At 68.3% G+C, this 93,790-nt stretch carries 92 protein-coding genes and 2 pseudogenes (1 of these 94 running past the window's edge); 41 read left to right on the forward strand and 53 right to left on the reverse strand.

Annotation, left to right across the window (positions count from 1 at the left end):
- Positions 1-584, reverse strand: partial view of a fused (3R)-hydroxyacyl-ACP dehydratase subunits HadA/HadB gene (locus NA3_RS24375; RefSeq protein ID WP_084491832.1) — the 5' portion only. It extends 469 nt beyond the left edge of the window; only the first 584 of its 1,053 coding nucleotides appear in the window; the start codon lies at positions 582-584; its stop codon lies off the left edge, out of view.
- Between the two features lie 120 nt (positions 585-704).
- Positions 705-1,652, reverse strand: coding sequence for an HpcH/HpaI aldolase/citrate lyase family protein (locus NA3_RS24380; protein ID WP_062966056.1), 948 nt, complete (start codon positions 1,650-1,652; stop codon positions 705-707).
- 50 nt (positions 1,653-1,702) lie between these two features.
- Here NA3_RS24380 and NA3_RS24385 point away from each other — a divergent pair, with 50 nt between their 5' ends.
- The 9 genes and pseudogenes from NA3_RS24385 to NA3_RS24425 all read left to right on the forward strand — a co-directional run bounded on the left by NA3_RS24385 (position 1,703) and on the right by NA3_RS24425 (position 10,883).
- The gene (locus NA3_RS24385) at positions 1,703-3,070 is read left to right on the forward strand and encodes a magnesium transporter MgtE N-terminal domain-containing protein (RefSeq protein WP_084491833.1); all 1,368 of its coding nucleotides are present in this window, start codon (positions 1,703-1,705) and stop codon (positions 3,068-3,070) included.
- A pseudogene (locus NA3_RS24390) lies at positions 3,067-3,674 on the forward strand (DUF1003 domain-containing protein). The gene NA3_RS24385 and the pseudogene NA3_RS24390 overlap by 4 nt, the downstream one beginning before the upstream one ends.
- A 229-nt stretch (positions 3,675-3,903) precedes the next feature.
- Complete coding sequence (locus tag NA3_RS39080) at positions 3,904-5,283, forward strand: lytic transglycosylase domain-containing protein (RefSeq protein WP_267887398.1); 1,380 nt, start codon at positions 3,904-3,906, stop codon at positions 5,281-5,283.
- Positions 5,284-5,446: 163 nt separating this feature from the next.
- Positions 5,447-6,283, forward strand: coding sequence for a lytic transglycosylase domain-containing protein (locus NA3_RS24400; RefSeq protein WP_062966057.1), 837 nt, complete (start codon positions 5,447-5,449; stop codon positions 6,281-6,283).
- A gap of 64 nt (positions 6,284-6,347) precedes the next feature.
- Positions 6,348-7,484: an Mrp/NBP35 family ATP-binding protein gene (locus NA3_RS24405; protein ID WP_062965963.1), complete on the forward strand. Its 1,137-nt coding sequence runs from the start codon at positions 6,348-6,350 to the stop codon at positions 7,482-7,484.
- Between the two features lie 62 nt (positions 7,485-7,546).
- Entirely contained in the window at positions 7,547-8,923 is a 1,377-nt protein-coding gene (locus NA3_RS39515; RefSeq protein ID WP_372464279.1) for a DivIVA domain-containing protein, read from the forward strand.
- Positions 8,920-9,492, forward strand: a complete 573-nt coding sequence (locus tag NA3_RS24415) for a DNA-3-methyladenine glycosylase I (protein ID WP_128145558.1) — start codon at positions 8,920-8,922, stop codon at positions 9,490-9,492. The genes NA3_RS39515 and NA3_RS24415 overlap by 4 nt, the downstream gene beginning before the upstream one ends.
- A gap of 179 nt (positions 9,493-9,671) precedes the next feature.
- Positions 9,672-9,839: a DUF3117 domain-containing protein gene (locus NA3_RS36250; RefSeq protein WP_064902036.1), complete on the forward strand. Its 168-nt coding sequence runs from the start codon at positions 9,672-9,674 to the stop codon at positions 9,837-9,839.
- A 141-nt stretch (positions 9,840-9,980) separates the two neighbouring features.
- Positions 9,981-10,883, forward strand: coding sequence for a putative RNA methyltransferase (locus NA3_RS24425; protein WP_084491834.1), 903 nt, complete (start codon positions 9,981-9,983; stop codon positions 10,881-10,883).
- A gap of 57 nt (positions 10,884-10,940) precedes the next feature.
- On the opposite strand, the gene NA3_RS24430 is transcribed toward NA3_RS24425, so the two are convergent.
- Complete coding sequence (locus tag NA3_RS24430; RefSeq protein ID WP_062966060.1) at positions 10,941-11,801, reverse strand: sigma-70 family RNA polymerase sigma factor; 861 nt, start codon at positions 11,799-11,801, stop codon at positions 10,941-10,943.
- 117 nt (positions 11,802-11,918) lie between these two features.
- Between NA3_RS24430 and NA3_RS24435 the strand changes: the two genes are divergently transcribed.
- On the forward strand, positions 11,919-12,419 hold the full coding sequence (locus NA3_RS24435; protein ID WP_227995546.1) for a DoxX family protein: 501 nt from the start codon (positions 11,919-11,921) through the stop codon (positions 12,417-12,419).
- Here the strand turns inward: NA3_RS24435 and glgA are convergent.
- Positions 12,395-13,552 (reverse strand): glycogen synthase, encoded by a 1,158-nt coding sequence (glgA, locus tag NA3_RS24440; RefSeq protein ID WP_062966061.1) that lies wholly within the window; start codon positions 13,550-13,552, stop codon positions 12,395-12,397. The genes NA3_RS24435 and glgA overlap by 25 nt on opposite strands.
- Before the next feature lie 171 nt (positions 13,553-13,723).
- Here glgA and glgC point away from each other — a divergent pair, with 171 nt between their 5' ends.
- On the forward strand, positions 13,724-14,938 hold the full coding sequence (gene glgC, locus NA3_RS24445) for a glucose-1-phosphate adenylyltransferase (RefSeq protein WP_062965965.1): 1,215 nt from the start codon (positions 13,724-13,726) through the stop codon (positions 14,936-14,938).
- A gap of 27 nt (positions 14,939-14,965) precedes the next feature.
- Here glgC and NA3_RS24450 read toward each other — a convergent pair whose 3' ends face one another.
- From NA3_RS24450 to NA3_RS24470, 5 genes are all read right to left on the reverse strand, one after another.
- A complete protein-coding gene (locus NA3_RS24450) occupies positions 14,966-15,214 on the reverse strand; it encodes a hypothetical protein (RefSeq protein ID WP_062965966.1) in 249 nt (82 codons plus the stop codon).
- Between the two features lie 129 nt (positions 15,215-15,343).
- Positions 15,344-17,002: an ABC transporter permease gene (locus tag NA3_RS24455; RefSeq protein ID WP_128145559.1), complete on the reverse strand. Its 1,659-nt coding sequence runs from the start codon at positions 17,000-17,002 to the stop codon at positions 15,344-15,346.
- Positions 16,999-17,964 (reverse strand): ABC transporter ATP-binding protein, encoded by a 966-nt coding sequence (locus NA3_RS24460; protein ID WP_062965967.1) that lies wholly within the window; start codon positions 17,962-17,964, stop codon positions 16,999-17,001. The genes NA3_RS24455 and NA3_RS24460 overlap by 4 nt, the downstream gene beginning before the upstream one ends.
- Positions 17,965-17,989: 25 nt before the next feature.
- Complete coding sequence (locus tag NA3_RS24465; protein ID WP_062965968.1) at positions 17,990-18,643, reverse strand: TetR/AcrR family transcriptional regulator; 654 nt, start codon at positions 18,641-18,643, stop codon at positions 17,990-17,992.
- Between the two features lie 147 nt (positions 18,644-18,790).
- The gene (locus tag NA3_RS24470; RefSeq protein ID WP_128145803.1) at positions 18,791-19,429 is read right to left on the reverse strand and encodes an O-methyltransferase; all 639 of its coding nucleotides are present in this window, start codon (positions 19,427-19,429) and stop codon (positions 18,791-18,793) included.
- A gap of 404 nt (positions 19,430-19,833) precedes the next feature.
- On the opposite strand from NA3_RS24470, the gene sigE reads away from it, so the two are divergent.
- The 5 genes from sigE to NA3_RS24495 all read left to right on the forward strand — a co-directional run bounded on the left by sigE (position 19,834) and on the right by NA3_RS24495 (position 23,950).
- Complete coding sequence (gene sigE, locus NA3_RS24475) at positions 19,834-20,487, forward strand: RNA polymerase sigma factor SigE (protein WP_062966065.1); 654 nt, start codon at positions 19,834-19,836, stop codon at positions 20,485-20,487.
- A 65-nt stretch (positions 20,488-20,552) separates the two neighbouring features.
- On the forward strand, positions 20,553-20,942 hold the full coding sequence (locus NA3_RS24480) for an anti-sigma factor (protein ID WP_062965969.1): 390 nt from the start codon (positions 20,553-20,555) through the stop codon (positions 20,940-20,942).
- Entirely contained in the window at positions 20,927-22,501 is a 1,575-nt protein-coding gene (locus NA3_RS24485; RefSeq protein ID WP_062966066.1) for a trypsin-like peptidase domain-containing protein, read from the forward strand. The genes NA3_RS24480 and NA3_RS24485 overlap by 16 nt, the downstream gene beginning before the upstream one ends.
- Before the next feature lie 9 nt (positions 22,502-22,510).
- Positions 22,511-22,975, forward strand: coding sequence for a Sec-independent protein translocase protein TatB (gene tatB, locus NA3_RS24490; RefSeq protein ID WP_062965970.1), 465 nt, complete (start codon positions 22,511-22,513; stop codon positions 22,973-22,975).
- A 138-nt stretch (positions 22,976-23,113) separates the two neighbouring features.
- On the forward strand, positions 23,114-23,950 hold the full coding sequence (locus NA3_RS24495) for a hypothetical protein (RefSeq protein ID WP_062965971.1): 837 nt from the start codon (positions 23,114-23,116) through the stop codon (positions 23,948-23,950).
- On the opposite strand, the gene NA3_RS24500 is transcribed toward NA3_RS24495, so the two are convergent.
- The 6 genes from NA3_RS24500 to dapE are packed head-to-tail and all read right to left on the reverse strand — an operon-like array spanning position 23,951 to position 30,086.
- Complete coding sequence (locus NA3_RS24500; protein ID WP_062965972.1) at positions 23,951-24,874, reverse strand: glucosyl-3-phosphoglycerate synthase; 924 nt, start codon at positions 24,872-24,874, stop codon at positions 23,951-23,953. It abuts the gene before it with no gap.
- Positions 24,871-25,749: a dihydropteroate synthase gene (folP, locus tag NA3_RS38040; protein ID WP_062965973.1), complete on the reverse strand. Its 879-nt coding sequence runs from the start codon at positions 25,747-25,749 to the stop codon at positions 24,871-24,873. Before folP ends, NA3_RS24500 begins: the two co-directional genes overlap by 4 nt.
- 45 nt (positions 25,750-25,794) lie before the next feature.
- Positions 25,795-27,564: a long-chain-acyl-CoA synthetase gene (locus NA3_RS24510; protein ID WP_062966067.1), complete on the reverse strand. Its 1,770-nt coding sequence runs from the start codon at positions 27,562-27,564 to the stop codon at positions 25,795-25,797.
- 39 nt (positions 27,565-27,603) lie between these two features.
- The gene (locus NA3_RS24515) at positions 27,604-28,167 is read right to left on the reverse strand and encodes an LOG family protein (protein ID WP_128145561.1); all 564 of its coding nucleotides are present in this window, start codon (positions 28,165-28,167) and stop codon (positions 27,604-27,606) included.
- A complete protein-coding gene (locus NA3_RS24520; protein WP_062965975.1) occupies positions 28,164-28,967 on the reverse strand; it encodes an LOG family protein in 804 nt (267 codons plus the stop codon). Before NA3_RS24520 ends, NA3_RS24515 begins: the two co-directional genes overlap by 4 nt.
- 18 nt (positions 28,968-28,985) lie before the next feature.
- Complete coding sequence (gene dapE / locus NA3_RS24525) at positions 28,986-30,086, reverse strand: succinyl-diaminopimelate desuccinylase (RefSeq protein WP_062965976.1); 1,101 nt, start codon at positions 30,084-30,086, stop codon at positions 28,986-28,988.
- A 107-nt stretch (positions 30,087-30,193) separates the two neighbouring features.
- On the opposite strand from dapE, the gene dapD reads away from it, so the two are divergent.
- A complete protein-coding gene (gene dapD, locus NA3_RS24530) occupies positions 30,194-31,147 on the forward strand; it encodes a 2,3,4,5-tetrahydropyridine-2,6-dicarboxylate N-succinyltransferase (protein ID WP_062965977.1) in 954 nt (317 codons plus the stop codon).
- A 71-nt stretch (positions 31,148-31,218) separates the two neighbouring features.
- Here dapD and NA3_RS24535 read toward each other — a convergent pair whose 3' ends face one another.
- The gene (locus NA3_RS24535; RefSeq protein ID WP_062965978.1) at positions 31,219-31,590 is read right to left on the reverse strand and encodes a PPOX class F420-dependent oxidoreductase; all 372 of its coding nucleotides are present in this window, start codon (positions 31,588-31,590) and stop codon (positions 31,219-31,221) included.
- A gap of 68 nt (positions 31,591-31,658) precedes the next feature.
- Positions 31,659-33,083 carry an acyl-CoA synthetase gene (locus tag NA3_RS24540; protein ID WP_062965979.1) on the reverse strand — a complete coding sequence of 475 codons (1,425 nt, stop codon included), beginning with the start codon at positions 33,081-33,083 and terminating at the stop codon, positions 31,659-31,661.
- 164 nt (positions 33,084-33,247) lie between these two features.
- Between NA3_RS24540 and NA3_RS24545 the strand changes: the two genes are divergently transcribed.
- Complete coding sequence (locus NA3_RS24545; RefSeq protein WP_062965980.1) at positions 33,248-34,096, forward strand: oxygenase MpaB family protein; 849 nt, start codon at positions 33,248-33,250, stop codon at positions 34,094-34,096.
- Positions 34,097-34,163: 67 nt separating this feature from the next.
- Here NA3_RS24545 and NA3_RS24550 read toward each other — a convergent pair whose 3' ends face one another.
- Positions 34,164-34,808 (reverse strand): TetR/AcrR family transcriptional regulator, encoded by a 645-nt coding sequence (locus NA3_RS24550; RefSeq protein WP_062965981.1) that lies wholly within the window; start codon positions 34,806-34,808, stop codon positions 34,164-34,166.
- A gap of 164 nt (positions 34,809-34,972) precedes the next feature.
- Between NA3_RS24550 and NA3_RS24555 the strand changes: the two genes are divergently transcribed.
- Complete coding sequence (locus tag NA3_RS24555) at positions 34,973-35,839, forward strand: oxygenase MpaB family protein (RefSeq protein ID WP_062965982.1); 867 nt, start codon at positions 34,973-34,975, stop codon at positions 35,837-35,839.
- Between the two features lies 1 nt (position 35,840).
- Here the strand turns inward: NA3_RS24555 and NA3_RS24560 are convergent, their stop codons facing one another.
- The 5 genes from NA3_RS24560 to NA3_RS24580 all read right to left on the reverse strand — a co-directional run bounded on the left by NA3_RS24560 (position 35,841) and on the right by NA3_RS24580 (position 42,920).
- On the reverse strand, positions 35,841-36,809 hold the full coding sequence (locus tag NA3_RS24560) for a proline dehydrogenase family protein (protein WP_062965983.1): 969 nt from the start codon (positions 36,807-36,809) through the stop codon (positions 35,841-35,843).
- A gap of 37 nt (positions 36,810-36,846) precedes the next feature.
- Entirely contained in the window at positions 36,847-38,484 is a 1,638-nt protein-coding gene (pruA, locus tag NA3_RS24565) for an L-glutamate gamma-semialdehyde dehydrogenase (protein ID WP_062965984.1), read from the reverse strand.
- Between the two features lie 112 nt (positions 38,485-38,596).
- On the reverse strand, positions 38,597-39,703 hold the full coding sequence (gene dapC / locus NA3_RS24570) for a succinyldiaminopimelate transaminase (protein ID WP_062966068.1): 1,107 nt from the start codon (positions 39,701-39,703) through the stop codon (positions 38,597-38,599).
- A 14-nt stretch (positions 39,704-39,717) separates the two neighbouring features.
- Positions 39,718-40,041: a ferredoxin gene (gene fdxA, locus NA3_RS38245; RefSeq protein WP_062965985.1), complete on the reverse strand. Its 324-nt coding sequence runs from the start codon at positions 40,039-40,041 to the stop codon at positions 39,718-39,720.
- A gap of 266 nt (positions 40,042-40,307) precedes the next feature.
- Positions 40,308-42,920, reverse strand: a complete 2,613-nt coding sequence (locus NA3_RS24580; protein WP_062965986.1) for a bifunctional FO biosynthesis protein CofGH — start codon at positions 42,918-42,920, stop codon at positions 40,308-40,310.
- Positions 42,921-43,106: 186 nt separating this feature from the next.
- Between NA3_RS24580 and NA3_RS24585 the strand changes: the two genes are divergently transcribed.
- The 4 genes from NA3_RS24585 to NA3_RS24600 all read left to right on the forward strand — a co-directional run bounded on the left by NA3_RS24585 (position 43,107) and on the right by NA3_RS24600 (position 48,334).
- Entirely contained in the window at positions 43,107-43,967 is an 861-nt protein-coding gene (locus NA3_RS24585; protein WP_062965987.1) for an LLM class F420-dependent oxidoreductase, read from the forward strand.
- Positions 43,968-44,027: 60 nt separating this feature from the next.
- Positions 44,028-44,552: a PH domain-containing protein gene (locus NA3_RS24590; protein ID WP_227995547.1), complete on the forward strand. Its 525-nt coding sequence runs from the start codon at positions 44,028-44,030 to the stop codon at positions 44,550-44,552.
- The gene (locus tag NA3_RS24595) at positions 44,549-46,201 is read left to right on the forward strand and encodes a PH domain-containing protein (RefSeq protein WP_308189586.1); all 1,653 of its coding nucleotides are present in this window, start codon (positions 44,549-44,551) and stop codon (positions 46,199-46,201) included. Before NA3_RS24590 ends, NA3_RS24595 begins: the two co-directional genes overlap by 4 nt.
- A gap of 177 nt (positions 46,202-46,378) precedes the next feature.
- Positions 46,379-48,334 (forward strand): GMC family oxidoreductase N-terminal domain-containing protein, encoded by a 1,956-nt coding sequence (locus NA3_RS24600; protein ID WP_062965989.1) that lies wholly within the window; start codon positions 46,379-46,381, stop codon positions 48,332-48,334.
- A gap of 6 nt (positions 48,335-48,340) precedes the next feature.
- Here the strand turns inward: NA3_RS24600 and NA3_RS24605 are convergent, their stop codons facing one another.
- From NA3_RS24605 to typA, 8 genes are all read right to left on the reverse strand, one after another.
- The gene (locus tag NA3_RS24605; RefSeq protein WP_062965990.1) at positions 48,341-48,706 is read right to left on the reverse strand and encodes a DUF742 domain-containing protein; all 366 of its coding nucleotides are present in this window, start codon (positions 48,704-48,706) and stop codon (positions 48,341-48,343) included.
- Between the two features lie 6 nt (positions 48,707-48,712).
- Positions 48,713-49,102: a roadblock/LC7 domain-containing protein gene (locus NA3_RS24610; protein ID WP_030514865.1), complete on the reverse strand. Its 390-nt coding sequence runs from the start codon at positions 49,100-49,102 to the stop codon at positions 48,713-48,715.
- Positions 49,095-51,590, reverse strand: a complete 2,496-nt coding sequence (locus tag NA3_RS24615) for a sensor histidine kinase (protein WP_062965991.1) — start codon at positions 51,588-51,590, stop codon at positions 49,095-49,097. The genes NA3_RS24610 and NA3_RS24615 overlap by 8 nt, the downstream gene beginning before the upstream one ends.
- A gap of 254 nt (positions 51,591-51,844) precedes the next feature.
- Entirely contained in the window at positions 51,845-52,279 is a 435-nt protein-coding gene (locus NA3_RS24620) for a hypothetical protein (protein ID WP_227995548.1), read from the reverse strand.
- Positions 52,276-52,434, reverse strand: a complete 159-nt coding sequence (locus NA3_RS37780; RefSeq protein WP_167331885.1) for a hypothetical protein — start codon at positions 52,432-52,434, stop codon at positions 52,276-52,278. Before NA3_RS37780 ends, NA3_RS24620 begins: the two co-directional genes overlap by 4 nt.
- 60 nt (positions 52,435-52,494) lie before the next feature.
- The gene (gene mshB, locus NA3_RS24625; RefSeq protein ID WP_227995549.1) at positions 52,495-53,394 is read right to left on the reverse strand and encodes an N-acetyl-1-D-myo-inositol-2-amino-2-deoxy-alpha-D-glucopyranoside deacetylase; all 900 of its coding nucleotides are present in this window, start codon (positions 53,392-53,394) and stop codon (positions 52,495-52,497) included.
- Complete coding sequence (locus tag NA3_RS24630; RefSeq protein ID WP_227995550.1) at positions 53,391-55,172, reverse strand: ABC transporter family substrate-binding protein; 1,782 nt, start codon at positions 55,170-55,172, stop codon at positions 53,391-53,393. The genes mshB and NA3_RS24630 overlap by 4 nt, the downstream gene beginning before the upstream one ends.
- 449 nt (positions 55,173-55,621) lie before the next feature.
- Entirely contained in the window at positions 55,622-57,523 is a 1,902-nt protein-coding gene (gene typA / locus NA3_RS24635) for a translational GTPase TypA (RefSeq protein WP_062965992.1), read from the reverse strand.
- Between the two features lie 162 nt (positions 57,524-57,685).
- Here typA and NA3_RS37785 point away from each other — a divergent pair, with 162 nt between their 5' ends.
- Together NA3_RS37785 and NA3_RS24640 are read left to right on the forward strand one after the other, a co-directional pair.
- A complete protein-coding gene (locus NA3_RS37785) occupies positions 57,686-57,862 on the forward strand; it encodes a hypothetical protein (protein ID WP_086006963.1) in 177 nt (58 codons plus the stop codon).
- Between the two features lie 29 nt (positions 57,863-57,891).
- Entirely contained in the window at positions 57,892-58,185 is a 294-nt protein-coding gene (locus tag NA3_RS24640) for a 4a-hydroxytetrahydrobiopterin dehydratase (protein WP_062965993.1), read from the forward strand.
- Positions 58,186-58,191: 6 nt separating this feature from the next.
- On the opposite strand, the gene NA3_RS24645 is transcribed toward NA3_RS24640, so the two are convergent.
- Complete coding sequence (locus NA3_RS24645) at positions 58,192-59,559, reverse strand: mannosyltransferase (protein WP_084491836.1); 1,368 nt, start codon at positions 59,557-59,559, stop codon at positions 58,192-58,194.
- Between the two features lie 288 nt (positions 59,560-59,847).
- Here NA3_RS24645 and NA3_RS24650 point away from each other — a divergent pair, with 288 nt between their 5' ends.
- Positions 59,848-60,726, forward strand: coding sequence for an Rv1157c family protein (locus NA3_RS24650; RefSeq protein ID WP_227995551.1), 879 nt, complete (start codon positions 59,848-59,850; stop codon positions 60,724-60,726).
- Between the two features lie 198 nt (positions 60,727-60,924).
- On the forward strand, positions 60,925-61,239 hold the full coding sequence (locus NA3_RS24655) for a hypothetical protein (RefSeq protein ID WP_062966073.1): 315 nt from the start codon (positions 60,925-60,927) through the stop codon (positions 61,237-61,239).
- 30 nt (positions 61,240-61,269) lie between these two features.
- On the opposite strand, the gene NA3_RS24660 is transcribed toward NA3_RS24655, so the two are convergent.
- The 3 genes from NA3_RS24660 to NA3_RS24670 form a co-directional block, all read right to left on the reverse strand.
- Positions 61,270-62,001 (reverse strand): DUF1906 domain-containing protein, encoded by a 732-nt coding sequence (locus NA3_RS24660; RefSeq protein WP_062965995.1) that lies wholly within the window; start codon positions 61,999-62,001, stop codon positions 61,270-61,272.
- 215 nt (positions 62,002-62,216) lie between these two features.
- The gene (locus NA3_RS24665) at positions 62,217-63,347 is read right to left on the reverse strand and encodes a hypothetical protein (RefSeq protein WP_062965996.1); all 1,131 of its coding nucleotides are present in this window, start codon (positions 63,345-63,347) and stop codon (positions 62,217-62,219) included.
- Between the two features lie 177 nt (positions 63,348-63,524).
- Positions 63,525-64,133, reverse strand: coding sequence for a CHAP domain-containing protein (locus NA3_RS24670; RefSeq protein ID WP_062965997.1), 609 nt, complete (start codon positions 64,131-64,133; stop codon positions 63,525-63,527).
- A gap of 179 nt (positions 64,134-64,312) precedes the next feature.
- Between NA3_RS24670 and NA3_RS24675 the strand changes: the two genes are divergently transcribed.
- Genes NA3_RS24675 through NA3_RS24690 form a run of 4 tightly spaced genes read left to right on the forward strand, consistent with a single transcriptional unit; the run spans position 64,313 to position 67,887 of the window.
- Positions 64,313-64,963 (forward strand): ABC transporter permease, encoded by a 651-nt coding sequence (locus NA3_RS24675; protein ID WP_084491849.1) that lies wholly within the window; start codon positions 64,313-64,315, stop codon positions 64,961-64,963.
- Entirely contained in the window at positions 64,956-66,146 is a 1,191-nt protein-coding gene (locus NA3_RS24680; RefSeq protein ID WP_062965998.1) for an ABC transporter ATP-binding protein, read from the forward strand. The genes NA3_RS24675 and NA3_RS24680 overlap by 8 nt, the downstream gene beginning before the upstream one ends.
- Entirely contained in the window at positions 66,143-66,898 is a 756-nt protein-coding gene (locus NA3_RS24685) for an ABC transporter permease (RefSeq protein WP_062965999.1), read from the forward strand. The genes NA3_RS24680 and NA3_RS24685 overlap by 4 nt, the downstream gene beginning before the upstream one ends.
- The gene (locus NA3_RS24690) at positions 66,895-67,887 is read left to right on the forward strand and encodes a glycine betaine ABC transporter substrate-binding protein (protein WP_062966000.1); all 993 of its coding nucleotides are present in this window, start codon (positions 66,895-66,897) and stop codon (positions 67,885-67,887) included. Before NA3_RS24685 ends, NA3_RS24690 begins: the two co-directional genes overlap by 4 nt.
- Positions 67,888-67,889: 2 nt before the next feature.
- Here NA3_RS24690 and NA3_RS24695 read toward each other — a convergent pair whose 3' ends face one another.
- Both NA3_RS24695 and NA3_RS24700 read right to left on the reverse strand, forming a co-directional pair.
- Positions 67,890-68,453 (reverse strand): hypothetical protein, encoded by a 564-nt coding sequence (locus NA3_RS24695; RefSeq protein WP_227995552.1) that lies wholly within the window; start codon positions 68,451-68,453, stop codon positions 67,890-67,892.
- A gap of 194 nt (positions 68,454-68,647) precedes the next feature.
- Positions 68,648-69,313, reverse strand: coding sequence for a GNAT family N-acetyltransferase (locus NA3_RS24700; protein WP_062966076.1), 666 nt, complete (start codon positions 69,311-69,313; stop codon positions 68,648-68,650).
- A 339-nt stretch (positions 69,314-69,652) separates the two neighbouring features.
- Here NA3_RS24700 and NA3_RS24705 point away from each other — a divergent pair, with 339 nt between their 5' ends.
- Positions 69,653-70,207 (forward strand): HAD domain-containing protein, encoded by a 555-nt coding sequence (locus NA3_RS24705; protein WP_062966001.1) that lies wholly within the window; start codon positions 69,653-69,655, stop codon positions 70,205-70,207.
- Here NA3_RS24705 and hpnE read toward each other — a convergent pair.
- Positions 70,204-71,562, reverse strand: coding sequence for a hydroxysqualene dehydroxylase HpnE (gene hpnE / locus NA3_RS24710; RefSeq protein WP_062966077.1), 1,359 nt, complete (start codon positions 71,560-71,562; stop codon positions 70,204-70,206). The two genes, NA3_RS24705 and hpnE, sit on opposite strands and share 4 nt — an antisense overlap.
- A gap of 214 nt (positions 71,563-71,776) precedes the next feature.
- On the opposite strand from hpnE, the gene NA3_RS24715 reads away from it, so the two are divergent.
- Complete coding sequence (locus NA3_RS24715) at positions 71,777-72,061, forward strand: hypothetical protein (RefSeq protein WP_062966002.1); 285 nt, start codon at positions 71,777-71,779, stop codon at positions 72,059-72,061.
- A 32-nt stretch (positions 72,062-72,093) separates the two neighbouring features.
- Here NA3_RS24715 and NA3_RS24720 read toward each other — a convergent pair whose 3' ends face one another.
- On the reverse strand, positions 72,094-72,792 hold the full coding sequence (locus tag NA3_RS24720; protein WP_062966078.1) for an NAD(P)-dependent oxidoreductase: 699 nt from the start codon (positions 72,790-72,792) through the stop codon (positions 72,094-72,096).
- A 227-nt stretch (positions 72,793-73,019) separates the two neighbouring features.
- The gene (locus NA3_RS24725; RefSeq protein WP_062966003.1) at positions 73,020-73,700 is read right to left on the reverse strand and encodes a GAP family protein; all 681 of its coding nucleotides are present in this window, start codon (positions 73,698-73,700) and stop codon (positions 73,020-73,022) included.
- A 150-nt stretch (positions 73,701-73,850) separates the two neighbouring features.
- Here NA3_RS24725 and NA3_RS36255 point away from each other — a divergent pair, with 150 nt between their 5' ends.
- Both NA3_RS36255 and NA3_RS24730 read left to right on the forward strand, forming a co-directional pair.
- Complete coding sequence (locus tag NA3_RS36255; protein WP_227995553.1) at positions 73,851-73,970, forward strand: winged helix-turn-helix transcriptional regulator; 120 nt, start codon at positions 73,851-73,853, stop codon at positions 73,968-73,970.
- A 74-nt stretch (positions 73,971-74,044) separates the two neighbouring features.
- Positions 74,045-75,268 (forward strand): oxygenase MpaB family protein, encoded by a 1,224-nt coding sequence (locus NA3_RS24730; RefSeq protein WP_062966004.1) that lies wholly within the window; start codon positions 74,045-74,047, stop codon positions 75,266-75,268.
- 23 nt (positions 75,269-75,291) lie between these two features.
- Here the strand turns inward: NA3_RS24730 and NA3_RS24735 are convergent, their stop codons facing one another.
- Together NA3_RS24735 and NA3_RS24740 are read right to left on the reverse strand one after the other, a co-directional pair.
- Positions 75,292-76,518 (reverse strand): cytochrome P450, encoded by a 1,227-nt coding sequence (locus NA3_RS24735; RefSeq protein WP_062966005.1) that lies wholly within the window; start codon positions 76,516-76,518, stop codon positions 75,292-75,294.
- Positions 76,519-76,549: 31 nt separating this feature from the next.
- The gene (locus tag NA3_RS24740) at positions 76,550-77,287 is read right to left on the reverse strand and encodes a DUF4097 family beta strand repeat-containing protein (RefSeq protein ID WP_227995554.1); all 738 of its coding nucleotides are present in this window, start codon (positions 77,285-77,287) and stop codon (positions 76,550-76,552) included.
- A 179-nt stretch (positions 77,288-77,466) separates the two neighbouring features.
- On the opposite strand from NA3_RS24740, the gene NA3_RS24745 reads away from it, so the two are divergent.
- Positions 77,467-80,670 carry an ATP-binding protein gene (locus tag NA3_RS24745; RefSeq protein ID WP_233427327.1) on the forward strand — a complete coding sequence of 1,068 codons (3,204 nt, stop codon included), beginning with the start codon at positions 77,467-77,469 and terminating at the stop codon, positions 80,668-80,670.
- Here NA3_RS24745 and NA3_RS24750 read toward each other — a convergent pair.
- The 4 genes from NA3_RS24750 to NA3_RS24765 all read right to left on the reverse strand — a co-directional run bounded on the left by NA3_RS24750 (position 80,654) and on the right by NA3_RS24765 (position 84,030).
- Entirely contained in the window at positions 80,654-81,421 is a 768-nt protein-coding gene (locus NA3_RS24750; RefSeq protein ID WP_062966006.1) for an ABC transporter permease, read from the reverse strand. The genes NA3_RS24745 and NA3_RS24750 overlap by 17 nt on opposite strands.
- On the reverse strand, positions 81,418-82,362 hold the full coding sequence (locus NA3_RS24755; protein WP_062966007.1) for an ATP-binding cassette domain-containing protein: 945 nt from the start codon (positions 82,360-82,362) through the stop codon (positions 81,418-81,420). Before NA3_RS24755 ends, NA3_RS24750 begins: the two co-directional genes overlap by 4 nt.
- Positions 82,363-82,480: 118 nt before the next feature.
- Positions 82,481-82,906: a VOC family protein gene (locus tag NA3_RS24760; RefSeq protein ID WP_062966081.1), complete on the reverse strand. Its 426-nt coding sequence runs from the start codon at positions 82,904-82,906 to the stop codon at positions 82,481-82,483.
- 164 nt (positions 82,907-83,070) lie between these two features.
- Positions 83,071-84,030 (reverse strand): helix-turn-helix transcriptional regulator, encoded by a 960-nt coding sequence (locus NA3_RS24765; RefSeq protein ID WP_062966008.1) that lies wholly within the window; start codon positions 84,028-84,030, stop codon positions 83,071-83,073.
- Between the two features lie 61 nt (positions 84,031-84,091).
- Between NA3_RS24765 and NA3_RS24770 the strand changes: the two genes are divergently transcribed.
- On the forward strand, positions 84,092-85,243 hold the full coding sequence (locus NA3_RS24770) for an epoxide hydrolase family protein (protein WP_128145562.1): 1,152 nt from the start codon (positions 84,092-84,094) through the stop codon (positions 85,241-85,243).
- Here the strand turns inward: NA3_RS24770 and NA3_RS24775 are convergent.
- Positions 85,233-85,868, reverse strand: coding sequence for a TetR/AcrR family transcriptional regulator (locus NA3_RS24775; RefSeq protein ID WP_062966009.1), 636 nt, complete (start codon positions 85,866-85,868; stop codon positions 85,233-85,235). The two genes, NA3_RS24770 and NA3_RS24775, sit on opposite strands and share 11 nt — an antisense overlap.
- 70 nt (positions 85,869-85,938) lie before the next feature.
- Between NA3_RS24775 and NA3_RS24780 the strand changes: the two genes are divergently transcribed.
- The 3 genes and pseudogenes from NA3_RS24780 to NA3_RS24790 all read left to right on the forward strand — a co-directional run bounded on the left by NA3_RS24780 (position 85,939) and on the right by NA3_RS24790 (position 87,813).
- Positions 85,939-86,832, forward strand: a complete 894-nt coding sequence (locus NA3_RS24780; RefSeq protein ID WP_062966010.1) for an NADP-dependent oxidoreductase — start codon at positions 85,939-85,941, stop codon at positions 86,830-86,832.
- 73 nt (positions 86,833-86,905) lie between these two features.
- A pseudogene (locus NA3_RS39320) lies at positions 86,906-87,324 on the forward strand (class I SAM-dependent methyltransferase); the annotation flags it as partial.
- Positions 87,325-87,396: 72 nt separating this feature from the next.
- Positions 87,397-87,813, forward strand: coding sequence for a nuclear transport factor 2 family protein (locus NA3_RS24790; RefSeq protein WP_218021894.1), 417 nt, complete (start codon positions 87,397-87,399; stop codon positions 87,811-87,813).
- Positions 87,814-87,822: 9 nt separating this feature from the next.
- Here NA3_RS24790 and NA3_RS24795 read toward each other — a convergent pair whose 3' ends face one another.
- The 3 genes from NA3_RS24795 to NA3_RS24805 all read right to left on the reverse strand — a co-directional run bounded on the left by NA3_RS24795 (position 87,823) and on the right by NA3_RS24805 (position 90,392).
- Positions 87,823-88,758, reverse strand: coding sequence for a sigma-70 family RNA polymerase sigma factor (locus tag NA3_RS24795; RefSeq protein WP_062966013.1), 936 nt, complete (start codon positions 88,756-88,758; stop codon positions 87,823-87,825).
- A gap of 10 nt (positions 88,759-88,768) precedes the next feature.
- Complete coding sequence (locus NA3_RS24800; RefSeq protein WP_062966014.1) at positions 88,769-89,959, reverse strand: NAD(P)/FAD-dependent oxidoreductase; 1,191 nt, start codon at positions 89,957-89,959, stop codon at positions 88,769-88,771.
- 103 nt (positions 89,960-90,062) lie between these two features.
- Positions 90,063-90,392, reverse strand: coding sequence for a hypothetical protein (locus tag NA3_RS24805; RefSeq protein ID WP_062966015.1), 330 nt, complete (start codon positions 90,390-90,392; stop codon positions 90,063-90,065).
- Between the two features lie 216 nt (positions 90,393-90,608).
- Here NA3_RS24805 and NA3_RS37135 point away from each other — a divergent pair, with 216 nt between their 5' ends.
- On the forward strand, positions 90,609-90,809 hold the full coding sequence (locus tag NA3_RS37135; RefSeq protein ID WP_128145563.1) for a hypothetical protein: 201 nt from the start codon (positions 90,609-90,611) through the stop codon (positions 90,807-90,809).
- A gap of 117 nt (positions 90,810-90,926) precedes the next feature.
- Here NA3_RS37135 and NA3_RS24810 read toward each other — a convergent pair whose 3' ends face one another.
- The 3 genes from NA3_RS24810 to NA3_RS24820 form a co-directional block, all read right to left on the reverse strand.
- Complete coding sequence (locus tag NA3_RS24810; RefSeq protein WP_062966016.1) at positions 90,927-91,583, reverse strand: AAA family ATPase; 657 nt, start codon at positions 91,581-91,583, stop codon at positions 90,927-90,929.
- 67 nt (positions 91,584-91,650) lie between these two features.
- Positions 91,651-92,283 (reverse strand): hypothetical protein, encoded by a 633-nt coding sequence (locus NA3_RS24815; RefSeq protein WP_062966017.1) that lies wholly within the window; start codon positions 92,281-92,283, stop codon positions 91,651-91,653.
- 429 nt (positions 92,284-92,712) lie between these two features.
- The gene (locus NA3_RS24820; protein ID WP_062966018.1) at positions 92,713-93,141 is read right to left on the reverse strand and encodes a DoxX family protein; all 429 of its coding nucleotides are present in this window, start codon (positions 93,139-93,141) and stop codon (positions 92,713-92,715) included.
- Positions 93,142-93,790: the final 649 nt, after the last annotated feature.

The following is a 93,790-nucleotide window of genomic DNA, read 5'->3' on the forward strand; positions in this document are numbered from 1 at the left end:
CGGCGCGGCGCGACCGCGGCGTCCAGCACGTCCGCCTCGGAAAGACCCTGCGCCGCCGACGGTGCCCCGACACCGTGCATGATCACCCGTTCGATCGCGCCGCCGATACCCGCGTCGATGTCGTCGCCGGTGACACCGACCGCGGTCGTGTGCATCACGTGGACGATCTCGTCGAACTGATCGATGAAGGTGTTGGTGACGGTGATCAGATCCTTCCCGGCGATGGTGCGCACCGCGGCGACCTCGACGTCGCTCACCAGACGGTCACCGGCGACCACCGGCCGGTGGAACTCGAAGACCTGATCGGTCTGCACGTACACGTCGTAGCCGGTGATGACGCGTTCGAACAGCCGGCGATTGGCCAGCATCGCGGGAATCGAGAGGAACGTGGGCGGCGCGACCACCGCGCCGTAGCCGTGCTCCGCGGCGGCCGCCTCCAGCCGGTGCACCGAGCCGTAATCCTGCACCGCTCGGGCGTACTCGCGAATCTTCTCCCGCCCGACCTCGTAGTAGTCCTCGGCACGGTAGGCATATCCCACCAGGGACCGCGTGTATGCCGCCACATCCACGGTTAGCTCGGACAAGCCATACTCCTCAACGCTCGGCTGCGCTGGAGCGTAAGCGGACCGAAGCCACCGCTCGCCGGATCCCTCGACCTTTCACGAGATTTCACGAGACATGCGCGGGCCGATTGTGACTTGTCGCTACGCCTGCGGCGGCACGAAACTCGTCGTGCGAGTCATTCCGGCGGCACGGCCCTTCTCCGCGACGACCTGCGCCATCTTCGCGCTGGCCTCGTCGATCATCTCGTCGCCGAGCATGACCGCGCCGCGGGCGCCGCCGGCGGTTGAGGTGTGATAGGCGTAGGCGTCCAGGATCTCCTCGGCGCGGTCGTAATCGGCCTGGCGAGGGCTGAAGATCTCGTTGCACGCCTCGACCTGAGTGGGGTGCAACACCCATTTGCCGTCGAAACCGAGGGCCGCGGTGCGGGACGCGGCGCGGCGGAAGCCGTCGAGGTCGCGGATCTGCAGATAGGGGCCGTCGATGGCCTGCAGGCCGTGGGCCCGGGCGGCGAGCAGGATGGTCATCAGAATGTGGTGGTAGGCGTCGCCGGGTTCGTAGCCCTCGGGCTGTTCACCGACCACCAGGGTGCGCATATTGATACTGGCCATGAAGTCGGCGGGACCGAAGACCAGGGTCTGCACCCGCGGACTGGCGATGGCGATCTCGTCGATATTGCGCAGTCCCTGTGCGTTCTCGATCTGCGGTTCGATACCGATGCGGCCCACCTCGAGGCCGTTGGCCTTCTCCAACTGGGTCAGCAGCAGATCGAGCGCGCGCACCTGGGCGCCGTCGAGCACCTTCGGCAGCAGGATCGCGTCCAGATCGCGACCGGCGCCCTCGACCACCGAGATGACGTCGGCGTAGGTCCATTCCGTCGTCCAGTCGTTGACCCGCACCACTTTGATCTGATTGCCCCAGCCGGGCGAGTTCAGCGCGGCGACGATATTGGCGCGTGCCGCCGCCTTGGCGGGCGGGGCGACCGCGTCCTCGAGGTCGAGGAAGATCTCGTCGGCGGGCAAACCCTTGGCCTTGTCGATCATCCGCAGATTACTGCCGGGTACGGCGAGCACCGAACGACGCGTTGACATGGGCGGCTCCTGAATCGTCTCGCGGGGCTGCACCACATAGCCTTGCACTTATGGCAGCAACGAAAGTTTTCGCCGCCAGGCTGGCGGGCCTGGTGGTACTGGGTCCGGACGGCGAGTCTATCGGCCGTCTGCGGGACGTGGTGATCTCCATCCGCTACGACCGCCAGCAACCCCGGGTGCTGGGGCTACTGGTCGAATTACCCACGCGCAAACGTATTTTCGTCCCGATGCTCCGGGTCAACGCGATCGAGCCGAACTCGGTCAACCTCAACACCGGCACCGTGAGCCTGCGCCGCTTCGAACAGCGGCCCGGCGAAATGCTGGCGTTGGCGCAGGTGCTCGACTCCAAGGTGCGCGTGGTCGATCCCGAACTCCCGGACCTCGAGGGGGTGGACGTCTTCGTCGTCGACCTCGGCATCGAACAGAGCCGCACCCGGGACTGGGTGCTCTCGCGGGTGGCGGTGCGCGGACACCGGCGACTGGGCCGGCGGCGCGAGGTGCACGTCGTCGAGTGGTCGGATGTGCGCGGGCTGACCCAGCACGAACTGAATCTGCCCGGGCAGGACGTCACCCAATTGCTCGGCCAGTTCGAGGGCCTGCGCCCGGCCGATGTGGCGCATCTGCTGCGCGAACTGCCCGAGAAACGCCGGATCGAATTGGCCCGGGCCCTCGACGACGAACGACTCGCCGACGTGGTGCAGGAACTTCCGGAGAACGACCAGGTCGACGTGCTGCAGAACCTGGGTGTCGAACGCGCGGCCGATCTGCTCGAGGCGATGGATCCCGACGACGCGGCCGACCTGCTCGGCGAACTACCCACCGGCGAGGCCGAGGCCCTGCTGGCCCTGATGGACCCCGAGGAATCCGAGCCGGTGCGGCGCCTGCTCGAATATTCGCCCTACACCGCGGGCGGCATGATGACGCCCCGCCCGGTGGTGCTCACCCCCGCGGCGACCGTCGCGGAGGCACTGGCCCGCATCCGCGACCCCGACCTGACTCCGGCGCTGGCGTCGATGGTGTTCGTGGTCCGCCCGCCGACCGCGACGCCGACCGGTCGCTATCTGGGTTGTGTGCACACCCAGGCGCTGCTGCGGGAACCGCCCGCGACCATGGTGGGCGGACTGGTCGACAGCGATCTGACCCAGTTGCATCCCGATGCCGCGCTGACGGCGGTCACCCGCTACTTCGCGACCTACAACCTGGTCTGCGGGCCGGTGGTGGACGAGGAGAACCACCTGCTCGGCGCGGTGAGCGTCGACGACGTGCTGGATCATCTGCTGCCCGAGGACTGGCGCGAACAGGATGAGGACGCCTCGGAACCGGCGAGCACGATCCATTCCCTCGCGACGGCGTCGCGCGCGGCGGCGACGAGTAGAGCGGCGACGGGTAAAGCGGCGGCCGGAAGGGCGAAAGCATGAGTGAGCGCAGCGAACGTGCCGGCCGCCCGGACAAGCCGATCGCCCGGCAGCGCTTGGAGACCCCCGTCGAATCGCGGTTCCGATTCGAGATCGACCCCGAGGCCGTGGCGCGGGGCAGCGAGACCGTGGCCCGGTTCCTGGGGACCGGTCGTTACCTGCTGCTGCAGACGGTCGTGGTCGTGGTCTGGATCGGGCTCAATGTCTTCGCGGTCAGCCTGCAGTGGGATCCGTATCCGTTCATCCTGCTCAATCTGGCCTTCTCCACCCAGGCCGCGTATGCCGCACCGCTGATCCTGCTGGCCCAGAACCGGCAGGACAACCGCGACAAGGTATCGCTCGAGGAGGATCGGCGGCGCGCCGCACAAACCAAGGCGGACACCGAATTCCTGGCCCGGGAGCTGGCGCGCTGCGGATCGCGGTGGGCGAGGTGGCTACTCGCGACTATCTGCGCCGCGAACTCGAGGACATCAAAGACGCTCTGGCGCGGCTCCACCTCCATGCGCCTCTGGACGACGAAGATGCTGTCGAGACGGCGAAGTCCAAGAAAAGTACCGATCGAAAGAGGGGTCGAGTACCGATTTCGCCTCAAATAGATGGCGGCTGACCGCAATTATCGATAACAAGGCGCTGACCGACAGGTAACCTGGATCACGTTGTCCGTGGCGGCCCCGCGCGAATCAGGTCGCTCAACGACTACGAGGGGATTGGTTGTGCCGATGCGAATATCTGGACCGATTACCGTATCGGCGCTGGTGGTTGCGGGTTTGATGGCTACGGGTTCGGCGGCGCACACCACCGCCCGAACCAGTGCGCCAAGGACGGCCGATGCGCGCTTGGCGGCAGCGACCTCCTCCACCGACGCCGGCAACTCCGATGCCGAGGGAGTGGGGCTGGTTCCCGCCGCCCCCGAACCACCTCGCAAACTCAGAGCTATGACGGCGCCCGCGGATGGGGCGCCGTTGTTCGGCGGTACCGTGCCGCTGCAGGACATCGCGTTGCCGGGCGGTAGCGGAGCCTTCGGAATTCCGGAGGTCGTACTCGCCGCCTATCGCAATGCCGAACTGACCCTGCAGTCCTCGGAGCCGAACTGCGGCCTGAGCTGGAGCCTGCTCGCCGGCATCGGGCGTATCGAGTCCAACCACGCCGGAAACGGCCGGACCGATGCCGCGGGAACGACCATCGGCACCATTTACGGTCCGGCGCTCAATGGCACCCTTCCGGGTAACGAGGTCATCAAGGCGGCCGACGGCGGTTTCGTCCGCGCGGTCGGCCCCATGCAGTTCCTGCCCAGCACCTGGGCGCTGTACGCGTCCGACGGTAACGGCGACGGCGTCGCGGATCCGAACAACGTCTTCGACGCGTCGCTGGCCGCCGGCAAGTACCTGTGCTCGGGCGGGCTGAATCTGCGTGACCCGCAGCAGGAATTGCGCGCGGTCTTGCGCTACAACAACTCGATGGCCTATGCCGCCAATGTGCTGAGCTGGGCCAATGCCTACAAGACCGGCGGCGCCCCGACCCAGGTGCAGATCTCGCCCGATCTGATTCCGCCGGGCACGATGCAGGCTCCGCCCGCGGGCCCGGACATCCTCGCCGCGAACGGCAGCATTCCGACCACCACCGAGCCGCCGTCGCAGGCCACCACCACCGCGCCCACGCCGCAGCAGCCGACGCAGGTGATGATCAATATTCCGGGGCTGCCGCCGATTCCGTGCGGCATCTTCTGCCCACCACCGAAGCCGAATCCGTGCGATCCGGCCGCGGTGCCGGCGCCGATGCCGCACCCCGGACAGCCCGCGCAACCGGCCGCACCCGCGCGGACCCAGCGCTGGGCGGCGGGCGACCCCGTGCGCCCGATCGATCCGCAGGCCGCCGAGGGCAAGCCCGTCGATCCGAACGCGCCCGCGAATCCGAATGCGGCCCCGGCCGATCCGAACGCACCCAAGCCGCCGGCCCCGGCGTGCACCCAGCCGCAGGGACAGCCGGCGCCCGGTGCTCAGCCGGGGGCACCGGCACAGCCGCAGGGTGCACCGGCACCGGCCGCGCCCGAACAGCAGTCGCAAACGCCTTCCACGACACCGGAACCCGGACCGGAGGCTGCCGCGCCCGCACCGGCGGCGCCGCCGAGCCCGACCCAGCAGCCCGGGATCACGCTGCCGTTCGGAATCGTCGTCCCGCTGCCCGTCCTGCCGGGGCCGCCCGCACCGCCGCAGTAGTCGGCCGAGCCGCCCGCCCGATCCGAAACCCCCGCTGAGACGGGGGTTTCGGCGTAAACGGGACATGCGGTCACGAAGCAGTAACGAAAAGGTCTCGGATGCGGTAATCTGATTCCGTTGTGTCACGAAAAGCTCACAGCGGGCATTGGAGGGTCACCACATCGTGGGACGTCACCGTAAGCAGCCGGCCACACCTGTCCGGCGCGGATCCGTTATCGCTCTGACCGGACTCGTCCCCGCGGGACTCGTCGCCGTCGGCGCCTCTGCCGCCGAGGTCAACACCGGCGAATTCACCGCCGTGGCTCTGCCGCAACACGCTCCGGACGACCCGCAGGCCGTCGACCAGCAGGCGGCGCCGGACGAAATGATGCGCGCCGCAAAGCATCCCGGCCCGCCGATCGTGAAAACCGTTGCGCAGCCGGCAGGCCGGGTCGCCGCAGATCTGCCGCCGGGTCCGAACGGTATGCCGGGCATCGCCTACGCCGCCTACCAGAACGCGGAACGCATTCTGGCTCAGGAGGAACCGGACTGCCATATGCCGTGGTCCGTGCTGGCCGGTATCGGACAGGTCGAATCGCATCACGCCTACGGCAAGGCCGATTCCAAGGGCGTCGCGCTCGACCCGATCTACGGGCCCGTCCTCGACGGCAGCCTGGCGGGCAACAACGTCGTGCACGCGACCGGTGACGATCTCGACGGCGGCATGCGGGGCTTCACCCGCGCGGTCGGCCCGATGCAGTTCCTGCCCGAGACGTGGCGCAAATACGCCGGAGACGGAGACGGCGACGGCATCGCCGATCCGCAGAACCTGTTCGACGCCGCCCTGACCGCGGGCAAATACCTCTGCTCGGGCGGACTCGACATGACGGATCTGTCGCAGCAGTCCAAGGCGATCATGCGCTACAACAACTCGATGGCCTACGTCGCCAATGTGATGGCGTGGGAGGTCGCGTACCGGACGGGTGTGGCGCCCAAGCCCAGCCAGCTGCCGCGAATCTGAGCCGGACGGTACCGGCCAGGCTGCCCCGAACAGCCCCGTCGCTACGGTCGCTAGACTCACGGCTATGCCAGTGGTTACGGAAACGGATGTGCGGGGCGCGCTCGCAAAGGTGGACGACCCGGAGATCCGCAAGCCGATCACCGAACTCGGCATGGTCAAGAGCGTCTCGGTCCGCGACGACAGCAGTGTGCACGTCGAGATCTATCTGACGACCGCGGCCTGCCCGCTGCGCACCAAGCTCACCGAGATGGTCACCAAGGCGGTGGCCGACGTCGCCGGCGTCGGTGCCGTGACCGTCGACCTCGATGTGATGAGCGACGAGCAGCGCACCGAACTGCGCAAGCAGCTGCGCGGCGATTCCGCCGACCCGGTGATCCCGTTCGCCCAGCCCGGGTCGCTGACCCGGGTGTACGCGGTCGCCTCCGGGAAGGGCGGCGTCGGAAAATCGAGTGTCACCGTGAATCTCGCGGCCGCTCTCGCCGCGCGCGGCCTGTCGGTCGGCGTGCTGGACGCCGATATCTACGGCCATTCCGTCCCGCGCATGCTCGGCACGGACCAGCGGCCCACGCAGGTCGAGCGGATGATCATGCCGCCGGTTGCCCACGACGTGAAGGTCATCTCGATCGCCATGTTCACCCAGGGCAACACCCCGGTGGTCTGGCGCGGCCCGATGCTGCACCGGGCGCTGCAGCAGTTCCTGGCCGACGTCTTCTGGGGCGATCTGGACGTGCTGCTGCTGGACCTGCCGCCCGGCACCGGTGACGTCGCGATCTCCATCGCCCAGCTCATTCCGAATGCCGAGATCCTGGTGGTGACCACGCCGCAGCCTGCCGCCGCCGAGGTCGCCGAACGGGCCGGGGCGATCGCCCTGCAGACCCGGCAGCGCATCGCCGGCGTCGTGGAGAACATGTCGTGGCTGGATCTGCCCGACGGGTCCCGCATGGAGCTCTACGGTGCGGGCGGCGGCCAGGCCGTCGCCGACCGGCTCACCCGCGCGGTCGGCGCCGAGGTGCCGCTGCTCGGCCAGATCCCGATCACCCAGGAGTTGCGCGAGGCCGGTGACGAGGGCACGCCGATCGTGCTGAGCGAGCCGGAAAATCCTGCGGCACAAGCGCTTCGAGGGATCGCCGACAAATTGGCGGTGCGCCGCCGCGGCCTGGCGGGCATGTCGCTGGGCATCGACACCACCCGGCACCTGTAAGGCGGCGCCGGCCCACCACAGCTGCCGAGATCGCTGTCGGTGTCGCCACCTAAGCTCGACCTATGCTCACGCTGCTGTTGTACGTGCTCATCGTCGGCTTGGTGGCCGCGTTGCTGTTCCTGGTGGCCAGTGCGGTGTTCGGGCGCGGGGAGGAATTGGGGCCGCTGCCGGAGGGGACGACGGTGACGGTGCTGCCCGCCGCGGGGATTCGCGGATCGGATGTGCGCGCGTTGCGGTTCCAGCAGGTGTTCCGGGGGTACAAGGCGGGCGAGGTCGACTGGGCGCTGAGCCGATTGGCCGCGCGGATCGACGAACTGGAACTGCAGCTCGAGCGCAGCCGCGGCGCCTCCCCCGCCGCCGGAGAACCGGAAACCGCACCGGCGCAACCGAATACGGGAACCACGCTCCCTCCCACGGACACTCCTCCGCCCGCCGCCAACGGCACGGCGACCAACTTCAGCACCGGCACCTTCTTCGGCGGCGCCACCTTCCCCGGTCCCGGCGGCGCGACTTTCAACGGCCTCGGCGGACCCGCTTCGGCTGGACCGGGCAACCCGGCCGCCGGCGGCACGACCTTCGGCGGTCCGGGCGGCACGATCCCCAGCAGCCTCGGCGGACCGACCTCCGCCGGACCGAATAGCCCCGCTATAGGCGGCTCCGCGTTCGGCGGTTCCGGCGCAGCGACTCCCAACGGCCTGGGCGGACCGAGTTCGGCCGGTCCGGGTAGCCCAGATGTCGGTGGCATCTCCTTCGCCGGTTCCGGCGGCACGCCGCCCTACAGTCTCGGCGGACCGACGCCCGCTGGTCCGAGTAGCCCGGCTGTCGGCAGCACGAGCGCCCAGACTGCCGCGGGACCGGTTGACAGCTCCGGCACCGGCTCGACCCCTGCCACCGGCTTCGCCCACGGCACCGGCTTCACACCCGGGATGGGTTCCATCGCCGGCACGGGCTTCACGTCGGCCGAGGGCTTCGGATCGGGGCCGCCGAGCGGCACCGCCTTCCCGGCGGCCGGCCAACCGGCGAACGGATACGCACCGGCCACCGGCACCGCCCCGGCCGTCCCAGGCCCCGGCACCACGCCCACCGGGTCCACTGCCGCTGAGCCAGGCGGTCGGGCCCACGGCCCACTCGGTTCTGTCGCCGCACCGGCCGACGCCACCGCGCAGGCGGCGGGACCGGGCTCCGTCGAGCCGGGCACCGCCCCGCAGGGTTCCGCCGGGAACGACGGTGTGGCGTCGACCGATCGGCCGACGACCGTCCGCCCAGCCGAGTCGGAGACCGCGACCGAGCCGGGAGCGGCCGGAACCACCGGTGACATCGCCGCCCCCGGGCCGGACTCGGCGACCGGATTCGCCCCGGCGACGGAGGCACCCACGACCGGGTGGGCGCCGCCGCCGTTACCGGGAGACCCTCCTTCGGCCGCCGGAGGACTTCGATGAGCGTCGAGGCGGTCGTGGACGACGGGAAGGTGCGCTGCGGCTGGTCGCAGTCCTCGCAGCTCTACCGGGATTACCACGACACCGAATGGGGCCGGCCGCTGCACGGGGACGACGCGCTGTTCGAGCGCATGTGTCTCGAGGCGTTCCAGTCGGGGCTGTCCTGGATCACGATCCTGCGCAAACGGCCGGCCTTCCGGGCAGCCTTCGCCGGATTCGCCATCGACCGGGTGGCCGAATTCGGGGACGACGATGTGGAGCGACTCCTGGCCGATCCAGGCATCGTGCGCAATCGCGCCAAAATCCTGGCCTGTGTCGCCAATGCCCGGGTTGCGCGGGAGCTGAGCCCCGGGCTGGACGAGTTGCTCTGGTCGTTCGCACCGCCCGCTCGCCCGCGCCCGCGCGCCCTGTCCGACGTGCCCGCCGTCACACCCGAATCCGTCGCTCTCGCAAGAGAACTCAAGAAGCGCGGGTTCCGGTTCGTAGGTCCGACCACGGCCTACGCATTGATGCAGGCGACCGGAATGGTGGACGACCATCTGGCCGATTGCTGGGTCGATCTGCGGCGTTGATCGCGCGCCACGCCGGTCGGTTTTCGAACTCAGGTACCCGGCCGGTTCGCTGATAAGGAAGAATAGGCGTGGTGCAGCCCACCGGACACGCCTGTCGGGTCCGGCGGCTGCCTGTTGGTGACAACACATTAGTTCCGAGAAGTGCGCAGCAGACCGCGCGGATCTGGAGGGAGCAGAGGATGGCGGCCATGAAGCCCCGCACCGGGGACGGTCCCCTCGAGGCAACCAAGGAAGGGCGTGGAATCGTCATGCGGGTTCCACTCGAGGGTGGCGGGCGTTTGGTCGTCGAGCTCACGCCGGAGGAAGCGGCAGCTCTCGGTAAAGAGCTCACCGCGGTGACCAGCTAGCCGCTCGACCCAACGAAATACACCGGTGATCAAATTGCCGGCGCGAACCCGCGCGCGCAGATCCGGCCGGGTCACCGGCCGGATCTGCGGCCGTCACACCGGCTTCGGCGACCGGGCAGCCGCACGTGCCGGGCAGATCCCATGACCGGGCCCGACCGCGGCACGCGCCGGGCGACACCCGGCACGACACCGGAGCCGTCCACAGTCCACGCCTCGCCCCTGGCCGCGATCGCCTCCGCGGTGGCCTGCCCGGAATGCCGTGCGGGTGTCGAGCTTCGGGATCGCCGCCTGGTGTGTGAATCGGGCCACAGCTTCGACCTCGCCAAACAGGGGTACGTCAGTCTGCTGACCGGCGCGGCCACCAAGATGACCGGCGATACCGCGGACATGCTGGACGCCCGGGCGCGATTCCAGAGCGCCGGCCATTTCGACCCGATCGCGCGCGCGACGGCCGACGCCGTCGCGGACGGCGCACCGACCGGCACGATTCTCGAAATCGGCGCCGGCACCGGGTACTACCTGGCGGCCGGGCTGGCGGCGGCGCCCGCCGCCCACGGCATCGCACTCGACGTCTCGAAACCGGCGGCGCGCCGGGCCGCTCGCGCCCACCCGCGTGCGGCATCGATCCTCGCCGACGTCTGGCGGGGGCTGCCGATCCGGGACCGTGCACTCGACCGGGTGCTGTGTGTATTCGCGCCCCGCAATCCGGCCGAGGTCGCGCGGGTGCTGCGTCCCGGCGGCACCTTCGTCGTGGTCACCCCCACCCCGCGGCACCTCGGCGAACTCATCGCCCCGCTCGGCATGGTGGGCGTGCAGGCGGACAAGGACGAACGCCTGACCGATGCCCTGTCCGCCGATTTCCGTTGCACCGGAAGCGTCACGGTGGAGTACGACATGACCCTGGACCACGCGTCGATCGCGAATGTGGTCGGTATGGGCCCGTCCGCGCACCACGCCGCCGAATCCCGGGGCGATCTGATCGCCGCCCTGCCGGAGACGATGCCGGTCACCGCCTCGGTCACGGTCACGGTCTACCAGCGCTGATCGTTCTCGCCGACTAGATCCACCGGATGTCCGACCGGTCGGCCGATCCCCCGGCCCTCAGCGGAAGAATGCCGCCACCCGCTCCCGGTCGGCATAGACATAGATCTCCGCGATGCGACCACCGGTCACCGTGAAGGCGAGCAGCACCCCGGGCTGCCCGTCGAAGCCGATCACCGCTCCGGCGGCACCGTTCACCAGTACCGGCCGCACATCCGAGGACGGCCGGGCGAACAGCAGAGCGCGGGTGGCCGTGTCGCCAGGGCCGTGGATTTCCCAGCCGCCTCCCGCACCGGCGTCGGCACGCAGCACGATCTCCGGGTCCAACCGCGCCACCAGAGCCTCGAAGTCGCCGCGGCGGGCGGCCGCGAAGAATGCCTCCACCACCGCACGCTGATCAGCGAGTTCACCGTCGGGAGTCGGTGCGGTCCGCAGCCGACGCCGCGCGCGACTGGCCAATTGGCGTGTGGCGGCGGGGGTCCGGTCCAACAGTGTGGCGATGCGATCGAACGGCACCGCGAAGCTGTCGTGCAGGACGAAGGCGATACGTTCGGCAGGATCCAGCTGTGACAGCACCATTTGCATCGCCAGCCCCACCGAATCCGCCAGCAGCGCTTGCTCTTCCGGCGCCGCGGGACCATCGGCGGCGACGAGCAGCGGATCGGGCAGCCGGGTGCCGCTCGGATGTTCCGGCCGAGACCTTCGATGACGCAACAGATCCAGGCAGGTGTGCGCCACGGCCGTGCTGAGCCAGGCGTCGAGATTGCCGACCGCGCGGGGCGGGCTGCGATGCACGCGCAGCCAGGTCTCCTGAACGGCATCCTCGGCATCGGTCGCCGAACCGAGGATGTGGTGCGCGAGCGCCCGGAATCGCGGCCGCTGTTCGTGCAGCCGTTGCAGGGCCTGTTCGCGCTCGCTCACACCGGTCACATCCTCGCCACGCGCTACGCCGTATCAGTGCGGCCGTTATCAGTGCGGCCGTTATCAGTGCGGCCGTTATCAGTGCGACCACTCACCCTAACCAGCCAGGAGGCAGCCATGCGTAGTCTTTCCCGCTCCGCGCCGGCCGGTACGACCATGTCCGCCGGCACCAGCGGACGTCTTTTCCGCCGCGACCGCCCACCCGTGCTCGCTCTCGCCGACGGCCGCTACCGCACCGTCGGCTATCGGGTCGCGACCGCCGTCATCGTCGCCGAGGCCGGGATGGGCGGCGTCTGGGATCTCGCCCGCATCCCGTTCGTGACCGATGTGGTGACCCACCTCGGGTACCCACGCTATTTCCTGGTGCTGCTCGGCGTGTGGAAGATCCCGGCCGCGATCGTGCTGGCCGCTCCCCGGCTCCCGCTGTGCAAGGAATGGGCATATGCCGGAACGTTTTTCGTCTACACCGGCGCGATCGCCTCACATCTGATCACCGGCTATGCGCGCTCGGAGGTGGCGGTGTTGAGCGCCATGACCCTGCTGACCGTCACGTCGTGGGCGCTGCGGCCCGCCGACCGCTGCCTGCCCGGTCGTCAGCCCTTGCGGATGCGGTCGTAGAGATCGGTGGTGCGGGCGGCGACCTGGGCCCAGCTGAATTCGGCCGTCGCGCGTGCGCGGCCGGCCGCCCCGAAACGCGCTGCGGTCTCCGCGTCACCGGCAAGGTCGTTGACCAGGCCGGCGAGGTCTCGTTCGAAGTCGCGCGGCGCCTGCGGGTCGTAATGCGCCAGCCGCCCGGTCTCCCCGTCGGCGACCACCTCCGGGATACCGCCGACATCCGAGGCGACCACCGCGGTGCCGCAGGCCATCGCCTCCAGATTCACGATCCCGAGCGGCTCGTACACCGAGGGGCAGATGAAAACACTTGCGGCGGAGAGGATCTGGCGCACCTGCTCGGTCGGCAACATATCGCGGACCCAGAACACCCCGCCGCGCGTCGCCGCGAGTTCGCGCACCGCCGCTGCCGCCTCGGCCTCCAGTTGCGGCGTATCCGGTGCGCCGGCGCACAGCACCAGCTGGATCCCCGGGTCGATGTCGCGCGCCGCGGCGAGCAGGTGGGCGACCCCTTTCTGCCGGGTGATGCGGCCGACGAACGCGGCGATCGGCGCATCGTCGCGAACCCCCAGTTCGGCGAGCACATCGCGGGCCTCGGGCACCGGCCCGCCCGGGAACCAGGCCCGGGTGTCGATCCCGTTGTGCACCACGTGTACTCGCGCGGGGTCGACGGTCGGGTAGGCATCGAGGACGTCGCGGCGCATGCCCTCGCTGACCGCGATCACCGCATCGGCATTCTCCATCGCGGTCCGCTCCGACCACGACGACAACCGGTAGCCGCCGCCCAGCTGTTCGGCCTTCCAGGGCCGGCGCGGTTCCAGCGAATGCGCGGTCAGGACGTGCGGGATGCCGTACAGACTCGCGGCCAGATGCCCGCCGAGCCCGGTGTACCAGGTGTGGGAGTGAACCACGTCGACAGCGCCGACGGCATCGGCCATGCGCAGCTGCGCCGACATCATCTGCAGGGCGGAATTGGCGGCGTAGAGCATCGGATCCGGCTGATGCACCACCGCATCGCCGCGTTCGGCGCCCATACAGTGCACCGTCACGTCGCACAACCGGCGCAACTGCGGGACCAGCTCGGTCACATGTACTCCGGCCCCGCCGTACACCTCGGGGGGATATTCGCGGGTCAACATCGCGACCCGGAGCCGGTCGGGGTCGGCAGGCGATATCGGCTCGCGGCCGCCATCCGCGAAACTCACCGGTCCAACCTAATCGGTGTGCCCCCGCCCCACCACACCTGCCCGGCCACGCCGGAGTGAACCGGCATCGGACACGCCGTGGACTGGGACGGTAGGTTGAATTCCGTGAGGAGCCAGCCGCACGTACTCGGAGTAGTGCTAGCCGGTGGTGAGGGCAAACGACTCTTTCCCCTCACCAAGGACCGCGCCAAGCCGGCGGTCCCGTTCGGGGGTGCGTACCGCCTGATCGACTTCGTCCTCTCCAACCTCGTCAACGCCGGTTATCTGCGCATTTGCGTGCTGACCCAGTACAAATCGCATTCCCTGGACCGGCACATCTCCCAGACCTGGCGACTGTCCGGCTTCGGCGGCGAATACATCACTCCGGTCCCGGCCCAGCAGCGGTTGGGACCGCGCTGGTATACGGGCAGCGCCGACGCGATCATGCAGTCGCTGAATCTGATCTACGACGAGGACCCCGACTACATCGTGGTGTTCGGCGCCGACCACGTCTATCGCATGGATCCCGAACAGATGGTCGCCCATCACATCGACTCCGGTGCGGGGGTGACCGTGGCCGGAATCCGGGTGCCGCGCAGCGAGGCGAGCGCGTTCGGCTGTATCGATTCCGACGAATCGGGCCGTATCACGCAATTTCTGGAGAAACCGGTCCATCCGCCGGGCACGCCCGACGATCCGAATATGACCTTCGCCTCGATGGGCAATTACGTCTTCACCACGAAGGTGCTGGTCGACGCGATTCGTGCCGATGCCGACGATGTCGATTCCGATCACGACATGGGCGGCGACATCATTCCGGCGCTGGTCTCCCAGGGGCAGGCCGGCGTCTACGATTTCGCCCGCAACGACGTTCCCGGCTCCACGGACCGCGACCGCGGCTACTGGCGCGACGTCGGGACGATCGACGCCTTCTACGCGGCCCATATGGATCTGGTCTCGGTGCACCCTATCTTCAATCTCTACAACAAGCACTGGCCCATTCGAGGCACGGCGGAGAATCTGGCGCCCGCGAAATTCGCGCAGGGCGGGCTAGCCCAGGAGTCCATCGTGGGCGCGGGCAGCATCCTGTCCGCGGCGACAGTGCGCAATTCGGTGCTGAGTTCGAATGTGTTCATCGAGGACGGGGCGACCGTCGAGGGCAGTGTGCTGATGCCCGGGGTGCGAATCGGCCGCGGCGCGGTGGTGCGGCGCGCGATCCTGGACAAGAACGTGATGGTCGGCGAGGGCGAGATCATCGGCGTCGATCGCGACCGCGACCGCGAGCGGTTCGCGGTGAGCAACGGCGGCGTGGTCACCGTCGGCAAGGGCGTCTGGGTCTGAGCCCCGAATTCGAGCCGGGCGGCCGGCTCAGCGGCCCGGCATCGGATACTGCGGCGGCGGGGCCGGTTCGGTGACACCCGGGCTCTCCGGCGTGTAGCAGAATGGCGTGCAGGTACCGTGCGGCACTCTCGGATACCTCGACGGATCGTCGAACTTGTCGTCACTGACCAGCAACATCACCAGCAGTGCCACGAAGACCGCCGCGCCGAGGCTGACGAGAGCCAGGACCAGCCACCCGCGAGGCGCGACCTCGATCAGGATTCCGCGCTCGTACACTCCCCGCCTCCCGGTACCGCCGAATTACCCACTGTGCCAATGGTATCGGCAGTCCGATGCTCCCGGCCACGGAAAGTGCCGCCCGGCGCTCCGCAACGGGAGCGGCCGGGCGGCGAAATGCCCTGCGGATCAGCGCAGATCGCGTCGGCGCCAGCCCGCGAGTCCGACCGCGGTGATCACCGCCGCGAGCACCAGCAGCACGATCACCGGCACAGCACGGAAGTCCTCGGCAGGCAGTTTCGGCAGATGACCGTAGGGGTTGAGGTCCAGAACCCATTGCGGCATACCGGAGATCGAGCCGAGCAGATAGATCGCCACCCCAGCGGTGAACACACCCCACGCCACCGGAGTCCAGCGCGGCAGCAGTCCGAACAGCAGCACGGTGATCGCGGTGAACACCCACACCGCGGGAATCTGGATCATCGCCGCGCTCAGCGCCTGCGGGAATTTGCCGCCTACATCCGATGCGGCGAGCCCGTAGGCCAGGCCGCCGATCACGCCGGAGGCGAACAGCGCCAGCACCGGACCGCCGAAGGCGAAGATCAGATGACTTGCGGCCCAGCGGATTCGGCCGACGGCGCCGGTGAGGACGGTTTCGGCGCGATCGTCGTTCTCCTCCGCGTACATCCGCAGCGCGGCCGAGATCGAGAAGGCCGCCGCGCCCAGGCCGACCATCGAGAAGGCGGTGTTCAGAAAGGCCTGTTCCACCCCCTGCGAGCCGCCGAGCCGGGCGATGATGTCGCGCACGGTCTGGCTCGAGCCGATCTCGTCGCCGATGCCGTGCACGACGCTGCCGATGATCAGACCGTAGAGCGCGAGCCCCACCGTCCATGCCGCCAGGGTGCCGCGCTGCAACCGCCAGGCCAGCCCGAACGGGCCGCCCAGCAGGGCCGATCCGGTCGCGGGACCGGGCCGGTCGGCGATCAGTCCGGCCCCCGTGTCGCGCCGCCGCAGCAGCGTGTAGGCGACCGCGACCAGCACCACCGTGGTCACCGCATGCAGTAGCAGCACCCACCAGCGATCGCCCGCGAAGGGACGGACCTGCAGGGACCAGCCCTGCGGCGCCAGCCAGGTCAGGATATCGGTCGGACCGTCACCGGCCCGCGCGTCGCCGATGGCACGGAGTGTGAAGGTCACCGCCAGTACCGCCAGGGCGATGCCACGGGCCAGCCGCGCGCTCGCGCTCAGCTGCGCGGCGACCGCGGCGACGGCCGCGAAGACGATGCCCGAGGCGGCCAGCGCCGCGCCGAAGGCCAGCGAGCCGTTGAACGGCACTCCCGACGAGGCGATGCTCAGCGTCGCGACGATTCCGACCGCCACGCAGGCGGCACAGGTCAGCAGCAGGGTCGCGGACAGCGCGGCGAAGCGGCCCACCCGGGTCGAGGCGAGCAACTCCTCGCGTCCGGTTTCCTCCTCGGCTCGGGTGTGCCGGATGACGGTGAGAATGGTGGCGATGCCGATCAGGGTGTAGAAGGCCCCCGGCTTCCACGCTCCGGCCGCACCGAGGCTGGTGTTGTAGATCGGGCCGTACAACGCCAGCTGCGCCGGGCTGGACAGGATGGTGTGCGCGAAATTCTGCAGATCGGCCGGCGACGAGTACAGATTCTTCACGCTGGAGAAGTAGACGCTGCCCAGCGGCGCCGAGAACAGCAGCACCCACAGCGGCAGGACGATCCGGTCCCGCCGCAGATACAGGCGCAGCAGCTGCCCGGTGCCGGTGAAATCCGAAGCCCGGGTGAATGTTTCGGCGAAACCGCCGTGCGGGCGGTCGAGGCTCGCGGTGGTCATTTCGTCGCCTCGCTCAATGCTTGCTCCTCGCGCGACGCCGCGGTGTGCGCGGGTCGCCGGGCGTCGGCCGGCGCGTCGCCGCCGAGCGAATAGTGGCGCAGGAACAGCTCTTCCAGCGTCGGCGGCTGGCTGACCAGGCTGCGCACTCCGGCGTCGCCGAGCACGCGGATCAGTTCGCCGAGATGGTCGCTGTCGACCTGGCAGTGCAGCGTGTGGTCCTCGATCGTGACGTCCTCGACGCCCGCGATGGCGCCGATATCGCCCGGGTCGCCGATGAGTTCGGCCTTGATCGACGTGCGGCTGAGATGACGCATCTCGGCCAGGGTGCCACTCTCGACGGTCTTGCCGGCGCGGATGATCGTGACCCGATCACACAGCGCCTCCACCTCGGAGAGGATGTGGCTCGACAGCAGTACGGTGGCGCCGCGCGCGGCCGCCTCTCGCGCACATTCACGAAAGACCTGTTCCATCAAGGGATCCAGGCCCGAGGTGGGTTCGTCGAGCAGCAGCAGTCGCGCGTTCGAGGAGAAGGCGGAGACGAGCGCGACCTTCTGCCGGTTGCCCTTGGAGTAGGCGCGCGCCTTCTTGCGCGGATCGAGCTCGAAGCGCTCGATCATCTCGGCGCGACGCCCGGTATCGATCCCACCGCGCATCCGCGCCAGCAGATCGATGGTCTCCCCGCCCGACAGCGACGGCCACAGTGTGACATCGCCCGGAACGTAGGCGATATCGCGATGCAGCTCGACCGCGTCGCTCCACGGATCACGCCCGAGCACCCGGGCCTCCCCCGAGGTGCGCGCCAGGATGCCGAGCAGAATGCGGATGGTGGTCGACTTGCCGGACCCGTTGGGCCCGAGGAAGCCGTGCACCTCTCCCTCGGCGACCTCGAGGTCGAGGCCGTCCAGGGCGCGTACCGATCCGAAATGCTTGTGCAGGTTCCGGACCTCGATTGCCGATGACATCGAAATCTCCTTGCGAGACGAGGGTTCACATTTCGGCGAGCAACGAGTCGAGCACCGAGGAATCGGTGAACAGGCCGTGGGTGTTGACCTCCATGGCCGGCAGCACCATCTGGTCGGCATACTCGCGCAACGCTTGTCGAAAGTCGAGCTTTCCTTCGTGGCGGGCGGCGTAGAGCTGCAGGAAGAAGAAGAATCCACCGCCGTTCTGCACCGCCAGATAGTTCGCCGTCGCCGACAAGTCCCTGGGCCGGCGCAACGTGCCGGCCTCGATACCGACCTCGAGGTAGGACTCCACATCCGCGCGCAGCTGATCGAACAGCGAGGTCATCAGCGTGCCGCCGGCCTGGAAGCTGCGCATCAGATACGCGGTGTAGGGCGCGAACTCCTCGATGTCGGCGAGGGCCTTCAGGGTCGAATTCGGCGAGGGCTGCTGGACGTATTCCGTCTTCGCGGCACGGATGACGGCACGTACGTGCTCGTCACACGCCTCGCGCAAGCCGTCCTTGGAACCGAAGTGGTGATTGACGAGTCCGGGCGAAACCCCCGCCGCCTTGGCGATGGCCCGCACTCCGACCCCGAATCCCTCTTCTCCGAAGACGACGATCGCCGCGTCCCGGATCCGGGCGGGCGTGCTCAGGTCCGAGGTGGGTCCTTCCGATACGGCTGCTCCCTTAAACACATGTTCAATATACTAAACACTCGTTCAATCCGCACGCAAGAGCCGGCCCCGACAAATTTCGGACGATGAACGCGCAGGTAGACAGCGTTCGGCGAGCTAATCCCGGAACCGGCCCGATCCAACCCCTCGGGCAACTCCGAGCGGCGACTAGCCGCGGGAGGCGCAGAGCAGCCCGTCGCCGACCGGGATCAGCACGCTGGTCAGGTCGGGATCTTCGGCCACGGCCCGGGTTGCCGCCCGCACCGCCTGGGTCGCGGCGTCGCGCTGCGCCGGATCGGGCACCCGCCCACCCAGCAGCGCGTTGTACATCAGCACCGCCCCGCCCTCGCGCAGCAAACGTACGGCCTGCTCGACGTATTGCGGGTGTTCGAGCGGGGCCGCATCGATGAACACCAGGTCGTAGGCGCCGTCGGCGAGCCGGGGCAGCACGTCCAGCGCACGGCCGTTGATCAGCCGGGTGCGCGCGGGCGCGATATCGGCCGCGCGGAAGGCGTCCTTGGCCGCACGCTGATGTTCCGGCTCGGAGTCGATCGTGGTCAGCGTGCCGTCCTCGCGCATGCCGTCGAGCAGCCACAGGCCGCTGATTCCGGCGCCGGTGCCGACCTCGACCACCGCTCGGGCGCCGAGCAGCTGGGCGTACATGCTGAGCAGCGCTCCCACCGACGGCGGCACCGGTGCGGCGCCCAGTTCGGTGGCCCGCTCCCGCGCGGCGATGAGAATCTCGTCCTCGACCACGGAATCCTCCACGTAGGCGAGGTTGCGCTGCAGGGCCGATGCCGCTGGGATGTGGCTCACGAATATGAGGCTAACGGCGGGGCAGTCCGGGGGCGCGACGACGGCCGGTGTTTTTCTCAGGTGTCCCTCAGCCTCCCCATACCACCGGCACATCGGGAACCGCCAGAGTATTGACCAAGCAAGGGCCGGCCGACCGCCGGACGGCGCCCGGGAACACCGGACTCAGGTTCGGGGTTACACCCGGTACGCGACGACCACCAGTCGTCGTGCGCCTACCACGGTCCCGAGTAGGAGGTCACCCCATCCACAAGGTCGATGCGGCGCGCGAGTACGCCACCCTGCCCGAGTCGAGTCTGCCTATCGGCGTCTCGGCCGATTACGAGCTGCCCGGTGCCGCTCGTAGCGATGTCCGTACCGAGGTCGAGGTTCGTCCGGAAGCCGAAGCCGGTCCCGCACTGCGGGCCGACGTCGACAACGGCGCCGACTTCGACGATACCGAATCCGTCGCGGGCGATGCCGCGGACGACGACGCGCTGAGCGGTACCGCCGCCTTCGACGCCACCGGCGACCGCACCATGATGCCGTCCTGGGACGAATTGGTGCGCGAGCACGCCGACCGGGTGTACCGGCTCGCCTACCGCCTGACCGGTGACCCGCAGGATGCCGAGGATCTCACCCAGGAGACCTTCATCCGGGTCTTCCGCTCGCTGCAGAACTACCAGCCCGGCACGTTCGAGGGCTGGCTGCACCGGATCACCACGAACCTGTTCCTCGACATGGTCCGCCGGCGCAACCGCATCCGGATGGAAGCGCTGCCCGAGGACTACGACCGGGTGCCGTCCGAGGGCCCCGGACCCGAGCAGGTCTATCACGATGCCCGGCTGGATCCGGACCTGCAGCGGGCGCTCGACGCGCTGGCCCCGGAGTTCCGCGCGGCCGTCGTGCTGTGCGATATCGAGGGTCTGTCCTACGAGGAGATCGGCGCTACCCTCGGGGTGAAGTTGGGTACCGTGCGCAGCCGGATCCACCGCGGCCGTCAGGCACTACGGGAATACCTTGCGCATAATGGTTCTCAGCAGCGGTTCGCCGCTGAGGAGAAAGTCGGGTAAACAGCGGTGCAGCGCCGCGGCCGTGCCCGGCGAAGCTGTAGTCCGTCGGAAGGGTGTGCATCCGTATGACCGGCGAGGGTCGTTTCGCCCCCACCGAACACCTGGCCAGTGAGGCCGTCGTCGCCTATGTCGACGGCGAGCTGAGAATGAACGCCTATCTGCGCGCGGCCGAACATCTGTCCCGCTGTCCCGAATGCGCCGCCGAGGTCGAGGCGCAGCAGCAGGCCCGGGTGGCATTGCGCCGGGCGGCACAAATGCAGATTTCCGCGCCGACCGACCTGCAGGACACGCTGAGCCGAATTCCGCTGGCCGACCTGACCGGAAGTAGCACCGACAATATGTCGCGCGGCGCGAGTTTCCTCGGCCTGCGGGCGGATTCGTTCCGTTTCGCCTCCTCCTCGAATCGAGAAATGGGATTCGAGAGCAGGCGGTGGACGGGATGGTGGCGCAAGTAGAGTTTGCGAACGTGACCACCGAATCGACGCCGTCCGCTTCATCGGATTCGGCGGCCAGGGGGAACCTGAGGCCGTCGGACGCGCCCGTGCTGGGGCCGCGCCCGGTGTACCGCCCGGATATCGATAAACACACCGCCCGCGCTTTCCGCCGCCCCGAGGGCCAGGCCGGATCTTTCGCACCGCACACTCAGCCCGCGCCCACGCCGCGGCACGACACTCCCGAATTGGTCAATCGCCCGCCGGACGCGGTGCTGGCCGAGGCCTTCGGACGGCCCGCGGGTTCGGACGAGCTCCTGCAGCGCGACCCCGAGGCCGGGGCCGACACGCCCGAGACGAGCGCACCGGTCGATCCGTGGCGCGATCCCGCGGCCGCGGCCCGCCTCGGCGATCCCGCCCTCCACATCCCCGCCCCGCAGCCGCTGCCGCCGGGTGCCAAGCTCGGTGCCCGCGAGGTGCTGTTCGGCGGCAAGGTAGCGCCCAAGGCATTGGCCGTCCTGGGTGTGGTCGCCCTGGTCATCGGCGTGCTCGGCGGCCTGGTGGGCCGATTCACCGCCGAGAACACCGGGGCGCTGACCTCGCGCAAGATCGCACTGCAGCAGGAGAGCAACACCGACAAACCGCACAGCCAGGTTGCCAAGGTGGCCGACGCCGTCCTGCCCTCGGTCGTCTCGATCCGCGAGACCGTCGGCGACAACGGTGCCCTGGGCTCGGGCGTGGTCATCGACGGCAACGGCTATATCGTCACCAACAATCACGTCATCTCGATGGCGGCACAGGACAAATCCGGACGCGCCAAGATCCAGGCCACCTTCTCCGACGGTACGAAGGCCCCGGCCAAGCTGGTGGGCCGCGACCCGAAGACCGACCTCGCGGTGCTGAAGGTCGACGTCAAGAACCTCACCGTGGCCCGGCTCGGGAAGTCCGGCGATGTGCAGGTCGGTGACGACGTGCTGGCCGTCGGCTCGCCGCTGGGCCTGAGCAAGACCGTCACCTCCGGCATCGTCAGCGCGTTGCATCGCGCGATCCAGGAGAGCCCGGAAGCCGGCGACGACACCGCCGGCGCCTTCGACGCCGTGCAGACCGACGCGGCGATCAACCACGGAAACTCCGGCGGCGCCCTGGTCGACGGCGAGGGCCGGTTGATCGGGATCAACACCGCCATCCGCAGCGAGAGCGGCGGATCGGTCGGCCTCGGCTTCGCGATTCCGGTGGATCTGGTGCAGCGGGTCTCGCAGACCCTCATCCGCGACGGTGTGATGTATCACCCGTGGCTCGGCGTCAGCGCGAAGACCAAGCAGGTCGAAAACGACGTCATGAGCGGCGCCGCGGTGGCCGATGTGGTCGGCAACAGCCCCGCCGCCAAGGCGGGTATCGCCGAAGGTGACGTGATCGTCAAGGTGGGTGATCGGCAGGTCACCGAGCCGGCCGAACTCACCGTCGCCGTCCAGTCCCACCAGATCGGCGAGACCGTGAATTTCCAATTGATCCGCGACGGCCGTCAGGTCGATGTGCCGGTGACGCTGGAATCCGATAAAAACGCCCCGCAGCCACCCCAGTAGCCTGGTCTTATGTTCAATATCGGCTGGCCCGAGATGGTGATCCTGGTGGTCGCCGCGCTGGTGATTCTCGGCCCGGAACGGCTTCCGGGGGCGATTCGCTGGACCGCGCAGAGTCTGCGTCAGGTCCGCGACTACGCCTCCGGCGCCACCAGCCAGCTGCGCAACGATCTGGGACCCGAGCTCGACGAACTGCGCAAACCGCTCGAAGAACTCAACGAGCTCCGCAAACCACTCGAGGGTCTGCGCGGGATGACACCGCGGTCGATGGTCACCAAGCACCTCTTCGACGGTGACGATTCGCTGTTCACCGGCACCTTCGGGGCAGCGAATCCGGGCAACGGCTCGTCCGGCGGTTCCGGCATCTCACAGACCGGGTCGCCGAATTCTGTGACCCCACCCGGCTATTCGGTGCCCGAGCCGCCGAAACCGCTCGATCGCAACGAAAAACCGCCGATCGATTTCGACGCCACCTGATCGAAATGCGCTGATAGCACCCTTTACGGACCGCCGGTCCGGCCCAAATGCCCGGTGCGCTCGATTGATTCGGCCCCTGCCGCGGATTCGTCAACCGGTCTAGACACATCCGGCTGTCGAGCTATCTAGACTTCGCACATGTCAGCCGACGAGGTGGCACGGGTGTTCGCGATCGAAGACAAGGTCGAACGCCTCAAGGCTGCCACCGAAGGGGTCGCGGCGGCCCAGCAGACCATCAACGAGCTCACCCGCATCCGCCGAGCGGTGATCAGGGAGTTGCACGCCGAGGGCTGGACCTTCGCCAGGATCGGTGCGGCAGCGGGACTTTCACGTGCCCGGATCCACCAGGTCAGCACCCAGGGGCCGGTACCGGAAGGGCTGTTCTTCGGGCACGGACCACTCACCGTGCTCACCCCCGACCTCCGCGCGGTCACCCGCGCCACGCCGCTGATCGGCGCGCCGGACGCCGCCGCCCCGCACCGGCTGGCAGAGCTGTTGCGACAGCTGGGATTCACCGTCACGGTCGAGAGATTCCTCCCCGGACGGCCCTTGAATCTCGACCGCGAGGGCCTGATCGTGCTCGGCGGGCCCGAATTGTCGCCCAGTCTCCGTTATCTGGTGGCGGCCGACCCGCGGCTGCGCCGGACGCTGGCCCGGGCCGGGCGAGTCCGCCGCGCGATCGAGGACCGGGCTGCCCGGCGGATCTACCGACCGGGCGGCACCGAGCCCTACGACATCGCCTATCTGGCGCGCCTGCCCCGCCCCGACGGCCACGGAACCATTCTCGTCATCGACGGACTGCATCCGCCCGGATCACTGGGCGCGATACGGCTTCTCGGAACACGACTGGCGACTCTGCACGAACGCGCCGACACTCGCGCCTTCTCGGCGGTAGTCGGCGTCCGCTACGACCGCCACACCGGCGAACCGCTCGAAGTGGACCTTCTCACGCCCATCTACCGCCACGAGCGGTGATCAGGCGGCGACCTCGGTGGGACGCAGGGTGTTCATCGGCGGCCGATCCGCGAGATGCACATCCGTGCTCAGCGCCGTGAATTCCTCACCGACCAGCGGGAATTGCGTCAACGCCGCACCCGAGTCGCGAATTCCGCTGCGGCCCAGCACGGTTCCGAGAATCTGCCGGCTCATCACGCCCAGATCGGACAGCGGACGATTGCGATGCGTGCGCACGCCCAGATTCACCTGGCCGATCGCCGACAGGCCGAGCATGTCGAAAGTGTCCAGCAGCAGGCCGATCTCCACGCCGTAGCCCGGGGCGAACGGCACAGCCGTCAGCAGTTCCCGCGTGCCCGCGTACTCACCGCCCAAGGGCTGCAACACCTTCGACAGATCCGGGCGCAACGCCGCCAGCAGCGGCCGTGCCACCAGTTCGGTCACCCGGCCACCACCGTGTTGCTCCACCGCCGCGCCCTGGCGCAGCGGACGCCGGTAGTAGGCCTTCACCAGGTGCATGCCGTCCACGGTCAACAGCGGACCCAGCAGTTTCGGCACGAACATCGGATCGGGATCGATGAGATCCGAATCGACGAACGCCACCAGGTCGCCGGAGGTCGCGGCCAGCGAGCGCCACAGCACCTCGCCCTTGCCGGGCACCGGCTCGAGTTCGGGCACGGCCTGCTCGCGGGTGACCACCTGCGCCCCGGCCGCACGGGCCCGCTCGGCCGTCGCGTCCACGGAACCGGAATCCAGCACCACCAATTCGTCGACCAGCGTGCCGAGCAGCGGCCGGATACTGGCCACCACATCGGCGACCGTGCGTTCCTCGTTCAATGCGGGCAGCACCACCGACACGGTGCGCCCGTTCTTCGCGTCGACCAATTCGTCGATCGCCCACTGTGGTCGGTCCCACGTATTCGTGGCAGTCCAATCGAACGTCATACCAGACCTCGCAAGGTTCGTGCGGGGGGCCGGATGCCCTGAATCGCCGCGATCATGTCCACTACTCGCCGGGTTGCGGCGACCTCGTGAACTCGGAAGACCCGGGCGCCGGCCGCGGCCGCCCACGCGGTTGCCGCCAATGTCCCCTCCAATCGCTCGGAAAGTCCGACACCAAGAGTCTCTCCGATGAAATCCTTATTGCTCAGCGCCATCAAGACCGGCCATCCGGTATTTACAAGAATGTCCACGGCCCGCAACAGTTCGAGCCCGTGATAGGTGTTTTTCCCGAAATCGTGGGTCGGGTCGATGAGAATCGCATCCGCGGCGACCCCTGCCGCGCGCGCCGCCTCGGCCGCCCGAACCAGGGTATCGGTGACCTCGGACACCACATCGGCGTACCGGACCCGATGTGGCCGGGTGCGCGGCCGCGCGCCGCCGGTGTGGCTGCACACGATCCCCACGCCGAGTTCGGCGGCCACGCCGGCGAGCTGCGGATCCGCCCCGGCCCAGGTGTCGTTGATCACATCCGCGCCCTCGGCCACCGCCGCCCGTGCCACCTCGCTGCGCCAGGTGTCCACACTGATCAACAGGTCGGGATAGCGCGCGCGGATGGCCGCCACGAACGGCACCACGCGCCGCACCTCCTCCGCGGCGTCGACCTCGTCCCCCGGCCCGGCCTTCACCCCGCCGATGTCGACCAGATCCGCGCCCTCGGACACGGCGCGCGACACCGCGGCCATCGCGGCGTCGTCGGAGAAGGTCGCGCCCCGGTCGTAGAAGGAATCGGGGGTTCGGTTGACGATTGCCATCACCAGCGCCCGATCCGTCGCCACCGGCTTCCCGCACAGGGTGGACAGCGGTGACGCAGAACTCATGGAGGTGAGTCTAATTGCCGGGGTGTCGGCGCCCTCCGACACGACCTAGCCCCGGGGTGCGGTACCGGCCGCCACCTCGTCGGGATAGCCGGGGTAGAACGGCACAAATCCCTGCTCGCGCCCCTTCAACACATAGACCGCGGTCGAGTCGTCGGGGGTGAATCCCTGCTTGCGCAGATCCACCTTGCGGCTCTTGAAGGTCGACGTGGTCTCCAGTTCGGGCACCACGCGGACGAACAGCGGCACCGCATACCCGGGCAGGCGGTCGTAGAGATGGACGGCCAGGGCGGAGCCGTCGAAGTCGGTGCCGGCGTCGAGGGTCACCGCGGCCATCCCCGCCTTGCCATCGGCTCCGGGCACGTCGACGCCGTACACCACGGCCTCGGTGATACCGGGCGCGCCGTCGAAGGCGCCCTCGACTTCGGTGGTTGCGACGTTCTCACCCTTCCAGCGGAAGGTGTCGCCGAGGCGGTCGACGAAGGCGATGTGGCGCCAATGCTGGTCGCGCACAAGATCTCCGGTGTCGAACCAGCAGTCGCCGTCGTCGAACGCGTTGCGCACCAGCTTCGATTCGGTCGCCGACTTGTCGGTATAGCCGTCGAACGGGGAGCGGTCGGTGACCTTCGCCAGCAGCAGGCCCACCCCGCCGGAGGCAACCTTGCGCAGCCGTCCGTCCGGGTATCGCTTCGCCTTACCGGTCTCCTCGTCGAATTCCACCACGGCGTAGGGCAGCGGCCCGAATCCGGCGGTGCGGTCCACGCCGAAGGCGTTGATGAAGGCGATATTTCCCTCACTCGCGCCGTAGAACTCCACCACCCGGCCGATGCCGAAGCGCCGCCGGAATTCGTCCCACAACTCCGGGCGCAGGCCGTTGCCGACGGCCAGCCGCACCGAATGTTCGTGTTCGCGGGGCGATTCCGGCTGGTTGAGCAGGTAGCGGCAGAGCTCGCCGATGTAGATGAAGGCCGTCGACCTGGTCGCGACGACCTCGTTCCAGAAGTTCGACACCGAGAATTTGCGCCCCAGCGCCAGCGTCGCCCGCGAGCCGAGCACCGCGCCGAGCGCGACCGTCAGCGCGTTGTTGTGATACAGCGGCAGGCAGCAATACATCGTGTCGCCGCCACGCAGGCGGATGCCCAGACCGCCCAGCCCGGCCATACTTTTCGTCCAGCGCAGATGGGTCATCACACTGGCCTTGGGCAGCCCGGTCGTGCCGGAGGTGAAGATCAGGAAGGCGCGCTCCCGGGCGCGCACGTCCGCGCACACCGCCGGATCCGCCGGATCGGCCGCGCGGGCCAACTCCTGCAATTCCTCCGTATACAGCAGGTTCGGCGGCGGCTCGGGCAGTGAGCGCACCGCCTCCTCGCATTCCTCGCCGACCACGTTGACCGTGCTGTCCAGCAGGCCGAAGCTGTGGGCGAGTACCTGTTCGCGCTGATTGTGATTGAGCAGCCCGACCGTCGCGCCCAGCTTCACCGTCGCCAGGACCACGAACAGCGTCTCGGGGCGGTTCGTCATCAGCACGCCCACCACATCGCCGCGGCGCACACCGCGCTGCGCCAGCACCTCGGCGAAGCAGTTCACTTCGATATTGGCCTCGCCGTAGGTGTATTCGCGGCCCTCGAAGCGCAGGAACGGCCGATTGGGGTACCGCCGTGCCGCCTTCTGGAAATACAGCCCGACCGAGGATTTGTCGTCGGGGCGCACCAGCATGCCGGTGGCGCCGCGCAGCATGCCCGGCGTCTCCACCGCCATCGCAGGCAGCCTGCGCACCAAATCCCAGAGACTGATCGTGTTTCGAGCCTCGGCGGTCACATTCTCCTCCAACGATTTCCGGTCGGGCCGTGTCGATTCCTAGGCGGTGTCGATTCGCGGCGCGGTCAGGGCTCGGAATGCGGATGCCACATCCGCGGTCACGGTAATCCGATCCAGTGCCGGCCGCCCGATGAATCCGGCCGCGCTCAGCTCGTCCAGCCACGCGAACAGGCCGCGGTAGTGGCCGTTGGGATCCAGCACCACCAGCGGCTTGCCGTGCAGCCCCAGATATCCGCCGGTCCACGCCTCGAAGAATTCCTCCAGCGTGCCGATTCCGCCCGGCAGGGTCAGGAAGGCGTCGGCGCGATCCTCCATGATCTGTTTGCGTTCGCGCATGGTGTCGGTGACGATCAGTTCGTCGCTGTCCACATCGGCGACTTCCTGATGCACCAGGCGTTTCGGGATCACGCCCGTGGTGCGGGCGCCTCCGGCGCGCGCGGCCACCGCCACCGCGCCCATCATCGACACGTGTCCGCCGCCGGAGACCAGTTGCCAACCGCGCCGGGCGATTTCACTACCCACATCGGCGGCCAGCTGCAACGCCCCGGGATCGGTGGCACTGGCCGAACAGTAGACACACACCGCGAACGGCTGCCCGCTCACCACTGATCCTCCTTCCCCGTGGACTCCTCGCCGCGGCGCGCGGCGGCCTGCAGCACGATGTCGATCAACTCCTCCACACTGTCGGTCACGTGCAGCAGTTCCAGATCAGCGGGCGCGATCTTGCCGGACCCGACCAGCGAATCGCGCAGCCAGTCCACCAGCCCCGCCCAGTAGCGGCTGCCGAACAGGATGACCGGGAAGCGGGTGATCTTGTGGGTCTGCACCAGAGTGAGCGCCTCGAACAGCTCGTCCAGGGTGCCGAAGCCGCCGGGCAGGCAGATGAACGCCTGGGAGTACTTGACGAACATCGTCTTGCGGGCGAAGAAGTAGCGGAAGTTGATGCCGAGGTCGACCCACTCGTTGAGCCCCTGTTCCATCGGCAACTCGATGCCGAGGCCCACGGAGTAGCCGCCCGCCTCACAGGCGCCGCGGTTGGCCGCCTCCATCACCCCGGGGCCGCCGCCGGTGATCACCGCGAAACCGGCCTCGGCCAGGGCGGCGCCGATGGCCCGCGCCGCCTCGTATTCGGGCGTATCCACCGGCGTCCGGGCGGAACCGAAAACCGCTACGGCCCTGGGGATTTCGGCGAGCGCACCGAAGCCCTCCACGAACTCGCTCTGGATCCGCAGCACCCGCCAGGGGTCGGTGTGCACCCAGTCGGTGGGTCCGCGGCCGTCGAGCAGATGCTGATCGGTGGTTCCGGTGCCCTGTTTGCGCGCCCGGCGCAACATGATCGGGCCGCGGTATTTCGGAGTGGACTTCGGTGATCTGGTCGATGCGGGCTCGGACGCGGTGGACATGGGACCGAACCTACCGGTTCAGCCCTTGTGACCGGTCAGGTAGTTGCGCAGGATCTCGGTGACGACGGTGATCTGACGGGTGGGCACCCGCTCGTCCACCTTGTGCGCCAGATTGGGGTCGCCGGGCCCGAAGTTGACCGCCGGGATGCCACGCGCGGCGAATCGCGACACGTCGGTCCAGCCGTATTTCGCGCGCACCCCGCCGCCGCCGTGCGCGTGGACGCGCTCCACCAGGTTCTTCGCGGCCGGAGCCGACAGACCCGGTAGCGCGCCGGGCGCACCGTCGGTCCGCTCGAAACTCACATCCAGTCCGTCGAACACCTCGCGCACGTGCTCGGTCGCCTCGGCGAGGGTGCGATCGGGTGCGAACCGGAAGTTCACCAGCACTTCCGCCTCGTCGGGCACCACGTTGCCGGCCACGCCGCCCTCGACCTTCACCGCGGACAGCCCCTCGCGATACACGCAACCGTCGATGTCCACCTCGCGCGGCACATAGTCGCGCAACCGCTGCAGGACCGGCGCCAGCTTGTGAATGGCGTTGTCGCCCAGCCACGCTCGCGCGGTGTGGGCACGGGTGCCGCCGAGGCCGAGGCGGACCCGCAGCGTGCCCTGGCAGCCGGCCTCGATCCACCCGCCCGACGGTTCGCCGAGGATGGCCAGATCCCCGTCCAGCCATTCCGGCAGTTCGCGTTCGATGCGGCCGAGACCGTTGTATTCGGCGGCGATCTCCTCGCAGTCGTAGAAGATCAGGGTCAGATCGCAGACCGGATCGGCGACGGTCGCGGCCAGGTGCAGGAACACCGCGTCGCCGGACTTCATGTCGACGCTGCCGCAGCCGAACAGCACCTCCTCACCGTCGATCGTCTCGAACCGGCCCGGCACGTTGTCGGCGATCGGCACGGTATCGAGGTGACCGGCCATGATCACCCGGTGCGGCAGCCCGCGATTCGTGCGAGCCAGCACGGTGTTGCCGTGGCGCAGCACCTCGAAACCCTCGGTCTGCTCGCGCAGCGCCCAGGCGACGGTGTCGGTGATCGCCGCCTCGTCGCGGGAGACGCTCGGGATATCGACGAGGGTCGCGGTGATCGAGATCGGGTCGGCGCGCAGATCGATGGTCACCGGACCAGCCTAATTGTTCGCTCCACTCACGACCGGCCGAGCGGCCCGGGCCGGGCGGCGCAGGGAGCCCACCGCCTCGCGATCCGCACCCAGTAGGCTGAGGTGCCGTGAGCACACAGGGAGCATCCGCAGTCGGCCTAGCGACGGTGACCGGGAACGGGACGGTCCTCGACACCTGGTACCCGTATCCGGAACTGGGCACGTTCGAGACGTCCGAGACCACGCGGCTGAGCCCGGCCGATCCCGAGTACGCGCGCTTCGCCGATCTGGTCGGCCCCGACGAGGCCCGCCGGGTCGAGGTCGTCGCGGTGCGCACCTCGATCGCGGACCTGTCGGCGCCGCCGATCGACACCCACGACGAATATCTGCGCCTGCACCTGCTCTCGCACCGTCTGGTCCGCCCGCACGGGCTGAGCCTGGAGGGGCAGTTCGGGCTGCTGGCCAATGTGGTGTGGACCAATCACGGCCCGTGCGCGGTCGAGGACTTCGAACTGGTGCGCGCGAAGTTGCGGGCCCGCGGCCCGGTCACCGTCTACGGCGTCGACAAATTCCCCCGCATGGTCGACTACGTGCTGCCCGCCGGCGTCCGCATCGCCGATGCCGACCGGGTGCGGCTGGGCGCGCATCTGGCCGAGGGCACCACGGTCATGCACGAGGGTTTCGTGAACTTCAACGCCGGCACGCTCGGCGCCTCCATGGTCGAGGGCCGCATCTCCGCCGGTGTGGTGGTCGGCGACGGTTCCGATGTGGGCGGCGGCGCGTCCATCATGGGCACCCTGTCCGGGGGCGGTAAGCAGGTCATCTCGATCGGCGAACGCTGCCTGCTCGGCGCGAACGCGGGCCTGGGCATCTCACTGGGCGACGATTGCGTCGTCGAGGCCGGCCTCTACGTCACCGCGGGCACCAAGGTCGCCCTGCCGGACGGCCGCACGATCAAAGCCTCCGAACTGTCCGGGCAGTCGAATCTGCTGTTCCGTCGCAACTCGCTGACCGGCAGCGTCGAGGTGGTCGCCCGCAAGGGCACCGGCATCGAACTCAACGCCGCCCTGCACGCCAACTGATCTCACGCACAACGCCCCTTCCCGCTCGTCATCCGATCCGAGCGCGGAAGGGGCGTTTCGCATAACCGCCCCTATTCGATTCCGAAGGCCAGCACGCGCTGTGGGGTGATGCGGATCAGTTCCCGCGAACCGCCCTCGAGGTAGGTCTCCACATCTCGCAAAGCCTGTGCCACGCCGCGGATTTCGAGGCAGCGCACCTGCCACGGATTCACCGAGGCGATATCGTCCACGACGAAGGCGACCCGCTCCTCCTTGGTGAGGTTGCGGAACTTCTGCGAGGCGCCCATGTTGTGACCCGCGATATCGATGGTGCCGAGGGCTTCGTTGTACCGGAAACCCACCGGGTTGTTCTGCGGCGATCCGTCCGGGCGGATGGTGGCCAGCCGACCCAGGCGTTGGCCCGCCAGATACTCGATCTGGGCTGCAGACAGCGTTGCGATCATGCGCCGACCTTAGAACCTCGAGTGCGGTACAGGTCAACCCGCAACGTTCCCGGCAGCGGATCGAGGGGTCAGCGCAACTGCTTCTTCTGCACCTTGCCCATGGCGTTGCGCGGCAGCTCGGTCACCATCAGCACCTCGCGCGGCCGTTTGTGCGCCGAGAGCTGCTGGGCGACGAAGTCGATCAGTTCCCGCTCCGAAATCGGGGTGTCGGCGCGCGGCACGACGTAGGCCCGGATGCGCTGCCCCAGATCCGCGTCCTCGATCCCGACGACCGCGACCTCGGCCACACTCGGGTGGCCGAGCAGGCAGGTTTCGACCTCCCCCGCCCCGACTCGGTACCCACCGGATTTGATCAGATCCACCGATTCCCGCCCGACGATGCGATGGAATCCCTCGGCATCGATCGCCGCCACATCGCCGGTGACGAACCAGCCGTCCTCGGTCCAGCTGTCGGCGGTGGCCTCGGGCCGGCCGAGATAGCCGTCGAACAACATGGGCCCGCGCACCTGCAGTCCGCCGATACTCTCGCCGTCGTGCGGAACCGGCGCCCCCGCCTCGTCGCGCAACCGGGTCTGCACACCCGCCACCGGCAGGCCGACCCAGCCCGGCCGGCGCTCGCCGTCGGCCCGGGTGGACAGGGTGATCATGGTTTCGCTCATGCCGTAACGCTCCACCGGCGCCTGCCCGGTCAGCTCACGCAGCCGTTCGAAGACCGGAACCGGCAGCGGCGCACTGCCGGAGACCAGCAGCCTTGCATTCGCCAATTCCTTTGCGGCACTGGGGTCTTCGGCGATTCGCGACCAGACCGTCGGCACGCCGAAGTACAGGGTGCCGGACGCGGCCGCATAGGCGGCGGGCGTGGGCTTGCCGGTGTGCACGAGCGGGCTGCCGACTCGCAGCGGTCCGAGCACGCCGAGGATCAGCCCGTGCACGTGGAACAGCGGAAGACCGTGGACCAGAACATCTTTCGAGGTCCACGACCACGCCTCGAACAGCGCGTCGAGACCCGCCGCGATGGCGCCGCGACTGAGCACGACCCCCTTGGGCGCACCCGTGGTCCCCGAGGTGTAGAGGATGAAAGCCGTGGTGTTCGCGGCCGGTTCGGGATGGCTGTGCCAGGAGCGGGCGTGTTTGCGCACCGGAATCACCGGCAGCGCGGAGTTGTCCGGTGCCGCACCGAGCCAGGCCCGCGCACCGGAATCGGCGAGGATGTGGTCCAGTTCGGCCGATCCCGCATCCGGCGGCACCGGCACGGCGGCGACCCCGGCGATGAGGCAGCCGAGGATTCCCAGCACGGTGGTGGCGGTCGGGCGGGCAAGAATCGCGACGCGGCCGGCCCCGGCGATGCGTTCGGCCACCGAGGTCGCGGCGCCGACCAGATCACTGCGCGAGAGCGTCTCACCGTCGATGGTGACCGCATCGGGAATGTCGTAGCCGGCGGCCACGGCGGCCGGATTCAGCGAGGGCAACAGCGGCAGCGAACCGTAGGACATCGGGCCAACCTATCAATCCGGCTCGGTCATCCGGCACCGCCGGCGCCCTCCCCCGCCGGGCGGCCCATTGCGAATTCGTCTCGTCGTCGCGCGGCCGTTGACAGGGCATTGAGGTGGTGAGACTGTCGAAGTACAGTCTTCTCACGCGGAGATGGGGGTCGACGATGACCACGTCCATTCGCACGTCGCCCGGGCAACCGGTCGCCGAATACGATGTCGCGGCACACCTGGACGGTTCGGCCGCCTTCTTCGGCGCCGCGGTCAACGTCATCATGCAGCTGTCGCTTCCACCCGTCGGCTACGGCGTGGTGGAGAGCACCGTCGACAGCGGCAAGGTGATGCTGCATCCGGTCAAACGCACCCGCACCACGCTGACCTACCTCGCCGTGGCCATGCTGGGTAGCGACGACGAACGCGCCGCCTACCGCGCGGCGGTGAACTGGCAGCACCGCCATGTTCGCTCGACCGCGCAGAGCCCGGTCAAGTACAACGCCTTCGATCCAAAGCTGCAGCTGTGGGTGGCGGCCTGCCTGTACTGGGGTTCACGCGACCTCTACGAGCGCATGCACGGCCCGATGCCCGAGCAGGAGGCCGAGGCCTTCTACCGCCACGCCGCCCGGTTCGGGACCACACTGCAGATGCCGCAGGCGATGTGGCCGGCCGATCGCGCCGCCTTCGATACCTACTGGAACCGGCAGATCGCCGAGGTCCGGATCGATCCGACGATCCGCGCGTACTTCGACGATCTGATTGATCTGAAGATGTTCCCCCCTCCGGTTCGCTTGCCGTTCAAGCGATTTCACCGCTGGGTGGTCGCCGGTTTGCTGCCGCCGAATCTGCGCGCGCAGATGGAGATGCCGTGGACGGCGGCCGACGACCGCCGCCTGGCCCGGCTGCTGCACGCGGTCGGCGCGGTGGAGGAGCGAGTTCCCAAGCAGCTCAAGATGTTTCCGGTCAACGCCTACATGCTCGACATGAGGATCCGGCGGCGCTTGGGGCTGCGGCTCGTGTGATCCGGACTCCGGGTGAGCGATCCGGAAGACGTGGCGGCGGCACCGGGACGACCAGGGAATCCGGCGACTAGGGGATCCGGAAACCGGGAACCACGTGGTCGCGGGCGAACTGCCGGCAGGCGGCCTCGTCGTCCACCGGGATCAGCGTTTGCGGAGTCAGCGCGAGCGAGAGCGCGTTGCGTGCGACGAGTTCGGCCAGCGGCAGCGGATCGTAGTGCGGCAGTTTGCCTTCCGACTGCAGGCGGGTGATGAATTCGGCGACGTAGTCGCGTCCCAGCTCGATCACCGGCGCGCCCTGTACGGTGAGATAGGGCAGCACGACCTCCGGTTCGGTGGTCAGCAGCCGGTCCAGCAGTTTGTTGCCGCGCAACCCGTCCAGGAAGGCGACGAACAGTTCGACGATCTGATCCTCGGCGCTGGCGTCGCGATCGATCTGGCGCTGCACCGCGGCGTCGACCTGTTCCACGAACTGGCGCGCCTGCCACAGGCCGACGGCCTGAATCAGATCGGATTTACCGGCGAAGCGCCGGTACAGCGTCGCCAGCGACAGCCGCCCGCGCCGCGCGACCTCGACCATGCTGGTGCGTTTGATGCCGAAATCCAGGAAGGCCAGCAGTGCCGCGTCGAGTACCGTGGTCTGATTGCGGTCCTCCGGACCCGCGCCGCGAACCAGCGGCAGGAGCCGAGTCGACAGTTTGGTCGAGCCGGTCATGGTCGTTCCTCTCCTTCGCCCGGGTCGCGGACACGGTGACGCTCTCATCATCCCATATGGTCAGCGCTCTGATTGACATGATGCCACCCCGATGAGAAGGTTTATACGAAAGCTTCTCACATTCTCTCGCCGATCGGCGGGGAGGAACAGGAGACGAGTCGACGATGACCGCCCCCCTGCGCGCGACCGGCTACCAGCCCGAAATTCCGGGCGACGAGCTCACCCCGGAGACGGTGCGCGAACACATCGACGGCGTGGCCGCCTTCCTCGGCGGCGCGGCGAACGTGATCATGCAGCTCAGCCACCCGCCGGTCGGCTACGGCGTGCTGGAGAGCACAGTCGACAGCGGCAAGGTGACGCTGCACCCGCTCAAGCGGCTGCGGACCACGCTGACCTATCTGGCCGTGGCCTGGCTGGGCAACGACGAGGACGTGCGGAGCTATCGGGAGGCGGTCAACGCCTCGCACCGCCCGGTGCATTCGGGCCCGGACAGCCCGGTCAAGTACAACGCCTTCGATCCGAAACTGCAGCTGTGGGTGGCGGCCTGCCTGTACTGGGGTGTCGACGATCTGTACCAGCGCATGCGCGGACCGATGGATCCCGAACTCGCCGAACGTTTCTACCGCTACAGCGTCCGGCTCGGCACCGGGCTGCAGATGCGCCCGGAGATGTGGCCGGCCGACCGGGACGCGTTCTACGCGTACTGGGAGGAGAACCTCGCGACGAAGACCATCGACGAACCTGTGCGCCGCTACTTCGACGATCTGATCGATCTGAAGATGCAGCCGCGCCTGATTCGGTTGCTGGCCGGGCGTTTCCACCGGTTCACCGTCACCGCCCTGCTTCCGCAGCACCTGCGCGACGAGATGGGGATGCGCTGGACCGCACGCGACGAACGCCGGTTCCGGCTCGTCCTGCGCGCGATCTCGGCGGTATGGACGCGGATGCCCACGGTGATCCGGGTCTTCCCGTTCAACTTCTATCTCGCGGATATGCGGCTGCGCCGGCGCTTCGGGCGACCGCTGGTCTGATTCAGCGCTCGGCGAGGGCGCGCAGGAAGAAGCCGAGGTTGGCCGGGCGTTCGGCCAGCCTCCGCATCAGGTAGCCGTACCACTGGTTGCCGTAGGGGATGTAGACCCGCACCGCGTGGCCGTCCTCGGCGAGGCGTCGCTGTTCCTCGGAGCGGATGCCGTAGAGCATCTGGAATTCGAAATCGCCCGGTGCGCGGCCGTTCCGGCCGGCCATGTCGTGGGCGGCGGTGATCATGACCGGGTCGTGGGTGGCGACCATCGGATACCCCGAACCGGCCATGAGGAGTTCCAGGCACCGCAGGTACGACTCGTCCACATCGGCTGTGCGCTGGTAGGCGACATATTCCGGCTCGCGATACGCGCCCTTGCACAACCGGATTCGCGCGCCCTCGGCCGCGGCGATGCGGCAGCGATCCTCCGCGCGGCGCAGATAGGTCTGGGTGGCGACCGCCAGCCAGGGATAGTCGGCACGCACCATGTGCACGGTCGACTCGGTGGTTTCGGTGGTGGTGTGGTCCTCCGCGTCGACCGTGATCCACACCCCCGCCTGCTGCGCCCGCTCGCACAGCGTGTGCAGATTCGCGGTGGCGATCTCGGGGCCGTCGAGCCCCAGCGACTGCCCCAGCGCGGACAGCTTCACCGAAACCTCCACCGGTGCAACGGATTGCACCGACCACGATCGGTTCCATCGGGCCAGGAGATTCCATCGGGCCAGGTCGTCGATCAGTGCCAGATATTCGGCGACCGCGTCGTCGGCCATCGACCGCTCGGTCGTGTACTCACCGAGAAAGTCGACGCTCACCATCCGGCCGCTGTCCAGTAGCGCGGCGACGACCGGAGCGAGGTCGGTGCGCGTTTCACCGGCCACGAATCGATGCACGACCTCCGCGGTGACCGGAAACCCGGTGATCGCCCGCTTCATCCGCAACGAACCGGCGGCGGCGAGGATGGCAGGACGCAGCGGGTTCATCGTCGTGCCCTTCCGGACGCGCCCACCGGTTCGCCGTTCATTCCGACTCCATATGCGGATAGCGGTAATCGGTCGGTGGAACGAAGGTTTCCTTCAGTGTGCGGGGCGCGACCCAGCGCAACAGGTTCAGATACGACCCGGCCTTGTCGTCGGTGCCCGATGCGCGCGCACCGCCGAAGGGCTGCTGGCCGACCACCGCGCCGGTCGGCTTGTCGTTGATGTAGAAATTGCCCGCGGTGAAGCGCAGCGTGGTGGCGGCCCGGTCGATCGCGACCCGATCGCGGGCGAAGACCGCGCCGGTCAGCGCATAGGGCGCCGCCGAATCCACTTCCGCGAGTACCGAATCGAAGGCCTCGGGGTGATCGTCGTCGTAGACGTACACCGCCAGGATCGGGCCGAAGTACTCGGTGGTGAACGCGTCGTCGCGGGGGGTATCGGCGATGAGCACGGTGGGCTGGACGAAGAAGCCCTCGCTGTCGTCGTAGGTGCCGCCGGCCGGAATGCCCAGACCGGCCGCGCGAGCCCGCTCGATCGCGGCGACGTTCTTGTCGTAGGCGCGCCGATCGATCACGGCCCCACCGAAATTCGTCAGATCGGCCACGTCGCCGTAGCTCAGTTCGTCGACCTGGGTGAGGAAATCGTCGCCCATCTCCCGCCACAGCGAGCGCGGAATGTAGGCGCGGGAGGCGGCCGAACACTTCTGCCCCTGATATTCGTAGGCGCCACGAATCAGCGCGGTGCGCAACGCGTCCGGATCGGCCGAGCGATGCGCCAGGACGAAATCCTTCCCGCCGGTCTCCCCCACCAGCCGCGGATATCCATGGTAGTGACCGATATTCGAGCTCACCCGCTGCCACAGGTGCTGGAAGGTGCGGGTCGAACCGGTGAAGTGGATGCCCGCCAGGCGCGGATCGGTCAGCGCGACCTCGGACAGTTCGATCCCGTCACCGGTGACCAGATTGATGACCCCCGGCGGCAGCCCGGCCTCCTCGAGCACCCGCATCGTGTAGTACGCCGCCAGCGTCTGGGTGGGCGAGGGCTTCCACACCACGGTATTGCCCATCAGCGCGGGCGCGGTCGGCAGATTCCCGGCGATCGCGCTGAAGTTGAACGGGGTGATCGCGTAGACGAATCCCTCGAGCGGGCGATAATCCATCCGATTCCACACGCCCGCAGACGATTCCGGCTGCTGCGCCAGGATGTGGCTCGCGAAGGCGACGTTGAACCGCCAGAAGTCCACCAGCTCACAGGGCGCGTCGATCTCGGCCTGATACGCCGATTTCGACTGCCCCAGCATGGTCGCGGCGGCCACCGTCTCCCGCCACGGCCCGGCCAGCAGATCGGCGGCCCGCAGCAGCACCGCGGCGCGTTCGGTGAACGGCAGCGCCCGCCACTGCGGCGCCGCGGCCGCCGCGGCCTCGATCGCGGCCCGGCCCTCCTCCTGAGTCACATCGGCGTACGTGCCCAGCGTGTGCGCGTGCCGATGCGGCATCACGATCTCGGACCGGGGCCCGGTCCCCGGCCGATGCTTGCCGCCGATCACCAGCGGCACATCGACCGTTCGCCCGGAGATTTCGGCAAGTTTGCCGATCAGTAGTTCTCGTTCCCGGCTCCCCGGCGCATACGAGTGAACCGGCTCGTTCGCCGGAGTCGGGACAACCGTGACAGCGTCCATAACGCCAGGCTAGTCCGCTCCCGCACCGATGCTGCGGTAAACCGACGAGTACGACGCGCGTCGCGTCGCCGGCGGATTGCTGATCGAGCCGGGGCGCGGCCCGGCCGCCGTCTCAGGCGGACAGCCGGACCGCAGCCGCCGCGATGCGCTCGTCGGTCGCGGTGAGGGCGATGCGCACGTGCTCGGTGCCGGTGGGGCCGTAGAAGTCACCGGGTGCGGCGAGGATGCCGCGCTCGGCGAGCCAGTCCAGCGTGGTGCGGCAGTTCTCGCCGCGCGTGGACCACAGGTACAGGCCGGCCTCGGAGTGGTCGATGCGGAAACCCGCCTCCTGCAACGCCTTTCGCAGCACCTCGCGGCGGGCGCGGTAGCGTTCGCGCTGCTGCGCCTCGTGCCGGTCGTCGGCCAGTGCGGCGGTCATCGCGACCTGGATCGGGTACGGGACCATCATGCCGGAATGTTTGCGCACCTCCAGCAGCTCCCGGATCAGCTCGACGTCGCCGGTGACGAAACCGGCCCGGTAGCTGGCCAGATTCGAGGTCTTCGACAGCGAGTGGATGGCCAGCAGGCCGGTGTGGTCGCCGTCGCTGACGCGCGGGTCGAGGATGGAAACCGCCTCGGCATCCCAGGTCAGGCCCAGGTAGCACTCGTCGGAGGCGACGATCGCGCCGCGTTCGCGGGCGAAGGACACCACCTTGCGCAGATGGTCGATGCCGAGCACCCGGCCGGTGGGGTTGGACGGCGAGTTCAGGTAGATCAGCGCCGGCGATTCGGGGCCGAGCCGAGTCATGCCGTCCGCGCGCAGGATTCGCGACCCCGACAGCAGCGCACCCACCTCGTAGGTCGGATACGCCACCTCGGGGATCACCACCAGATCGGCGGGGCCCAGACCCAGCAGTCGCGGCAATCCGGCGATCAACTCCTTGGTGCCGATTACCGGCAGCACGGCATCGGAGCCGATACCGGACATGCCGAAGCGGCGCGCGACCGCCGCCACCGCGGCCTCCCGCAATTCGGAGGTGCCGTAGGTGGCGGGATAACCGGGTACGTCGGCGGCCGAGTCGAGCGCGGCGCGGATCAGCGGGTCGACCGGGTCGACCGGCGTGCCCACCGACAGGTCGACGATGCCGTCGGGATGCGCCGCGGCGCGGGCCTTGGCCCCGGCGATGGTGTCCCAGGGAAAATCGGGCAGCAGACTGCTGACCCGCACACGATCGCGGATCACCGAGGCGCTACCTACTCGTTCGCCATCGGCGGTAGCGCGGCGATGAACGGCGGGTCGTAGTCGGTCTTGCCGACCTTGGTGGCGCCACCGGGCGAACCGAGGTCGTCGAAGAAATCGACATTGGCGTTGACGTAGCCGCTCCACTGATCCGGGGTGTCGTCTTCGTAGAAGATCGCCTCCACCGGGCACACGGGCTCACATGCACCACAGTCCACGCACTCGTCCGGATGGATGTACAGCATGCGATTGCCCTCGTAGATGCAGTCCACGGGGCATTCCTCGATGCACGCCTTGTCCTTCACGTCAACGCACGGTTCAGCGATGATGTACGGCACTGCCGTTCTCCTAGTCTGTCCTTGCCTGCGGGACACTTCCGCCCGCGCAACAGTATCCCGGGGACTCACATTACAACTGGTCAGCCTTGCCTAACTTGCCGATCCCGGCGGGATGCGACACACCGTCTCCGGCGGTGTTCACTACGCCGGTCCGGCGGTGTCCGATTCGCCGGTCCGGCGGTGTCCGATTCGCCGGTCCGGCGGTATGCGCGACGCCGTTTCCGGAGCTCCGAGGCTCCGGCTCCGGAGGCGACGCCGCGTCGCGATCAGCCGACCGTCAGTGGCAGGGCCGACACCTGGTGTTTCGGTATCCCGTAGGTGGTGGTGCGCTCCCGCACCGGGCGACCGATCCCGGCGCCGATCTCGACCAGTTCGGCCACCGACTTCGCCGAGCCGTGCTCCGATCCGGCCATCCGGGAAATGGTCTCCTCCATCAACGTACCGCCCAGATCGTTGGCGCCGCCGTTGAGCATCACCTGAGTGCCGGTGATGCCCAGTTTCACCCAGCTGGTCTGGATATTGGCGATGCGCCCGTGCAGCATGATGCGGGCCAGCGCGTGCGCGGCGCGGTTGTCCCGGATCGTCGGCCCCGGCCGCGACGCACCCGCCAGATACAGCGGCGCGCTCTGGTGCACGAACGGCAGCAGCACGAATTCGGTGAACCCGCCGGTCTCGTCCTGGATGCCGCGCAGCACCCGCAGGTGGCCGACCCAGTGCTTCGGATTGTCGACGTGGCCGTACATCATCGTCGAACTCGACCGAATGCCCAGTTTGTGCGCGGTGGTGATCACCTCGATCCATGCCGAGGTGGGCAGTTTGCCCTTGGTGAGCACCCAGCGCACCTCGTCGTCCAGAATCTCGGCGGCGGTGCCCGGAATCGTGTCCAGCCCAGCCTCTTTCAGCGCCGCGAGCCAATCGTGCACGCTCTGACCGCCGCGCGAGGCGCCGTTGACGATCTCCATCGGGCTGAACGCGTGCACATGCATCGACGGCACCCGCTTCTTGACCGCCCGCACCAGATCGGCATACCCGGTGACCGGCAGATCGGGGTCGATCCCGCCCTGCATACACACCTCGGTGGCACCCTCGACATACGCTTCCCAGGCGCGTTCGGCGACCTCGTCGGCGGAGAGGGTGAAGGCGTCGGCATCGCCCTTGCGCTGGGCGAATGCGCAGAACCGGCAGCCGGTGTAGCAGATATTGGTGAAGTTGATATTGCGGTTCACCACGTAGGTGACATCGTCGCCGACGGTGTCGCGGCGCAGCTGATCGGCCAGCGCGGCGATGGCGTCGAGTTCCGCGCCGTCGGCGGTGGCCAGCGCCAGGTACTGGTCGTCGGTGAGCCCGGCCGGATCCTTCTCCGCGGCGCGCAGCGCGCTCAACACGTCGGTATCGAGTTTCACCGGCGCGCTGAGCGAAAGTACTTGTTCCCGAACGGTTTCCCAGTCGCCGAAGGCGCCGAGGCCGTCACTGTCGAGCCCGGAATCGCTGCGCGACTCGGTATTGCGGCCCTCGGTGTCGATGGCGGTGTTGAGATCCACCCGGCCCAGCGACTCCCAGGACTGGTCGGGTTCCTGCCACGGGCGACCGGCGGGATTCACGTCGCGGGCCAGCCCCGTGCGCGGATCGGCCAGCGCGGCAACATGTCCCAGCACCCGCGGATCGATCCAGGGATTGCCGGCGAGCACATACTTCGGATGAGCCGTCAGCCGCTCGGTCAGCGCATAGCCGGCCTGCGCGGTCACCTCGGCGAGCACCTCGAGGTTCGGCCACGGCCGCTCCGGATTCACATGGTCGGGGGTGAGTGGCGACACCCCGCCCCAATCATCGATACCGGCAGCGATCAGGGCCCGGCACTCGTCGAGCGACACCAGATTCGGCGGGGCCTGAATCCGCATCTTGGGTCCCAGCAGCAACCGCGTCACCGCGATCGTGGCGCGGAACTCCGCGAGATCCGCATCGGGGGTGTCGCGCATGGCGGTATCGGACTTGGCCAGGAAGTTCTGCACGATCACCTCCTGCACATGCCCGAACGCCTTGTGCGACTTGCGGATCGCGAGAAGGGAGTCGACACGCTCGGCATAGGTCTCACCGATGCCGACGAGGATGCCGGTGGTGAACGGGATGCTCAGCCGTCCGGCGTCGGTGAGGGCGCGCAGCCGGACCTGCGGATCCTTGTCCGGGCTGCCGTAATGCGCCTGACCACGCTCGGTGAACAGGCGCTCGGAGGTGGTCTCCAGCATCATGCCCATCGAGGGGGCGACCGGCTTGAGCCGCGACATCTCCGCCCAGCTCATCACCCCGGGATTCAGATGCGGCAGCAGGCCGGTTTCCTCGAGCACCCGGATCGACATGGCGCGCACGTAGTCGAGGGTGGAATCGTAACCGCGCTCGTCCAGCCACTGCCGCGCCTCCGGCCAGCGATCCTCCGGGCGGTCCCCCAGCGTGAAAAGCGCTTCTTTACAACCCAATTCGGCGCCCTTGCGGGCGATATCGAGAACCTCGTCGGGTTCCAGATACATGCCGTGCCCCTCGGCGCGCAGCTTGCCGGGCACGGTCACGAACGTGCAGTAATGACATTTGTCGCGACACAGGCGGGTGAGCGGAATGAACACCTTGCGCGAATAGGTGATGGGCAGGGTGTCCCCGGAATACGCCTCCCGCAGCCCCGCATCCCGCACCCGCGCCGCGGACGCGGCCAGATCCTCGAGGTCCGCACCACGTGCGTGCAGGAGCACCACGGCCTCGTCGAGATTGAGCGTCGCCCCGTCGCGCGCACGCCGCAGGGCTCTGCGCATGGCCGAAGAACTCGGCGGAACGGGCGGTACACCAGGAGTCGGTAGCCCAGTGTGCGGTTGTTCGTTCACGCCGTCGATCATGCGCCAACCATCCGAGTGTTCTCCCTTCGGTGCCCTGTGACGTGAGACAACCCGGCGGCCTTCACGGGTTATTCCTGATTCCGGCGACCAGTTTGCCTCCGGGAATACAGCGTCGACGACTGTGCTGGTGAGAGCACTACCGGCTAGAATTCCGGACCCACCGGATACAGACGAGGCGGCGATGCCATGCGATTCGGGTTACACGGTCTGGGAATCGGCTCCGGATCCCGGCCGGAGATCATCGACGCGACCGCCCAGCAGGCCGAACGCCGCGGCTTCGCCACGCTGTGGTGCGGCGAGCACGTCGTGATGGTCGACGATTCGTCGTCCACCTACCCCTACTCCGACGACGGCCGCATCGCCGTCCCGGCCACCGCCGACTGGCTCGATCCGTTCACCTGCCTGACCTACGCCGCCGCGGTCACCTCGACCATCCACCTGGCCACCGGCGTCGTCCTCCTCCCCGAGCACAACCCGGTGATCATGGCGAAACAGGCCGCGTCCCTGGACCGGCTCAGCGGTGGCCGACTCCGTCTCGGCATCGGCATCGGCTGGTCCGAGGACGAGTTCGACGCGCTGGGCATCCCCTTCGTAGGGCGAGCGGCCCGCACCGCCGACTACGTCCACGCCATCCGAACGCTGTGGCGCGACGACCCGGCGACCTACGCCTCCGAACACGTCTCGTTCCGCACCATCCGCGTCAACCCGAAACCCACGCAAACCCACCTGCCGATCCTGGTCGGGGGAAACAGCGACCGCGCGCTGCGCCGAGTAGCCGCCTGGGGAGACGGCTGGTACGGCTTCAACCTCGACACCGTGTCGACAGTCCGCGACCGGATACACCTCCTGACCCGGTTCTGCACCGACGCCGGCCGCGACATCGCCGACCTGCACCTCGCGGTGGCACTACGCACCCCGGCCCGCGCGGACATCGCCGAACTGAGCGACCTCGGCGTCACCGAACTCGTCCTGGTGGACATGCCGCCGGAAAGCCCGGACGAGTGCATCGGCTGGGTCGATCGCCTCGCCGACCGCTGGTTCACCTGATCGAACCGATCACCGCACCCGGCAAACGGCTTCACCGGCCGCGCCCGATTCCATGTCACGATGGCTGGTATGACCCGGTCGCCGGAAGTCTCGCCCGCGCGCACGATCTTGGCCGCTCCGGCGTGGCGGGCCAGTCGGCGGGCACCGCTGTTGTGGGCGACCGGGCCCGCGATTTTCTGGGCGTTCGTGCTGGTCGGCGGGCTGGTGTGGGTGGTGCTGGACGGCTCGCATCGGGGGTGGGCGCTCGCTCTGGTGGCGGCGACGGTGGTCGCGGCGGGGTTCAGCGTGGTGGTTGTACCGATGTGGCGGTATGCGGTGCATCGGTGGGAGGTGACCGAGAGCGCGGTCTACACGCGGACGGGGTGGTTCAACCAGGAGAGCCGGGTCGCGCCGATCACGCGGGTGCAGACGGTCGATACGCATCGGGGGCCGTTGGAGCGGATGTTCGGGTTGGCGACGGTCACGGTGACCACGGCATCCTCGGCGGGGGCGGTGCGGATCGCGGCGCTGGATCTGGAGGTCGCCGAGCGCACGGTGAATCACCTGACCGATATCGCGTCGATTCATCGGGAGGATGCGACGTGAGTGGTCCGCGGGTGGGGACGGTGGCCGACGATTGGCGGCGGCTGGATATGCGGATGCTGCTCGTGCATCCGGTGCGGGAGTTGTTCAAATACATTCCGGTGCTGCTGGGCGCGGTGATCGTCGGAACCCAGAGCGGCGGGCCGGCGTGGAGTCCGGTGGCGGTCGCGGTGGTGATCGTGGCGTTCGCGTTGACTCGGTGGTTCACCACCAGTTACCGGATCGGCGCCGATACCGTGCAGCTGCGCCGGGGCCTGCTGCAGCGGCGGACCTTGACGGTGCCGCGGTCGCGAATTCGGTCGGTGGACGTGCACGCGGACCTGATGCATCGGCTGCTCGGATTGGTGGTGCTGGTCATCGGCACCGGGCAGCATGCCCATCGGGAGAAGCGGTTTCACCTCGACGGGGTGGATGCGCGGCAGGTTCCCGAGCTGCGGGCACTGTTGTTGCGGCCGGTGGAGAATACGCAGTCGGACACCGGCGCTACCGGCGGCGAATCCGACGCGCTCGCGGACGACGCGATCGAGATCGGGCACTGGCGGCCGCGCTGGGTCCGGTACGCGCCGCTGTCGCTGACCGGCCTCGCCATTGTCGGACCGGTGATCGGCCTCGCCGCGAAGGTCGGCGTCGCCGATGTGCTGGTGCGTTCGGAAGCCGTGCGGGACCTCACGGAGCACAGTGCGGTGTTCATCGCCCTGGCCGTGACGGGCGCGGTCGTGGTGCTGCTGGTGATCGCGGCCATTGCCGCGTGCATCCGATATCTCACAACGTATTTCGGTCTGCGTGTGCTCGACGACGGCACAGCGCTGCATATCCGCGGCGGCCTGTTCACCACCCGCCAGACCACGCTCGATCTCTCGCGACTGCGCGGTGCGACCGTCAAGGAACCGCTGCTGCTCCGGCTGGCCGGCGGCGCCGAACTCGAAGCGATCATGACCGGCACCAGCCCGCGCCAGAAGCTGCTTCCCCAGGCCCCGCGCGCCGCCGTCGACCGCACTCTGGCCCAGCTACTCACCAGCCGTCCTCGTCGCGGAACGGCTGCTTCCGCGAGCGATCACGCTGCACCACACCATCTCTGGGACGACCCCGCAACCGCCGCCGCTCCCGCCTTGGTAGCACTCGAACAGCACGGCCCGCGCGCGCGACGGCGGCGCTACACGCGTGCCTTCATTCCGGTGTGGATTCTTCTCGCCGCCTTGGCCGCGATACTCGTTGCCGGACTGCATGTTCCACCGTGGGCATGGGCAGTTCCGGCGATCGTCGCGCTCGTGGCGGCGGCTCTGGCACACGATCGATATCGCGGACTGGGGCATGCGGTGATCCCGTCGGACGGTGAGCGTCCGGTCTGGCTGATCACGCGGCGCGGGGCGCTCGATCGTGACCGTGACTGCCTGGAGGCGCCGGGCGTGATCGGGTGGACCGTCCGGCAGACCTTTTTCCAGCGGCGGGCGGGGCTGGCGACAGTGATCGCGGCCAGTGCGGCGGGGAAGAAGAAATACAGCATCGTGGATCTGCCCATCGAACGGGCATGGGCGCTGATCGACCAGGTGACGCCCGGCCGGCTGGGCACGCGCGCGGAACGCAACGCGGCCCCTGTTCCGCCACCGGGCTCCGCGCCGGACAACGCCGTCGCGCAACCGCGCGGAGCGTGAGGCCGACGCTCCTTCACGGCACCGATCACCGAACCTCATGTGATCGACAGTTCTCCTACGGAGACGCAGAACAGCACCGAAAAACTGGCCAATATCAGGAGTGGTGTTGCCTATAAGTAAGCGCAGATTCACGCATCGTGATACAACTCACCCCAGTGTTGTGAAAGGTGAGCTTTTATGGATCCCACAGCGAAGCAGCGCGCAGCCCTGGGCCTGATCTGCGATACGTTCACTCCGGGCGACGGGCTCAGTTTGCCGTCGGCGACCGAACTCGGTTCCGTGGCTACGGTCTTCGACATCCTGAGTCGCAACCCGCGCCCCTCCGAGGCGAAACAGCTCGCCACCCTGCTCGATCTGTGGGATTCCCGAGTGGCGGGAGTGCTGCTCGGCAACCGGGGCCGGCGCTTCTCGGCGCTGACCGCCGACGAACGCGAGCGCACCCTCCTGCGCCTCGGCGATTCCCGAATCGCGGTGAAGCGCACCCTGTTCCAGGCGCTCAAGCAGGCCGCGCTGCTGTCCTACAACGTCACACCCGGCCCGACCGGCAGCCACCCCCTGTGGAAGGCCATCGACTACCCGGGCCCGCCCGGCACCCTCGCCTCCGCCCCGGCGCCTGCGCTCTCCGTGCTGCGTCCGACCGAAGCGACCACACTGACCTGCGATGTCGTCATCGTCGGTTCGGGCGCGGGGGGTGGCACCGCCGCCGCCGTACTGGCCGAGGCGGGTCTCGACGTGATCGTGCTGGAACGCGGAAACTATTACGACGATCGCGATTTCGGCACCGGCGAACTCGACGCGCTGCTCAACCTCTACGCTCCCGGCCCGCCCGCCACCGCCGAAGGTCAGATCACCCTGGTCGCCGGCACCTGCCTGGGCGGCGGGACGGTGGTCAACTGGAGCACCTCGCTGCGCACCCCCGACGAGGTGCGCGCCGAATGGGCCGGGCTCGGCGTGCCGCAGTTCGCGCAGGACGAATACACCGCCGCCCTCGACGCGGTGACCGGCCGCCTCGGCGTCAACGATCGTCACTCCCCGCTCTCGGCGCGCGACGGCGTGCTGGAACGCGGCGCCACGGCCCTGGGCTGGCATATCGACACCCTGCCCCGCAATGTCGGCGACGCCTGCGACGCCGGTGTCGAATGCGGTCGCTGCCCCTACGGCTGCCGCGTCGGCGCCAAGCAGTCGGTCACCAAGACCTGGCTCGCCGATGCCGCCGGACACGGCGCCCGATTCGTGGTCGACGCGAACGTGCGTCGCATCCGCGTGAACAACGGTCGCGCCGAGGGCGTCTCGGCCGTGAGTTCGAACGGCACCCCGATCGAGGTGTCGGCACGCGCCGTGGTCGTGGCCGCCGGTGCGGTGCAGACCCCGGCGCTGCTGCGGCGATCGGGCCTGGGCAACAAGAACATCGGCAACTATCTGCGACTGCATCCCGCCGCGGCGGTCTTCGGCGTCTTCGACGAGCCGATCCGGCCGTGGGAGGGCGGTATGCAGGCCCGGATCAGCCGCCGGCACCGCGATCTGGACGGCAACGGCTACGGCGTCATCTACGAGACCGGACCCATCCATCCCGGGATGGGCGTCGGCTTCATGAACTGGCGCGGCGCGGCGGCCTATCGGAAGAATCTGCTGGAACTGCACAAGTCGGTGGCCCTGGGCGTGATAACCCGCGACCGCGACCACGGCAGTGTCGGCGTCGACAAGAACGGCGAACCGGTGGTCTCCTATCGGCTTTCCGACCACGATCGCGGCCATCTGCACACCGGAATCATCGGCGCCGCAGAGATTCTCGAGGCCGCCGGGGCACGCCGCATCTATTCCGGCCAGCAGGCCGGCCCCGCCTACGAGCCCGGCCGCGCCGGGTCGCACGCCGAATTCGCCGCCGCCTGCGCCGCCGCCGGTTACGGACCCGGACAGTGCGCGATGGGCGCGCTGCACATCATGGGTTCGGCGCGGATGGGCGGCTCACCGGTCATGTCGGCGGTCGACCCCGACGGCGCCACCTGGGACGTGAAGAACATCGTCGTCGCCGACGCGTCCTGTTTTCCCACCGCGTCCGGGGTGAATCCGATGGTCTCGATCGAGGCGATCGCCTACATGAACGCGAAACGCCTTGCGGCACGGTTGCACTGAGCCGTATCAGAGCCCGCGAATACCGTCCAGCAGCGCCTGCAGCAGGCCGACGTCGGACGCCTCGTCCGGACGGGGCTGGCGGTATTCGAGGCGCCCGTCGTCGATGAGGTCGCCGACGAGGACCTTCGTCATGGTCAGCGGAAGTCCCAGCCGCGCGGCGACTTCCGCGACCGACTGTGGAGTGCGGCACAATTCCACGATCGCGGCGTATTCGGGTTCGTGGCGGCGCAGCGCCGTGCCCTGCCCGATATCGACGACCAGGGTCAGCATATCCAGTTCCGGGCGGTTGCTGCGGCCCCGCCCCTGCGTGACCGCGTACAACCGGACCAGTGGTCCGGCCTCGTCGTCGAACCAGGCGTCACCGTCGTTCACGGTGACTCATCGTCGGTCGACGGCGAGATGTGAACCGACCCGCTGCACGGTCTGGTTCATCGCATACGCGACCATGCCCAGATCGGCGTTGTCCGCGGCCAGCAGGCCCAGGCAGGCGTTGTCGCCCGCGGCGGTGATGAACAGCACCGCCCGGTCGAGTTCCACCATGGTCTGGCAGACACCCCCGGCGTCGAAATGGTGTCCGGCGCTGCGGGCCAGGCTGTGCAGCGCGGAAGCCATCGCACAGAATCGCTCGGCATCGGAGTTCTCCAGCTCCGAGGAATTGCCCAGCAGCAGTCCGTCGGTGGACAGCAGGACCGCGTAGCGCACACCGGTGAGACCCTTCACCAGATCGTCGAGCAGCCAGCCGACGTCACTTCGGTTGGGATTAGCCATCTTCACCCTCGTCTGTGTCGAAATGAGATGCCGTGGAGCCGGTTTCTGCAGCGGGTCGGCGGCCCTGCCGGGTGCCCCGCTCGACGGCGCTGATCAGGTTGCGAGCTTGATCGGCGGTGCGTTGCCGAACGGTATTCGTGCCGGCCGCCGGCGTATCGGCGCGATCGGCCGAACGCACCCGGCGCGGCAGCGGCGGTCGGCCCTCACCGGCGCGAACCACGCCCGACGTGGTCACGGGCGCACCGAACACTCCGGTCGCGGGCGCTGAATCCATGTGCTCGGAAGCCGAGGTGAACCAGGCCGAGCGCCGTGGGCTCGGGTCCGGATCGGCGGCCGGTGGCGTCGACGCCTCGGTCGACACCGGAACGTCCTCGGCGACAACCGCTTCGGCGCGGGCGGCCGAAGCGCTGGTCGCCGGTCCGAGCGCGGCGAATTCCCCGGTGGCGGGTCCCGGATCCTCGAAGTCCGTACCGTTGACGTCGCCGCCTTCGAGCACCGGCGTGCCGATCAGCACCACCGCGCGCACGCCGCCGTACACCGACTCGCGCAGCTTCACCGAAATGCCGTGGCGGTTGGCCAGTTTCGCGACCACGAACAGTCCGAGGCGGGTGTCGCTGGAGAGTGCGGCCACGCTGAACTCCGGCGGATGCGACAGCATCTCGTTGCGCCGGTCGAGTTCGTCGGCGGTCATGCCCAGGCCCTGATCGACGATCTCCACCGCGACCCCGCGTCCGACCACCGCGGCATGCACCTCCACCCGCGCCTGTGGGGGCGAATACGAGGTGGCGTTGTCCATCAGTTCGGCCAGCAGGTGGATCAGGTCGGCGACCGCGGTGCCCATCACCCTGGTGCGTGGTATGCGGCCGATGCGAATTCTGGTGTAGTCCAAGCTTTCCGCGACCGCACCGCGAATCACCTCGATCAGCGGCACCGGATTGCGCCAGCGCCGCCCGGGCTGCTTACCGCCGAGGATGATCAGGTTCTCGGCGTTGCGGCGGGCGCGGGTCGCCAAATGGTCGAGCTGGAACAGCAATTCGAGCTGGTCGGCGTTCTCCTCACGTCGCTCGGCCTGATCCAGCAGGGCCAGCTGGCGATGCACCAGCGCCTGGCTGCGATGGGCGATATCGAGGAAGATCGTGTTGATACCGGCGCGGGTATTCGATTCCGCGACCGCCGCCGAGACCGCCGCCACCTGCGCCCGGTTGAACGCCTGCGCGACCTGGCCGAGTTCGTCGGAACCGAAGTCCAGCCGCGACACCTCCAGCGAGGCGTCCACGGTCTCACCGGCCGATACCCGGCGCATGATGTCGGGCAACCGCTCGTCGGCCAATTCCAGTGTGTCGCGGCGCAATCGGCGCATCCGGCCGATGAATCGGTTCGCCAGCACCAGCGAGGCGAGGAAGGCCAGAATCGACACCAGCAACACCGCGCCGCCGCCGGCCAGCGACCCGATCGCGGTGCGGTCACCCTGATCCCGCGCCTCGGCATGCGCGTCCCGGCTCTTGTCCTGCCACAGCGTCAGCAGTGCGGACGCGATCTGCGCCGAGCCGTCCTGCCAGGCCTGCGGGGTCATCGGCAGCGGCTTCGCGGTCTGCCGGGTCGTGCGCGAACGCGTGGTGTCACCGGCCCGCGTACTCGCGTCGGCATCGTCGGTGCCCGGCATCGGACCGCGCGCCGCGATCGCGTCGGCCATCTCGTTGATCTGCGCCCACGCCGGGCTGGTCATGATCGCGTCGAGCTGATCCGCGCGTTGGCCCTTCAGCACCGAGAGCGAATAGGCGATCTGGCCGCGGAATTCCCCCAGATAATCGATGTACTGCGTCCACTGCGCGGGCGTCGACGTACCTGTCACCACGAATAATTCACCCAGTGCCGTGGCTTCGGACAGCGCCTCGGCGGCGCGCATCACCTGGACGGCATAGCCGAGTTGGACGGCGATGCCGGCGTCCGGCGCGACGCGGGCCGCCAGCATCGAGGCGTCGATGATGGCCGCGGTGAAACGGCTGAACAACCCGAAGACCTGATCGGGCGGCGCCTGACCGGAATCGACGCCGCGACGCACCAGCGGCAACTGCGCGAGCAGCTGACCGTAGGCGGCGATATCGGCTCCGGAGTTGTCCGGATTCATCTTCTGCGCCTCGTTGCCCTTGGCGGTGAGGGCGGCCAGCGCCACATCCGAGCGCTGCCGCGCCGCCGCCAATTGTGCTGTGGCGCTGGGATCACCCGCCAGCTGCAGCATCGAGAGCCGGCGCTCCTCCCCGAAGGTCTCCATGATGGCGACCGCCGGAGCCGCGGTGCTGCTGGCCAGTTCGGCCCACTGCCGGGCATCGCGGCCCGACCGCACCAGATACGATGCCGCGCCCACCCCGATGGCGAGCAACGTGACGCTGGAGATCAGCACGATCGCGAGCAGGCGCACGCGCACACTGACCCGCCCGCGCACACCCCGGCTCATCAGTCCGAGCCAGCGCGAATTCGTGGTGTTCACAGGCAATCCAGGAAGCTTCGACCACTCAACCACGGGTGATCTTCCTGTTGTCGGGCGATGTCCGCGCGCATTCGGATCTCGGCGCACCCGAGCCAACCGGCCAGCTGAGCAACCGGCCCCCACTTCCTAACCACACCGCCCGCCGGGCGGCAGAACCACAGATAACGCCTGAGAGACTAACCGACCCTCCGGCCCGCTACAGCGGTTCGCCGATATCTCTTTGCGGCAACGGCTTTCCGGCGACCGGCACCGGTTCAGAGCGTGGCGGGCGTGACCTTCGGCCGCAGGAACGCCCGGCGGAACAGATAGAAACCCACCGGCACGATGCCGCAGGCCAGCAGCAGCGGAGAGGTCCACGAGTCGGTCAGCAGCACATCGCCGCCGGGCCCGGTGGTGGAGCAGATCAGGAATCCGAACAGCCACGCGATCACCGGCAGCCCCATCGCGGCCGGGCGGGACACGACCACACCCATGCCACGCACCAGCAGCACGTTCACCACCGCGGCGACGAGGGCCGCGATCGGGAACGGCGTGGCGCCGATATAGAGCGGCAGATACAGCACCTCGAGCACTACCGAGAGCAGCCCGTCGAACACCAGCACCGCCGCCAGCACGGCGCCGAGCACCGGCCAGGCATACTTCGACCCGCCGGGCACATACGCGGTCCGGCTGGTCGTCGGGGCCGTCACGGTACCGGCGGGAAGCCGAGCAGGGTCAACAGATGACTCTGCATATCGACGAATCCGTAGAGCACCGACAGGTACAGATCGTGCTGCGCCTGCCAGTTCGGCTTCTGGCTTTCGACGAACGCGACGATGGCGTCCTGCAGGCTCCAGTTGTACATGCCCAGCAGTCTAAGCCGAAGCACCCACGATCCGGCCAGCCCCGGTGCGGGCTCTTGCGGTCAATCGAGCCCGGCGAACAGATCGTCCTCGTGTCCGTCCGGGCCCACCGGTCCGAGGCGCCCACGAACCAGCACGTAGTGCTCCTCCGGCAGGACCGGCTGGGCGATATTGTTCGACAACGCGAATTCGCGGCCCGAGGGCGCGACCGTGACCTGAGTGGCGTGCGCCCGCAAGGCGGCGCGCTTGGCCGCCAGCACATCCGAGACGTCGATCGTGGTGGTCACGGTGTCACTGGCCACACATGCCAGCTCGCCGACCGCCGGCAGCCGCCACCCGCTGGGCAAGGCCCCGGGCAGCCGGTCGACCGTGCGGCGAGCCAAGGCCTCGGTATGCCGGCGCAGCACGTCGGCGTCGGTCACCGTCCAGTACACCTTCGGTGTGTCCCAACCCTTTTCGGCCGCCGCGGCCACCGCATCCATGGTGACCCGATGAGCACGCGTATGGTCCGGATGGCCGTAGCCCCCACGCGGGTCGTAGCCGACCACCACGCGCGGGCGCAGCCGCAACAGCACCTCGCTCAACTCCGCCACCGCGGCCGGCCCGGAATCGACGAAGGCACGCGGGTGCGTCGGCACCATGGGCTTGGGGTCGGCGGTCGTGCCGCTCATCCCGGAATCCCGCCAACGCCCCGCCCCGCCGAGAAAATACGGCGCCTCGACACCGAGGGCGGCCAGCGCGGCGGTCAGCTCGTGGATGCGAAACCCGCCGAGCTGATCGGCGTGAGCGCTGGTGAGCTGTTGCCACCGCTCCCCGATGACCTCGCCCTCCTCTCCGAGTGTGCAGGTCACCACGGTCACCGGAACGCGGCGGGCGCGGTAGAGCGCGATGGTGCCGCCGGTGGTGATCGACTCGTCGTCGGGATGGGCGTGTACCAGAACCAGACCGCCGGTTCCGGTCACGACAGCCGCCGCCAGGTACTCGCGCCACCGAAGACCCCGACCTGGATCGAACCGCTCAGCGAGACCCCGTCCATCCGCGAACTCGCCGCGGCGACGCCGGTGTCCTGCACGATCGGCAGCACGGTCGCCAGATCCCACAACCTCGGCTCCGCATCACCGATCGCCTTGGGCACATCCACCCCGCGCAGCGCCGCATCGATCTGCGGTTGCAGCGACGGATCACAAATGCCGGACACATTGCTCGGCGCCTTGCGGATGGCATCGATCTGCGAGGTGTCCTCCTGACCGGGTGCGGCCACCGGCGGGCAGCCGTAGCGCGAGGACAGGATCGTCGCCGGATCCTCCCCGGCCCGCTCCCAGCCGACCACCGCGTCGACGGTCCCGTCCGCGAGATCCTTGCCGTAGAGCTCGTCGGCCGGCAGGCTGCGCACCGACGCGTCGATTCCGGCGCTGCGCAGCTGGTCGGCGGCGGTATTCGCGACGGCCAGCGTGGTCGGATCCTTGTCCACCGCGCCGATCCGGAGTGTCAGGGTCCGGCCGTTCTTGGCGACCGGGCGCGGCTGCGGGGCCGGCGAGGTCGTCGGATTACCCGCCGCGGGAGTCTCGGGCGCGCGGCCGAATCCGGCCTCGGCCAGCAGCCCGAACGCCTGGTCGGGAGACGGCCGCGGCGGGGCCGTCGGCGCGTATCCCGGATCCGAGGGCGCCAGAATCTGCGCCCGCACCGGATCCACCCAGGCACCGGTCTCGGCGCCCACCGAGGCCAGCAACGCCGGATCGAGCAGACCCAGCACCGCGTGGCGCACCCGCGGATCGGAAAGATCACCGGTCCGCCCGTTCAGCACCATCTGCATTTCCCGCGCCTGCGGCATGATCGCGGTCCGCACCTGCGGAATCGCCGCCAGCTGCGCCTGCGTCGCGACACCGCCGTGCACCAGCGCCATCTGAGCGTCACCCGCGCGTAGCGATTCGGCCAGCTGTGCCGGAGTTCCGCCGCGCCGCAACAGAATCTGATCCGGCACCGCCGGGGTACCCCAGTAACGGTCGTTGCGTTCGAGCAGGATCTCCTCGCGGCCGGCGTCGGCCTGCTTCACCCGGAACTGCCCGCCGGAGATCGGATTCTGGTCGATCAGCCCACGCTCCACGGCCAGCGCCCGCTGGAATCCACCGGGTGCGTCCTTGAGCAGATGCGAGGGCAGCAGATCCGAAAACAGTTGCCGCCAAGCCGGATACGGCTGACTCATCGTCACCGTCACCGTCTTGCCGCCCTCCGAGGACTTCACATCGGTGATCAATCGGTAGCCCGCCGGATCCACCACCCCGGGCTGGCTGATCATCTGCTGCCACAGATACCGGAAATCCTCGGCCGCGATCGGCGCCCCGTCGGACCACGACGCCTGATTCTGAATCTTGTAGGTCAGCGTGAACTGATCCGGCTGCGACGGATCCGACGGCGTCACATCCGCCGACACCATCAACGCCGGATCCGGCACCCGATCCGTTCCGCCGGGCACCGTGGGCGACGGCACCGGACGAAACGGGCTCGGAAACACCATCGACGCAACGGCATTCGTCGCCGGCGACTGGTTCGACCGTAGATGCGGATTGAATCCGATCCCGATATCGTCCACCGCCACCACCACCGTGGACTTCGTCGGCGTCGCCGGAGTCGTCTTCGGGCTGTCGGTGCTCTCGATCGGCGGCGGCGGATTGGCGGTGCACGCGGTGAGCACGCCGAGCGCCAGCATCAGCACCAGTACCACGCGCCGCCCTGCACGCATTCGAACTCCCGACATCACGAGACGTACTCTATTGCGCCGGGTGGCGCCTTTCCGTTCGCGGGGTTGTTCGGGAAATGAACATCCAGGTGTACTGCCTCGGGAGGAGCAGGCTGTGTTTTTGGCCTGCGCTTCGCTCCGGCGGGGTTTCGGCCCCCTGGGCCTCGATTTTTCCCTCCTCCGCTCAGTCGCTGCGCTCCCTCGCTCCGTCGGTCCAAAATCGAGGCGGGCCGAAACCCACCAAGGTGTACGGCTCGTGGATGTACGCCGGGTCGTCCACTCGATGAAGGCGAGTGCACATGTCACAGATGTGCACGCAGACGGACTGACCCGTGGCCGCCGGGTTGCACACGCCGCAGATCTACACCCACACCGGCTGCCCGGCGCTGGAACGACAGAGGCGCACGTCCCGTGGAACGTGCGCCTCTGGGGCTTCTCAGCGGGTGGGTGCCCTACGCGTTCTGGGCGGCGCGGTCGCGGGCCTTGCGGCGGGATGCCTCGCGGCCGCGTTCGGTGGCGCCCAGGATCACCTTGCGCACGCGCACGATCTCGGGGGTCACCTCGACGCACTCGTCGGCGGCGCAGAACTCCATGGCGCCTTCGAGGTCCAGCTGCAGCGGCTTGGCCAGCGTCTCCAGCACGTCGCCGGTGGCCGAGCGCATGTTGGTCAGCTTCTTCTCACGGGTGACGTTGATGTCGAGGTCCTCGGCGCGCGGGTTGATACCCACCACGTGGCCCTCGTAGGTGTCGGCGCCGGGCTCCACGAAGAACTGGCCGCGGTCGGCGAGCTGAATCATCGCGAACGGGGTCACCGTGCCGGCCCGGTCGGAGACCAGTGAGCCGGTGTGGCGGGCACGAATCTCACCGGCCCACGGCGCGTAACCGTCGAAGACCGCGTTGGCGATGCCGGTGCCGCGCGTCTCGGTGAGGAAGTCGGTGCGGAAACCGATCAGACCGCGCGAGGGAACGATGAACTCCATGCGCACCCACCCGGCGGAGTGGTTGCTCATCTGGACCATCTTGCCCTTGCGAGCGGCCAGCAGCTGCGTGACCGCACCCAGGTACTCGTCCGGGCAATCGATGGTCAGCTCTTCGAACGGCTCGTGCACCTTGCCGTCGACCTGCTTGGTGACCACCTGCGGCTTGCCGACGGTCAGCTCGAAACCTTCGCGGCGCATCTGCTCGACCAGGATCGCCAGCGCCAGCTCACCACGGCCCTGCACCTCCCAGGCGTCCGGGCGGCCGATGTCGAGCACCCGCAGCGACACGTTGCCGACCAGCTCCTGGTCCAGCCGCGACTTCACCATGCGGGCGGTCAGCTTGTGGCCCTGCACCCGGCCGACCAGCGGCGAGGTGTTGGTGCCGATCGTCACCGAGATGGCCGGCTCGTCGACGGTGATCCGCGGCAGCGCCACCGGGTTGTCCACATCGGCCAGCGTGTCACCGATCATGATCTCCGGAATGCCTGCCACGGCGACGATATCGCCGGCCACGGCCTCCTCGCCCGGCTTGCGCTCGACGCCGATGGTCTGCAGCAGCTCGGTGATCTTCACGGTCTTGACGCCGTCGCCGTGCATCCACGCGACGTTCTGGCCCTTGCGCAGGGTGCCGTTGTGGATGCGGACCAGGCCGATCCGGCCGAGGAACGGCGACGCGTCCAGGTTGGTGACATGCGCCTGCAGCGGCGCCGACGGGTCGCCCTTGGGCGCGGGCACGTACTTCAGCAGCACCTCGAACAGCTCGTCGAGATTCTCCGCATCCGGCGCGCTGCCGTTCTCGGGACGCTGGGTGGAGGCCTTGCCCTCGCGGCCGGAGGCGTAGAGCACCGGCAGATCCAGCGCCAGCTCGGCCGCCTCGGACGCTTCGTCGTCGAGGTCGGAGGCCAGATCCAGCAGCAGGTCGTGACTCTCTTCGACGACCTCCTCGATCCGGGCGTCGGGGCGGTCGGTCTTGTTCACGACCAGGATCACCGGCAGCGAGGCGGCCAGCGCCTTGCGCAGCACGAACCGGGTCTGCGGCAGCGGGCCCTCGGAGGCGTCCACCAGCAGCACGACACCGTCGACCATGGACAGACCGCGCTCGACCTCGCCACCGAAATCGGCGTGACCGGGGGTATCGATGACGTTGATCACGGTGACGCTGCCGTCGCCGTGATGACGATGCACCGCGGTGTTCTTGGCGAGAATGGTGATGCCCTTCTCGCGCTCCAGATCACCGGAGTCCATCACCCGGTCGACCGGCTCGGCACGCTCGGCGAAGGCACCGGACTGCCGCAACATGGCATCGACCAGCGTCGTCTTGCCGTGGTCGACATGAGCCACAATGGCGACATTGCGGAACTCGACAGACGACACGTTGAATCCTCCTGCTGAATGAATGGGTTGCGGCCGACCCGCGCCGTAGCGGGTCCGAACAAGGCAGGTGGACTGATCTCACCGGACATGCGGCCAGCTATACAGTACCGAAACACGCCTCGGCCGCCGTTTCCGGCATCATGGTTGGTTACCCTGGGCCGCATGGGCAAGGTGAAGGCCAAGGAGGTCGCACACCTCACACCGAAGAAAAAGTGCTGCCGTAAGAAGAAGCGCTGTCTGAAATGCCCTGTCGTGGTCTCGAAAATGAAGAAGTGTCAGGCTGCGGGGGTCAAGGGCAAAGATCTCAAAAAGGCTCTCAAACTCGCGCGTGCGGCCTGAGCCGCTACCGCTGGGGTAGAACCGACAGTATGAGTACCCCATTGCTCTCCGACAGCGAGATCGCCACTGGGTTGCGCGAACTACCCGACTGGACGCACACCGGCAGCAGCATCTCCCGAACCGTCGAGGCTCCCTCGTTCCTGGCCGGTATCGAACTGGTGCGACGGGTGGCCGACTCGGCCGAGAAGGTCAACCACCACCCCGATATCGATATCCGGTGGCGGCGCGTCACCTTCACCCTCTCCACGCACTCCGAGGGCGGCATCACCCGCAAGGACCTCGCGCTGGCCGGCCAGATCGACCGCCTCGCCGATCAGAGCTGAACCGGCCTAGCCCGCCCGGACCGAACCCGCCGCGACCGCCGGCGCCGGCACCGCCGTGCCCGGCCGCCCGTGCTGCCTGCCCGCCCAGATGATCCACAGGTAGGTCGCCACCACGCCGAACACGTAGATCGCACCCAGCCAGGCCAGCACGGCCGGGCGGGAGATCTCCCAGATCGTCGGCTGGAAGAAGGTCAGGATCCACGGAATACCGGCCAGCGTGGTCACCAGCCAGAATCCGGCCACCAGCCGTGCCCCGGCGATCGAACGCAGCGGACCGTGCACCAGCCACATCATCAGCGGCAGCAACCAGACCCAGTGGTGCGACCACGAGATCGGCGACACCATCAAGCCGAACAGCTGCACCACCAGCAGCACCCCGAGCCGATCGCCGAAATCGACCGCGCGCCAAGCGAACCAGGCCAGCACCACGGTCAGCAGCACCGCGCCCAGCCACCACGGCCCGAACGGGATGCGATGCCCCGCCACGTACCAGGGCGCTCCCGCGTCGTGGCCGAGAATGCGGCTCAACGCCCCGCGTAGCGACTGGTTGACCACCGAGCCGACCGGGCCGATGCGGTTCGCGTCACCGATCAGCGGCCCGAAATAGGTCCGGGTCTCCGATGGCGAGATCAGAAAACTCACTCCGATCGTCGCCGCGAACACCACCGCCGACCACACCGCGGCCGCCCACCGCCGCTGCGCCAGGAAGTACAAGCCGGTGATACCCGGCGTCAGCTTGACTCCCGCCGCGACACCCACCAGCAGCCCCGACAGCCACCAGCGCGCCGAATACGCCGCCGCCAGCCCGGCCAGCAGCAGAAACACGTTCACCTGCCCGTAGTCGAGCGTGGTCCGCGTCGGCTCCAGCCACAGCCCCAGCGCGGTCCACAGCATCGCCGCCGCCCGCCGATTCGGTTCCGCCGCCGCAGAACCCGGCAACAGCGCGAAGGCGATTCGCACCGAGGCGTAGAGCGCGACCACGATCAACCCGAACCACAGCAGCGTCACCAGCCCGAACGGCAGGAAATGCAGCGGATAGAACACCACCGCGGCGAACGGCGGATAGGTGAACGGGAGTGGGAAATCCGGAGTCTTGTCGGCATAGACGAAGTCGTAGAGATGCCCACTGCCCACATTGGCCGCGCCCTCGACATATACGCGCAGGTCGACCACGTCGAGACCGTGCGGAAGCACGAACATCAGCACCAGCCGCGCCAGCACGGATGCGGCCAGAACAGCCCCGGCCACGCGGATGTCGGCCGAACGGAGGTGTCGGGTCACGGGCTGTAATTCTGCCTTCGCTTCCCGGCGGCCGAACCCCCGGGCATACGTCGACGAGACGTACCCCCTTCGGGGGTCGCGGCCCGCCTCGATTTCGGACTGACGGAGCGAGGGAGCGCAGCGACCGAGCGGAGGAGGGAAAAATCGAGGCCCAGGGGGCCGAGACCCCGCCGGAGCGAAGCGAAGGCCGAAACCACGGCTAAGTTCTGATAACGCGCCGGGCGGGGTGATCGGATTTGCCGAGGAGTGCAGGCAAGATCACACCCACGGCTGTACAACACGGCGGCACTGTCTTTAGAGTGTCGCGAAGCGATGCCCCCATCGCGCGATGTTCTCGCATCGCATGACGAGGTAACCCCGAGGTTAAGGACGGCAACACCAGTGCTTCGCAGCAGAGGAACGCGGTTCGCATTGTCCGTGCTGGCCCTGACAGCCGGCGCGACACTCGCCGCGTCGACGATCGCGGTTGCCGAACCGGCACCGAGGCCCCAAGCCGCCGACGTTCCGCTGGTCCCGGAGGGCGTTCCGGTCGATGCGATCGCGTCGCTGGCTCCGGCCATCGTCGGCGCTGCCGCCCAGGCGGGCAACATCGCCTCGCCGGGCGCTCAGACGATCCTCGATCAGGCCATCCAGCTGCTCGATCAGGCCGGTCTGCCGCCGCAGGTCAAGCAGACGTTGCAGGCGATCGTCGCCTTCCTCAACGGCAGCGGTGGCGGCGGCCCCGAAATCCCGAAGAACGGTCCGGCCATCGCGCAGTTCCTGTACCCGACCATCGGTAAGGACTGCATCGGCCCCGGCTCCGACTCGGTCGGCACCGCGCTCGCCGTTCCGGGCCCGGCCGAACTGCCCCCGCCCGGACCGGCCGCCGGTCAGGCCGGCTTCGTCTTCACCGCGCTGGGCACCAAAGGCTTGACGCCGCAGCAGAATCCGCCGATGACCGTCCAGTGGTACAACCTGGACAACCACCGCGGCGGCACTGTGGCGCTGACCGACGAGGCGCACATCAACCCGGACGGTCCGGCCACGCTGTCGGCCATCGTCGACACCGGCCCGGGTCGTGTCGTCTCCGTGATCGCGGGTTCGCTGACGACCCAGCCGGCCGCCGATCAGGCGCCGATCACCTGCTCGTTCCTGCCCACGCTGGGGCTGTTCACGGTGGCGCCGGGCGCCGCCCAGGCCGCGGCTCCGGTGAACCCGGCCGGCACCGTGCCCGCCGCACACGTGGTGCAGCAGCCCGCAGCGGTACGTCCGCAGAACTGATCTCGAGCTCCCGACGGCCCGGAGATGTCGCGAAGGCGACACTCCGGGCCGTTTGCCGTCAATGCGGCGTGGGATGTTCCGGACTGTGGTAGACCGCTAGGTATGTCGACTGTCGATCAGCTCGAACGGTCTGCACCCACCACGCCGGACACCGGCGCCGCCCCTCGCGGCCGGCGCGGGAAAGCCGGGCATTCGGTGATGTCGCGACGGTCCTACCGATCGGTGTTGTCCACCCGATCGCATCGCTCGATCCTGTCGTTCCGGTCCGAACGGTCGATCCTCTCGATCGGCTCGGCCTACTCCGTCCTCTCGATCGGCAGCGTCGGATCGGTGCTGTCGGTCGGATCGGTCGGCTCGTTCTTCAGCCTCGGCTCGGCCTTCTCGGGCCTGTCGCGGTGGTCGCTGCTGTCGTGGATGGGCGTCCGCGACGCACCCGAGGCGCGGCCGACGCTGACGGTGGTCCCGGACGAACCCGATCTCGTCGGCGATCCCACCTGCCACTGCCAAACGTAGACAGCCGCCGATTCCTCACGCGACTCGTATTCACCACTGCCCGTACTGCGCGGTGAGAATGTTGTTCACATCCACACCCACGCCGTCGACCGTGCGATCGTCGATTTCGATCTGGTGCAGATTCGCCGCCGGATGCACGAAACCCTTCGGCGTGCCCCAATTGTGTTGCCAGTACCAGGAACCCAGGCCGGCGACCTTGGCCAGTTCGATCGTCGGCGCGTTGGCGTAGACGCCGACATTCTCCTTGCCGAGCACGGATGTCCACCCCTCGAGGTACGGCGCGATGAGGGTGGCGAAATCGACCGGCGTCGGATTGTCGTCGATGGAGGCGTAGATAGGCACCCCGTCCGGCCCGCCCGCCTGGTGGTGCAGCTGCAGCCCGCGGTCGGCGTGGCGCTTGCCGGCCTCGAGCCCGCCCTTCCAATCCGCGGTGGCGCCCTTGCCGAATTGGTAACACGACACCACGGTGAGCCCGGCCGCGTGCAGCGCGTCGACCTCGCTCGCGCGCAACGGCTTTCCGGTCATCCACTCCGCACCCGGGCGCCGATCGGAGACATAGCGGATAGCGCCGGCATGTCCCGCGGCGCGGATGGCAGCCGCGTCGGGCACGCCGCCGGCATAGTCGAGCAGGGTGCCGAGGACGTTGCCGGCGGCGGCGGTCGGTGCGAGGACAGCGGGCGCGAGCGCGGCCAGACCGGCGGCCGTCGCGGCGGCACCGGCATATCCGAACAGGGTGCGGCGGGTCATCGGAACGGAACGCATCGAAAACTCCTTCGCGCTGCAGCGATATAGAGATCTCACCAGATGCCGGCCACCCCGCGGACCGGTGGAAATGCAAGCGTGTCCGGCGCGCCTTCCCCGACGACAACAGGGCTGTCATCCACGCGCCGGAAGCCTCGAACGTGGACTCATTTCACCACATGCACAATTGAACCGCTAGGCCAATCCGGTCACATCAACACCACAAGTAACAGGTGTCAGGAGGTGGCCGCATCGATCCGGCCGGCGACGTCGATGGTGCGGCCCCGAGGATCGGCCAGTTCCGCGCGAATGACCTGCGCGACCTGCGCGGCGATCTGGCGGCGGATCTTGCCGACCGAACCCAGCACCTTCGCGCGCCATCCCTCGGCCTGCAGGTCGACGGCGACATCGGCGCTGCGCGGCGGCGTCACGTCGATCACGATGAGTAGCGGTTCCGCCGCCCGCGCCACCAGGAGCAACCCGACCTCCACCTCGGCGCGATAGCGATTCGCCTTGAGCACGTCGACGGTGATGTCGAGACCGACCGGAATGGTCAAATCGAACGACACCGGATGGTCGCCGTCCCGCCGGGCCAGCCGCGGCATCCGTACGGCACCCTGCACCTCGACCGTCGCCGCATCACCGGGCCCGGTACGCAGCGGCCCCACCTCGACCGCGCCCCCGGCCAGCCCTTCCACCACGTCGCGAACCCGATCCGGGGTGACGATCAGCGGGAAGAAACGCCGCCCGAACTCCGCGTACTCGATCCATTCGAAGTCCGTGCGCAGCACGTGCTCCGAACGCGTGCCGTTCATGATGGCCTCGATGTCGAAAACCCGCCCGCGGCGGGCCGCGGGATCGGCGAGCATGGCGTTGAGCCGGCTCGCGACCTCACGCCGAACCAGGGTTGCGATCGGGTCGAGCAGGACGTCGACGGCGGCGCCGACCGCCTCCGCCCGGACGGCGAAACTCACGTCGCGCGAACGCACTCGTGGAATGTCGATGACGACCAGCAGTGGATCGGCGGTTCGCGCGTGCAGAGTGAGGTCGATCTCGACGGTCGCCTCGATCCGGAACTGCTGGCCCCCGAGGGTGACCGTGAGGTGCATCGACACCGGTACCCGGACCTCGAAGGTGACGTGCGGCCCGCTGCGAGCGATCACCGGCTTGCCGACCTTGCCCTCCGCCACCAGCCCGGCCAGCCCCGCCGGACCGATCGAGAACGGCCCGATACTCATCCCCCGACCAGCCATCCCGGACACCGCGGCCTCGATCCGGTCGCGGTTGACAGCGTGCACCACGAAACGTTCACCGAAGTCGGAGTAGTCCATCCATTCTGGCTCGTCGTGCGCGCCGGGCTCTGCCATCTGCTCCCACTCCTCCACCGATCACCTACACACGCAGATCCCCGTCCGGCCGATGAGGGGCAACAGAACCGGGACCGCACCGCCGGCGCTGCCGGGCGCCGCCGGATACATCGTAGGGTCCGGTGTCGCTTCACCATTCCCGCAGATAGAGATCGTCCGCCACTGGACGAAAACGTTTCACATATGGCCGAACCCGACGATACCGTCAACCGCCGCCGGGTCGTAGCGGTGAATGCGCACAGAACCGCGCTCGTTGCCGCCGATCGTGGTCAGGGAGTGATCACCGACGGCCAGCACGATATTCGTGTGCTGCCCGAACGGACTGCCGGGCGCATAGATCACCACATCACCCGGGCGCGGCGAATATCCGGATCCCACCGCCGAAAATCGGCCGTTCGCTTCGAAATACTCCTGCAGCGTCGCCACACCGGGAATCCGCCACGATCCGGAATTCGGATTGGACAGCGGCTGTCCGGCCTGACGCATGGTCCAGCTGACGAAATCGGCACACCATGGCTCATCCGCGCCTTGGGCGTATTTGGGACCATCACCGGGGTGGGCGTATTCCGTGCGCAGTACCGCGACGATGCGACTGCGATCCGAATCCAGCGCGCTCGCATCGATATCCGGGAAATCGGTCAGCCGCTGCCCGGCGATGGCGGCCGTGCGCTCGTGCCACCAGGGCATCGCCACCGCGGCTCCCACTGCCAGTACACCGACCACCACCAGCACCGGCAGCAACGCCCAGCGCGCACGTCCGAGCCCCCGAGCCCACGTGGCACTCATGAATCCCTCCGTCCCCGACCGGAAATCGGCCTCCTGAGGTTTAGGACGTGCGAGGGACCGTCACGGTTCCGCCGCATCCGTGCGCCGATACACACGCGCCGGTCTTGCTCGTTTCCTGCGCCCGCGCCGCGGGATCGATAGACTGCTCGGACGCCGCCGAGCTCTGGGAGGACATCGCCCTGGATACTCTGTGGACCTTTCTGGTGGACCATCGCAGACAACTGCTCACCGATTCCTATCTGCACGTGTCGGCCGTCGTGCAGTCCGTGTTGATCGCGACCGCGGTGGCGGTGGGCCTGGGGGTCGTCGTCTATCGCAGCCCGTGGGGTTCGGCGGCGGCCACGGCGGCGGCGAGCATCGTCCTCACCGTGCCGTCGTTCGCGCTGCTGGGACTGCTGATCCCTGTGCTGGGCCTGGGCGTGCGGCCGACGGTCACCGCGCTGGTGCTCTACGCGCTGCTGCCGATTCTGCGCAACACGATCATCGGGCTGGCATCGGTGGATCCGGCGGTCTCGGACGCCGCGCGCGGGGTGGGCATGAACCGCACCCGGATCCTGGCCCGGATCGAAATGCCGCTGGCCTGGCCGTCGATTCTGGCCGGAATGCGGATCAGTACCCAGATGAGTATGGGCATTCTGGCGATGGCCGCCTATGCGAAGGGGCCGGGGCTCGGCAATCTGATCTTCACCGGGCTGGCCCGGCTGGGCAGTCCGACCGCCGTCCCGCAGGCCCTGTCCGGCACGGTGCTGATCATCGTGCTGGCCCTGGTGCTCGATGCCGTCCTCGTGGGCATCGGCCGGCTCACCACCTCGAGGGGAATCCGTGACTGATACCGCGACCGCCGACCGCACCGACCACGAACCCGCGGAGATCGTGCTCGATGCGGTGACCAAACACTATCCGGGCCAACGCGATCCGGCGGTGGACCGGATTTCGCTGACGATTCCGGCGGGTGAGATCGTGGTGTTCGTCGGCCCCTCGGGCTGCGGCAAGACGACCACGATGCGGATGATCAACCGCCTGATCGAACCGACCTCCGGCACCATCACCATCGCCGGGCGGGTCGTGACCGCGGTGAATCCGGACCTGCTGCGGCGCCGGATCGGCTATTCGATCCAGCAGGCCGGTCTCTTTCCGCATATGACGGTGGCCCGCAACATCGCCACGGTTCCGGGACTGCTCGGCTGGGATCGCGGCCGGGTCCGGGCGCGCGTCGACGAGATGCTGACCCTCGTGGGACTCGATCCCGAGACCTTCCGCGGCCGCTATCCGCGCCAGCTCTCCGGCGGCCAGCAGCAGCGAGTCGGAGTCGCCCGCGCGCTGGCGGCCGATCCGCCGGTGCTGCTGATGGACGAGCCGTTCGGCGCAGTCGACCCCATCACCCGCGGGCTCCTGCAGGACGAACTGCTGCGGCTGCAGACCGAACTGCACAAGACGATCGTGTTCGTCACCCACGATTTCAACGAGGCTGTCAAGCTCGGGGACCGAATAGCGGTGCTCGGCAACAGTTCCCGCGTCCTCCAGTACGACACCCCGGCCGCGATCCTCGCCGGGCCCGCCGACGAGACGGTGGCCGGTTTCGTCGGCGCCGACGCCGCGCTCAAACAGCTGACGCTGGTCCGGGTCGCCGATGTGGAACTGGGCAGTTGCCCCACGGCCGCGCAGGACGATCCGGTCGACACGCTGCGCGCGGCGCTGGCCGCGCAGGAGTGGAAGTGGGGTTTGATCCTCGACTCCGACCATCGGCCGCTGCGCTGGGTATCGGAACCGCACCTGGCGCACGCACACTCGCTGCACGACGCCGGCGTCCCGGTGACCGGCACGGTCACCGCGGATTCGACGCTGCAGGCGGCCCTCGAGACGCTGCTCGCCGAAAGTACCGCCAATGCCGTCGTGACCGGGCCACGCGGCGAATACGCCGGGCTGGTCGCGATCGACACCCTCGTCGCACACCTGTCGCGCACCCGCGCCGAACACGACGCGGTCACGGCGAATTCGGGTGACCGGCCATGAGTCCGGTCCAGCGGCACGAGCGGCGCGCCGACCGGATCCGGTTGTTCGCCCAGCCGGTGCTGGCCGTGGCCCTGGCGGCCGGCGTGCTGGTGTGGGCCTTCGACCGCACCCTCACCGCGACACAGCAGGCCAGTATCAACCCCACCACCATCGCCACCGTGATCCGCCAGCACGTGGCGATCACCGCGACCGTCGTGGTGATCGTCGTCGCGGTGTCGGTTCCGTTGGGCACCTTGCTGACTCGGCCACGCTACCGGCGTCTCACTCCCCTGTTCGTCGGCATCGCCAACATCGGTGCGGCGGCGCCGGCGATCGGCCTGATCGTGCTCACCTATCTGTGGACCGAGAAGACCGGCTTCTGGGTGGGTGTCGTGCCGATCGCGTTCTATGCGCTACTTCCGGTGCTGCGCAATACGATTCTGGGATACCAGCAGGTCGACCCCGCCCTCGTCGATGCCGGACGAGGGCAGGGCATGTCGGCGCTGACAGTGCTGCGCCGCATCGAGTTTCCGCTCGCGGTGCCCTACATCCTGGCCGGGCTGCGCACCTCGCTGGTGCTGGCCGTCGGCACGGCCACGCTGTCGTTCCTGGTCAGCGCCGGTGGTCTGGGCATTCTGATCGACACCGGCTACAAGCTGCGCGACAACGTAACCCTGTGGGTGGGAGCGATTCTCGCGGTGGCGCTCGCACTGCTCGTCGACTGGCTGGGAGCGCTGGCCGAACAATTTCTCGGACCGCGGGGGCTGCGATGAAGCGGCGAGCACGTCACCTCGGACGCAACGCCGCCACAGCGGCGGCCACCCTGCTGGTCGCCGTGGTCGCCGCCTGTGGTCTCGAGGCCGGAGGCGCCGTTCCGCTGCCGGTCGGGCCGGGCAGTATCGAGCCGATTCCCGCCCTCGACGGTGTGCAGATCACCGTGGGCTCCAAGGATTTCACCGAACAGAACATCCTCGGCTACCTCATCGAATTCGCGCTCACGGCGGCCGGAGCTCAGGTCCGCGACCTCACCAATATCACCGGATCCAACAGCCTGCGCGATGCGCAATTGCACGGACAGGTCGATGTCGCCTACGACTACACCGGGACCGGATGGATCAATTATCTGGGTAACGAGACGCCGATTCCCGATTCCACCCGGCAATTCGAGGCGGTGCGCGACGCGGATCTCGCACAACACGGCATGGTGTGGGCCGATCCGGCCCCGATGAACAACACCTACACCATGGTCACCAATGCGGGCAGTGCCGCCCGCACCGGCGCGAAGACGATTTCCGACTACGCCCGTCTGGTGAATACCGATCCGAGTACCGGACCGACCTGCCTCGGTACCGAATTCAGCGTCCGTCAGGACGGCTTTCCGGGCCTGGCCCGCAAATACGGTCTCGACCTCGGCAAGGTGCGCAAGCAGATCATGCAGGATTCGCTGGTCTACTCGGCCACCGCGAACGGCACCTGTCAATTCGGCGACGTCACCGCGACCGACGGGCGCACCAAGGCGCTGAATCTGGTGCAACTCATCGACGATCTGAACTTCTTCCCCAAATACAATGCGGCACTGGTGATGCGGGCATCGTTCGCCGACGCGCATCCACAGGTGGCGCAGGTCATGGCGCCGATTTCCGCGCTGCTCACCAACGAGACGATCACCGAGTTGAACCGCAAGGTCGACGTCGACGGCGCCGAACCGGCTACCGTGGCGCGCGATTGGCTGATCCGGCAGGGGTTCGTCACCGCGGGGTGAGATCAGGCGAGCGCCGTGCGCACCGCCAGCCAGCGTCCGCCGGGATCGGCGTAGCCGTGATACATCAGCGGAATCCGTTGGTCCACACCGAAATAGCGGAAGACGGCCAGCATCGCCTGCCGCACCGAGTAGTCGGCGAAATCGTCGATGCGGCGCGGGCCGATCGCGCGTTCGGGCAGTGCGGCCAGCCGCGCCATCTCCTCCGGATCACAGACGTCGAGGCCCATGGGCCCGTCGGCGATGTAGTGATCATGGAAGATGTGGCGCATCTCCGCGGTATCGGAGCGGCGAAAAACGCAGGGCAGCAACCGGATTGCCGCGCCCGGCAGGGTGGGCGCTTCCAGCGCGGCGGTCAGTTCGGGATCCGGCGCCGGCGCATCACGCACCGGCACCTGTTCGAGCAGATGCAGCATGGAGGCGCCCCGCACCCGCGGCTCGGGCACCAGGAACAGACTCACCATCGGACCGGGGTGGGCGGCATCGGTCAGGCATATCCGCGTATGTGATCGATCGTGGGCACGCGGCGCGGCGGGCGTGGACGGGGGCGTGGGGATCGGGTCGGACATGCGGTCTCCTGAAGGGGAGGGCGCTCAGCCCTCCCACGAACACGCTGGTACGAGGTCCGAAGCTGCGCCGGCCGCCGAGTTACCCGACTCGGACCGATCTCCTCGACGTCCGACCGTTGTGCCATGAATTATAGGAGCCGGGGACACGACGCGACACCCGGAATCCGCTATCCGGTTGCTTCCGGGCGGGATGATCAGGCGTTCAGCAACCGCGGCAGTCCGGCCAGCTCCGAGTCGATGCGCCGGCGCACCGCCGGCCATTCCTCGTCCAGGATGGAATAGAACGCGGTACTGCGCACGGTCCCGTCCAACCCACGCGAATGCGCCCGGCGGACGCCGTCGCTGGTCGCGCCCAGCCGCTCGATCGCCATGCGCGAGCGCACATTTCGCATATCGGCGCGCAGCGCGATCCGCCGGACCCGCCACACGTCGAAGGCGTGCTCGAGCAGCAACAGTTTCGACTCCAGATTGATACCGGCGCCGCGCGCCTGCGCGCAGAGCCAGGTATTACCGATCTCGGCGGCGTCGGGTACCGCGAGCAGCGGATCTCCGGTCGGCATACCGTGCGCGATCGGCCACACCAGCGGCCCCTGCCAGTAGTCGAAGCGGCAGAACCGCGTCGAGCCCAGTACCCGGTTGTCGGCCGTCGCGACGACCGCGAAGGCCAGCGCCGAACCGACGGCGTGCGCCGCCGCGGCCTGCGCGACGTAGTCCGCCGCCTCGGCCCGGCCGTGCGGTACGGGTGTGAACGCGAACGCATCGCGATCCGCGGCGCCCGCCTCGGCGAGCCCCGGAACATGGTGCGGTGCCAAAGGTTCCAGCCGCACAAGGCGGCCGGTCAGGATGACGGGTGCAGGCACGTTCCCTCGATCTTTCGGGACGGACTCCGGTAACGCCCAACGATCGTCACACCGGCCCACAACGCTCCGGATCGACGACCAGTCCTGGCGCGCCGGCAGCAGCATCGGACAGTGAGATGAACGATAATCGAACGTGTGCCGTCGTCAATGCAGGTGCGCCGTAAATTTACCGGGATTGCTCGCGTGTCGCTCGGCGCGTCGCAGACGGCCGGTCACGGCGGTTCCCGGGCTGTTTCGGTGCGTTCGCCCCGGTTATCGGGTCGACACGAAACCGTTGCCGGAGTGGAAGACTCCTCCGGAGGTGCCGTCGTAGCCTGGTAGGAGCGAACGGGGGGCGTCATGACCGAAACATCACGGGCGGCGATCCTGCTCGACGTCGACGGCCCGCTCAATCCCTACCCCCGTCCCACGCACCCGCCACCGCACGGCTATCGGCCTTATGTGTTGCAGCACAGCATCATTCCCGCGATCCCGCCCGTCGACCAGCAGGTGCTGCTCGACGCCGCCGTCGGCTCGCGGCTGCTGGATCTGGCCGCCGTCACCGATGCCGAACTGGTATGGGCGACCGCGTGGGAGTATGCGGCGAATACGGTCCTCGGTCCGGTTCTCGGCCTGCCGCCGCTGGAGGTGATCATCTTCGAGGACACCGGGATTCGGCATCGCGAGGGCCACCACGGCAAGCTTCCGACCATCGACCGCTGGGCCGGCCGCCGGCCGCTGTGCTGGTTCGACGACGAATTCCAGCCCGCGGACCAGGGCTGGGCCGAACGCCGCACCGCCACCGTCGCCCCGACCCTGCTCGTCCCGGTCGACCGCCACACCGGTTTGACCCCGGACCACCTCGAGGTCGCCCGGGCGTTCCTCGAGCCGCTTCGCGGGCCGCGAACTCGCTAGAGCGGCGGCAGCCGCAGCAGCGCCGCCACCGCTGTGGAGGCACTCTGAACAGCGCTTTCCATGGTGGCCGACCAGTCGGTGCGGGTCCAGTCCCCGGCCAGCATCAGGGTCGGCACCGAGGTGCGCTGAACGGGCCGCAGCCCGTCGGTGCCGAGGGCTTGCGAGAAGGTCGCCTTCGGCATCTTGACCACGTGGCCGTGCACCACGCGCGCATCGGCCGCGTCGGGGTAGTAGCGGCGCAGCAGCGCCATCTGCTCGTCGACGATGTCGTCGCCGCTCTTGTGGATCTGTTCGTAGGCGCCACTGGTGGTCAGGCAGTACAGCCAGGTGCCGTTCGGTTCGCGGCCGTGCATGCGCTGCCGGTCGAACACCTCGTCGATCACCCCGGTGCCGCCGATGATCGCCTCCATCGCACTGCGGGTGCCGAGCGGCCGGTCCAGATACAGATTGGTGCTGACGATCGGCGTGGCGCCCAATTTCTCTGCCGCAGCATAGATTTCGGCGTGTCCGGGCAGATCGTCGAGCAGGCCGTGGATACGGGAGTTGGGTACGGCGCAGATCACGGCATCGGCCGGGATCGTACTGCCGTCCACCAGATCGACCCCGGTCACCGCGCCGTCCGCGATCCGGATCCGGTCCGCCACCGCGCGATAGCGGACCTCGACTCCGTAGCGGCGGAACACCTCCTCCGCGCCGGTGACATAGAGCGTATCGAGGTCGACGGTCGGATAGCCGATGGTGATCGCGCGCCGATCCCGCACCCCGAGCCGGATGCCGGTGGCCAGCACATCGGCGAAAACCTTCGCGCATTCCCGCTGCACCGGCTCGGCGGCGATGCCCAGCGCGAGCCAATCCCACAGCGCCTCACGCGCTTTCGCGGGCATGCCGACGCGTTCGAACCACTGCTCGGTGGTGATGTCGGCCAGATCCGCGGGCTGGAACAGACACTGCAGACCCAGCCGCATCGTCGCCCGCGCCGCGGCCAGTCGCTCGATCGGTCCGGCATCCGGATGTGCGCCGAACAGTGTGCCGAGCGCCCGAATTCCCCTGGTGTGCAACGCGGTTGCGCGCCCGCCCGGCCAGCGCAGCGTGCCCCCGGTGGGGAATTCCAGACATTTCTCGGTCCCCACGCTCGCGAGATACCGGAAGAGATGGTGGTAGCCGCTGGCGATCACGTGCTGACCGTTGTCGGGCGTATCGCCGACCTCGGCGACCGTCATCGCCTGGGTGCGGCCACCGAGCCGAGCCCGGCGTTCCAGCAACGTCACCCGCTTCCCGGCCTCGGCCAGCCAGACGGCCGACGCCAGCCCCGCCAGACCGCCACCGATCACCACGAACCGACGAGCATCGTTCATCCGAACCTCCATGCGCGACAGCGGGTTTCGATCGGCGGGAAGCTCGCTCCGAAGGCCGAGCCGCACCGAGCCGGTTCCGATCACTGTAGGCAGCTCGTCAGGGACGGTCAACAGTGAGTGAAATCTACTCGCATTCTCTCACCCCTGGTGGGGGCTCCGCCGAATGTCGACGCGGGAGAATGATCGCCTCACCTCGACAAGATCCGGAGCCGCAATGCAATTCATGGTTCTCTCCCGTCGCCGCACCGAGACGTTCACCGAAGCGGACTTCGAGGCGGTGCTCCCCGCCGAAACCGACCACGTTCGCCGGCTCTACCTCGACGGCGTCGTCCGCCAGATCTGGCTACGCGGCGATGTCGCCGGCGCCTGCTTCACCATCGAGGCGGCCGATGCGGAACAGGCGAACGCCATCGTCGCGCAACTGCCCATGGCCGCGGCCGGAGTCTCCGAATTCACCGTGATCCCACTGAGCCCGTACCGCGGATTCGGCGGGGCCTAGGCAGCCATCCCGCACCTCGCGTCCGGGGTGGTTCAGTGGCCGGCGCTCGCCTGCTGCCGGATCCATCGCAGCAGGGTGGGATTGCCGGAATCGGTGGTGATCACAGCGACCGCGGCGCGGTCGAAGCGGCCCTCGGTCACGGCGGCGAGCATGCTCGCGGCCAGATCGCTGCGGGCGGTGAAGATCCCGTCGGCGTATCCCTCGGCGATCGTGTAATCGGTGACGTCGGGGCGGTCGTAGAGTCCGCTCGGGCGCATCACGGTCCACTCCCGATCGCTGTCGCGCAGGAGCGCTTCCATTCGCCGCATATCGTCGTAGAGGGTCTTGCCCGCCACCCTCGTCACATACGGCACCAGCAGCCGATTGAAGAGGAAGCCGCCCTCGCTGTAGGGGCGCGGATCGACGCCGGCCGAACTCACCGCCACGATCCGGCTCACCCCGTGCCGCCGCATCGCCGTCACGATGTTCGACACACCGCCGGAATAGGTGGTGATCGGTTCCTTGCTCGGCGGCACGCCGAGCGCGGACAGCACCGCGTCCCGCCCCTTCACCGCGGTGTCGACCGCGTCCGGGTCGAGGACATCGGCGCCGACCACCTCGAGCCGATCGTGGCGCAGCGGGAATTCGCCCGGCCGCCGCGTCACCGCCGCGACCTGATGTCCGGCGGCCAAAGCCTGCGCTGTGAGTTGGCGACCGGTGGGACCGTTGGCCCCGAAGATGGTGAGACGCATGGCGTTTCCTTCCGACAGAGGAGGCGGACCGGCGGCGGGCGAGACGGAATCCGCCACCTTCGCCGAGCCCCCTTCGTTGCGTGAACGCACACAAGACGACCGTCGACCCCGTCGCATAACAACTCGCGGCAGTGATCTGCATCACCAAGCAACACCGCAGCTCGCGCCGCGATCGAGCCTGCTCGGCACGTCGGCGTGGGATGCGGGACGGGACCGAACCGACACGGCTATCCGGAGCTCAGGGCTTCGATGGCCCGGCCGATCAGCATCGTTCCCACGAGGAGGAGCAGCACCATCATCACGGTGCGATCGTTGGCGACCAGCCAGGTCTTCGCGGCTGCCAGAGGCCGATCGAGCCGCTCGCCCGCGACCAGATAGGCGGCGACCGGCGCGATGCACGAGACCAGCGCGATCACGAGGAAGATCGCACCGGCGCCCACCGCTCGCGGCGCCGGCAGCCGCGCCTCGGCGATGTCGAGCCCACCCATCACGGCGGGGACGACCGTGCTGACATCGACGACGACGAGCGCCACACCGAGCCCGAAGGCGCCCGCCGGAGTCACACGATCGACCCGATCCCACAATTTCCGCGGCTTCTGCTCGCCGCGCCCACGCTGGAACCCGAACCACGCCGCGACACCGAGCAGCCCGATCCCGACGCAGAGCCGTACGAGCGAGGCCGTCGCCGAGGCGTGATGAGGATGCAGATGCCGGGCCGCGGACGCCCCGATCAGCAAGGCCACCGCGGTGACGAGCGCGGCGAACCCGCAGATCCGGCCGAGCAGATAGCCGCTGCTCTTCGCCCGCGCCTGCCCCGACACCAGCATCAGCACAGCCACGATCAACGGCAGCGGACTCACCGCGATCGCGGCGGCCAAGGGCAGGGTCCTGCCGATCACGGTGCCCATCCGCCGTTCCTTTCGGCCGCACGAGCGAAAATTTGCCACAAACTCGCTACTACCCGAGCGCAAGTTCGAATCTGCAGCGAATTATGGGATTTGCCTGGGACTATAGGTTATTTCCGAGGCACTACGTTCGATTTGCCACGAACTCCCCGGGTGAGGTTTCGGACCCCGCTGATCATCGCCACTCTGCACGATCCGCGAATGCGGTTCACCGAAGTGCGGCAACGCATTCCCGGCATCTCGCAACGCATGCTGTCGCTGACGTTGCCGTAATTTTTGGTAGGAGATCTTGCCAAAAGTCGGTTTCTGGTAGAGGATCTTGCCAGATCTTCGACGAGGAGGACATCGTGACGCCGACCGTTCCGCTCCGGCACCCGAGCTCACCCCGGCCCGTCCCCGGGCCCGGCCTCGGCACGCTCGCCCGGATGCTCGGGCTCGGCACACCCACCTCGGCCGAATTTCGCGAGCTGGGCGAGGCTCTGACCGTCGGCGACCGGCCGATGGACGAGCTCGTGGACTGGATGTATCGCGAGGGGATGTCCACCACCCGGCCACTGTTCGAACGCGCCCTGCGCGAGGGCATCGCCGCGCTGCCGGATGCCCCGGCACCGCTGCGCGAATTCTTCGAATACGTCGAAGCGGTACCCGAGTGGGTGGATCGGCGAAAGATCCGCCACGCGGAGCGCGTCTCCTGCCTCGGCGGCCGCGACGGGATCTACGTCGCCCGCGACATGTCGTTCCTGGGCGGATACCTGGCCTCGGGTTTCAACAAGACCCTGCTGCGCACCGGCGCCTTGGAGAAGGGCCCGGCCAAACGATTCGCCGAGACCACGCAGTGGGCGATGGATGTGACCGCCGCCGGCGGAATGTCGCCGCACGGCACGGGTTTTCGCTCGACCGTGCACGTCCGGCTGATCCACTCGCTGGTACGTCGGCACGTGGCCGCGATGCCGGACTGGCGGGCCGAGGAGTGGGGGCTGCCGATCAATCAGACCGATATGGCCGCCACACTGGTCGGCGCGCTGATCGCCCCGATGATCGGCGCGATCGGCATGGGTGTCGTCATCACGCCCCGCGACGCCGAGGCCATGGCCCACCTGGCCCGCTACGTCGGCTGGGTGATGGGTGTCGAGGAACGCTTCCTGCCCAACGACTTTCGCGACAGCGTGCGCATTCTTTACCACACGATGACCGCCATCACGAACCCGGACGACACCTCCCGTCAACTCGCGATCCCGATGCGTGACGAACCGCTCGGCTGGCACTACGACCGGCTGCCGGGGCTGCGGCGGCGGATCGCCCGGTCCCAGCATCTGTCGATCGCGATGATGTATCTGGGCCCGTCCGCCATGAAACGACTCGGCCTGCCCAGCCATACCCTGCCCTGGTATCCCTTGCTGCGCATACCCGTCAACCTCGCGCAGTCGGCGCGGGCCCGGCTGATCCCCGGACAGTTCGAGCGCGTCGTCGCCGAAGGCCGGGCCGCGCAGCTGGCTTTCATCCGCACCCTCGCCGGACCCGAGGCGGCCGTGATCGGCGGATCGGCCGAGCACATCAGCCCGGCCGCCTGAACCGCCGCTCCCGGCCACTCCGGCTACTCCGCGACACTCGTCCAGGTCACCGGAAGTTCGTGCACCCCATAGATATTCATATCGGTCCGCAATCTCACCGCATCGGCTGGGACGGCGAGGGCCAGGGTCGGGAAGCGACGCAGCAGGCCGGCGAATCCGGCCCGCATTTCGATCCGCGCCAGTTGCTGGCCGAGGCACAGATGCATGCCGTGGCCGAAGGAGAGGTGGCCGCGGGCCGTGCGGTGCACGTCGAGGGTGTCGGGGTCGTCGAAGCGGCGCGGGTCGCGGTTGGCGGCCAGCAGCGAGACGACGACGGTCGAGCCCTTCGCGATGGTTTCGCCGCCGAGTTCGATGTCGTCGGTGGCGTAGCGGTAGAAGATGTCGGCGACGGAGAGGTAGCGCATGAGCTCTTCGACCGCATCGGGAATCAGAGCCGGATCGGCACGCAGCTCGGCCGCCTGTTCCGGATGCTCGAGCAGCGCGAAGGTGCCGAGCCCCAACATGTTCGCGGTGGTCTCGTGCCCCGCCAGCAGGAGCAGGAAGGCGATGCCGGTCAGCTCCTCGATGGTGAGGTCGTCGTGGCGGGCCAGGTCGGACAGGATGTCCTCGCCCGGTTCGGCGCGCTTGCGGACGACCAGTTCGGCCAGATAGGACGTCAGCGCGCCGTAGGCCGCCATCTTCTCCTCGAGCGCCTGATCCTTGACGAGGAACGCGGCCGAGTTGCGCTGGAAGGTAGCGCGGTCCTCGTAGGGAACGCCGAGCAGTTCGCAGATCACCAGCGAGGGCACCGGCAGCGCGAACTCCGCGACGAGGTCGACCGGCGGGGTCAGCCGGGCCATCGCCTCCAGTTGCCGCTCGACGATGTCCGCGATGTGGTCTTCGAGCTGTTTCATCCGTTTGACGGTGAAGGCGCCGACGAGCTTGCGCCGCAACCGGGTGTGATCCGGCGCGTCCATCGCGATGAAGACGCCGGGGATCTGCGGCGACGGCTCGGTGGCGACCGGCATGCCCGGAATCTCGTACGGCACATGCAGAACGCCGATGTCCTGGCGCGAGCTGAAGCGCGAGTCGGCCAGCAGGCTGCGCACCTCGTCGTATCCGGTGACCAGCCAGCCCTCGTGCCCGTCGGGAAAGATCATCGGACCGACCGGGTGGGCATCGCGCAACCGGGTGATCTCGCGGGGCGGATCGAAGGGGCCCGCATCACGTTCCATGGGCAGGCCGTGCGGGACGGGAACCGTTCGGGGCATTGCGTTTTCCTCTCGGGAGAGACGACGGGAGTCAGGCGGCGGACGAGTGCCGGATGATGACGTTGCCGAGGGCGTTGCGCGCGTACACCCGCACGGTGTGCTCGTCGTCCTGGGCACCGTCGACCGGCCCCAGCTGGTTGTGCACCGCGCCGCTCGCGACCGCGGTTTCCAGCCGCGCCGCGCTGCCCGGGCGGATGCCGACCTCGAGCTCGCCCGTCGAGGTCTCCAGCCGGAGCACACCGCGCGTGGCCTCGGCGATCCGGATATTGCCCAGGGCGGTCTTCGCGGTCACCGAACCCAGCGGGCGCTCGACGACGATGTCACCGGCCGACACCTCCAGCACGCATTCGCCGAGTTCGCCGGCGCCGACGATCCGGCCCACACCGGCGGTGCCCCGGAAACGGGAACCGGTCGGCACCTCGACGGTCACCTCGATCGACGGGTTGCCGCCGAAGGGGGTGTAGGTCCGCCAGTCCTTCGGTGTCGTCACGGTCAGGGTGCCGTCGGCAAAATCGACCCGCGTCTGCTCCGCGGCACGCACGTCGGCCTTCTTGGCCGCATCGGCAGGACGGACCGCGACCACGGTGTCGGTGCGGTCGGAGGCGATGACGGTGACGTTGCCGGACAGCACCTCGACGGCGACGGCGATCGGTTCCGGGGTCTGGAAGGTAGGCATGGCGTTCTCCTGGGTTCTGCTGGGAATCGGGCGGCGGAATCGGGGGATCCGGCCGGTGAACCGGTCCGCGGTGCGGATCGCTGTGCTGTTCACGAGAACTACTGTCGCCGCCCCGGCTGATATCGGACTGACGCCGGGCTGACATGCCCGCTGACATGATGTTTCCCCTGCTGGGACGGGTGATCTCACACCGGCCGGTTCGCCACGGCAGAATGTTGCGGGTGCGAATCGGGATGCTTGGAACGCTCGACATCCGGGCAGATGACGGTGAAGTGATCGAGGTACCGGGGGCCCGGTTGCGGGCGCTGTTGATCGCCCTCGCACTCGAGCCCGGCCGCGCGGTCCCCAAGGCGACGCTGGTCGACTGGATTTGGGGGGAGCAACCGCCCGCCGACGCGGCGAATGCGTTGCAGGCGTTGGTTTCCCGGCTGCGGCGGGTGCTGCCGGACGGATCGCTCGACGGGCAGGCCGGCGGCTACCGGCTGGCGGTGGATCCGGGCGCGGTCGACGCGTTGCGGTTCGAACGTCTCCTCGAGCAGGCTCGTGGCGGCGACGTCGTCCGGCAGACGCATCTGCTGCGCGAGGCCCTGGCGCTGTGGCGCGGGGCGCCGATGCAGGACATCGACGTGCGCGACAGCGAGGCGGTCGCGGCGGTGGTCACCCGCTTCGAAGGGTTGCAACTGGCCGCGCTGGAAGATCTGTACGAAGCGGAGATCCGCCTCGGACGCGGACCGGAGCTGGTCGCCGAGCTCACCGAGTTGGTGGCCCGGCATCCGGTCCGGGAACGATTGGTCGCCGCGTTGATGCGGGCGCTGGCCGCGGCGGGCCGCGGCGCCGAGGCCCTGCTCGTCTATCAGCGGGCCCGCGAAGCACTCGCCGACACGCTGGGTGTGGATCCCGCCCCGGAACTGTCCGATCTGCACGTGGCCCTGCTGCGCGGCGAAGCGGGACCCCGAGACAGCGAGCGCAAGACCAACCTGCGGGCCGAATTGACCACATACATCGGCACATACACCGATGTCGCCGCCGTGCGCGAACTCATCGCAAACCACCGGCTCACCACCTTGACCGGTCCGGGCGGCTCGGGGAAGACAAGGCTGGCGCTGGAGACCGCACGCACGCTGCTGGACGACCTGCAGGACGGGGCCTGGCTGGTGGAGCTGGCCTCCGTCGGCGCCGGCGGTGACGTGGCGCAATCGGCCCTGGCCGCATTCGGTCTGCGCGACGCGTTGCTCGGTGCCACGCCGGACGCGGAACCGGTCGACCGGCTCGTCGCGGCGATCCGAGACCGCGAGACGCTGCTGATCCTGGACAACTGCGAGCACGTGATCGACGCCGCCGCGGCCTTCGCCCATCGGGTCCTCGGAGAATGCCGGGGCCTGCGGATAGTCGCCACGAGCCGGGAACCGCTCGGCATCACGGGCGAGGCGCTGTGGCAGGTGGCGCCGCTCGCGTTGCCGGCCGAGGACGCGGAGCCGGCCGAGATCGAATCCTCCCCCGCCGTCCAGTTACTGCGCGACCGGGCCGGCGCGGTCCGTACCGATCTGGATATGACGAATCCCGCCACCCTGTCGACCATCGCACGCGTCTGCCGGGCACTCGACGGCATACCGCTGGCTATCGAACTGGCCGCGGCCCGGCTGCGCACCATGTCCCTCGACCAGCTCGCCGACCGCCTCGACGATCGATTCCGCCTGCTCACCGGTGGCAGCCGCACCGCCATCCCGCAGCACCGGACGTTGCGCGCGGTGGTCGATTGGAGCTGGGAACTGCTCACCGACGCCGAGCGGATGGTGCTGCGCCGGCTGTCGGTCTTCGCCGGCGGTGCGAGTCTCGAAGCGGCCGAGCAGATCTGCGCGGGCATCTCCGACGAGCCGGGAGACGTCGAGCAGTGGGAGGTGCTCGACGTGCTGACGGCACTGACCGAGAAGTCGCTGCTGCTCAACACGGCGGACGGCGAGCCCCGCTACCGGATGCTCGAGACGATCAGACAGTACGCCCACGACCGTCTGGTCGCGGCCGGCGAAGCGGAACGTGTTCGCCGGCGCCATCTTTCGTACTTCACGACCCTCGCCGATACCGCGGAGCCGCATCTGCGCCGCGCCGAGCAACTGGAGTGGCTCGCCAGGCTCGACGCCGAACACGACAACATCGCGGTCGCGCTGCGCGGCGCGCTCGCCGACGACGACGCGGCGGGAGCGATGCGGCTCGCGGCGGCCGCCGGCTGGTACTGGTGGCTCGGCGGGCACAAAGCCGAAGGGATGGAACTGATCACCGCCGCGGCACGAATCGGCGGGCACGAAGGCGGCAGCGAAGCGTCACCACGCAGTGCCCTCGCGAGTGCCGCCATCGACACAGCGGCACGAATCGGCGGGCACGAAGGCGGCAGCGAAGCATCACCGGACGATCAGATCCGCGCTCGGGTCTACGGCCTGATCGTGCATTTCATGAGCTCCGGGCCGAACGACGAACACCAGGTGGCCGAATGGGTCCACAAGGCCTACGACCTCAGCCGCGAGAATTTGAGCGACTATCCGCTATTGGCGTTCATCGGCGCCCTGCACCGCATGTTGCGCGGCGGCGACGAGTTCCTGACCGCATTCGAACCGTTGCTCACCCACGACGATCCCTGGGTGCGGGCGCTGTCCCGGCTGCAGGTGGGCAAGGCGCGCATCGCCCTCGGTTTCCCCGGCCGGGAGGCGGACGACCATCTGGAGGCGGCACTGGCCGAATTCCGGGCGCTCGGCGAGCGCTGGGGAATGTCGTTCGCCCTGACCGAGCTGGCGAACCGGATCGCCATGCGCGGCGAATTCGCCATCGCCTGTGCGCATCTGGACGAGGCGATCGCGGTGGTCACCGAGGTCGGCGCCATCGAGGACGTCTTCCTGATCCGGGCGCGCCAGGCTCAACTGTATTGGCTGCTGGGCGACGCCGAGGCGAGCGCCGACGCCATGGCGCAGGCGCAGCGGTTCGCGGACCGCTCCGCCTGGCCGAACGCGCTGGCCGAATTGGCCTTCACCAAGGCCGAACTGGCCCGCTGGCAGGGCGATACGGAACAAGCCCGCCGGCAGATCGAGATCGCGACATCCCTGCAGGGCGGCGACGCGGACCGGAGCTACGTCGACGCGTTGACGAACCACCAGCTGGGTTGTCTCACAATGGATTTGGATGTCGCACGCACACTGCACGCCGCCGCGTTGCGGGCGGCGACCGGTGCCGGTTACGCACCGCTCACCGCATTGATCCTGGTGGGGATCGCGGATCTGGCGTCACGGGGCGGAGAGCACGAACAGGCGGTCCGGTTGCTCGCGGCCAGTGCCGCGGTCCGCGGGCTGGTCGACCGCGCCCAGCCGGATGTGGAGCGGATCGAGCAGACAGCACGACGTCGCCTCGGTGACCAGCGGTTCACCGAGGCGACGTCTGAAGGGGCACAAGCGAAGTGGGAGGAACTGGCGGCGACTACGCTCGCTTGTTGAACGTGGCACGCGACCAGAAGAATCCGACCACGGCGAATCCGGCGCACCAGGCGAGCGCGGCGGCGGTGTAGCCGCCGGACGGGTGGCCTTCGAGAAATCCGCGCAGCGATTCGATGATCGGCGTGAACGGCTGGTACTGCGCGAACTGCCGGATGCCCTGGCCCATCTTGTCGGCCGGCACGATCGCGCTGCTCACGAAGGGCAGCATGATCAGCGGCACCACGCTCATACCGGCGGATTCCGGCGTCTTCGCGGCCATCCCCAGGGCGACGGTGAGCCACGACGCCGCGAACGAGGTCGCGACCATGATGCCGATGGCGGCGAGCCAGTCCGTCGCACTCGCCGGCGGGCGGAAGCCCAGCGCGAAGGCCACACCGATGACGGCCGCGATGGCCACGAGATTGGTCAGCATGGTCGCCACCACGTGGCCGATCAGGATGGCGCTGCGGGAGACGTCCATGACCTTGAACCGGTTGATGATGCCCTTCGCCATATCGGAGCTCACCGACACCGCGGTGCCGGACAGCCCGTAGCTGATGGCCAGCAGGATCAAACCCGGTGTGGCGTAGTCGATGTAGTGGCCGCCGACATCGAAGGCGTTGCCGAAGACGTAGACGAAGATCAGCATCATCACGACCGGCATCAGTGCCGCGTTGAAGATGGTGACGGGAGTGCGGGCGATGTGGGTGAAGTTGCGGCCCAGCATCTTCGACGCGTCGGACAGGGGTGCGGGCATGGTGATCGTACTCATCGCGGGGAAACCTCCGTGGTCGCGTGACCGGTCAGGGAAAGGAAAACGTCGTCGAGATCGGGGGTGTGGACGGTGACCTCCTCGGCCTCGACCGAGGATTCGGCGAGCCGATCCAGCAGGTGGCGCAGCGATTTCGTGCCGCCGTTGCCGGGGACGCGCAAGGTCAGCGCGCTGTCGTCGCGGGTGGCGCCGGGCAGGCTGCGCGCCGCCGCATCCAGTTCCTCGGGTTGTGTGAAGCGAAGCTGGATGTGGCTGCCGGGCACCAGGCGCTTGAGGTCGTCGGGTGTGCCTTCGGCGACGATGCGCCCCTGGTCGAGTACCGCGACCCGGTCGGCCAGATGATCGGCTTCCTCGAGGTACTGGGTGGTGAGGAAGATCGTCACACCCTCGGATGTCAACTCCCGCACGATGTCCCACATGGTGCGCCTGCTGCGCGGATCCAGTCCGGTGGTCGGCTCGTCGAGGAAGACTATCTGCGGTTTGGTGACCAGCGTCATCGCCAGATCCAGCTTCCGGCGCATACCGCCGGAGTAGGTCGCCGCCCGCTTACCCGCGGACTCCACCAGATCGAACCGCTCCAGCAGTTCGGCCACCACCCGCTTGCCCGCATTCCCGCGCAGCCGATGCAGTCCCGCCATCAGCCGCAGGTTCTCCTCCCCCGTCAGCAGGTCGTCCACCGCCGCGAACTGCCCGGTCACCCCGATCGCCGCCCGGACGGCCTTACCCTCGGTGGCGAGGTCGTGGCCGGCGATCCGAGCGGTCCCCCCGTCGGCCTTCGCCAACGTGGTCAATACGTTCACGGTCGTCGTCTTCCCGGCCCCGTTCGGGCCGAGCAGCGAAAAGATCGTCCCGGCCTCGATGGTCAGATCGATCCCGTCGAGGATCGTCTTGTCCCCGTACGCCTTCCGCAACCCGGAGGCGGCAATTGCTGTGCTGTTCATGGGGACAACTGTGCGGTGGGCGGCTGATACGAGCCTGATGCCGGCCTGACACGATCACTGACACGGAGTTTGCGCTGGTCATCGGGTCGACCCGCCCGCTTGCGGACTGTGCCCGCCGTCAGCCGATCTCCTCGGCCAAGCCGACGATGATGCCCTCCGGACCGCGGACGTAGCAGAGCCGGAAGATGTTCTCGTACTGCTCCACCGTGCCGACGAGTTCGGCGCCGTGCCGGCGCACGCGGGCGACGACGTCGTCGATATCGTCGACGGCGAACATGATGCGACGGATGCCGAGGGTGTTGGCGGGCGCGTGCTCCGGTTCGGGCCTGACCGGTTCGGGCCGACGGAACATCGCGAGCTCCACCCGCCCGTGTCCGTCCGGGGTTCGCAGCATCGCGACGTCCTGGCGCACGTCGTCGACGCCGATGACGCGTTCCACCCACCGGCCCTCGACCGGCCCCTGGTTCTCCAGTTCCATACCGAGTTCGACGAAGAACGCGATCACCGCGTCGATGTCCTCGACCACGATGAGCACGTTGTCCATCCGCTTGATCGCCACAGTCTCTTCTCCGATCGCCGGCCCACGGACTCTTCGTGGGTCCGCGAATCACTGAGCGCCCATCATCGAACCGGGCCGGGCAGGGAGCCACTCGCCCCTGCCCGGCCGGGTCTTGCCGAACCGTACCGGGTCGTCGCGCGCCGCGACCGCTATCCATCTGCCGCGCGGGTGAATCGGCCCGCGAGTGCCCGCAGGTGTTCCGCCAGTTCCGCCGGGGACTCGACCTCGAACTCCACGTCGAGCATGCCGACCACCAGGGCCACCAAAGCGTAGGAGTCCGAACCCATTTCGAGCCGGCAGGTGTGCTCGTCGATGGGAGTGACGAGACCTTCGATGCGGCCGGCGAGCTGCTCGGCCGGAACATGCACCCGCATGACCGACCGGTACGGCCACATCGCGAAGCCCATGGTGCGGCGCAGGTAGGCGACCACATCCCCGTCGGGCGACGGTCGGTGCGTGAAGCGCGGGCCGTTGGGCGTGCGCAGCGATATGCGGTCGACACGGAAGGTACGCCAGTCGGCCCGGTCGCAGTCCCAGCCGACGAGGTACCACCGATGGCCCCAATGCGCGATGCGGTGCGGCTCGACGCTGCGCCGGGTGTCGTCGCCGGTGTGGCTGCGGTAGTCGAAACGCAGCGTCTCGGCGGCGCGGATGGCGGCAGAGATGCCGGTGAGCTGGTCGGCGTCGACGGCGGGACCGGGGTCGTAGCGGGGCGGCATGGCGACCACCGCCCCCCGCAGTGTGTCGACGCGGTGGCGCAGCCGGGCCGGAAGTACCTGCTCCATCTTGGTGAGCGCGCGCAGCGAGGTCTCCTCGATGCCTGCGACGGTGCCCGCCGTATTGGTTTGCAGTCCGATCGTGACGGCGACCGCCTCGTCGTCGTCCAGCAGCAGCGGCGGCAAGGAGGCACCTGCGCCGAGCCGATATCCGCCGACCGGTCCCATCACACCGTGCACCGGATATCCCAACTCGCGCAGGCGATCCACGTCGCGCCGGATGGTGCGGGTGGTGACGTCGAGTCGTTCGGCCAGCTCCGTTCCGGTCCAGTCGCGATGTGTCTGCAACAGCGACAGCAACCGCAGCAGCCGGGCCGGCGTGGTTTCGGGCATGAATCGATCATCTCGCATGTATAGGACCGTTTCCGTCCTATACGGGATGAATGCTCTTCTCATGACCGATACGACGATCACCCCGTTCCGCATCGATATCCCGCAGGAAGACCTGGACGAACTGAATTTCCGGCTCGCCCGCACCCGATGGACCGACGCCCTGCCCGGTGTCGGCTGGTCCTATGGGGTCGATCGGGACTACCTGATCGATCTGGCCGAGTACTGGCGCACCGGCTACGACTGGCGCGAACACGAGGCGAGGTTGAACAAGGTCCCCCAGTTCGTCACCGAAATCGACGGGCAGACAGTGCATTTCATGCATGTTCGCTCTCCCGAGCCGGACGCGACGCCGCTGATCCTCACGCACGGCTGGCCCAGCACACCCGTTGACTTCCTCGGCATCTTCGGACCGCTGACCGATCCGCGCGCATACGGCGGGGATCCGGCCGACGCGTTCCACGTGGTGGCGCCGTCGGTGCCGGGCTTCGGATTCTCCGGCCCGACCCGCGAAACCGGTTGGGACGTACCGCGAGTCGCGCGCGCCTGGGCGACGCTGATGCAACGGCTCGGCTACGAACGCTACGGCGCCCAGGGTGGCGACTACGGCAGTCTCATCTCCCCGGCGCTGGGGCGGGTCGCACCGGACAGGGTGATCGGCGTGCACGTGAACGCGCTGGCCGACGCCGCGACCGCCGGCGGGTCCGGGCGTGAACTCGCCGACCTGTCGGAGGCCGATCGCGCGAAGGCGATCGCCAACCAGATGTGGTGGTACGGGCACAACGGCTACGCGACCCAGATGGCCTTGCGCCCGCAGACCATCGCTTATGCCCTCAACGACTCACCGGTGGGCCAGCTCGCGTGGAATCTCGAATGGTTCGTCGACTGGGATCCGACGGCCACCGACCAAGCGCCGATCGACCGCGACATGATCCTGACCGACGTCACGACCTACTGGCTCACCGGCACCGCCGGCTCCGCGGCCCGGATCTACCGGGAGTCCGGGGCGTCGTGGGGCAGCAAACCCGCACCCTCGGGCGCGCCGACCGCGGTCGCGAACTTCCGGGGCGATCGGGCCGTTCGCGGCCTGGCGGAGGCGGCCAACACGATCGTGCGCTGGAACGAGTATCCCGTGGGCGGCCACTTCGCTTCTCTGCAGGCGCCGGCGGAGCTCGTCACCGATATTCGCGAATTCTTCCGATCGGTCACCGGCTAGCCGGAACGATTCCGCTGCGGTGCGTAACCGCTTGTCCCGCAGCCGAATCGGTCCTCGGCGCGACCGCCCACGCGCCCTCGATCATTGCGAAGATCTCGTCCACCGCGGCATCCGGATCGGCCGATTCGCGCGCCAGGGAGTAGGCGTCGATCACGAATCTCGCGATCGTCCGGCAGGCCGTCGGCGTGCGGGACAGTTCGGGGTCCGCGCCGATGGCCGTCGCCAGCGACTCGGCGTGCCGCAGCCGCATCGATTCCTCGTACTGCCGCAGGGCGGGCGATTCGTCGATCATCCGCCAGATCGGATCGGCGCCCGCCGCCGTGCAGTGTCGCACCAGCGAGAGGATCTCGCGGCGCAGCGCGGGCATGAGCGGCTCACCCGGCGCCCGCTCGGCCACCGCCCGCGTGAGGCGCTGTTCGAAGTCGTCGTCCCGCTCGAATACCAGCGCCTCTTTCGACGGGAAGTGAGAAAAGAGCGTGGTCACGGCCACGTCGGCTTCCGCCGCCACATCCCGGATGCCCACCGCGTCGTACCCGCGCTCCAGGAAGAGCCGCAGCGCGGTATCGGCGATCTTCTGGCGGGTCGCGGCCTTCTTCCGCTCACGACGTCCGGTCGGCGCAGTCACCTCTGGATGCTATCAACTATGAAAAGCTAACAACTACAAAATACTAACGGTTAGTGTTATCGTCGACCGCATGAAGAAGGTGAGCTTCGCCGAGTTCGGCGGCCCGGAGGTCCTGCGACTCGTCGACGCCGAGGAGCCCCACGCGGGCCCCGGGCAGATCCGCATCGCCGTGCGCGCGGCAGGTGTGAACCCCGTCGACTGGCGGATTCGCGAAGGCCAGTTCCAGCAGGCCCATCCGATCGAGCTGCCCGCCGGAGTGGGGCAGGACGCGGCCGGCGTGGTGGACGAAATCGGCGAAGGCATAACGGATTTCGCCATCGGCGACCGCGTCTTCGGCGAAGGTTCGAGCACCTACGCCGAGTTCGCGGTGCTGACGGCCTGGGCCCGCATACCCGGCGAGCTGTCCTTCGAGGAGGCGGCCGGCTACCCGTCGGTGGTGGAGACGGCACTGCGCATCATCGACCAGGTGGGCGTGCGGCCCGGACAAACTCTGCTGGTCAGCGGTGCGTCCGGCGGAGTCGGATCGGCGGTGCTCCAGATCGCCCGCGAGCGCGGCATCACGGTCATCGGCACGGCAGGCGCGTCCAACCAGGACTACCTACGCAGCCTCGGCGCCCTCGCCACCACCTACGGCGAAGGCTGGGTCGAGCGAGTGCGCCGACTCGGCCGCGTCGACGCGGCCCTCGACCTGGCCGGCTCGGGCGTCATCGGCGAACTCGTCGAACTGACCGGAGACCCGCGGCAGGTGATCACCATCGCCGACCTCGGCGCACCCGAGTTCGGCGTCCGATTCTCCGGCGTGGCGGGAAGCATGCCGGCCGCGCTCGACGAGGCCGCCGACCTCCTCGCGCGGGGAAAGCTGCATATCCCGGTCGAAAAGTCGTACTCCCTCGCAGATGCCGCTGCGGCACACATCGACAGCCGCGCCGGGCACACCCGCGGCCGGCGGGTCATCGTCGTGTGAGCGTTCGAGAGCCCGTCGGCTCGGACGGGCGGTGGGCGTATCGTGATGTGCACGGGAATCATTCCCCGACAACGCCGAACCGCTCGTCCGTGCGGTCGGCATCGACCTCCTCACCCGGCTCGCGACCGGCGAGGAGCCTCCCGGAGATCGACAGCCGCAGGTCGTCGAATTCAAGACCCACACCTTGACCGAGCTGGCCGCTGCACCGACCGCCGACCGGCGCGCGGCCGGAGTCGATCTGCGTGACGATTGGCCCACCGCCACCGCCATCGCATCTCGGACCGCTGGCGCGCACACGATTTCGACACCGACATGACGACGCTGCGCTATTTCGGAGAACGCAACGAGGCGGCCCCTTACCTGACCGACCGCGGCTGGGCAATCACCGGATCCACCATCCGAGACCTGTTGGCCGCGAACAACCTTCAGTCGCTGTCGAACGACGACATGCACATGGGCGACACGCTCTACGTCAGCGGCACGCTCGAGTGAGAATCCCGCTGCTCGATCGCGACGTCGAATTCTCGCCAGCGGACCGTCATATCGACCGCCACGATCGAGGGCATGACGGCGGATGTGATGACCACCTTGCGAGCGTTCTACGCGGCCGAAGCGGCCTACCTCACGGAGGGGGCCGGGTTCGGGGAGATGGCTCGGCACCTGGCCTCCGATGTCGTCATGTATCAGGCGTCGAGCCTGCCCTACGGCGGCGAATGGCACGGACACGACGGCTTCCGGAGGTTCATCGCCGCAATGGGCGACAGCTGGGACGGTTTGTGGTTCGACGACCAGCAGTTCCTCAGCGACGGCGACCGGGTCGTCGTGCACAGCCGGGGGCGGTTGCGGGCGCGCCGCACCGGACGTGAACTGAAAACGTCACTGCTGCAATGGATCAGCTTCCGAGACGGCCTGATCACCGAGTTCCGTCCCTACTATCACGACACCTCGGCGGTCCTGGCGGTCCTGGACGAGCAGGGATAGACCCTACGGTTACCACGATTCGATCAGCGGGGCATCGTGGTCCTGCCGTTGCCATTCCTCGGTGAGGCGGCCGAGTCTCTGCCGGGCGGCGATGCCGCGCACGCCCGCGATCTTGCCGTCGCGGACCTCCAGGATCAGCACGCCCACGACGCGATCGTCGAGTGTGGCGAGCATGGCGGGGCAGCCGTTGACCACGGCGGCATGAATGGCAGGCGAGCCACCGGCGAGTCTGCGCTTCGCGGGAGTCGGTTTCAAGCCGGCCCGCACCGCGGCGGCGATCCGTTCCGGCGTCGCGTACCGGATGAGTTTCGCGGCCCATCCCAGACCCGCGCCGTCGGAGACGCCGGTCGCGTCGTCGGTCAGCAGTGCCACCAGCCGCTCGGTCCGGCCCGAAGAGGCGGCGGCGACGAACGCCTCGACGATGCGGCGCGCGGACGCCCGGTCTGTTCCGGTGGTCGTGCCGGCGGCGGCGATTCGACGCCGCGCCCGATGCAGATACTGCTGACTCGCTGATTCGGTGATGTCGAGGATGTCGGCCGTCTCGGCGTGGCTGTATGAGAAGGCTTCGCGCAGTACGTAAACGGCGCGTTCGATCGGCGACAGTCGCTCCATGAGCATGAGCACCGCCAAGGTCACCGATTCGCGCTGCTCGACGGTATCGGCAGGGCCGAGCATCGGGTCGCCGTCGAGCAGCGGTTCAGGCATCCAGGCGCCGACCGCGCGTTCGCGCCGCGCCGCCGCCGAACGGAGATGATCGAGGGCCAGATTGGTGACAACCTTCGTCAGCCACGCCTCGGGCACCTCGACGTATCCGCGGTCGGCGGCCTGCCACCGCAGGAACGCGTCCTGCACCGTGTCCTCGGCGTCGGCGGCCGAGCCGAGGAGACGGTAGGCGAGCGAGGCCAGCCGATTCCGACTGGCCTCGAAACTCGCCACGGTATCCATGGGCACGACTCTATGCGGCGACCACGTGCGGTGAGGTCTCCCGGCTGCCGGTCCAGCGGTACTGGTGACTCGGCTTCCCGAAGGTCGGGTGGCTCAGGCTCCAGGCAGCGGTATCGAGGATTTTCGACTTGACGACCGCGGCCGTGCGGCCGCACAGGGCCCACGACTTCGCCCGCGCATTGCCGTCGACCAACTGGAAGATCCCGTCCTTGCGACCGAGGCTGATGTGGTTGCCGAGATACGACAGGGAGGTCGTCGGTATCTTCCGCCCGGTGCGGTCTCCGATGATCGCGGCGGTCGCCTGCATCCCGGTGAATCCGGCCGAGGCGCAGGACATCGGCAACGGGCGGCCGTTCTCGCCGATGACGAAGACACTGTCGCCGGCGACGTAGACGTCCGGATGCGAGACCGACCGCATCTGACGGTCGACGGCGATCCGACCGTCGGCGACTACGTCGAGACCGCCGGCCGCGGCAATCGGGTGAACGGCGAAACCCGCGGCCCACACCGTCGCGTCGGAGGCGAAAACGGTGCCGTCGGTCGCGACGGCGGCATTCTCCTCGACGCACCCGATCGTGGTGTGCTCGTGCACCGCGATGCCGAATCGGTCGAAGGCACGCAGCAGGTGACGGCGTCCCATCGCACCCAGCCAGCCGCCCAGCTCGCCGCTCGTGACGAGACCGACTCGAAGCCCCGGACGGGATTCGGCGAGTTCGGTGGCGGCCTCGATCGCGGTCAGGTTGCCGCCCACGACCAGCACTTTCCCGTCTTCGCCGAGCTCGTCGAGGCGGGTGCGCAAACGCAGCGCCGCCGGCCGCGCGGCCACGTGGAAAGCATGCTCGTGGACGCCGGGAATCCCCTGGTCGGCAGCGGTGCTGCCGAGTGCGTAGAGCAAGGTGTCGTATTCGAGCCGGTCGATACCGGCATCGTCGGCGACGGCGACGGTCCGGGCCTCGACGTCGACGGCGCTCACCCGTGCCACTCGCAACCGGATGTCCGTACCCGCGAACACCTCGGCCAGCGGCCGATGGCGAAGTTCCTGCCCGGCGGCGAACTGATGCAGCCGCAACCGCTCGACGAAATCGGGTTCGGCATTGACGACGGTGATGGCGAAGTCGTCGGCGTGCAGTTGACGGGCCAGGTATCCGGCGCAGAATGCCCCGGCATATCCGGCCCCGAGAACGACGATGCGGTGCTTCATGATTCGCTCCTGTCTGGTTCGCGTGCTGCCTGAACGAGACAGAGCGCGAATTCCTGACAGGAACGAGTAGTGATGTAGGTCACAGTCCCCTGACGGGGTTCGATCAGTCCTTGCTCGCCGGTTCCGTCAGCTCGGGGGTTTGTCCCGCGCGCTGTGACCTGATGTTCGCCTGCCACTTCTCGAAGTCGGCGCGCATCACGCCGATCTGACGTTCGATGGCTTCCTGGGTGTCGGCCCACCAACTCTGTGCGGCCTCACGGAGTTCCGCCGCGGTCTTCTCCAACTCGTGCCCTTCATGTCCGAGAGTCGTGGTCAGTTTCTCTCGCTGGGACTGCAGTGCGGCCCGGCTCTTGTCCCGCGCCCCGGCGGAGGAGTCTTCGAACTGTTTCACCCGGACCGCCAGATCCATCAGTGATTCCGACAACGGTTTCATATTCTTGCCCTCTCGAAGCAGTGCGATCGCTATCCGTCGCTGTCCAGCGTCGCCTCCTCGGCGGGCCCAACCAAGGGCAGAACGTCCTCTGATGTCCCGCCCTCGATATGGCTTTCGGCCCGGGCGGCGCGCAGCCACGGTGACGTCGATGGGGCATGCTCGAGGCATCACCGGGTATGCGCGAGGCAAGAACAGTCGTCCGACGAGGAGTACCCGATGTCAGGAGTTGCGGCCCACTTGGGACAGCGAATATCGGCAGCGGCACATTCGGCGTGGGCCATGGTCCGTCATCCCCGCCGCGAACCGAACACCGATCTCGCCGCCGAACACCACTCGACGACGAGCGACCCGACCGGCGGTCGCGGGCAGGGCGAACCCGAGTCTTCGCCCAAGGGGCTCGGTGGCATGGACTTCTAGGCGACCTGGGTATCGACGCTGAACAGATCGTGCAAACCGCGCCGAATTTCGCGGTTTTCTCCCTGACAGGGCCTCACTACCGCCGGTCGACGCGGGGCGGCTGGGGCGACTCGAGGCTCAGAGTCCGAATACTCGGCCGACCCTCTCGGTCAGATCCTCCTCGGACATGGCGTCGACGTCGATGACGGGAAGGGCGAGGCGGGCACTTTCCGCGCGGAGACGGTCGGTGAACAACCGATCACGTTCGAGCAGATTTCGTGCGGCACGCTCCGGATCACGAGTCTTGCCGGGGATTTCCCAGCCGCGCTTGTCGAACGCTGCGCGGCGGAACGCGGGCGAGGGAAGCAACCACACGCCGTGGCTGCGCTCGGCGAGCAGCGGAGCGACCAGACGTGGCAACAGACGGAATCCCTCAGCGACGACACTGTTTTCGGAGGATGAGCCCAGCAGGTCGTCGACGATGAACCAGAACCCTTCGCCCCGATACCAGTGGAACGTGTCGAGCATCGTCTCCGGCGACCGGTCCACCCAGCGTTCATCCATACTCATCGCCGCGAATCTGCTCAGCCAGGGCGCGTTCTCCCGTGTGCTGCGCGCGGCGTGGTCGCGCATGGCATCGTCGGTCGAGTACACGCGCAACCCGTGCCGGGCCGCGAGATTGGCGGCGACGGTCGATTTGCCCGCACCGCTGCCCCCACCGATCCAATAGACATGGCGCAGCCGTGCGCGCAGCGCAGCCGCGGTACGAGGTTGCTCGTGTTCGTCGGCACCCATCCGCCCAAGCTATCCATCGACGCCGACAAAGCACACAAGATGAAGCCCACACCGCCCATCGATCCGGCTACAGCACGCTCATGTAGTTTCCGTAACGACCGTTCAGGGCGTCCGTGGCGGCTTCGGCGATGATCTGGCGGCCATCTTGTGAGCATCGGGTCAGAAACGCCCGCACACGAGGCCCGGACCAACCGGCTGCTGCGACCGCTGGCCAGTACGCCAGGTACTTATGGTTGAGATCGTGGAAACCGGCCTCGGCGTAGTCGATGACGGCGTCGACCGCGGTGTCGGGGAAGTTCAGTCGCAGCATCGCGACCGCGCGCAGCGCGCCGTCAGCGAGAAGTTCGACGTCTTGTTGCAGACACCACATGGCGGGGGCCGGGTCGTTGTCGACGTCGCGACCCAGGCGGACGATGGCGTCGCCGAGAGCAGCGTTGACCACCGGTGCCGAGCGAGGTTGCAGCGCTAGTGTTTTCAACAGTTCGACATCCTCGCGGCTGCCGGTCGTTCCCAGCGCCATGATCAATTGGTACTGCGTCTCCCAGGTGCGTTTGTCCAGCACTTCGCGTTCGAGCGCGGCGCGGACTCGAGCCGCTGTTGTCGGGTCTGCGAGGGCGCGCAGCCGTTTTGCGCCGCGTCGCCGCCGCGCCGAGAGCGAGTCTGTCAGTAGCGCCAATGCCTCATCGCGTGCCAGCGTCATCCAGTTCGCCCTATCCGTGTTCATAGATTGTCGATCAATCGCGAATAGTTCCACACACCGGCGACAAGGACGGGCTCCTCTTCATCCGCGAGCACACTCACCTGCCCGTATCGGTCGAACAAGGCGCGAGATCGACTGCCGCGCCGAACATCCTGTACCAGCTCCCATGACGGTGCCGGACGAGCGATAAGGGCACTCGCCCGCACACGGCACAGGCTCGCGCGTCGGGCTGGGGCACCGCCCCGCCCGGCGCGAAACAACAACTGTCATCACATGATTCGGAGGGACGCGGGGTGGGCGGCCCGATCCGGTGACGTCCGCCCGCGACTCCGATGGGACAGCCCCGACCAACCCGACCGGCCCGTCCCGTAACGCACAACGCGGCTACCGGCGGCTGCGTGCCGCCGGTAGCCGGGCGTTATGCGTGGGTCATCGCTCGAGCAGCGCGCGCAAGGCGGTGATCGAGGCCCGGCGCTCGTAGGCGATCCAGGCGAAGATCGCGGTGAGCACGAGCGGGAAGGGGGCCAACTCCGGGGTGCCGGCCAGGAAGGCGTTGAAGCCGGCGGCGAGGAAGGTGACGATCGCCAAGCCGATGGCGGCGGCCGCGGTCAGGCGGGGCACCATGAGTCCGATACCGCCCGCGACCTCGGCGAGACCGATGAAGACCAACAGCGCCAACGGGATCGAGAAAGCGGTCGCGTTGTTCTCCATCAGGGTCTGCGGGATGACGAGCTTCGGGCCGCCGGAGGCGATGATGAAGAACAGACCGAGCACGATCTGCAGGGTCCACAGGACACGGTTGCGGATCTTGCCGGGGCGGACGGTGGTGGTGGTCTGGGTGTTGGTGATGGCGGTCATCTCTCGTTCCTTCTGGGTCGGTCGCGCCGGGTTGGTGGCGCGTTCACCAGTACGGACGGGGGCGATCCGGAAAACTCATCGCCGCGGTCGAAGGAATCTTCACCGCGCCACCGGGACCGAATGTGCGCTGCGTTTCCGGCCAGAACTGCCCACGGATTCGACCTGACCCCGATCAGGCCGCTCGGAAATACCGCATACCACGCGGTCGAGGTCGACCATCGCACCACGCCAGCGAAACGACTGAGCCCCCACCCGAATCCGGATGGGGCCTCAGCAGAGTCGCTACCAGCAGCGATACACGCGCTGCCCCACTTCTTCCCAGGCGCCCTACACGTTGAAGCGGAACTCGACTACGTTGACATCCCATATCGGCACGTCAAACCCCTGCTCACACATCGCGCCACGTTCCGAAGCAGAATAACCTCTGCACCTCCCCTCGACCCAACCAGCGCCGGCGCCTCGCGAGTTCCGACGCTCCAGCCGCGCCGTCCGGCTGACTCTAGCGAACTCACGTGCGCGCTCATGCCGATTGCCGGATGGGAGGTCGGTGTGCACCTGTTCCTCGCGACTCAGTCGACTCCGTATCGCAATTCCAGTCCACGCTGCAACGCTGCGTACTCGTCAGAGGAAAGCCGGGCCTTCGCAGCCC

Origin of the sequence: Nocardia africana NBRC 100379 (assembly GCF_001612635.1) — a bacterium.
Taxonomy (GTDB): domain Bacteria; phylum Actinomycetota; class Actinomycetes; order Mycobacteriales; family Mycobacteriaceae; genus Nocardia; species Nocardia africana.

Coding starts and splice junctions, on each gene's coding strand:
- NA3_RS24380 (WP_062966056.1), bottom strand. CDS start 1,652: ATGTCAACGCGTCGTTCGGTGCTCGCCGTACCCGGCAGTAATCTGCGG.
- NA3_RS24385 (WP_084491833.1), top strand. CDS start 1,703: ATGGCAGCAACGAAAGTTTTCGCCGCCAGGCTGGCGGGCCTGGTGGTA.
- NA3_RS24405 (WP_062965963.1), top strand. CDS start 6,348: ATGCCAGTGGTTACGGAAACGGATGTGCGGGGCGCGCTCGCAAAGGTG.
- NA3_RS39515 (WP_372464279.1), top strand. CDS start 7,547: ATGCTCACGCTGCTGTTGTACGTGCTCATCGTCGGCTTGGTGGCCGCG.
- NA3_RS24415 (WP_128145558.1), top strand. CDS start 8,920: ATGAGCGTCGAGGCGGTCGTGGACGACGGGAAGGTGCGCTGCGGCTGG.
- NA3_RS36250 (WP_064902036.1), top strand. CDS start 9,672: ATGGCGGCCATGAAGCCCCGCACCGGGGACGGTCCCCTCGAGGCAACC.
- NA3_RS24425 (WP_084491834.1), top strand. CDS start 9,981: ATGACCGGGCCCGACCGCGGCACGCGCCGGGCGACACCCGGCACGACA.
- NA3_RS24435 (WP_227995546.1), top strand. CDS start 11,919: ATGCGTAGTCTTTCCCGCTCCGCGCCGGCCGGTACGACCATGTCCGCC.
- glgA (WP_062966061.1), bottom strand. CDS start 13,552: ATGTTGACCCGCGAATATCCCCCCGAGGTGTACGGCGGGGCCGGAGTA.
- NA3_RS24455 (WP_128145559.1), bottom strand. CDS start 17,002: ATGACCACCGCGAGCCTCGACCGCCCGCACGGCGGTTTCGCCGAAACA.
- NA3_RS24460 (WP_062965967.1), bottom strand. CDS start 17,964: ATGTCATCGGCAATCGAGGTCCGGAACCTGCACAAGCATTTCGGATCG.
- NA3_RS24480 (WP_062965969.1), top strand. CDS start 20,553: ATGACCGGCGAGGGTCGTTTCGCCCCCACCGAACACCTGGCCAGTGAG.
- NA3_RS24485 (WP_062966066.1), top strand. CDS start 20,927: ATGGTGGCGCAAGTAGAGTTTGCGAACGTGACCACCGAATCGACGCCG.
- tatB (WP_062965970.1), top strand. CDS start 22,511: ATGTTCAATATCGGCTGGCCCGAGATGGTGATCCTGGTGGTCGCCGCG.
- NA3_RS24495 (WP_062965971.1), top strand. CDS start 23,114: ATGTCAGCCGACGAGGTGGCACGGGTGTTCGCGATCGAAGACAAGGTC.
- NA3_RS24500 (WP_062965972.1), bottom strand. CDS start 24,874: ATGACGTTCGATTGGACTGCCACGAATACGTGGGACCGACCACAGTGG.
- folP (WP_062965973.1), bottom strand. CDS start 25,749: ATGAGTTCTGCGTCACCGCTGTCCACCCTGTGCGGGAAGCCGGTGGCG.
- NA3_RS24520 (WP_062965975.1), bottom strand. CDS start 28,967: ATGTCCACCGCGTCCGAGCCCGCATCGACCAGATCACCGAAGTCCACT.
- NA3_RS24535 (WP_062965978.1), bottom strand. CDS start 31,590: ATGATCGCAACGCTGTCTGCAGCCCAGATCGAGTATCTGGCGGGCCAA.
- NA3_RS24540 (WP_062965979.1), bottom strand. CDS start 33,083: ATGTCCTACGGTTCGCTGCCGCTGTTGCCCTCGCTGAATCCGGCCGCC.
- NA3_RS24545 (WP_062965980.1), top strand. CDS start 33,248: ATGACCACGTCCATTCGCACGTCGCCCGGGCAACCGGTCGCCGAATAC.
- NA3_RS24550 (WP_062965981.1), bottom strand. CDS start 34,808: ATGACCGGCTCGACCAAACTGTCGACTCGGCTCCTGCCGCTGGTTCGC.
- NA3_RS24555 (WP_062965982.1), top strand. CDS start 34,973: ATGACCGCCCCCCTGCGCGCGACCGGCTACCAGCCCGAAATTCCGGGC.
- NA3_RS24560 (WP_062965983.1), bottom strand. CDS start 36,809: ATGAACCCGCTGCGTCCTGCCATCCTCGCCGCCGCCGGTTCGTTGCGG.
- pruA (WP_062965984.1), bottom strand. CDS start 38,484: ATGGACGCTGTCACGGTTGTCCCGACTCCGGCGAACGAGCCGGTTCAC.
- NA3_RS24580 (WP_062965986.1), bottom strand. CDS start 42,920: ATGATCGACGGCGTGAACGAACAACCGCACACTGGGCTACCGACTCCT.
- NA3_RS24585 (WP_062965987.1), top strand. CDS start 43,107: ATGCGATTCGGGTTACACGGTCTGGGAATCGGCTCCGGATCCCGGCCG.
- NA3_RS24590 (WP_227995547.1), top strand. CDS start 44,028: ATGGCTGGTATGACCCGGTCGCCGGAAGTCTCGCCCGCGCGCACGATC.
- NA3_RS24600 (WP_062965989.1), top strand. CDS start 46,379: ATGGATCCCACAGCGAAGCAGCGCGCAGCCCTGGGCCTGATCTGCGAT.
- NA3_RS24610 (WP_030514865.1), bottom strand. CDS start 49,102: ATGGCTAATCCCAACCGAAGTGACGTCGGCTGGCTGCTCGACGATCTG.
- NA3_RS37780 (WP_167331885.1), bottom strand. CDS start 52,434: ATGTACAACTGGAGCCTGCAGGACGCCATCGTCGCGTTCGTCGAAAGC.
- NA3_RS24630 (WP_227995550.1), bottom strand. CDS start 55,172: ATGCGTGCAGGGCGGCGCGTGGTACTGGTGCTGATGCTGGCGCTCGGC.
- NA3_RS37785 (WP_086006963.1), top strand. CDS start 57,686: ATGGGCAAGGTGAAGGCCAAGGAGGTCGCACACCTCACACCGAAGAAA.
- NA3_RS24640 (WP_062965993.1), top strand. CDS start 57,892: ATGAGTACCCCATTGCTCTCCGACAGCGAGATCGCCACTGGGTTGCGC.
- NA3_RS24655 (WP_062966073.1), top strand. CDS start 60,925: ATGTCGCGACGGTCCTACCGATCGGTGTTGTCCACCCGATCGCATCGC.
- NA3_RS24660 (WP_062965995.1), bottom strand. CDS start 62,001: ATGCGTTCCGTTCCGATGACCCGCCGCACCCTGTTCGGATATGCCGGT.
- NA3_RS24665 (WP_062965996.1), bottom strand. CDS start 63,347: ATGGCAGAGCCCGGCGCGCACGACGAGCCAGAATGGATGGACTACTCC.
- NA3_RS24670 (WP_062965997.1), bottom strand. CDS start 64,133: ATGAGTGCCACGTGGGCTCGGGGGCTCGGACGTGCGCGCTGGGCGTTG.
- NA3_RS24685 (WP_062965999.1), top strand. CDS start 66,143: ATGAGTCCGGTCCAGCGGCACGAGCGGCGCGCCGACCGGATCCGGTTG.
- NA3_RS24690 (WP_062966000.1), top strand. CDS start 66,895: ATGAAGCGGCGAGCACGTCACCTCGGACGCAACGCCGCCACAGCGGCG.
- NA3_RS24695 (WP_227995552.1), bottom strand. CDS start 68,453: ATGTCCGACCCGATCCCCACGCCCCCGTCCACGCCCGCCGCGCCGCGT.
- NA3_RS24705 (WP_062966001.1), top strand. CDS start 69,653: ATGACCGAAACATCACGGGCGGCGATCCTGCTCGACGTCGACGGCCCG.
- hpnE (WP_062966077.1), bottom strand. CDS start 71,562: ATGAACGATGCTCGTCGGTTCGTGGTGATCGGTGGCGGTCTGGCGGGG.
- NA3_RS24715 (WP_062966002.1), top strand. CDS start 71,777: ATGCAATTCATGGTTCTCTCCCGTCGCCGCACCGAGACGTTCACCGAA.
- NA3_RS24720 (WP_062966078.1), bottom strand. CDS start 72,792: ATGCGTCTCACCATCTTCGGGGCCAACGGTCCCACCGGTCGCCAACTC.
- NA3_RS24725 (WP_062966003.1), bottom strand. CDS start 73,700: ATGGGCACCGTGATCGGCAGGACCCTGCCCTTGGCCGCCGCGATCGCG.
- NA3_RS24735 (WP_062966005.1), bottom strand. CDS start 76,518: ATGCCCCGAACGGTTCCCGTCCCGCACGGCCTGCCCATGGAACGTGAT.
- NA3_RS24750 (WP_062966006.1), bottom strand. CDS start 81,421: ATGAGTACGATCACCATGCCCGCACCCCTGTCCGACGCGTCGAAGATG.
- NA3_RS24755 (WP_062966007.1), bottom strand. CDS start 82,362: ATGAACAGCACAGCAATTGCCGCCTCCGGGTTGCGGAAGGCGTACGGG.
- NA3_RS24760 (WP_062966081.1), bottom strand. CDS start 82,906: ATGGACAACGTGCTCATCGTGGTCGAGGACATCGACGCGGTGATCGCG.
- NA3_RS24765 (WP_062966008.1), bottom strand. CDS start 84,030: ATGCCCGAAACCACGCCGGCCCGGCTGCTGCGGTTGCTGTCGCTGTTG.
- NA3_RS24770 (WP_128145562.1), top strand. CDS start 84,092: ATGACCGATACGACGATCACCCCGTTCCGCATCGATATCCCGCAGGAA.
- NA3_RS24780 (WP_062966010.1), top strand. CDS start 85,939: ATGAAGAAGGTGAGCTTCGCCGAGTTCGGCGGCCCGGAGGTCCTGCGA.
- NA3_RS24790 (WP_218021894.1), top strand. CDS start 87,397: ATGACGGCGGATGTGATGACCACCTTGCGAGCGTTCTACGCGGCCGAA.
- NA3_RS24795 (WP_062966013.1), bottom strand. CDS start 88,758: ATGGATACCGTGGCGAGTTTCGAGGCCAGTCGGAATCGGCTGGCCTCG.
- NA3_RS24800 (WP_062966014.1), bottom strand. CDS start 89,959: ATGAAGCACCGCATCGTCGTTCTCGGGGCCGGATATGCCGGGGCATTC.
- NA3_RS24805 (WP_062966015.1), bottom strand. CDS start 90,392: ATGAAACCGTTGTCGGAATCACTGATGGATCTGGCGGTCCGGGTGAAA.
- NA3_RS37135 (WP_128145563.1), top strand. CDS start 90,609: ATGTCAGGAGTTGCGGCCCACTTGGGACAGCGAATATCGGCAGCGGCA.
- NA3_RS24810 (WP_062966016.1), bottom strand. CDS start 91,583: ATGGGTGCCGACGAACACGAGCAACCTCGTACCGCGGCTGCGCTGCGC.
- NA3_RS24815 (WP_062966017.1), bottom strand. CDS start 92,283: ATGACGCTGGCACGCGATGAGGCATTGGCGCTACTGACAGACTCGCTC.
- NA3_RS24820 (WP_062966018.1), bottom strand. CDS start 93,141: ATGACCGCCATCACCAACACCCAGACCACCACCACCGTCCGCCCCGGC.